The organism is Streptomyces sp. NPDC020958 (assembly GCF_055562175.1).
On sequence record NZ_JBVHFU010000008.1, the window covers coordinates 149710 to 261532 of the forward strand.

Consider the following 111823-nt stretch of genomic DNA (forward strand, 5'->3'; position numbering starts at 1 on the left):
GGTCGTACCGCCACGGTCGGCCGGCGTGGCCTGGCCGGGCTCCGGCTCGCGCGGCGGTGCCCCCCTGGACGTCCCGAGGGGTCGCCCGCCCGGGAGCGGGGCTACCGGTCGTACCGCCACGGTCGGCCGGCGTGGCCTGGCCGGGCTCCGGCTCGCGCGGCGGTGCCCCCCTGGACGTCCCGAGGGGTCGCCCGCCCGGGAACGGGGCTACCGGTCGGGCTGCCACGGTCAGCCCACCGGCCTGGCCCGGCATCCGCTCGCATGGCGGTCCCGTCCCGGACGGGCCGGGCGGCCACCGGCCCGGGAACGGGACCATCGGTTGAGCGGGGGCGGCCGGCCCGGCGGGCCGGCTCGGCACGCGATCGCGCGGCGGCACCCCCCTCGGGCGGCCCGTGTCGTCCGTGTTCGCGTGTCGGCCGCCTTCGTGGTATGGCGGAGGGCTTTCGTAAAACCCCAGCTCATGGGCGTCGCAACCGGTCCCGCTTCTTTTGTTTTGACCGGAGTCATTGCGCTAGGTACGCTCAGACCTTGTGCCTGGGGTGTGCCCTGATCCTCGTGCGTGCCTTCACACCGCACCTGAGTGACGAAGTGGCCACCGTGATACGCGCCCCCTTCTGCTTTCCGGCAGGAGTTCGCGGAATCCGACACACCCGACCGCGTGGGTCGGCGACGTTCCAGGTTAGCTTCACCATTCGGCACACAGAAACCGGAGAAGTAGTGCCTACGATCCAGCAGCTGGTCCGCAAGGGCCGGCAGGACAAGGTCGAGAAGAACAAGACGCCCGCACTCGAGGGTTCCCCTCAGCGCCGGGGCGTCTGCACGCGTGTGTTCACGACCACCCCGAAGAAGCCGAACTCGGCCCTGCGTAAGGTCGCGCGTGTGCGTCTGACCAGCGGGATCGAGGTCACCGCTTACATTCCGGGTGAGGGACACAACCTGCAGGAGCACTCCATCGTGCTCGTGCGCGGCGGCCGTGTGAAGGACCTGCCGGGTGTTCGCTACAAGATCATCCGTGGCTCGCTCGACACCCAGGGTGTCAAGAACCGCAAGCAGGCCCGCAGCCGCTACGGCGCCAAGAAGGAGAAGTAAGAATGCCTCGTAAGGGCCCCGCCCCGAAGCGCCCGGTCATCATCGACCCGGTTTACGGCTCCCCTCTGGTGACCTCCCTGATCAACAAGGTGCTGCTGAACGGCAAGCGTTCCACCGCCGAGCGCATCGTCTACGGCGCCATGGAGGGTCTGCGTGAGAAGACGGGCAACGACCCGATCATCACGCTGAAGCGCGCGCTGGAGAACATCAAGCCGACCCTCGAGGTCAAGTCCCGCCGTGTCGGTGGTGCGACGTACCAGGTGCCGATCGAGGTCAAGCCCGGTCGCGCCAACACCCTCGCGCTGCGCTGGCTCGTCGGCTACTCCCGTGCCCGTCGCGAGAAGACCATGACCGAGCGCCTGCTCAACGAGCTTCTCGACGCCTCGAACGGCCTCGGTGCGGCCGTCAAGAAGCGCGAGGACACGCACAAGATGGCCGAGTCCAACAAGGCCTTCGCGCACTACCGCTGGTAGTCGCTACCCACATCGAGACCGAGAGAAGACCGAAGCCTTATGGCTACCACTTCACTTGACCTGGCCAAGGTCCGCAACATCGGGATCATGGCCCACATCGACGCGGGCAAGACGACCACCACCGAGCGGATCCTGTTCTACACCGGTGTGTCGTACAAGATCGGTGAGGTCCACGACGGCGCCGCCACCATGGACTGGATGGAGCAGGAGCAGGAGCGTGGCATCACGATCACCTCTGCTGCCACCACCTGTCACTGGCCGCTGGAAGACGTCGACCACACCATCAACATCATCGACACCCCGGGCCACGTCGACTTCACCGTCGAGGTGGAGCGTTCGCTGCGCGTGCTCGACGGTGCCGTGACGGTGTTCGACGGCGTCGCCGGCGTGGAGCCCCAGTCCGAGACGGTGTGGCGTCAGGCGGACCGCTACGGCGTCCCGCGTATCTGCTTCGTCAACAAGCTCGACCGGACCGGTGCCGAGTTCCACCGCTGCGTCGACATGATCAGCGACCGCCTGGGCGCGCAGCCGATCATCATGCAGCTCCCGATCGGTGCCGAGGCCGACTTCCAGGGCGTCGTGGACCTCGTCCGCATGAAGGCGCTCGTGTGGTCCGCCGAGGCCACCAAGGGCGAGATGTACGACGTCGTCGACATCCCGGCCACCCACACCGAGGCTGCCGAGGAGTACCGCGGCAAGCTCATCGAGACGGTCGCCGAGAACGACGAAGAGATCATGGAGCTGTACCTGGAGGGCGAGGAGCCCACCGAGGAGCAGCTGTACGCCGCGATCCGTCGCATCACCATCGCGTCCGGCAAGTCCAAGGACACCACGGTCACCCCGGTGTTCTGCGGTACCGCGTTCAAGAACAAGGGCGTCCAGCCCCTGCTCGACGCGGTCGTGCGCTACCTCCCCTCCCCCCTGGACGTCGAGGCCATCGAGGGCCACGACGTGAAGGACCCGGAGGTCGTGGTCAAGCGCAAGCCGTCCGACGACGAGCCGCTGTCCGCGCTGGCGTTCAAGATCATGAGCGACCCGCACCTCGGCAAGCTCACCTTCGTCCGGGTCTACTCGGGCCGCCTGGAGTCCGGCACCGCCGTGCTGAACTCCGTCAAGGGCAAGAAGGAGCGCATCGGCAAGATCTACCGCATGCACGCGAACAAGCGTGAGGAGATCGAGTCGGTGGGCGCCGGCGACATCATCGCCGTCATGGGTCTGAAGCAGACCACGACCGGTGAGACGCTGTGCGACGACAAGCAGCCGGTGATCCTGGAGTCCATGGACTTCCCGGCGCCGGTCATCCAGGTCGCCATCGAGCCCAAGTCCAAGGGTGACCAGGAGAAGCTGGGTGTCGCCATCCAGCGTCTCGCGGAGGAGGACCCCTCCTTCCAGGTCCACTCGGACGAGGAGACCGGCCAGACCATCATCGGTGGTATGGGCGAGCTGCACCTCGAGGTGCTGGTCGACCGTATGCGCCGTGAGTTCAAGGTCGAGGCCAACGTCGGCAAGCCGCAGGTCGCGTACCGCGAGACGATCCGTCAGGCCGTCGAGCGCGTCGACTACACCCACAAGAAGCAGACCGGTGGTACCGGTCAGTTCGCGAAGGTGCAGATCGGCATCGAGCCGCTCGAGGGTGGCGACACGTCGTACGAGTTCGTGAACAAGGTGACCGGTGGTCGTATCCCGAAGGAGTACATCCCTTCGGTCGACGCCGGTGCGCAGGAGGCCATGCAGTTCGGCATCCTCGCCGGTTACGAGATGACCGGTGTCCGCGTGATCCTGCACGACGGTGCCTACCACGAGGTGGACTCCTCCGAGCTCGCCTTCAAGATCGCCGGTTCGCAGGCCTTCAAGGAGGCCGCGCGCAAGGCCAAGCCCGTTCTCCTTGAGCCGATGATGGCCGTCGAGGTCACCACGCCCGAGGACTACATGGGTGAGGTCATCGGCGACATCAACTCCCGCCGTGGCCAGATCCAGGCCATGGAGGAGCGGGCCGGTGCCCGCGTCGTGAAGGGCCTCGTGCCCCTCTCGGAGATGTTCGGTTACGTCGGCGACCTGCGCAGCAAGACGTCCGGCCGGGCCAGCTACTCCATGCAGTTCGACTCCTACGCCGAGGTTCCGCGGAACGTCGCCGAGGAGATCATCGCGAAGGCCAAGGGCGAGTAAGCACCGCGTTCACCGCAGTGCGCACCACGCTTTAGGCTTGACCCCGGAGCCTCACGGGTCGTTCCTCCGCATTCGTGGCGGATCGGCCCGGGGCCCGGGACCCAACAGCAAAGATCACCTGGCGCCGATTGAACCAAGGCGTACAGAACCACTCCACAGGAGGACCCCAGTGGCGAAGGCGAAGTTCGAGCGGACTAAGCCGCACGTCAACATCGGCACCATCGGTCACATCGACCACGGTAAGACGACCCTCACGGCCGCCATTACCAAGGTGCTGCACGACGCGTACCCGGACCTGAACGAGGCCACCCCGTTCGACAACATCGACAAGGCGCCCGAGGAGCGTCAGCGCGGTATCACCATCTCCATCGCGCACGTCGAGTACCAGACCGAGGCGCGCCACTACGCCCACGTCGACTGCCCGGGTCACGCGGACTACATCAAGAACATGATCACCGGTGCCGCCCAGATGGACGGCGCGATCCTGGTCGTGGCCGCCACCGACGGCCCGATGCCGCAGACCAAGGAGCACGTGCTCCTGGCCCGCCAGGTCGGCGTGCCGTACATCGTCGTCGCCCTGAACAAGGCCGACATGGTGGACGACGAGGAGATCCTGGAGCTCGTCGAGCTCGAGGTCCGTGAGCTCCTCTCCGAGTACGAGTTCCCGGGCGACGACGTCCCGGTCGTCAAGGTCTCGGCGCTCAAGGCGCTCGAGGGCGACGCCCAGTGGACCCAGTCCGTCCTGGACCTCATGAACGCTGTCGACACCTCCATCCCGGAGCCCGAGCGTGACGTCGACAAGCCGTTCCTGATGCCGATCGAGGACGTCTTCACGATCACCGGTCGTGGCACCGTCGTCACCGGTCGTATCGAGCGCGGTATCCTCAAGGTCAACGAGACCGTCGACATCATCGGCATCAAGACCGAGAAGACCACCACCACGGTCACCGGTATCGAGATGTTCCGCAAGCTGCTCGACGAGGGCCAGGCCGGTGAGAACGTCGGTCTGCTGCTCCGCGGCATCAAGCGCGAGGACGTCGAGCGCGGCCAGGTCATCATCAAGCCGGGCTCGGTCACCCCGCACACCGAGTTCGAGGCGCAGGCCTACATCCTCTCCAAGGACGAGGGTGGCCGCCACACGCCGTTCTTCAACAACTACCGTCCGCAGTTCTACTTCCGTACCACGGACGTGACCGGCGTCGTGACCCTCCCCGAGGGCACCGAGATGGTCATGCCGGGCGACAACACTGAGATGAAGGTCGAGCTCATCCAGCCCATCGCCATGGAAGAGGGCCTGAAGTTCGCCATCCGTGAGGGTGGCCGCACGGTCGGCGCCGGCCAGGTCACCAAGATCAACAAGTGATCTCGGCCCGTAAGGGCTGACCTGGTAGGTCTCTGAATGGCCCGTACGACTTCGGTCGTACGGGCCATTCGGCGTGTCCGAGGCGGGACGGCGGGCTCGAAAGCGCGGCGGCTCGAAAGCGTGGCGGGCTCGAAAGTATTCGGCGGGTACGACCCCTGGCTCCCGGGAGCCACTCCCTCCACCATTTGTCATGCCGCTGACCAAATTCGGGTGGAGGGGTGAGGCATGTCCGTGCGTCGTAGGACCGTCCTGGGGGCGGGGCTGGGGGCGGGGCTGGGGGCGGGGCTGGCCACCGTGCCCGCGCCGTCGTCGGGCGTCGCGTGGGCCGGAGGTGAGCGTGCGCCGCGGGTGACCGACCCCGGCGCGTACATCTCCTTCACCGGTGGGGCGTTCTCCCTGGTGGGCGCCCCGGTCGTGGTGAGCCCGGACGATCACCCAGGGGTCGTACGGGTCGCGGGCGACCTCCGTGCCGACCTCGAACGGGTGACGGGGACCCGGCCGGGTGCCACGATCGCCCGCCGTGCCGTCCTCGTCGGCACGATCGGCCGCAGCCCGCTGATCGACGGCCTGGTGGCCGCCGGGAAGCTGGACGTGACGGGGGTCGGCGGCCGTTGGGAGACCTCGCTCCAGACGGTGGTCGAGCATCCGATGCCCGGGGTGGAGCAGGCCTTCGTCATCGCGGGCAGCGACCCGCGCGGCACGATCTTCGGGGCGTACGACGTCTCGTACGGGCTCGGGGTCTCCCCCTGGTACTGGTGGGACGACGTGCCGCCGGTACGGCGGGCCGGGGCGTGGGTCCTGCCCGGCAGGTTCACCCAGGGCACCCCCGCCGTGAAGTACCGCGGCTTCTTCATCAACGACGAGAACCCGGCCCTCGGCACCTGGGCGCCCGCCCACTTCGGTCCCGGCAAGGCCCCCGGCTACCCCGGTGGCTTCACCGCGGACTTCTACGCCCGGGTCTTCGAGGTGCTGCTCCGGCTGAAGGGCAACTACCTCTGGCCGGCGGTGTGGGGGCGGGCCTTCGCCGAGGACGACCCGGAGAACCACCGGCGGGCCGCCGACTACGGCGTTGTCATGGGCACGTCTCACGAGGCGCCCATGATGCGTGGCATCGAGGAGTGGAACCGGCACGCGACGGCCGGCACCGACCCCTACGGGGGCACGGGCGAGTGGTCGTACCTCCGCAACCCCGAGGCGATCCGGGCCTACTGGCGGGCCGGCATCCAGCGCATGGTCGACGAGGGGTTCGAGGGGGTCGTCACGCTCGGCATGCGCGGCAACGGCGACACCGGCCTGCCCGACGGCGACGGCATCGAGCTGATGCAGGAGATCATCACCGCGCAGCGCCGGATCATCGAGGAGGTGACGGGCCGGCCGGCCGCCGAGACCCCCCAGGTGTGGACCCTGTACAAGGAGGTCCAGCGCTACTGGGACCGCGGCCTGCGCGCCCCGGACGACGTCACGGTCGTCCTGACGGACGACAACTGGGGCAACATCCGCAAGCACCCCTCGCCCCAGGAGCCGCGCGGCGGCGGATACGGCCTCTACTACCACTTCGACTACGTGGGCGCGGGCCGCAACTACAAGTGGGTGGACACGGCGAACCTCCGCAACGTCTGGGACCAGCTCCACCAGGCGCACGCCTACGGCAACCACGGCCTGTGGGTGGCCAACGTGGGCGACCTGAAGGGCAACGAGCTCCCGACGGAGTTCTTCCTGACCTACGCCTGGGATCCGTCGCGCTGGGACGTCGACCGGCTGGGGGAGTGGGAGCGGAGGTACGCGCGGCAGAACTTCGGCGCCGCGGTGGCGGACGACGCGGCCGAAGTCCTTGCCCGGTACGGCCAGTTGCAGGCGCGCCGCAAACCCGAGCTGCTGAACCGCCGGATCACCCTCTCCGACACCGGCGAGGTGGTGTACGACGACCAGCAGACGCCCTTCTCCTTCGGCCACCGCGAGCTGGAGCGGGTCACCGAGGAGTGGCGCGAGCTGGAGGGACGGGCGGCGAGGATCGCCCGCCGACTGCCGGAGGCCGGCCGGGACGCGTGGTTCGAACTGGTCGGGTACGAGGTGGCGGCGACCGCGAACCTGTACGCGCTGCGGGAGGCCGAGTTCACCAACCTGCGCTACGCCCGGCAGGGCCGGGCGGCGACGAACGACCGGGCGGCGGACGCGGAGCAGGCCCTGCTCCGGGACTTCGCCCTGGCCGACCGCTTCAACTCCGAGGTGGCGGGCGGCAAATGGCGGGGATTCCAGACCCAGCCGCACATCGACTACGGCGACGTGGCCCGGTACGGCCCCAACGCGCCCTGGCAGCAGCCGGAGAAGGACAACGTGGCCCTGCCGGACGTGCTCTTCCCCGCGGTACGGCGGATCGAGGTACCGGAGGCCGCCGGACTGGGCGTCTGCGTGGACGGCGCACAGGACGCGGGGGCCGGGGAGCTGCCGCCGTTCAGCCCCTACCAGACCCGGCCGCAGCAGTACGTCGAGGTGTTCAACCGGGGCCGTACGCCCTTCGACTACCGGGTGGAGAGTTCGGTCCCGTGGCTGGTGGTGGACCGGCCGCGGGGGCGGGTGGAGCAGCAGGTACGGGTGGAGGTACGGGTGGACTGGTCCCGGGCGCCGGACGGGCGGTCCGCCGGGACGCTGACGGTGAGCGGGGCGGGGGAGTCGGTGACGGTGCGGTGCGTGGCGGAGCAGCCACCGGCGCGGGGATCGCACGGGTCACGGGGGCTGCGGGGCTTCGTCGAGGCGGGCGGCTATGTGGCGATCGACGCGGAGCACCACGACCGTGCGGTGGGGTGGTGGCGCCGGCTGCCGGGCATCGGGCGGACCGGGGCCGGGATGACGGCGTGGCCGGTGACGGGCGGCTGGGGCGGCTCCGCGGCCTCCTGGCCCCGGCTGGAGTACCAGGTGAGCCTGCTGTCGGCGGGGGAGGTGACGGTGTGGGCGTACCTGTCCCCGCGCAACCCGTCGCTCGGCTCCCCCGGTCTGCGCTACGCGCTGTCCTTCGACGACGACGAACCCCAGTCGGTCGACATCACCGCGGGCGCGGACGACGGCCTGCTGAACACGGTCTGGGCACGGAACACGTCCGACAACGTGAACCGGACGGCGACCCGGCACACCCTGACCGCCGGGATCCACCGCCTGAAGTTCTGGTCGGTGGACCCCACGGTGGTGGTGCAGCGACTGCTGATCGACACGGGTGGCCTGACCCCGACGTACCTGGGGCCGCTGGAGAGCCGGCGGCTCTGAGGCCCCGGGGCGCCGGGGAGGTCAGCGGGCGGGCCGCAACACCGCCACCGCCCGGTCGAACGCCGAGTCCCGGTTCTTCGCGAACTCCTCCTTGGTGAACACCGGTTCGGTGATGTCCGGCGGGATGCCGGCGCCGTCGAAGGTGCGGCCGGTGCGGGTCAGGAACTCCTCGTTCGGGAGCCAGGCCGCCATGCCGTCGGGGAGGTAGCGGACCAGGATGTCCGAGAAGACGCCCTGGGTCGGCTGTCCGATGCGGACCGTGCGGCCCGGACGGTCGATCAGGGCCTGGGTGAAGGTCTCACCGGCGCTGATCGTCGAGCCGCCGGTGAGGAGGGCGATCGGGCCGGTGTAGCGGGGGCCGCGGGCAGGGATGACGCGCACCGGCTCGGGCGGGGTGTGACGGGACGGGTCGGCGGGGTCGTCGCGGACGCGCTTGGAGTAGGCGACGTACGGGGTGTCCGTCAGCCGTTCGGCGATGTGGATGCCGAGGGCGTCGGAGCCGCCGCCGTTGACCCGCAGGTCGATGATCAGACCGCGCAGGGAACGGGTGCGGGCGGGGGTGAGGACGCTGTTCAGGGCCCGGTCGAGTTCGGTGAGGTCGGCGGCGTACGAGTCGTCGTCCGGGTCGTACCCGTCGAAGTCGGCGATCCGGAGGTAGCCCAGGCCGCCGTCGAGGTCCGCGTAGGTGATGAGGCCGTCCGCGAAGTCCTGCCGGCCGGTCGCCCCCTTCAGGTCGCGGGCGATGACGAACTTCTTCACCCTGGAGTCGAGTTCCCGGCCCGGCGCGGTGGTGCCCGGCCGCACCACACCGTAGGTGCGGTCGCCGTCCTGGACGAGGACGTGCGCGTCGTGGAGGGGTTCGATCATGCGGCTGAAGATGCCGAAGAGCTCGGCGCGGGGGGTGTCCTCGTGCACGAGCGGCCGGTAGTGGTCCCGTATCGCGTGCCAGTCGATGCCCTTGGCCGCGAAGAAGGGGTAGTTCTCCTCGAAGGACTGCCAGAAGACGTCGAAGGAGGCGCGGGGGTCGGTCGAGGGCGGCCGGGTGCAGGCGGCCGGCAGCGCGCTGATCCGTGTGAGCCGCCGGTGCCCGACCGCGCTGTCGGAGCCGAGCAGGGCGTGCCCGGGGGCGGAGGCGAGCCGCAGGGTGAGGACGTCACCGTCGGAGTCGTACGTCCCCTGTTGCGCCCTCGCCTTCGAGAAGTCCCCCTTGAGGCAGCTGACGGCGGTCGTCTGGTACTCCTGCATGCCCCGTGCGCCGACGGTGACGAGGGTCCCGTAGCCGTCGGTGCGCCACACGCCGTCCAGGCCCGTGCCGGTTCCGGGCGCTCCCGGCGCCGTGGTGGCCAGGGCGAGGGCCAGGAGGAGAGCTGCGGTCCCGACGACGTTTCGCACGATGGCGTCCTTCCACCCACACGCGACTGACGCTTGTGCCCTCACGTTGCCGGACGTCGGGACTCCCGGCCATCCGGCAGACGGGGGACTCCGAGTCCGTCGCAGAGCGAGCCGCTCCGGGGCCGGTCGCGTAGATTCTCCGGATGACCGTGCTGCGTGGCGCCTCCGTCGCCCTCCGCCCCACCGTGCGCGAGGACATCCCCGCCTTGGCCGCCATTCGGGCCACACCTGAAGTGCGTGCACGATGGAGGGGCGGGGACGATCTCGAGGCGGACGTCGCAGCCGACCTCGAAGACCCTGGCACCCGGTGCCTGACCGTCGACCACCGACAGCGGATCGTCGGGATGATCCAGTGGTACGCCGAGGAGGAGCCGGACTACCGGCACGCGGGCATCGACCTCTTCCTCGATCCCGCGGTGCACCGCAGGGGCCTGGGCACCGAGGCCGTACGGGCACTGGCCTGCCATCTCGTCGACGTCCACGGCTACCACCGTCTGATCATCGACCCGGCAGCCGACAACATCGCGGCGATCCGCTGTTACACCAAGGTCGGCTTCAGGCCCGTCGGCATCATGCGGCAGTACGAGCGCGGCCCGGACGGCACCTGGCACGACGGCCTCCTGATGGACCTCCTGGCCACCGAGCTGGTGCGCTGAGCGCCGGCTCTCATTCGGGCTGCTCGAAGAGCTCGGCCGTGGTGGTGGCCGTGGCGGCGCGGGTCAGCCAGGTGGTGAGGGTGTCGTGGTCGTCGCAGGAGGTGATGCGGTCACGGGCTTCGTCGCCGACGTCGACGCCACGGCCGCCGAGGACGACGAGGAGGGCTTCGGCGAGGCCTTCAGCGAGGCCCTCGGCGCGCAGGGCCTGAGCCGTCTGGGACTGGAAGATGGAGAGGTCGACGGCCATGAGGTGCCTCCAGAGGTCCGCGGCCGGCGTCTTGCCCAGGCCTTGTTCGGTCAGCTCGATGTAGATGCTCGCGGTGTCTTCGTCGTCGGCCTGCGGGCCCTTCAGGGCGGCTGCCAGTGCCATGAGGGGAGTCGGGGTCTCTCGTCGTAGTCGTGCGGACCTGGGGGTCATGCCGCTTCCTGCAGCGCCTGGTGGGGGCGGCAGTCACGGCAGTGGCCGGGCTCCGCCGCACGGAACGGGCGGTCGCAGCCGTCGCAGTCCTGGAAGGGGAGCGGGCGCGGCGGGGCGGGCGGCGGTGGCGGAGGCAGGTGCTCCGTGAGGCGGTGGGCCAGGAAGCCCGCCGGGTGGAGGAGCGGCTCGGTCGGGAGACCGGACGTGAGGGCGCGGCGTACGGCTTCGGGTGAGGCACCACGTTCCAGCCAGGCGTCGACCGCCGGGGCGAGGCGTCGTACCTCGCGTTCGGGGAGGAGGAGACGGGGGTCGTCGTGGTGGAGTCCGGCGAGGAGGGTGGTGGCTGTGCGCTGCGGGTCGGGGGTGCTGCGCATGGGTTCCGGCAGAGGTGGCTTCGGCGGGCGCGGTGACGGTGCTGCAGGGAGGTGTGCCTGCTCTGGGCGCGCTGCTGGTGCTGGTGCTGGTGCTGGTGCTGGTGTAAGTGGCGGTGGCGGCGTAATCTCTCGTACCTCTTCCGCCCCCGTCGGCCGGTTGTACGACACCGTCCGCGAGACCATCCGGCCGTTCGGCAGCCGCTCACGCGTCCGGGACAGGTAGCCGTGGGCCTCCAGTTCGCGCAGCGCCGCCGCGATCCGCACCTCGCCCTCCGGGAAACGCGCGGTCAGGGACTTGATGTCCACACGGGCGCCGGTCGGCAGCGACTGGATGTGCCCGGCGAGGCCGATCGCGGTGAGGGAGAGTTCGCGGTGCTGGAGAAGGCGGTTGTCGACCACCGTGTACCGCGTGGTGAGGCGGACGTTGACGTGGGTCACCCCGCACGAGGGGTTCGACCCCGGAACGGCTGACCGGGCGCGCGAGGGCGCGCTAGTGTGCTCTGCATCCATCGGGAAGTTGCAGTCTTCCTAGGTGGTCAGGCCCTCGATCGGGATCGCTACTCCCGGCCGGGGGCCGTCGTATGTGCGGGGGGTGCCCGGCTGCGTGCTCGCACGCTCACCCGGTGTTGTCGCGGCGAGCATATGCCGGGCAACCGGCACCGAATCCAGCCCAGTTGGCCATGTTCACTCCGGAGAGTGACAGGCGGCGGCGGGGAGGCGGGTGGGGTTGGGTAGGGGGATTTCCCTGGGTTTTTTAACTACTTTGCGGCGGGCGTCACCGCCTCGCGGCGGACCGCGTGACGGTCGGTTCAGGGGGTGGCGATTTTCTGTTCGCGTCACTCAGCGTGGCCGCCTGCGCCTACCGTGGGCAGTGACGGAGTCGTTGCGTACGGTCACTGTCCGCTGCTTGTCCGGCGTCGGCCTGGCTGTCGGACGCGGCCGCACGGGTAGGGCGCCGTCGAGGCACGGTCGTACGACGGAGGGGTGAGGGATGAGCGTGGACGGCGCGGTGGGGCCGCTCAGGAGCGAGGCGGACGAGCCGGGTTGGGAGGTGGATCCCGATGACGAGTGGGGCGTCGCGGTCATCGCGACCGTCGGGCGGCAGCTGAAACTGCGGCGGGAGGCAGTGGGGATGCGGGCCGCCGAGTTCGGGGTGGCGGTCGGGTCCGGCGAGGACATGGTCTACAAGATCGAAGGTGGGAAGCGGATTCCCCGGCCGGAGTATCTGGACAGGGCGGACGAGGTGTTGGGGGCGAAGGGGCTGCTCTCGGCGATGAAGGAAGACGTACGGCGGGTCCGGTACCCCAAGAAGGTGCGTGATCTGGCGCAGTTGGAGGCGAGGGCGGTGGAGCTCCAGCTCTACGACCCGCTCCACATCCACGGGTTGTTGCAGACACCCGAGTACGCGCGACGGCTGCTCCTGATGCGTCGCCCGGCGTACAGCGGGGACGAGGTGGAGCGGTTCATCGCCGCGCGCGTGGCCCGTAAGGCCGTATTCGAGCGGGACCCGGCACCTGAACTCAGCTTCGTCCTGGAGGAGTGGACGCTCCGGCGGCCGCTCGGCGGGCGTGCGGTTCTCCGTCAGCAGTTGGAACACCTGCTGGAGGTTGCGCGGTTGCGGAACGTCGAGCTTCAGGTGATGCCGATGGACCGTGAGGAGCACGCGGGGGTCGACGGCGGAATCGAGGTGCTGAAGTCCGGGGACGGCTCGGCGGTGGGACGTTCGGTAGCAGTGGCCGGCGGCCGACCGGTGTCCGATGCGAAGCAGCTCCGTATCCTTGAACTGCGGTACGGCATCATCCGGGCGCAGGCGCTCACACCGCGTGAGTCGACGGCCTTCATCGAACAACTGCTGGGGGAGACATGATCCGCAAGTCCACGGCCGAGGACGTCTCCGGTCTGACGTGGTTCAAGAGCAGCTACAGCAGCGGCAGTGAAGGCGACTCCTGCGTCGAAGTCGCCCTCGGTCCCGCCACCGTCCACATCCGCGACTCGAAGAACACCGCGACCCCGTCCCGCGGCCCCCACCTCACCTTCCCGCCCGCCACCTGGACGGCCTTCCTCTCCCACGCGGCCGCCGCCGGGGAGTGAGGTACGCCTGCGCCGTTCCGCGAGGTCGCCGACCCTTCCGGGCGGCCCTCGCGGTCGAGTGCGCTCTTCAGCAGGGCGCGCTGCACGTCAGTGATGAGCGGGGCGGTGTCCAGGGTGGCGTGAGCCTGTGCGCGGAGGACGCGGTCTACTCCGCCTTGTTCGCGCCGCTGCCCTGTTGCTGCTGCTGACCCTCCGGCCGTACCGCGTCCTTTGCCTTCTTCGCGAGGTCGTCGTCCAGCTTCTTGAACTCGCGGACCACGGTGTCGGACATGTCGGCGAGGGAGTCGATCTGCTTGGTGATGTCCTCGCGGCCGTCGTGCCAGTTGGACTCGAAGTCGTCGAGGGCGTTGTAGACCGTGCTGCTGCCGACGTCGTCCTGGTAGGACTCGAACATCTTCTTGGTGTGGTTGAGACGCTCCTTGATGGAGCGCAGCTTGCGGCCGTAGTCCTCCAGCTCGCTCAGCGGTATCGCGAGGTCGCTCTTGCCGTTGCCCACGTGACCGTCCCCCGTTCGCGCATCTCGTAGTCTGGGCCGCACCGTATATCAGATCATCGGACGGGGGCGGCGTACACCATGGCGCGCTATATGGAGACGCTCACCATCGAGCGCGGCGGTTTCCGGATCAAGGTGCCGGAGTCGTGGTGGGAGTTCGACGTGCGGCCGGAGTCGCGGGACGACTCGATCCGGCGGATGGTGAACGAACGCGTCGCCCAGTACCCGGAGCTGGCGCAGTACCGGGACACGTACGTCGGCTTCCTGCGCAAGTCCGCGGCCGACGCGTGGAAGTCGGGCGCGATGTACTGCGGCTGCATGGCGGAGAGCTTCGGCGGCGACACCCCGATCACCGGGTCGGTCACGGTGTCGCTGGTCGGCGGCCGGACCCGCGAGGGCGCGCCGCTCTCCAACGACCCCGCCGCCATCGCCGCCCAGCTCGCCCCCAAGGAGGCCCACCGGGAGGGCGACTCCTGGCGCAAGGTGACGACCGTCGACATCCCCGGAGTCGGTCCGGCCGCCCGGACGTACGGCATCGAGGACATCCCGATCCCCGAGGACAGCCTGGGCCGCACGATTCGCGCGGTCCTGATGCAGACCTTCATCCCGGTCCCCGGCCAGGAGGGCAAGGTCGCCCTGGTCGCGGGCAGCAGCCAGGTCCTCGACCTCGCCGACTCCTTCTTCGACATCTTCGACGCGATCACGTCGACGTTCCGCTTCGCGGACTGAACGGGCCGGTCGTCATGGACTGGGAGAGCGGCGGAGGTCTGCTGGGTCTCGCCGACCCTGCCGAGTGGGACGCCGCGTTCGAGCGCGGCGAGGATCATCTCGGTACGGCGGCGATCGGGCTGGCCCTCAACTGCCCGTTGGAGGCGGCGTCCCCTCGGATCGTGCGGGCGATGAAACTCCCGGACCCGGGGGAGCGGGGGTACGCCTGCACCGCGGCCCGCCTCAACCGCCGGCTCACCCCCGAGCTGTTCGCCGCGCTGCGCGCCGAGGGGCCGGGCGGCCCGGCCGCGGACGCGATCGGCGACACGTTCACCTTTGTGCCGTTCCGGGACCTGCCACCGTGGTTCAAGCGTCGGTGGGTGTACGTGACGGTGCGCGGCACGCTGGAGCACTGGCGGCTCCGCTCCGTGGACGCCATCCAGGACGGCCGGCGGACCTTGCGCGGACGCCGACGCTGAGCCCCAGTCGGGCACGGCCGACTCGACCGTCGGCCTTCACCTCGAACGGTCGTTCCTAGTAAGTTCGCGTGTGCACAGGCTTACTGACGGGGTGTACGCGACGGGGGTTGCGAGATCATGGCGGGGTACCGACCGGCGGACTGGCATCCACTCGACCTCGACAAGGACCCCACCCCGGGCGACCCGCAACGCGTCCGCACCCTCGCCGCGCAGCTGCACACCTTCGCCGACGACGTCTCCGACGCGTTGCGTCTGGTCAAGGGCATGGCCGGTGAGGACGCTCTTCTGCAGTGGGCGGGCAAGTCGGCGGAGGTCTTCAAGGAGCAGTTCAAGGACGTCCCGAAAAACCTGAAGAAGCTGAAGAAGTCCTACGAGCTGTGCGGCGACGCGCTCGCGGACTACTGGCCGAAGCTGGAACGCGCCCAGGCCCTGGCGGACAAGGCCCTCGCCAAGGCCAAGGAGGCCCAGTCCGACCTCTCCTCCGCCAAGTCCCGCCTGTCCTCCGCCGATTCCTGGATCACCCGGGCCACGAAGGAAGCCGACAAGTACAAGGACGACCCCACCGGCAGCAAGTCCGACGCCGACAAGCCGGACGAGGGCAAGGTCCGCGCCGCCACCCGGGACGTGCAGAGCGCCAAGTCCGCCCATACCCAGGCCCAGTCGGACGTCACCGCCGCCCAGAACGCCCTCGACGCCGCGAAGAAGATGGCCGAGGACGCCCGGAAGATGCGTGACGACGCGGCCGGGGAGGCGAAGCGGAAGATCGACGAGGCGTCCGACGCCGGGATCCCGAACCGGCACTGGTGGCAGGACGTCGGGCACTGGTTCGAGGACAACTGGGACACCATCGTCACCGTCTGCAAGGTCGTCGTCGCGGTCGTCGGCATCATCGCGATGATCATCGGCGGGCCGATCCTCGGCGCGATCGTGCTGGTTGCGGCCCTCGTCGTCCTCGCCGACACCCTCTACAAATACTCCAAAGGCCAAGCGTCACTGTGGGATGTGGCCTTCGCCGCGCTCGACTGCATACCCGGCGGCAAAGGCATCACCAGCCTCGGCAAAATCGCCAAGGGGCTGAAGGAGATGAAGAACCTCCGCGGCGGCATGAAGGCCATGAGCGTCGCCCTGCGCGGCTTGCGCAAGGCGGGCGTGGCCTCGCTCAGAAGCGGTGCGGACAACATCGCCAAGCGTGCCAGGGCGCTGGCCGGGCGTTGCCCTGGAGGTGACCCCATCGACATGGTCAGCGGCGAGATGCTCATGTACGACACGGATGTGGAGCTGCCGGGAGTGCTGTCCCTGGCCCTGAAGCGCACCCATATCTCGACGTACCGGGAGGGCCGGTGTTTCGGAAGGTCCTGGGCGTCCACGCTCGACGAGCGTGTGGAACTGGACGAAGAGGGCGTGCTGTTCGCCGCCGAGGACGGAATGGTGCTGCCTTATCCGGCCCCCCGGCAAGGAGAGCCGACGCTGCCTCAGGCAGGACCGAGATGGCCTCTTGAATGGGACGGCCCGAACAGCGATGCCCTGCGCATTTTCGATCCCGCTCTCGGCATCACACGGCATTTCACCACGATCGACCAACCGATGCCCGACCTGCCGTACACGATGGTGCTTTCGGCGATCACCGATCGCAACGGCAACCGAGTCGATTTCGATCGCACACCTGACGGCATGCCGGTCGCCGTCCGACACACGGGCGGATACCACCTGGCCGTCGAGACGACGGACGGTCTGGTGACGGGCCTCCACCTACGCACCGGCGAAGGCACACAGCAGACCCTGCTGCGCTACGCATACTCGCCGGACCGCGACCTCGCGGAGATCTACAACTCCTCCGGCCTTCCCTTCCGGTTCACCTACGACGATCAGGCTCGGGTCACCTCTTGGACCGACCGGAACGGCAGCTGGTACCGGTTCACGTACGACGAGGAGAGCCGCTGTGTCGCCGGGCAGGGCGCTGGCGGCTTCCTGGACTGCGCCATCTCCTACGACCCGATGCAGCGGACGACGACGTACACGAACTCCCTGGGCCATTCGACTCGGTACCACTACGACGAACTTCTGCACTTGGTCAGGGTGACCGACGCAGCCGGACGGGACGAACATCTCGAATGGGACCGGAGCGGCCGTCTGCTCCGGCAGACCGATCCCGCGGGACGTCACACGTCGTACACCTACGACGAGGCGGGCAACGTCACGGCCGTCATCGGGCCGGACGGGCGGCGTGCGTCCGCCGAATACAACTCGCTGCACCTGCCGGTGGTGACGATCGGCGCGGACGGCGCGGTACGTACCTACACCTACGACGAGCGCGGCAACCGGCTGTCGGTGACCGAACCCGGGGGAGTGGTCACGCGCTTCGGATTCGACGCGACCGGGGCTGTGACCGCCATCACGGATGCCATGGGCGGGACCGTCGCCTTCACGACGGACGCGGCGGGGCTGGTCTCGAGGATGACCGGTCCGACCGGTGCGGTCGTGGAGTACGCCAGGGACGCGTTCGGGCGGGTCGAGTCCGTCGTGGACCCGCTGGGCGGCATAACTCGCACCGCATGGACCGTGGAGGGCAAGCCTCGGGAGCGGGTGGCTTCTGACGGGCGAGTCGCGTCCTGGAGCTGGGACCCGGAGGGCAACCTCCTCACCCACACGGATGCGGCCGGTGCGACCACCACCTCCCAGTACTCGCACTTCGATCTTCTCGTGGCCAGGAGCCATCCCGGAGGTGGCACCCTTCGGTTTGGGCACGACACGGAGCTCCGGCTCACTTCCGTCACGAATGAGCGTGGGCTGACCTGGCACTACACCTATGACGAGGTCGGACGTCCGGTCGCGGAGGAGGATTTCAACGGCCGACGGGTCAGGTACGACCACGACGAGGTGGGGCGCCTCGTCCGGCAGATCAACGGGGCCGGGGAAATAGTCTCGTATCTACGGGACGTCAACGGCAACGTGGTGCGCAAGCAGGTGGGGGACTTGACCACGTCGTTCCGGTACGACGATGCGGGCCTGCTCAAGGAGGCGGTGTCGGCCTCCGCCACGCTCGCGTTCGAGCACGACGCGTACGGACGCGTCACGTCGGAGACGGTCAACGGTCTCACCAGCACTTTCACCTACGATCTACTGGGCCGCCGACTCACTCGCGTCACGCCCTCGGGAGCGCGAAGCACGTTTTCGTACGATGTCGACGGTCGGCCCGAACGGCTTCACGCGTTCGGCCACGATCTGCACTTCTCACACGACCTGGTGGGCCGGCAGACGGAGGTCCGGCTCGACGAGGCATTCTCGTTGCAGCAGACGTGGGACGCCGCGCACCGCCTCCGCACGCAGCGGACGGTTGTCGCGCACGACGGTCCGCGGCGGGCAGACACGCCGGCGGTCACGATCGACCGCACCTATGCCTATTCGCCCACCGGTCTGACCGAGATGGCCGAAGTCGGCGCCGGCGCGACCACGTACACGCTCAACGCGACGGGACGGGTGACGGCGGTCCACGCCGCCACCTGGACCGAGAACTACGCGTACGACTCCACGGGAAGCCTCCTTTCCTCGCACAGTTCGGGATCCCGACACGTCGACGAGCCCCCGCAGCGATTCAGCTACGAAGGGAACCGGCTGGTCGGCGTCGGCCGGGCCAGGTACGAGTACGACGCACAGGGCCGCGTGGTCAGACGGACCACGACCACACTCTCCGGCCGTCGCAGGAGCTGGGCTTACACCTGGGACGCGGATGACCGGCTGACGCAATTGGTGACTCCCGACGGTGCGACCTGGCGGTACTCCTACGACGCGCTCGGGCGCCGGATAAGCAAGAAACGGGCCGACGGCACCGGGAAGGTGGCGGAAACCGTCTACTTCGTGTGGGACGGAAGCCGTCTGGCGGAGGAAATACGCGACGACGAGGACGCTCGGCGGACGAGTATTACCTGGGAATACTCGCCCGACAGCCATCGGGCGGTCGCCCAGAACCGGCAGGAGCGGCCCGCTGGAATACCGCAGGAAGAAGTCGACCGTCGTTTCCGGCTGATCGTCGGCGATCTGGCCGGAAGCCCCAGCGAACTGGTGTCGCCCGGTGGCGAGCTGACCTGGAAACGGCGGTCCCTTCTCTGGGGCGGCCAGGAGGAATCCGCTGATCAGACCGAAGAATGTCCGCTGCGATTCCCGGGCCAGTACTTCGACGCCGAGAGCGGGCTGCACTACAACTACTTCCGCTATTACGACCCGCGGTCGGCGCGTTATCTGTCCCCGGACCCGCTGGGCCTGGCTGCAGGAACCGACCACTACGCCTACGTCGTCAACCCGCTCGACTGGTCCGACCCTCTGGGTCTGCAGTCCTGCCCGACCTTCAAGGGGCTCACCTGGCTCACGGACAAGCTCCTCAAGCGTCCCTCCTTCCGGTACCAGCGGGTGGTCTCGGGCACCGACTACGAGCAGATCTGGAAGCTCGCGGACGGCCGGGCCGTCCACGTGGACGGCGGGCCGGCAAACGGCTGGATCATGGAGGCGAAGTTCACCGGAAAGAACGATGCGGCCTGGGCCAAGTCCAACTACAACCCTGAAAGCGAATTCTACGACGAAGGCAAGATAACCAGCCAGGCGGCCAAGCTGCTGGAACTGAATGACGGCCTCGGCGGCAAGGGTGTTCGCTACGCGATATCAAATCCTGCGGGTGCGGCTCATTTCCGGGAGGTTCTCGGCAACCATTTCCCGGAGGCAATTGCGAATGGTACACTCGCGGTCTTCCATGTGCCGGGCAATGGTATGAGTGGAATGAGTAAATGGTTGACGTAAGTGTTGAATTGGATCAGCTGTCCGAGCTCGACGAACTCAGCGGCCAGGCCGTGGAGGGAGTCCTCACCGCCGCCGGGTGGACGGGGGAGCGCAGGAACCCCGCGAAGGCCTGGGCCACCACATGGCGGCGCGAGGGCGCCAGCGCATGGGTGCAGGGGAACGCACCTGTGGAGGTGCAGTTCACTCTCTGGCACCGCGACGTCGAGGACGAACGTGCGGACCCGGACACCTACATAGAAGAGCTCTATGAAGCGGCAGTGGCGGAACTCCCCACGGTCGTCTCGCAGCTGACATCCGGGGTCCTCGGGCCGCGGCTCCAGGAGTCGGACCGGGACCTGACAGATGGCGAGGACTTCATCGATCACCGGGCGTGGCTCGTCGCGGACAAGGTTGTTCTGGCCGGGGTCAAGCACAGTGACACCGACGCGCCTGTCCAACTCGTCGTCGTACTTCGCGAGGACACCCCCGATGCCGACGACGAGGACTACGAGGATGACGAGGACGACGACTGGTCGTGACGCGCCCGAGGCCGACGGCGTCTGCGGGGCGGGCTTCCGGGCATGACTCCATGACCTCTGACCCGACCTCCGTATCGCACGCCTCGGCCGCCTCCGCGGTGTACCGCCTCCTGGCCGGCACGGGGAACCTGCGGACGCTGCGCCTGGGAGATTCGCTGATCGATCTCAAGCGCCGGCAGTTCCAGGGACCGCAGATCGCTCTGCCGGACGTGTTCGAGGCCGAGTGGACCGGTGACCCCAAGGCGCCCAAGGCCGAGTTCGCCTCCGACTATCCGGGTGCGCCGATCCTGAGCCGACGCCTTGCCGACCGGGTCGGGCAGGAGCGGCTGGAGCAGGCCGGGCGGCTGGTCCCCGTCCGTACACCGGCCCCCGAGCCGGACGAGTACGCCCTGTACGTGGTGGAGCCTCTCGTGGACTGCGTGGACACTCGCAGGTCGGACCGGCCGAAGAAAGCCACCGGGGAGATGAGGAAGATGGTCTTCCGTCCAGAGGCGGTGCCTGCCGGCGTTCCGGGTTCCACAGTTTCCCGTCGCGGTGTGCTGGACCGGCTGGATGCGTGATCTGCTGGGCGAGGTCCTCGGAGACGGTCTGGAGGCCCGCCTGCTGTGGTCACCGGACCCCTCGGCCGCTCCGCACCCCGATCCGTGGGGCTTGTGATCCCGGCACGCGCGGCGCTCCCGATCGGCCGGTCCTCCGGCCTGTATGGATGGTGACGCGATGTCTGGCACGTCCCGACGGGGCCCGGCGGTCCACCGGCTCCTGCCGAGCCTGAGCGACTACGAGACGCTGCGTCTGGATGGCGCCGACCGGAGCAGGCTCATGCGGTGGCAGCGGAGCGGGGACGAAGCGGACCGGCCGACCGCGCTGCCTGCTGACGCCCGTACAGCTCGTCGTTGTCCTGCGCGAGGACACTCCGGATGCCGACGACGAGGACGACGACTGGTCGTGACGGGCCCCACCCGACTGCGTCCGGCGCCGGGCGTCAGCGCAGGGTCGGCACCCCGCCTCCTTCCGCCCGCGTCAGCGTGACCCCGGGCAGGCCGCGCAGTCGGCGTTCCGCGAGAGCCGTGAGCTGGCCGGCGCTCGGCGGGGTGGCGCCCAGGCCGATGGCGTAGCGGAGCGGGGTCGTGGTGAAGGGGCGGGGCCAGGCGTGGCAGTCGGGAGCCGACGTCGAGAGGTCGGTGACGAGTGCGCGCATCCTGCCGCGCACCCGGCCCTCGTCCGCGTCCGGGCCCACCGTCAGGACCGCCCAGGCCGCGTGGCGGCGATGGAGCGGGGGAGGGGCGACGAGCTCGGCCCGGGGGTGGGGATCCGTGGTCGCGTCCAGCAGCTCCCAGGCGCGGAACAGCTCTTGGGTCACCAGGTCCCGCATGCCCGCTGTGACCTGGTCGGTGCAGGGGCGTACGGGGGCGGAGGGGGTTGCGATGGTGAGGGGGAGCAGGGGGTGGGCCGGATCGGGTGTCAGGCCCACCGGCTCCCGCCAGTCCCAGGCCGCCCACGTCGCGAAGAAGTGCCGTAGGAGAGCGCCCGGTGCGAGGTCGCCGGCCTCGGCCGTGGTGCGGGCGGCCAGGACGGACCAGGCGAGGCCCGGCAGCCCGCCGAACGGTGCCGAGTCCAGACCCCGGGCCTTCGCCCACGCCTTGACCTGCCGGGCCAGTCGGGTGAAGGCGACCCTGCGTCCGCCCACCGAGGCCAGCACCGCCTCCGCGTCGCTCACCGCGCTGAGCGCGATCGCGGCCTCCTCGCCCAGCTCGGTCCGGCGCGGGACCGCCTCCGCGGGGTCCGTCGCACCTGTGGTGACCACGACCAGGTCCACGTCCAGGCCGTCGATCCGCAGCCGCAGACCGGGGACGCGGGCCCCGACCACCTCCCGCACGTCCGCCGCCTCGGGGACGGCGGCCGCCAACCGCGCCTGTACGGCGGTGAGTTCGACCGTGCCCGGCAGCACCGTGACCAGGTCCAGGTCCGCGCCGGGCAGCGCGCAGCCCATCCGCCGGGAGCCGACGACATGGACCACGCCGTCGGGGAACGCCTCCCCGATGCGGTGGGTGGTCTCCTCGGCCACCCGCGCCACCCCCGCCACCCTGTCCTCCTCCTCCACGCCGACCCCCGCGGTCTCCTGCGCCCACCGCACCTCGCCCGTCCCCAGCGTCACCGTGGCCCGTACCCGCATCGACTCGTCCCCGCGCCGCGACAGCAGGGCCAGCTCGCCGACCCTGACCGGCATCGGGGCGAGCCGGGCCGCGCAGGCGTCGGCCAGGGTGTTCGGGTCGGTGGTGCGGCCCAGGCTGAGGTGCGGGGTGAACCCAGGGTGGCGGCCGCCGCAGCGGGGGAAGTGGCGTACGAGTGTGCGGTGCAGGTCGGCCCAGGGCTTCTCGCTCGCGGCCGCGGGGTCGAGCCAGACGGTCGCGTCGTCCCGGTGGCCGAACCAGTGCACCCCCTCCAGCCGGGCCTCGAAGGGAGCGGTGGCGGCCGTCGCCAGCACCGCCGCCGCCCGCTCGAAGGCGTGTTCCGGTACGAATCCGAAGAGCAGGTTCACATGCGGGGGCCAGCGCCGGATCGCCGGGTCGTGGTCCCGGCGGATCTCCTGCAGCGGGGCCCACAGCTCCTCGGGCGGGAGCCACGCCAGCGCCGTACGGGGCGTCGGTCCTTCGGCGAGGGAGTCCTCGGCGTCCGCCTCCGGAGCACCCACCGCCAGCTCGGCCAGGACACCGTAGTGGTCGGAGATGTACGTCCCCTCTGCCGAGGGCACGTCACCGCGGAGTTCGGCCTGCCGGACCCGCAGCCCCGCCCCGCGCAGCAGCACGCGGTCCAGCCGCGAGGCCCGGCCCGTCAGCGACGAGACCGCGGCCAGCGGATTGCCGCCCGGGTCGAAGGTCGGGGTGGTGTCGTCGGCGCCGTGCGCCTCGCTCCACGCGTCCCGCAGGCCCAGGGTCAGCTGCGGTGCGGAGCCGCCGTCGTTGAAGTCGCCCATCAGCAGCAGATCGGCGTCCACGCCCGCCAGGCCCTCGGCGACGCGGGTGAGTTCCGCCGTGCGCCGGTCGGCGCCGTTCTCCGAGTGGTCGCTGCTCAGATGGGTCGCCGCGATGACCACGGGCCGTCCGGCCGCCGCCACCACGAGGGCGGTCACCGCCTTGTGCGGGCCGAGTTCGTGGTGCGCGGCCTCGGTGACGGGGAGCCGGCTCAGGAGCAGCAGCCCGCACGCGTCGACGTCCCGCCCTCGCGGGTCCGTGCCCAGGGTCCAGCCCGCCCGTACCCACTCCTCGCCCAGCAGGAGGTCGAGGAGTTCCGTCTCGACCTCCTGCAACGCGATCACGTCCACGTCCGCGTCGCGCAGCGCTCGCAGCAGCAGAGGCCTGCGCCGGTCGGTGTCGATGCGGTCGGCGTCGTAGCGGTCCCAGAGAGTGTTCCAGGTCAGTACGCGCAGCCCCCCCGACACCCGTGCATCGCCGGACCGGTCCCCGCCCCGGGAGGGCGCGGGCGCCCAGCCGGCGCCGTCCCACGCGTACGGCGTGCGGGCCGTGAAGAACGGCGCCGGGAGCAGCCGGGCCTCCCGAATCCGCCCCGCCTCCGTCGCGTCGATCCGGTCCACCCCGGTGGCCCGGTCCCACACCACCTCGCCGTCGGCCTCGATGAACAGCACCCGGTGCCAGGGGATCTCGCCCCCCGGCACGAACGCGGGCAGCGGGACACGCTTCGGCGCGGCGCCGCGCCGGCGGACGCCGAGGACGAAGCGGGCCGGGTCGAAACGCGCGTCCCAGCGCACCCGGTGGTAGATCTCCTCGCTCGTACGCACGCGTCAGACCTCTTCCTCGACGGTCCCGGCCGCCCCGATGTACCAGGTGCGGTGGGCGTCGCCGGGATACGGCGGGACGAAGCGCCGCAGCTGGCCGGTGAGCACGTCGGGCGGCACCGGATGCTCGCGGCGGGTGTTGCGCCGTACCAGCTCGTCCTCGTCCACCAGGACCACGGCGTGCGTGATCAGGGCGTCCCGGCGGTGGGCGATCCCGTGCACCAGCGACCGCTGCTGCTTGGTGAGGGACGTGGCGTCCCACACCACGGTCCCGCCGCCGGCCAGGGCCCGGTCCAGCCGGGCGAGCCCGTCATGGAGGACCTCGCCGTTGGCCCGCTGGTCGGCGCGTGAGCCGCGCGCCTCGCGCAGGTCGTCCAGGGAGACGTACGCGTCCACGCCCGGGAGCCCCCGTGCGAAGGTGCTCTTGCCGCTGCCGGCCGGGCCGACCGTCTGGATCAGCTTCGGGAACGCGCCGGACCGCCAGTGCCAGGTCGCGGCCACGGCCTCGTCGGCACTGCCGATCCGCCCCAGCGCGTACGCCTCCCGGGCCTCGGCCCGGCACCGGGCGGCCGGGTCGGCGGGCAGCCCGGCGAACGCCTCCCGCAGCCCGAGGTCCCGCACGTCCTCGGCGTGCAGCGCCGACCACTCCACCTGTTCGCGCGCCTCCCGCGTGGCCGCGGTGGCCCGGGCGACCGCATGCAGCAGGCCCAGGTCGGCGGCGTGGGACAGGCGCACCAGACCGGCCCGCCGGTCCTCGTCCGGATACGGCCGGTGCAGCGCCGGGTGCAGCCCCACGAGGTCGGCGACCCGGCGGGCGAGCGGCAGGCCCGTCACCGGGGCGAGCCGCGCCGCCAGCCGCCCCCGCCGCGCGCCGTGCAACAGCGCGGCCAGGACGCCGGCCAGCAGGCCGTCCCCGGACCGCCCCGCCGGATCGAAGCGGCCCGCGGCCCGTGCCTCCCCCTCGCCGGGCAGTCCCACCGCCTCCGCCAGCGCCCGCACGTCGACGGCCGATCCCGACCGCACCGCCCACAGGGCCGCCCCGGCCCCGAGCCCGTTCTCCACGACGGCCGCGTGCATCCAGTGCGTGTCCGTCCGCACGTGTCCCGCGCGCACCCACTTGGCCACGCGCTCCCCGAACTCCGGCGCGCCGAACCCGTCCGCGACCCGGACCACGTACCCCTCCTGCCGCTCGGGGTCGAGCCGCAGGGCGCGCAGCGCCCGCTCGTCGAACACGCCGCGCCACAGCACCCGGGGCGCGGGGACGCCGAGCTCGCGCAGGAAGACCACCGTCCGGTCCCAGTCCAGGCAGCGGCCCTGCCCGTCCCACACCGAGAAGCCGTAGAAGTAGCTCTCCAGTTCGTCGTACGCGATCGAGTGCCGGGCGAACATGTTCTCCCCGCACACCCGCCACCCGTCCGGGATCGCGTGGCCGATCCGGGCCTGGAGCGCCTTGACCCAGGTGCGGGAGGGGTGAGGGGCCGAGTCCAGCGAACGGGCGTGCAGGCCGTCCGCGTAAAGTGTGGTGTTCTCGCCGTCGAGTTTCTCGGTCACGACGACCTCGCGGCCGCGCAGACCGGACAGGTCGGTGACCCGGAGGTCGTCGGCGGTCGCGCCGGGCGACCAGGGCAGGTGCCGGGTCCGTGGATAGTGCGTACGCATGGTGAACGTCCCCCGTGACAGCCGTCGTGCCTGCTCAGCGTAGGAGTGCGGGGTGGCGCAGGGCGAGCGGATTACGCCGCGGCCGGGACCGGCCGGGGGCTCGGGGGCGCTGCTGCGGCGGGTCCTGGTTTGACCTTCGTCACTCCGGGGGTATGCTCCCCGGCCCGATTGGCCAGCCCCCCACCCCGTATGGCAGACTGTCGGAGTTGCTCGGTCGAGTGTTGATGCTGCGCGCCTCCCGCCGGGAGGACCGGAAGCGAGTCCCACAGTACTCGTCGTCCTAACTGCCACTACGGCAGCGCTGGGGCGGACGTACGGGAATCTTTCGGGAAGTGTGGTGCGGCACCGGCCAGGCACCCGGTGGGTCTTCACCCCCGGCTTGCGGTTCCGGAAGGGCCGTGTGCATTCCCCGCAGGGATGTTCGAACAAGGGGCATCTGTGTCAGCGGGAGCGCGACACGCCCGACCGCGTGGGTCGGAGAAGAAGGCAGAACGGAACCACCGGGTTCCAGAGCGTTTAACAGAGACAGGACTACTGAGTAGCCATGGCGGGACAGAAGATCCGCATCCGGCTCAAGGCCTACGACCACGAGGTCATCGACTCCTCGGCGAAGAAGATCGTCGAGACGGTGACCCGCACTGGTGCGTCGGTCGCGGGCCCGGTGCCGCTGCCCACTGAGAAGAACGTGTACTGCGTCATCAAGTCGCCGCACAAGTACAAGGACTCGCGCGAGCACTTCGAGATGCGCACGCACAAGCGCCTGATCGACATCCTCGACCCGACGCCCAAGACCGTTGACTCTCTGATGCGACTCGACCTCCCGGCCGGTGTCGACATCGAGATCAAGCTCTGAGGGCTGGTGATCTGAGAATGGCTAAGCAGATCAAGGGCATCCTGGGCGAGAAGCTCGGCATGACGCAGGTGTGGGACGAGAACAACCGTGTTGTTCCGGTCACCGTCGTCAAGGCCGGCCCCAACGTCGTCACCCAGGTCCGTACGAACGACGTCGACGGCTACGAGTCGGTCCAGATCGCCTTCGGCGAGATCGACCCGCGCAAGGTGAACAAGCCCCTCAAGGGCCACTTCGCGAAGGCCGACGTCACCCCCCGTCGTCACCTCGTCGAGATCCGGACGGCCGACGCCGCCGAGTACACGCTCGGTCAGGAAGTCACCGCCGAGGTCTTCGAGGCCGGCGTGAAGGTCGACGTCACCGGCAAGAGCAAGGGCAAGGGCTTCGCCGGTGTCATGAAGCGTCACAACTTCAAGGGCCTCGGCGCCGGTCACGGCACCCAGCGCAAGCACCGCTCGCCCGGTTCCATCGGTGGCTGCGCCACCCCGGGCCGCGTGTTCAAGGGCCTCCGCATGGCGGGTCGCATGGGCAACGAGCGTGTCACCACCCAGAACCTGACCGTCCACGCCGTTGACGCGGAGAAGGGTCTGCTGCTCATCAAGGGCGCGGTTCCCGGTCCGAACGGCGGCCTCGTCCTGGTCCGCACCGCGGCCAAGGGGGCCTGAGGTAACCGATGAGCACTGTTGACATCCTTTCGCCTGCCGGCGAGAAGACCGGTAGCGTCGAGCTCCCCGCGGAGATCTTCGGCGTGGAGAAGGTCAGCATCCCGCTGATCCACCAGGTCGTCGTCGCGCAGAACGCTGCCGCCCGTCAGGGCACGCACAAGACCAAGACCCGTGGCGAAGTCCGTGGTGGTGGCAAGAAGCCGTACCGCCAGAAGGGCACCGGCCGCGCCCGTCAGGGCTCGACCCGCGCGCCGCAGTTCGCCGGTGGTGGCGTCGTCCACGGCCCGCAGCCGCGTGACTACTCGCAGCGCACCCCCAAGAAGATGAAGGCTGCCGCTCTGCGTCACGCCCTCACCGACCGGGCGCGTCACAACCGCATTCACGTCGTCACCGGCGTGATCGAGGGCGAGACCCCCAGCACCAAGGCCGCTCGCACGCTGTTCGGCAAGATCTCGGAGCGCAAGAACCTGCTCCTGGTCGTCGACCGCGCCGACGAGGCCGCTTGGCTCTCCGCCCGCAACCTGCCCCAGGTCCACATCCTGGAGCCGGGCCAGCTGAACACGTACGACGTGATCGTCTCGGACGACGTGGTCTTCACCCAGGCCGCTCTCGAGTCCTTCGTCGCCGGCCCGAAGGCCAACGACACCGAAGGGACCGAGGTCTGATGGCCATCCGTCACCCCAGCATCGCCTCGAAGGCCGCCAAGGCCGCCAAGGCCGCGCGCGTCGCGAAGGCCCGCCGCCACGAGGCCGAGGGCAAGAACACCGTCGAGACCCCGCTGAGCAAGTCGTACACGGACCCCCGTGACGTCCTGCTGAAGCCGGTCGTCTCGGAGAAGAGCTACGCGCTCCTCGACGAGAACAAGTACACGTTCATCGTCGCCCCGAACGCCAACAAGACCCAGATCAAGCAGGCCGTCCAGGCGGTCTTCTCGGTCACGGTCACCGGGGTCAACACGCTCAACCGCCAGGGCAAGCGCAAGCGCACGAAGACCGGTTTCGGTCAGCGTGCCGGCAGCAAGCGCGCGATCGTGACCCTTGCCGAGGGCGACCGTATCGACATCTTCGGCGGTCCGACCGCGTAAGCGGGTCGGATCGTCCGATATCGGACGAGGACTGAGAAATGGGAATCCGCAAGTACAAGCCGACTACGCCGGGCCGTCGTGGCGCCAGCGTCGCCGACTTCGTCGAGGTCACGCGGTCCACGCCGGAGAAGTCGCTGGTCCGCCCCCTGCACAGCAAGGGCGGCCGTAACAACGCCGGTCGTGTGACCGTTCGCCACCAGGGTGGCGGACACAAGCGCGCCTACCGAGTGATCGACTTCCGTCGTCACGACAAGGACGGCGTGCCGGCGAAGGTCGCGCACATCGAGTACGACCCCAACCGCACCGCGCGCATCGCGCTGCTGCACTACGCGGACGGCGAGAAGCGCTACATCCTCGCCCCGCGCAACCTGCAGCAGGGCGACACCGTGGAGAACGGCCCCGGGGCCGACATCAAGCCGGGCAACAACCTGGCCCTCCGCAACATCCCGGTCGGTACCACGATCCACGCGATCGAGCTCCGTCCCGGTGGTGGCGCCAAGTTCGCCCGTTCCGCGGGTGCCTCGGTGCAGCTGCTCGCCCGTGAGGGCGCCATGGCGACCCTCCGTATGCCGTCCGGCGAGATCCGCATGGTGGACGCGCGCTGCCGCGCCACCGTCGGTGAGGTCGGCAACGCCGAGCAGTCCAACATCAACTGGGGCAAGGCCGGCCGCAAGCGGTGGCTGGGCGTCCGCCCGACCGTCCGTGGTGTCGTGATGAACCCGGTCGACCACCCGCACGGTGGTGGTGAGGGCCGGACCTCCGGTGGTCGCCACCCTGTGTCCCCGTGGGGCAAGAAGGAAGGCCGTACTCGTTCGCCCAAGAAGGCGTCGAACAAGTACATCGTCCGCCGCCGCAAGACGAACAAGAAGCGCTAAGGACGGGTTGAGATGCCGCGTAGCTTGAAGAAGGGGCCCTTCGTCGACGACCACCTGATCAAGAAGGTGGATGTCCAGAACGAAGCCGGCACCAAGAACGTCATCAAGACCTGGTCCCGTCGCTCGATGATCGTCCCGGCCATGCTCGGCCACACGATCGCGGTGCACAACGGCAAGACCCACATCCCGGTGTTCGTCACCGAGTCGATGGTCGGCCACAAGCTCGGCGAGTTCTCGCCGACCCGCACCTTCCGCGGCCACGTCAAGGACGACCGGAAGTCGAAGCGCCGCTAGTAGCGGATCGCATTCAGACACGTAAGTAACTGAGAGGGACAACCATGGAAGCCAGGGCCCAGGCGCGGTACATCCGCGTTACGCCCATGAAGGCCCGCCGCGTGGTGGACCTTATCCGTGGCATGGATGCCACGGAGGCTCAGGCTGTTCTGCGATTCGCTCCGCAGGCAGCCTCCGTGCCGGTCGGCAAGGTGCTCGACAGCGCCATCGCCAACGCCGCGCACAACTACGACCACACCGACGCCGACAGCCTCTTCATCTCCGAGGCGTACGTCGACGAGGGCCCGACCCTGAAGCGGTTCCGTCCGCGTGCCCAGGGCCGTGCCTACCGGATCCGCAAGCGGACCAGCCACATCACCGTGGTCGTCAGCAGCAAGGAAGGAACCCGGTAATGGGCCAGAAGGTTAACCCGCATGGGTTCCGGCTCGGTGTCACCACGGACTTCAAGTCCCGGTGGTACGCCGACAAGCTGTACAAGGACTACGTCAAGGAAGACGTCGCCATCCGTCGGATGATGACGTCCGGCATGGAGCGCGCCGGTATCTCGAAGGTGGAGATCGAGCGCACCCGTGACCGTGTGCGTGTGGACATCCACACCGCGCGTCCGGGCATCGTCATCGGCCGCCGCGGCGCCGAGGCCGACCGCATCCGCGGTGACCTGGAGAAGCTGACCGGCAAGCAGGTCCAGCTGAACATCCTCGAGGTCAAGAACCCGGAGACCGACGCTCAGCTGGTGGCCCAGGCCGTCGCCGAGCAGCTCTCCTCCCGCGTCTCCTTCCGCCGTGCCATGCGCAAGAGCATGCAGTCGGCGATGAAGGCGGGCGCCAAGGGCATCAAGATCCAGTGCGGTGGCCGCCTCGGCGGCGCCGAGATGTCCCGCTCGGAGTTCTACCGCGAGGGCCGCGTGCCCCTGCACACGCTCCGCGCGAACGTGGACTACGGCTTCTTCGAGGCCAAGACGACCTTCGGCCGCATCGGTGTGAAGGTCTGGATCTACAAGGGCGACGTCAAGAACATCGCCGAGGTCCGCGCCGAGAACGCCGCAGCCCGTGCCGGCAACCGCCCGGCCCGTGGTGGCGGCGCTGCCGACCGCCCGGCCCGTGGTGGCCGCGGTGGCGAGCGGCGCGGTCGCAAGCCGCAGCAGGCTGCCGGCGCCGAGGCCCCCAAGGCCGAGGCCCCCGCCGCCGCTCCGGCTGAGAGCACCGGAACGGAGGCCTGACCGACATGCTGATCCCCCGTAGGGTCAAGCACCGCAAGCAGCACCACCCCGGACGCAGCGGCGCTGCCAAGGGTGGCACGACGGTTGCGTTCGGCGAGTACGGCATCCAGGCGCTCACCCCGGCGTACGTGACGAACCGTCAGATCGAGGCCGCTCGTATCGCCATGACGCGTCACATCAAGCGTGGTGGCAAGGTCTGGATCAACATCTACCCGGACCGTCCGCTCACCAAGAAGCCCGCCGAGACCCGCATGGGTTCCGGTAAGGGTTCCCCGGAGTGGTGGATCGCCAACGTCAAGCCCGGACGCGTGATGTTCGAGCTGTCGTACCCCAACGAGAAGATTGCGCGTGAGGCCCTCACTCGTGCAGCCCACAAGCTGCCGATGAAGTGCCGGATCGTCAAGCGCGAGGCAGGTGAAGCGTGATGTCGGCCGGTACCAAGGCGTCCGAGCTGCGCGAGCTGGGCAACGAGGAGCTTCTCGGCAAGCTCCGCGAGGCCAAGGAAGAGCTGTTCAACCTCCGCTTCCAGGCGGCGACCGGACAGCTTGAGAACCATGGCCGTCTGAAGGCGGTCCGCAAGGACATCGCGCGGATCTACACCCTGATGCGCGAGCGTGAGCTGGGCATCGAAACGGTGGAGAGCGCCTGATGAGCGAGAGCAACGTGAACGAGAACACCGAGGCGCGCGGCAGCTTCCGCAAGACCCGTGAGGGTCTCGTCGTCAGCGACAAGATGGACAAGACCGTCGTCGTCGCCGTCGAGGACCGCGTCAAGCACGCGCTGTACGGCAAGGTCATCCGCCGTACCAACAAGCTCAAGGCGCACGACGAGCAGAACGCCGCGGGCGTCGGCGACCGTGTCCTCCTCATGGAGACCCGGCCGCTGTCCGCGACGAAGCGCTGGCGCGTCGTCGAGATCCTCGAGAAGGCCAAGTAAGTCTCCTGCGGGGCATTCCTCGCAGGACAGTTCCGCCAGGCTCGGGGCGGGTGAGCACTCACCCACCCGCCCCGGGAACCGGCAGACACACAGGAGATAGACGTGATCCAGCAGGAGTCGCGACTGCGCGTCGCCGACAACACTGGTGCGAAGGAGATCCTTTGCATCCGTGTGCTCGGTGGCTCCGGTCGCCGCTACGCGGGCATCGGTGACGTCATCGTCGCCACCGTCAAGGACGCGATCCCCGGCGGCAACGTGAAGAAGGGTGACGTCATCAAGGCGGTCATCGTTCGCACCGTCAAGGAGCGCCGCCGTCCGGACGGCTCGTACATCCGCTTCGACGAGAACGCCGCCGTCATTCTGAAGAACGACGGCGACCCTCGCGGCACCCGCATCTTCGGCCCGGTCGGGCGTGAGCTGCGCGAGAAGAAGTTCATGAAGATCATCTCGCTCGCGCCGGAGGTGCTGTAAGCATGAAGATCAAGAAGGGCGACCTGGTCCAGGTCATCACCGGTAAGGACAAGGGCAAGCAGGGCAAGGTCATCGCGGCCTTCCCCCGCGAGGACCGCGTCCTGGTCGAGGGTGTCAACCGGGTCAAGAAGCACACCAAGGCCGGTCCGACCGCTCGCGGTTCCCAGGCCGGCGGCATCGTCACCACCGAGGCGCCGATCCACGTCTCCAACGTCCAGCTGGTCGTGGAGAAGGACGGCAACAAGGTCGTCACGCGTGTCGGTTACCGCTTCGACGACGAAGGCAACAAGATCCGCGTTGCCAAGCGGACGGGTGAGGACATCTGATGGCTACCACCACCACTCCGCGTCTGAAGCAGAAGTACCGCGAGGAGATCGCGGGCAAGATGCGTGACGAGTTCAAGTACGAGAACGTCATGCAGATCCCCGGCCTCGTCAAGATCGTGGTCAACATGGGTGTGGGCGACGCCGCCCGCGACTCCAAGCTGATCGAGGGCGCCATCCGCGACCTCACCACGATCACCGGTCAGAAGCCGCAGGTCACCAAGGCCCGCAAGTCCATCGCGCAGTTCAAGCTGCGTGAGGGCCAGCCGATCGGTGCCCACGTCACGCTCCGTGGCGACCGCATGTGGGAGTTCCTGGACCGCACCCTGTCGCTCGCGCTCCCGCGCATCCGCGACTTCCGTGGTCTGTCCCCCAAGCAGTTCGACGGCCGTGGCAACTACACCTTCGGTCTCACGGAGCAGGTCATGTTCCATGAGATCGACCAGGACAAGATCGACCGTACCCGGGGCATGGACATCACCGTGGTCACCACGGCGACCAACGACGCTGAGGGCCGTGCGCTCCTTCGTCACCTCGGCTTCCCGTTCAAGGAGGCGTGAGCGAGATGGCGAAGAAGGCTCTGATTGCCAAGGCTGCTCGCAAGCCCAAGTTCGGTGTGCGTGGCTACACGCGCTGCCAGCGCTGCGGCCGTCCGCACTCCGTGTACCGCAAGTTCGGCCTCTGCCGCGTGTGCCTTCGTGAGATGGCTCACCGTGGCGAGCTGCCGGGCGTGACCAAGAGCTCCTGGTAATCCCGCCTTTTAGGGATTTCAGAGGCTCTCGGTAAGCAATGGGCGTGTCAGGTGCCCTCCCCTTCATGGCTTAGGCTTGGAGGGTTGGGCGCCTGACGGTCGCCCGTACGACTTACTACGCCGTAGGTCCACCGCGCCGCACCCGTCCCGTCTCGGATCGGGGAGAGGGATGGCGCACCAGGAAACCCCGGCGAGAGAGGCCGAAGGCCAATTCATGACCATGACTGATCCGATCGCAGACATGCTTACGCGTCTGCGGAACGCGAACTCGGCATACCACGACTCCGTGACGATGCCGGCGTCCAAGATCAAGTCTCACATCGCGGAGATCCTCCAGCAGGAGGGCTTCATCACGGGCTGGAAGGTCGAGGACGCCGAGGTCGGCAAGAACCTCGTCCTGGACCTGAAGTTCGGTCCCAACCGTGAGCGCTCCATCGCGGGGATCAAGCGCATCTCCAAGCCCGGTCTCCGGGTTTACGCGAAGTCCACCAACCTGCCGAAGGTGCTCGGCGGCCTGGGCGTGGCGATCATCTCCACGTCGCACGGGCTCCTCACCGACAAGCAGGCCGGCAAGAAGGGCGTGGGTGGGGAAGTCCTCGCCTACGTCTGGTAGCAGAAGGGAACGGAGGAAACAGCTATGTCGCGCATCGGCAAGCTCCCCATCGCGGTTCCCGCCGGCGTGGACGTCACCATCGACGGCCGCACGGTGAAGGTCAAGGGCCCCAAGGGCGAGCTGACCCACACCGTCGTGGCACCGATCGACATCGCCAAGGGCGAGGACGGCACTCTCGCGGTGACCCGCCCCAACGACGAGCGTCAGAGCAAGGCCCTGCACGGCCTGTCCCGCACGCTGGTGGCGAACATGATCACCGGCGTGACCCAGGGTTACGTGAAGAAGCTCGAGATCAGCGGTGTCGGTTACCGCGTGACCGCCAAGGGCTCGAACCTCGAGTTCGCGCTCGGTTACAGCCACCCGATCCTGGTCGAGGCCCCCGAGGGCATCACCTTCAAGGTCGAGGCTCCGACCCGTTTCTCGGTCGAGGGCATCGACAAGCAGAAGGTCGGCGAGGTCGCGGCCAACATCCGCAAGCTGCGCAAGCCCGACCCGTACAAGGCCAAGGGCGTCAAGTACGAGGGCGAAGTCATCCGCCGCAAGGTCGGAAAGGCGGGTAAGTAAGCCATGGCATACGGACAGAAGATCCTCAAGGGCGACGCCTACAAGCGCGCCGCGATCAAGCGCCGTCACATCCGGATCCGTAAGAACATTTCCGGTACGGCGGAGCGTCCCCGTCTGGTCGTTACCCGCTCCAACCGCCACATCGTGGCCCAGGTGATCGACGACATCAAGGGTCACACCCTGGCGTCGGCGTCCACGCTGGACACCTCGGTCCGTGGTGGCGAGGGTGACAAGTCCGCGCAGGCCAAGCAGGTCGGCGCCTTGGTCGCCGAGCGTGCCAAGGCCGCCGGTGTCGAGGCCGTGGTGTTCGACCGTGGTGGTAACCAGTACGCCGGGCGCATCGCCGCCCTGGCGGACGCCGCCCGCGAGGCCGGGCTCAAGTTCTGAGCCGCTTGTAGCTAGCGGAAAGAGAGAGGTAATCCAATGGCTGGACCCCAGCGCCGCGGTGGCGGTGCCGGTGGCGGCGAGCGGCGGGACCGGAAGGGCCGTGACGGCGGCGCTGCTGCCGCCGAGAAGACCGCGTACGTTGAGCGCGTCGTCGCGATCAACCGCGTCGCCAAGGTTGTGAAGGGTGGTCGTCGCTTCAGCTTCACCGCGCTGGTCGTGGTGGGCGACGGTGACGGCACCGTGGGTGTCGGTTACGGCAAGGCCAAGGAGGTGCCGGCCGCCATCGCCAAGGGCGTTGAGGAGGCCAAGAAGCACTTCTTCAAGGTCCCCCGTATCCAGGGCACCATCCCGCACCCGATCCAGGGCGAGAAGGCTGCCGGTGTCGTCCTGCTCAAGCCCGCGTCCCCCGGTACCGGTGTTATCGCCGGTGGTCCGGTGCGCGCCGTGCTCGAGTGCGCCGGTATCCACGACGTGCTGTCGAAGTCGCTCGGCTCCGACAACGCGATCAACATCGTGCACGCGACCGTGGCGGCCCTGAAGGGTCTGCAGCGTCCCGAGGAGATCGCGGCCCGCCGTGGTCTGCCCCTCGAGGACGTCGCCCCCGCGGCCCTGCTGCGTGCGCGTGCCGGGGCGGGTGTGTGATCATGGCACAGCTCAAGATCACGCAGGTCAAGTCCTACATCGGCAGCAAGCAGAACCACCGTGACACCCTGCGTTCCCTTGGTCTCAAGGGCATCAACACGCAGGTCGTCAAGGAGGACCGCCCCGAGTTCCGCGGCATGGTGCACACCGTCCGCCACCTCGTGACGGTCGAGGAGGTCGACTGATCATGGCGGAGCAGAACCCGCTCAAGATCCACAACCTCCGTCCCGCCCCGGGCGCCAAGACCGCCAAGACCCGTGTGGGTCGTGGTGAGGCGTCGAAGGGTAAGACGGCCGGTCGTGGTACCAAGGGTACGAAGGCCCGTTACCAGGTTCCGGAGCGCTTCGAGGGTGGCCAGATGCCCCTCCACATGCGTCTCCCGAAGCTGAAGGGCTTCAAGAACCCGTTCAAGACCGAGTACCAGGTCGTGAACCTCGACAAGCTGGCCACGCTCTACCCCGAGGGTGGCGAGGTCACCGTCGAGGGTCTGGTGGCCAAGGGTGCCGTTCGCAAGAACGCGCTCGTCAAGGTCCTCGGCCAGGGTGAGGTCTCCGTGGCGCTGCAGGTGACGGTCGACGCCGTCTCCGGCTCCGCCAAGGAGAAGATCACCGCCGCCGGCGGCACCGTCACCGAGCTCGTCTGAGTCCTTCGGACGTCTCGATGACGTAAGCAACTCCCGACCGGGGATACCTCACAATGGGGTATCCCCGGTTGGTCGTTCCTAGGGGGGCAGTACGGCCGGTAAGGTGGCCAGCACTGTTCTTTTTCCCATTCGTCGAACCTCAAGACCGTCACCCTTGACGCAGTTGCGCGGGGGTCGCAGGAGGCACCGTGCTCACCGCGTTCGCCCGGGCGTTCAGGACGCCCGACCTGCGCAAGAAGCTGCTCTTCACGCTGGCCATCATCGTGGTCTACCGGGTCGGCACCCACATCCCGATCCCCGGCGTCAACTACAAAGCCGTCCAGACGTGTGTGAACGAGGCCTCCGGCAACCAGGGCCTGTTCGGTCTCGTCAACATGTTCAGCGGCGGCGCGCTGCTCCAGATCACGATCTTCGCGCTCGGCATCATGCCGTACATCACGGCCAGCATCATCCTTCAGCTGCTGACGGTGGTCATCCCGCGCCTGGAAGCCCTGAAGAAGGAGGGCCAGGCCGGTACGGCGAAGATCACCCAGTACACCCGCTACCTGACGGTGGCCCTCGCCATCCTGCAGGGCACCGGCCTCGTCGCCACCGCCCGCAGCGGCGCCCTCTTCAACGGCTGCACGGTCGCCTCCAGCATCGTCCCGGACCAGGCGATCTTCACCACCATCACGATGGTCATCTGCATGACCGCCGGTACGGCCGTCGTCATGTGGCTCGGTGAGCTGATCACCGACCGCGGCATCGGCAACGGCATGTCGATCCTGATGTTCATCTCGATCGCCGCCACCTTCCCGTCCGCGCTGTGGGCCATCAAGAAGCAGGGCACCCTGGCCGGCGGCTGGATCGAGTTCGGCACCGTGATCGCGGTCGGCCTGGTCATGGTCGCCCTGGTGGTCTTCGTCGAGCAGGCGCAGCGCCGGATCCCCGTCCAGTACGCGAAGCGCATGATCGGCCGTCGCTCCTACGGCGGTACCTCGACGTACATCCCGCTCAAGGTGAACCAGGCCGGTGTGATCCCGGTGATCTTCGCCTCGTCGCTGCTGTACATCCCCGCCCTCGTGGCGCAGTTCGCCGGCGGGAACTCGAGCTGGAAGCAGTGGATCTCCACGAACCTGACCAAGGGTGACCACCCGATCTACATCACCCTGTACTTCTTGCTCATCGTTTTCTTCGCGTTCTTCTACGTCGCTATCTCCTTCAACCCCGAGGAAGTAGCCGACAACATGAAGAAGTATGGTGGCTTCATCCCGGGCATCCGGGCTGGCCGACCGACCGCTGAGTACCTGTCGTACGTGCTCAACCGGATCACCTGGCCGGGTTCGCTGTATCTGGGCCTGATCGCTCTCGTACCGACGATGGCGTTGGTTGGCTTTGGGGCAAGCCAGAACTTCCCGTTCGGTGGCACCAGCATCCTGATCATCGTGGGTGTGGGTCTCGAGACGGTGAAGCAGATCGAGAGCCAGCTCCAGCAGCGCAATTACGAAGGGTTCCTCCGCTGATGCGAATCGTCCTCGTCGGGCCGCCTGGCGCCGGTAAGGGAACGCAAGCCGTTCGCCTTGCCAAGGAGCTGACCATCCCGCACATCTCCACGGGCGACCTGTTCCGCGCCAACATCAGCCAGCAGACGGAGCTCGGGAAACTCGCGAAGTCCTACATGGACGCCGGCAACCTCGTCCCCGACGAGGTCACCATCGCGATGGCCAAGGACCGCATGGAGCAGCCGGACGCCGTGAAGGGCTTCCTGCTGGACGGTTTCCCGCGCAACGTGTCGCAGGCCGAGGCGCTCGACGAGCTCCTGAAGAACGAGGGCATCAAGCTCGACGCGGTACTGGACCTGGAGGTCTCGGAGGACGAGGTCGTCAAGCGGATCGCGGGCCGCCGCATCTGCCGCAACGACTCGTCCCACGTCTTCCACGTCACGTACACCCCGCCCAAGGTCGAGGGCGTGTGCGACGTCTGCGGCGGCGAGCTCTACCAGCGCGACGACGACTCCGAGGACACCGTCCGCACGCGGCTGGAGGTCTACCACACGCAGACCGAGCCCATCATCGACTACTACAAGGCGCAGGGGCTGGTCCGCACCATCTCCTCGCTGGGCCCGGTCGACGAGGTCACGACGCGGGCGCTGCACGCGCTCAAGCGTGACGAGGACGACGAGAAGAAGTAGTTCCCCGGCGGTTCCGGCCGCGGTGCCCCCTCGGGTGCCGCGGCCGTACTGTTGTGTACATATCCGGTTGACGTTGACGTGAGTGACGGAGAGCGCAGGCCACCCATGGTGCAGATCAAGAGCCCCGAGCAGATCGCCAAGATGCGGGCGGCGGGCCTGGTCGTCGCCGCCATCCACGCGGCCACCCGCGAGGCGGCCCTCCCCGGCGCCAGCACGCGGGACCTGGACGAGGTGGCCCGCAAGGTCCTCGCCGAGCACGGCGCCAAGTCGAACTTCCTCGGGTACGGCGGCTTCCCCGCCACCATCTGCACGTCCGTCAACGACGTGGTCGTCCACGGCATCCCCTCGGAGGACGTCGTCCTCAAGGACGGCGACATCATCTCCATCGACTGCGGTGCGATCGTCGACGGCTGGCACGGCGACGCCGCGTACACCGCGTTCGTGGGCTCCGGGCACGCTCCGGAGCTGATCGAGCTCTCCCGGGTGACCGAGGAGTCGATGTGGGCCGGCATCGCGGCGATGAAGCAGGGCAACCGCCTGGTGGACGTGTCGCGGGCGATCGAGACGTACATCCGCCGGCAGCCGAAGCCGGGCGGCGGCAAGTACGGGATCATCGAGGACTACGGCGGTCACGGCATCGGCACCGAGATGCACATGGACCCGCACCTGCTGAACTACGTGGACCGGCGGCGGGGCAAGGGGCCGAAGCTGGTGCCCGGGTTCTGCCTGGCCATCGAGCCGATGGTGTCGCTGGGGACGCCGCGGACGGAGGTCCTGTCGGACGACTGGACCGTGATCACCACGGACGGTACGTGGTCGTCGCACTGGGAGCACAGTGTTGCGCTGACCGAAGAGGGTCCCTTGGTGCTGACGGCTCCCGACGGCGGTAAGGCCAAGCTGGCCGAGCTGGGGATCGCGGCTGCGCCGGATCCGCTGGGCTGAGCACGGTGCGAAGCCGCGGCCCCGGTGGGGGCTGGTCGCGCAGTTCCTCCCCCAGCCTTCGGCCGGGGGGACCCCCAGCGCCCCTATGGGGCGCTTCACTTGCGCGTGCTTAATGATCTGCCGGGTGGGGCAGGCTTTCTCGATTCGTCTTTCCGGGTGCGCTGACGTAGACTGACTCGTCGGCTCTCGTGCACCCGCATGTCCGCATGCGCCCGTAAGGGACAGTGCGGGAGTCGATCAAGGTAGTCGATTCGAAGGGCGAAGCGTGGCCAAGAAGCAAGGTGCCATCGAGATCGAGGGCACTGTCGTCGAGTCTCTTCCGAACGCCATGTTCAAGGTCGAGCTCCAGAACGGCCACCAGGTCCTGGCACACATCAGCGGCAAGATGCGCATGCACTACATCCGCATCCTCCCTGACGACCGGGTCGTGGTGGAGCTGTCTCCGTACGACCTGACGCGTGGCCGGATCGTCTACCGCTACAAGTAGATCTTGCCCGCACCCCGGATCCTTGCGGGGTGGTGGCACTGACCCGGAGAACCTCACCATGAAGGTCAAGCCGAGCGTCAAGAAGATCTGCGACAAGTGCAGGGTGATCCGCCGTCACGGTCGGGTCATGGTCATCTGCGAGAACCCGCGCCACAAGCAGCGCCAGGGCTGACGCACGACCGATCCCTCTGCACCCGCAGAGATTCGCGCGACGCAAGCTGAATTTGTTCATACGCAGGACCCAGGCGCCGAAGGTGCCTGACACCCCCGGTTCGGAGGCCGGGGACCCAGTTCGTACCTGGTACGGCGGCTGGGAGCCGGTTCTGCGGAAGACCTCCGAAGATCACCAGGAGCCATTGAATGGCACGCGTTTCCGGTGTTGACATCCCGCGCGAAAAGCGCGTGGAGGTCGCCCTCACCTACGTGTTCGGCATCGGCCGGACACTCTCCCAGCAGACGCTGGCCGAGACCGGCATCGACCCGAACACCCGTGTCCGGGACCTCACCGAAGAGCAGCTCGTCGCGATTCGTGAGTACGTCGACAACAACATCAAGACCGAGGGTGACCTCCGTCGCGAGATCCAGGCCGACATCCGCCGCAAGGTCGAGATCGGCTGCTACCAGGGTCTGCGTCACCGTCGCGGCCTGCCCGTCCGCGGTCAGCGCACCAGCACCAACGCCCGCACCCGCAAGGGTCCGCGTCGCGCCATCGCCGGCAAGAAGAAGCCGGGCAAGAAGTAGTCCTCAGCGGACAACGCTTCATCAGCGGTCTTCGCTGTAGGACCGACCACCTCCCCGTAGGAGTTTGTAGATGCCCCCCAAGGGTCGTCAGGGCGCTGCCAAGAAGGTGCGCCGCAAGGAAAAGAAGAACGTCGCTCACGGCCACGCGCACATCAAGAGCACGTTCAACAACACGATCGTCTCCATCACGGACCCGTCGGGCAACGTGATCTCCTGGGCCTCCGCCGGCCACGTCGGCTTCAAGGGCTCCCGGAAGTCCACGCCGTTCGCCGCGCAGATGGCCGCCGAGTCGGCTGCCCGCCGCGCTCAGGAGCACGGCATGCGCAAGGTCGACGTGTTCGTGAAGGGCCCGGGTTCCGGTCGTGAGACCGCGATCCGCTCCCTGCAGGCCACGGGCCTCGAGGTCGGCTCCATCCAGGACGTCACCCCGACCCCGCACAACGGCTGCCGTCCGCCGAAGCGCCGCCGCGTCTGACGTCGCTTCGCAGGGCTGCTCGGGCGGTACGGCACCGTAAGGGTCGTGCCGCCCGTACCCTTGCAGTACCCGCGTCCTTCACCGGCGCGGTTCCGTCGGGCGTCAAATAGCGGGCGTCCACGAAAGAAGGATCTGATCCACACATGCTGATCGCTCAGCGTCCCTCGTTGACCGAAGAGGTCGTCGACGAGTTCCGCTCCCGGTTCGTGATCGAGCCGCTGGAGCCGGGCTTCGGCTACACCCTCGGCAACTCCCTGCGCCGTACCCTCCTGTCGTCGATCCCCGGTGCCGCTGTCACCAGCATCCGCATCGACGGCGTCCTGCACGAGTTCACCACCGTGCCGGGCGTCAAGGAGGACGTCACCGACCTGATCCTCAACATCAAGCAGCTGGTCGTCTCCTCGGAGCACGACGAGCCGGTCGTGATGTACCTGCGCAAGCAGGGTCCGGGTCTGGTCACCGCCGCCGACATCGCGCCGCCGGCCGGTGTCGAGGTGCACAACCCCGACCTGGTCCTCGCCACGCTCAACGGCAAGGGCAAGCTGGAGATGGAGCTGACGGTCGAGCGTGGCCGCGGGTACGTCTCCGCCGTGCAGAACAAGCAGGTGGGCCAGGAGATCGGCCGTATCCCGGTCGACTCGATCTACTCGCCGGTGCTGAAGGTCACGTACAAGGTCGAGGCGACCCGTGTCGAGCAGCGCACCGACTTCGACAAGCTGATCGTCGACGTCGAGACCAAGCAGGCGATGCGTCCGCGTGACGCCATGGCCTCCGCCGGCAAGACCCTGGTCGAGCTGTTCGGTCTGGCGCGCGAGCTTAATATCGACGCCGAGGGCATCGACATGGGCCCGTCCCCCACGGACGCCGCCCTCGCCGCCGACCTGGCGCTGCCGATCGAGGAGCTGGAGCTCACGGTCCGCTCGTACAACTGCCTCAAGCGTGAGGGCATCCACTCCGTGGGTGAGCTCGTCGCGCGCTCCGAGGCCGACCTCCTGGACATCCGCAACTTCGGTGCGAAGTCCATCGACGAGGTCAAGGCGAAGCTGGCCGGCATGGGCCTGGCCCTGAAGGACAGCCCGCCCGGATTCGACCCCACGGCCGCTGCCGACGCCTTCGGCGCCGACGACGACGCGGACGCGGGTTTCGTGGAGACCGAGCAGTACTGATCAGTACCTGACCGGTCGTTGCCGGTGGGCATCCGCTCACCGGGTTCCTGACCCCGGTACCTGACACGGCCGGGGCAGACACACAGGAGAAGAACCATGCCGAAGCCCACCAAGGGTGCCCGTCTGGGCGGCAGCGCCGCGCACGAGAAGCTGCTCCTCGCGAACCTCGCGAAGTCGCTCTTCGAGCACGGCCGCATCACCACCACCGAGGCGAAGGCCCGCCGCCTGCGCCCGTACGCCGAGCGTCTGGTCACCAAGGCGAAGAAGGGCGACCTTCACAACCGCCGTCAGGTGCTCCAGGTCATCACGGACAAGAGCATCGTGCACACGCTCTTCACCGAGATCGGCCCCCGCTACGAGAACCGTCCGGGTGGTTACACCCGCATCACCAAGATCGGTAACCGCCGTGGCGACAACGCGCCCATGGCTGTCATCGAGCTGGTCGAGGCGCTGACGGTCGCGCAGCAGGCGACCGGCGAGGCCGAGGCCGCCACCAAGCGTGCGGTCAAGGAGGCCGAGGAGGCCAAGGTCGAGGAGACCAAGGCCGACGAGGTCGCCGAGGACGCGGCGCCGGCCGAGGGCGAGGAGTCGAAGGAGGCGTAAGGCCGTCCTTTGGCTGCCGGCCCGTCGTGGCTGGTCGCGCAGTTCCCCGCCCCCCTGAGGGGGCGCGTCAGTGGGCCCGTTCCTTTCGAGGGGCGGGCCCACTTTCCTGTGCTTGAGAGGATTCTTCCGTGAGTGACGAAGTTCAGCCCGGCCACGTGCGTATCCGTCTTGACCTGTCCTACGACGGGACCGGCTTTCACGGCTGGGCCAAGCAGGCCGGTGGTCGGCGGACCGTGCAGGGGGAGATCGAGGAGGCGCTGCGCGTCGTCACGCGGTCGCACGAGACGACGTACGAGCTGACCGTCGCCGGGCGGACCGATGCCGGGGTGCACGCGCGCGGACAGGTGGCGCACGTCGACCTGCCGGCCGGGCTGTGGGAGGAGCAGGGCGAGAAGCTGCTGAAGCGGCTGGCCGGGCGGCTCCCGAAGGATGTCCGGGTGTGGTCGCTCGCGGCGGCCCCGGAGGGCTTCAACGCCCGTTTCTCGGCCGTCTGGCGCCGCTACGCGTACCGGGTGACCGACAATCCCGGCGGTGTCGATCCGCTGCTGCGCAACCACGTGCTGTGGCACGACTGGCCGCTCGACGTGGCGGCCATGAACGAGGCGGCCGCGCGGCTGCTGGGGGAGCACGACTTCGCGGCGTACTGCAAGCGGCGGGAGGGGGCGACGACCATCAGGACCCTCCAGGAGCTGAGCCTGGAGCGGGGGTCCGACGGGATCGTCACGGCGACCGTGCGGGCGGACGCCTTCTGCCACAACATGGTGCGGTCCCTGATCGGCGCGCTGCTGTTCGTGGGGGACGGGCACCGGGGCCCGGAGTGGCCGGGCAAGGTGCTGGCCGCCGGAGTCAGGGACTCGGCCGTGCACGTCGTACGCCCGCACGGCCTGACCCTCGAGGAGGTCGGCTACCCGGCGGACGAGCTCCTCGCGGCGCGCAACAAGGAGGCGCGCAACAAGCGCTCGCTGCCGTCCGCCGGGTGCTGCTAGGGGCGCGTGGTCACCGGTTCGCCGCTGCTGAGGCCTGGGCCTCGCCGCGGCGGCGGATCTGGCGGAAGGTGAACTCCGCCAGGTCGTCACCGGTCCGGAAGACCTTGGTGTCCTTGGTGGTGACGTCCTTGCCGCTGGTGAAGCCGGTGGTGGTGAAGTAGGCGTAGCGGCCGTAGGAGTTCACCGTCGTACGGCAGACCCCGGAGTTGCAGAAGGCCGGCACGCCGGCGCCCGCGAGGGAGCTGACGAAGCCCTTCTTGTCGGCCTCGCTCTTGGCCTTGCCGGCTTGCGCCTCGGTGTTGAAGACGGCCACGCCGACCGTGACCGCAACGCCGTCCTTGCTGTAGGTGACGCGCAGCAGCCGGGTGCAGTTGTTCTTGGTGAGAACGTTGACCAGGGTGCCCTTGGCGACCGAGGCGCAGTTCTTGGTGTCGGCCGTCGCGCCCTTCTTGTAGACCGTCTCGCCCATGGTCAGCTGGGTGCCCGGGAAGAGGGTCTCGGCGCTGAGCGGTGCGGTGTCCTTCTGCACGCTGGATATGAAGTCCTGCGGGTCCAGCGGCGGGGGCGCGCTGGTCGGCGCGAAGGACGGCACCGAGTCCGCGGACTCGCTGGGCAGCGAGGCGCTCGCGGGCAGGTTGGTGGGCGTGCCGGAGGCCTTGTCGTCGCCGTTCGCGGACACCACGGCCATCGCGACGGCGGTGCCGATCGCCAGCGTGGCGACCACGCCACCGCCGATGAACAGCACTCTGCGCCGCTTGTTCCGCGTTTCCGAGGCCTCGGCCAGCGCCGCCCAGTCCGGGGTCTGGTCGTTGCCGCTGCTCCACGGTTGCTGAGACTGCGGTTTCCAGGGATCCCACTGGGACTGGGGTCCCCCCTGCCCATAACTCATGGGGCGCATCTTAGACGGGGGAAGCGGGGTGCCGGTGCGACAGTACGAACGGTGATAGTGGACCTTTGGGGCACGGGGGAGCATCCCGGTACCGCCGGGGGCCTCCGATGTCCGGGGAGTGTCGCCGAGGGCTCGTTTTGACCCGTCCGGGGGCGTCCCGGTAGGCTGACTCCTCGTTGTGTATTGGCTCGCTCATTCTCACGGGAGCGGCCTCTACCTAGGTTCCCTGGAGCAGTTACCAGTGGGCGGCATACGGGCAGCGTCCCCGGCATTGTCGTCCCCAGCTGCACGATCGCTTCAGTGATGCCATGTGTCAGCACCCATCCACTGAAGAAGAAGGCTGCGAAGTGCGTACGTACAGCCCCAAGCCCGGCGATGTGACTCGCCAGTGGCACGTCATTGACGCTCGGGACGTCGTCCTGGGCCGTCTCGCCACCACCGCCGCGTCCCTTCTCCGCGGCAAGCACAAGCCGATCTACGCGCCCCACGTCGACACCGGTGACTTCGTCATCATCATCAACGCCGACAAGGTGCACCTGTCCGGCAACAAGCGGACCCAGAAGATGGCGTACCGCCACTCCGGCTACCCGGGTGGTCTGCGCTCCGTCCGCTACGACGAGCTGCTCGACAAGAACCCCGAGAAGGCCATCGAGAAGGCCGTCAAGGGCATGCTCCCCAAGAACACGCTGGGCCGTCAGATGCTCTCGAAGCTGAAGGTCTACAAGGGTGACGTGCACCCGCACGCTGCGCAGCAGCCGGTGCCGTTCGAGATCACCCAGGTCGCGCAGTAAGTCCGGCCACCCCCTAAGACTGAAGAGAATCTGAGGAGAATCGTGGCCGAGACCACTGCCGAGCAGCCGCTCGAAGAGCTTGACATCGACAGCTACACCACGGAGTCGGACGTCCCCGTCGAGGGCGAGTACACCTCCGAGTCCCTCGCGTCCCGCTTCGGCGACCCGCAGCCGGCCGCCGGCCTGGGCCGTCGCAAGAACGCCATCGCCCGCGTCCGGATCATCCCGGGCACCGGCAAGTGGAAGATCAACGGTCGCACCCTCGAGGACTACTTCCCGAACAAGGTGCACCAGCAGGAAGTCAACGAGCCCTTCAAGGTGCTGGAGCTCGAAGGCCGTTACGACGTCGTCGCCCGCATCGCCGGTGGCGGTGTCTCCGGTCAGGCCGGTGCGCTCCGTCTCGGTGTCGCCCGCGCGCTGAACGAGGCGGACGTCGACAACAACCGCGGCCCGCTCAAGAAGGCCGGCTTCCTCAGGCGCGACGACCGTGCGGTCGAGCGCAAGAAGGCCGGTCTCAAGAAGGCCCGCAAGGCCCCGCAGTACAGCAAGCGCTAATCACCAGCTGCCTGCACGTACTCCGAACGCCCCGGCGGCACGCCACATGTGCCGCCGGGGCGTTCGTTTATCCCAGGCAAGGGCGTATAACGACACAAGACGCTCAACGGCTGGTGTGATCGCATGACTAAGCGCCTGTCATCATTTTCTGGCAGCACGGACGCTTCCTCAGGAGGACAAGTGGGACGACTCTTCGGCACGGACGGCGTGCGCGGTGTCGCCAACGCGGACCTGACCGCCGAGATGGCGCTCGGCCTGTCGGTCGCGGCGGCGCACGTGCTGGCCGAGGCGGGGACGTTCGAGGGCCACCGGCCGAAGGCGGTCGTCGGACGGGACCCGCGCGCGTCCGGGGAGTTCCTTGAGGCGGCCGTGGTCGCCGGCCTCGCGAGCGCCGGCGTCGACGTCCTGAGCGTGGGCGTCCTGCCGACCCCGGCCGTGGCCTTCCTGACCGGCGCGCTCGGCGCCGACCTCGGTGTCATGCTCTCCGCCAGCCACAACGCCATGCCGGACAACGGCATCAAGTTCCTCGCCCGCGGCGGCCACAAGCTCGACGACGAGCTGGAGGACCGCATCGAGGCGGTGTACGAGTCCCACCGGCACGGCGAGCCCTGGGAGCGGCCGACCGGTGCGGGCGTCGGCCGGGTGCGGTCGTACGACGCGGGTTCCGAGCAGTACGTCGGCCACCTGCTCGCCGTCCTCCCCAACCGGTTGGACGGTCTGAAGATCGTTCTCGACGAAGCGCACGGCGCGGCCGCGGGGGTCTCGCCGGAGGCGTTCCGCCGGGCCGGTGCCGAGGTCGTCACCATCGGAGCCGAGCCGGACGGTCTCAACATCAACGACGGCTGCGGCTCGACCCACCTCGGACCGCTGAAGGCCGCGGTCGTCGAGCACGGCGCCGACTTCGGCATCGCCCACGACGGCGACGCGGACCGGTGCCTGGCCGTGGACCACACCGGCGAGGAGGTCGACGGCGACCAGATCATGGCCGTGCTCGCGCTCGCGATGCGGGAGCGGGACGCGCTGCGCGCCGACACCGTCGTCGCCACCGTCATGTCCAACCTCGGGTTCAAGCTGGCGCTGGAGCGGGCGGGGCTGCACCTCGTGCAGACCGCGGTCGGCGACCGGTACGTCCTGGAGGAGATGAAGGAGCACGGGTACGCCCTCGGCGGCGAGCAGTCCGGGCACGTCATCATCCTCGACCACGCGACGACCGGTGACGGCACGCTGACCGGGCTGCTGCTGGCGGCGCGGGTCGCCGAGACCGGGAAGTCCCTGCGGGAGCTGGCCGGGGTGATGGAGCGGCTGCCCCAGGTACTGATCAACGTGCCGGACGTCGACCGGTCGCGCGTGGGGACCTCGGGGGACCTGGCGGCGGCCGTGGCCGAGGCGGAGCGGGAGCTGGGGGAGACGGGGCGCGTGCTGCTCCGCCCCTCCGGGACCGAGCCGCTGGTGCGGGTGATGGTCGAGGCGGCCGACATCGAGCAGGCGCGGTCGGTGGCGGGACGGCTGGCCGACGCCGTGAAGTCGGCGCTGGGGTAGTTCGTCTTTCTGGGGTCGGGGTGCCGGGGAGCGTGGGCTGCGGGCTGCGGGTTCGTCGTGGCTTGTCGCGCAGTTCCTCCCCCAGCCTTCGGCCGGGGGACCCCCAGCGCCCCTAGGTTTCCTGGCGGTGGAGTTTCCAGAAGTACTTCTGGGCGACGAGGGTCGCCGTGCCCGCGAGGACGATGCCCAGCAGGTTCAGGAGCAGCTGCTCGGTCGAACCCCATGCCTGCCGGTACTCGCTGTACGAGAAGGCCACCGCCGCGTTCGCCGCCGCCGGGACGGTCGTCACCGAGATGGCCACGCCCACCAGGGCGCCCGACTTCGCCGAGGTCAGGGAGAGTATGCCGGCGATGCCGGCCAGGACCGCGACGACGAACGAGAACGCGTCCGGACGGTAGATGAAGTTGGTGTTCGGGCGTTCGGCCTCCAACTGCACCTTGGTGAACAGGCCTGCGCCGTCCATGAAGTAGGTGAAGCCGACCGTCACCAGCATCGCCACCGCGAAGCCGACGAGCAGCGCGATCACGGAACGCAGGGCCAGGCGGGGGCGGCGTCGCACGGCCGCCGTGCAGATGCCGGCCAGCGGGCCGAACTCCGGGCCCACCGCCATCGCCCCCACGATCAGGATCGCGTTGTCCAGAACGACACCGCAGGCCGCGATCATCGTGGCCAGCGTGATGAACGCGACGTAGGTGACCGACAGCGTCGACTCCTCGTGGGTCGCCTCCGTCAGCCCTTCCCACAGCACCGCGTCCGCGCCCTCGCCCGGCGCCTCGGCCTCGGCTTCGTCGGCCCGGCGGGACAGCGTCAGATCGATGTCCTCCACGGCGATCGAGCCGGTCTCGTCCAGTCCCGACGCCCTGAGCGCGCCGATGAGTTCGTCGCCCGCCTCCCGGGCCACGTCGCACATCACGACGTCCCCCGCGGGGTTGCGGGCGGCTCCCGGCAGGACCACGAGGTGGGTCGTGCCGACGGTGGTCTCGATCAGCCGGACCACGTCGTCGGTGCGGTCGGCCGGGGTGATCAGGCGCAGATGCAGCATGGCGCCTTTCTAACAGGCCCGGAGGTCACAGCTTGCGCAGCCTCAGGCGCTGCACCTTGTGGTCCGGGCCCTTGCGCACGACCAGGGTGGCGCGGCCGCGGGTGGGGGCGATGTTCTCCACCAGGTTCGGCCTGTTGATGGTGCGCCACAGGCCGCGGGCGTAGTCCAGGGCCTCCTCCTCGGAGACCTGGGTGTACTTGCGGAAGTACGAGTCGGGGTTCTGGAAGGCGGTCTGCCGGAGCTTCTGGAACCGGTTGAGGTACCAGCGCTCGATGTCCTCCTCGCCGGCATCGACGTACACGCTGAAGTCGAAGTAGTCCGCGAGGCCGACCCGGGTGCGGCCGTCGCTGCCGGGCAGCGCGGGCTGCAGGACGTTCAGGCCCTCGACGATCAGGATGTCCGGGCGCCGGACGGTGAGCCTGCGGTCCGGGACGATGTCGTAGATGAGGTGGGAGTAGACGGGGGCGGTGACCTCGTCCTTGCCGGCCTTGATGTCGGCGACGAAGCGGGTCAGGGCCCGGCGGTCGTACGACTCGGGGAAGCCCTTGCGCGACATCAGGCCGCGCGCCTCCAGCTCCCTGGTCGGGAGCAGGAAGCCGTCCGTCGTCACCAGCTCGACGCGCGGGTGCTCGGGCCAGCGGGAGAGCAGGGCCTGCAGGAGCCGGGCGACGGTGGACTTCCCGACGGCGACCGAACCGGCCACGCCTATCACGAAGGGGGTGCCGGACTGCGAACCCTGTTCGCCGAGGAAGGTGTTCAGGGCGCCCCGCAGGCCGTCCGTGGCGCCGACGTACAGATTGAGCAGCCGGGACAGCGGCAGGTAGACGTCCCGCACCTCGTCGAGGTCGATGACGTCACCGAGTCCGCGCAGCTTCTCGACCTCGTCGGCGGTCAGCGGCAAGGGCGTCTTGTCACGCAGCGCGCTCCACTCGGCGCGGGTGAGGTCGACGTAGGGAGTCGCCTCCGGCCTGTGCCGGTGGGCGCTCCGGGGCATCGGGGAGACCGGAGAGATCACATTCCATTGTTAACGGAGTCTGAACGGGACGGCGGGTGGGGTCCGTCACGTGGGGCTGCGGCCGGGACCGAGGGAGGCGAGGCTCTCGGCTGCCAGGCGTGCGAGGGACTTGGCGCGCGTGACGAAGACGTCCGGGTTGTCCATCCTGGCCGTGACCCGCGGTGGATAGATCTCGGAATCGACGTGGTGGGCGAACGTGTCGCGCAACGCGGTGAGGACGTTCGTCCGGTCGGGCTCGGGAAGCGACCCGACGAACACGTAGCCCGAGGCGACACCCGCCACGACCACACGCTTCGCCTGGTCGTCCGTCACGTGCCGGAGGATGAAGGCGGCCGCGTCCTCGAAGAGGGCCGACGTGGCGAACCAGTCGAGACCCTCCTCCGACGCGCCGCGGGGCAAGGACACGAGCTTCGTCATCGCTTCGAGAGTGCCATGACCGGATCCGACCCGCGACGTCATTTCCGATTTCGGGCACGCTGAGCCGTGTTCGGGGCGGGGGCGGCACTTAGGCTGCCGCTCATGTGCGGAATCGTGGGATACGTGGGGGCGCAGTCGGCGCTCGATGTCGTGGTGGCCGGGCTGAAGCGGCTGGAGTACCGCGGGTACGACTCGGCCGGTGTCGCCGTGCTGGCGGACGGCGGGCTGGCCTCGGCGAAGAAGGCCGGGAAGCTGGTGAACCTGGAGAAGGAGCTGACGGAGCGGCCGTTGCCGACCGGGTCCACCGGCGTCGGGCACACCCGCTGGGCCACGCACGGCGGCCCGACGGACGCCAACGCGCATCCGCACCTCGACAACGCCGGCCGGGTCGCCGTCGTCCACAACGGGATCATCGAGAACTTCGCCGCGCTGCGCGCCGAGTTGGCGGAGCGCGGGCACGACCTGGCGTCCGAGACGGACACCGAGGTCGTGGCGCACCTGCTCGCCGAGGAGTTCTCCGCCACCGCCGATCTCGCGGAGGCGATGCGGCTGGTGTGCCGCCGTCTGGAGGGCGCGTTCACCCTGGTCGCGGTGCACGCCGACGAGCCGGACGTGGTCGTGGGCGCCCGCCGGAACTCCCCCCTGGTGGTGGGCGTGGGGGAGGGCGAGGCGTTCCTCGCCTCGGACGTCGCCGCGTTCATCGCCCACACGCGGTCGGCGATCGAGCTGGGCCAGGACCAGGTGGTGGAGCTGCGCCGGGACGGCGTGACGGTGACGGGCTTCGACGGCGCCCCGGCGGACGTCCGTGCGTACCACGTCGACTGGGACGCGTCGGCGGCGGAGAAGGGGGGCTACGACTACTTCATGCTCAAGGAGATCGCCGAGCAGCCCAAGGCGGTCGCCGACACCCTCCTGGGCCGCATCGACACGAACGGCTCGCTGACCCTCGACGAGGTCCGGATCGGCGCGGCGGAGCTGCGCGAGGTCGACAAGGTGGTCATCGTCGCCTGCGGTACGGCCTTCCACGCCGGGCTGATCGCCAAGTACGCCATCGAGCACTGGACCCGCATCCCGTGCGAGGTTGAGCTGGCCAGCGAGTTCCGCTACCGGGACCCGATCCTGGACTCGCGTTCGCTGGTCATCGCCATCTCGCAGTCCGGCGAGACCATGGACACCCTGATGGCGCTGCGGCACGCGCGGGAACAGGGCTCGAAGGTGCTCGCCATCTGCAACACCAACGGCTCGACGATCCCCCGTGAGTCGGACGCGGTGCTGTACACCCACGCCGGCCCGGAGGTCGCGGTCGCCTCGACCAAGGCGTTCCTCACCCAGTTGGTCGCCTGCTACCTGGTCGCCCTCTACCTCGGCCAGGTGCGGGGCACCAAGTGGGGCGACGAGATCGGCGCCGTGATCCGGGACCTCTCGCAGATCTCCGGCGAGGTCGAACGGGTCCTGGAGACCATGGAGCCGGTACGGGCGCTGGCGCGGTCGCTGGCGGACAAGAAGACGGTGCTGTTCCTCGGCCGGCACGTCGGCTACCCGGTCGCCCTGGAAGGCGCCCTGAAGCTCAAGGAACTGGCGTACATGCACGCCGAGGGCTTCGCGGCGGGCGAGTTGAAGCACGGGCCGATCGCGCTGATCGAGGAGGATCTGCCGGTGGTCGTGGTCGTGCCCTCGCCGCGCGGCCGTTCGGTGCTGCACGACAAGATCGTGTCCAACATCCAGGAGATCAGGGCGCGCGGTGCGCGGACCATCGTGATCGCGGAGGAGGGCGACGAGGCGGTCGTGCCGTACGCCGACCACCTGGTCAGCATCCCGGCCACCCCGACCCTCCTCCAGCCGCTGGTGGCCACGGTCCCGCTCCAGGTCTTCGCCTGCGAGCTGGCCACCGCCCGCGGCAACGAGGTGGACCAGCCGCGCAACCTGGCGAAGTCCGTGACCGTGGAGTGACCGTAGGCTGCCCGACATGAGCATCATCGGGGTCGGGATCGACGTCGCCGAGATCGACCGGTTCCGGGAGTCGCTGGAGCGTACTCCCGGGCTGGCCGGGCGGTTGTTCGTGGAGCGGGAGTTGTATCTGGCGAGCGGGGAGCGGCGCGGCGCCGCCTCGCTCGCGGCGCGGTTCGCGGCGAAGGAGGCCCTGGCCAAGGCGCTGGGTGCGCCGCCGGGGCTGCTCTGGACGGACGTGGAGGTGGTCGTCGAGGACAGCGGGCGGCCACGGCTGCGGGTACGGGGCAGCGTGGCCGCCTGCGCGGCGGAACTCGGCGTCCGGTCGTGGCATGTGTCGCTCAGTCACGATGCCGGGGTGGCCTCGGCGGTGGTGATCGCCGAGGGGTGACCCGGCCCCTGGGGGGTGCCCCGGGTGGTGCCCCCGCAGTGAGCCCCGGCAGCGGCGGCGGATGCGTGGTCCGCGGGTTACGGGAGAGACTCGGGGCATGCGGACTGCTTACAGCGTGGAGACGGTACGGGCGGCCGAGCGGGAGTTGATGGCGCGGCTGCCGGAAGGGGCGCTGATGCAGCGGGCCGCCGCCGGGCTGGCCGCCGCCTGCGCCGAGTTGCTCGGACGGGTGTACGGCAGCCGGGTGGTGCTGCTGGTCGGCAGCGGGGACAACGGCGGGGACGCGCTGTACGCGGGGGCGCGGCTGGCCCGCAGGGGCGCGGGCGTCACGGCCGTGCCGCTCACGCCGGAGCGGGCGCACGCGGACGGGCTGGCGGCGCTGCGCCGGGCCGGCGGCAGGGTGGTGGACCCCGGGAGTGCCGACGCGGCGATCCTGCGGGCCGATCTCGTCGTCGACGGGATCGTGGGCATCGGCGGGAAGGGCGGGCTGCGCCCGGACGCGGCCGCGCTGGTGGCCGTGGTGGAGCGCTCGCGGGCCGCCGTGGTCGCCGTGGACCTGCCGAGCGGGGTCGAGGCGGACAGCGGTGAGGTGCGCGGGGCGGCCGTACGGGCCGACCTCACGGTCACCTTCGGGACGCACAAGCCGGGGCTGCTGGTCGATCCCGCGCGGGCGTACGCCGGTTCGGTACGACTGGTCGACATCGGGCTCGAACTGCCCGAGGAGGCCGAGCTGGAGGCGTTGCAGGACGTCGACGTGGCGCGGCTGCTGCCGGCGCCGTCGGCGGAGAGCGACAAGTACCGGCGGGGAGTGGTCGGCATCGCCGCCGGGTCGGCGCGCTATCCGGGCGCGGCCGTGCTCGCCGTCGCGGGTGCGCTGCGGGGCGGCGCCGGGGCCGTACGGTACGCCGGGCCAGCCAAGGACGAGGTGCTGGCGCGCTTTCCCGAGACGCTGGTGTCGGACGGGGGGCCGCGCAAGGCCGGGCGGGTGCAGGCGTGGGTGGTCGGGCCGGGCGCCGGTGACGACGCCCGGATGGTCGCCGAGGTGCTGGAGGAGGAGGTGCCGGTGCTGCTCGACGCGGACGGGCTGCGGCTCGCCGACCGCGACACGGTGCGCGGTCGTACGGCACCCACGCTGATGACGCCGCACGCCGGGGAGGCGGCCGCTCTGCTGGGGGTACGGCGGGAGGAGGTCGAGGCCGGCCGGCTCGCGGCGGTGCGGGAGCTGGCGGCGGCGTACCGGGCGACGGTGCTGCTGAAGGGGTCGACGACGTTGGTCGCGGCGGCCGGGGGAGGAGCGGTCCGGGTCAACGCGACGGGGACGCCGTGGCTGGCCACCGCCGGGAGCGGGGATGTGCTGTCGGGGCTCGGGGGGTCGTTGCTCGCGGCGGGGTTGGACGGGCGGGACGCGGGGAGTGTGGCGGCGTATCTGCACGGGCTCGCGGGGAGGTTCGCCGCGCGGGGGGCGCCGGTGGTCGCGCACGAGGTCGCCGCGGAGCTGCCGTCGGCGTGGCGGGGTGTTTTCCCGAGGGGGTGAGGGGGGCGGACGGTTCGGGGCGACCCGATCGCGCGCCCTTCCCGGCCGCGTCTGCATCCCCCGGGTGACCTCGCCGCGCGGCTTCCCGGAATCGCCAGGGGGGCGGGGTTGTCTGATCGCATGATTAGTGGACGAATCATGCGTAAACGGCGGGGGAGTGCCGGAGTCCTCGTCGTCGCCCTGGCCGTGCTCTGTCTCGGGGCCGGGAGCGCCGCCGCCGGCACCGGTGCCCCCAAGCCGCCGGCCGTCGTTCCCGAGTCGGACCTGGTGCCGGGGGTCGCGCCCGGCCCCGGCCGGCCCTGGACAGTCGACACCCCCGACCAGGTGCTGCCGCCGAAGGTGTACACGCCCGGTGCCCAGGAGGACGCCGTCGAGCCGAAGGCGGCGGCGCCGGGGACGTACGACCTCGTCGAGTACGTGCCGCTCAGCGACGCCGTCGCCAAGGTGAGCTGCTCCAAGCTCACCGGCCCGTACCAGAGGCAGATCGAGCAGTGGCTGGGGCTCAAGGCGGACGGCAGGCAGTCCGCGGCCGACTGCAAGGCCATCCGGACGTTCCAGAAGCGGTACGGGATCAAGCCGGCGATCGGGTTCGCGGGACCGGTGACCTGGTACCAGATGATGCTGCTGTCGGCGAGGAAGAACCCGAACGCCGCGAAGAACTGCCCCGTGCGGTCGTACCGGGTCGCCTGCGTCGATCTCAACCGGCAGGTCACCTGGGTGCAGAAGGGCGGCAAGGTGATCTACGGGCCGGTGCAGATGCGCAGCGGACGCAAGGGCTACGCGACCAGGGCCGGGTGGCACACCGTGTACTGGCGGCACAAGAACCACTGGTCGACGCTGTACAACTCGCCCATGCCGTATGCCCAGTTCTTCGACGGCGGGCAGGCCTTCCATGCCGTGTACGGCTCCATCTACACCACCGTCGGCTCCTGGGGGTGCGTGAACCTGAAGCTCGGCGACGCCAAGAAGCTGTGGGGCGTGCTGAAAAAGGGGGACAAGGTGTACGTGTGGGGGCACCGGACGGGTACCTGAGCTGTCCGGACCTCGTACCAGGGCCTGCGCCGGGGGGCCGGCCGGGGCCTCTGAGACACTGGGGGCGCGATGAGTGACACACCGACTGCACCGACTGCGCCGACCGCGCCCCTGCGCGCCCGCGCCCAGATCGACCTGGCCGCCCTGCGGGCCAACGTGCGGACCCTGCGCGCCCTCGCGCCGGGCGCCGCCCTGATGGCCGTGGTGAAGTCCGACGCGTACGGCCACGGCGCCGTCCAGTGTGCCCGCGCCGCCGTCGAGGCGGGCGCGGCCTGGCTGGGTACGGCCACTCCGGAGGAGGCCCTGGCACTGCGCGCCGACGCGGATCTGCCGGCGGACGTGCGGATCATGTGCTGGCTGTGGACCCCGGGCGGGCCCTGGCGCGAGGCCGTCGAGGCGGACCTGGACGTGTCGGTGAGCGGCCTGTGGGCGCTGCGCGAGGTCGTCGAGGCGGCGCGGCTGGCCGGCCGCCCCGCGCGCGTGCAGCTCAAGGCGGACACCGGGCTCGGGCGCAACGGCTGCCAGCCCGCCGACTGGCCCGAGCTGGTCGGCGAGGCGCTGCGGGCCGAGGCGGCGGGCCGGGTCCGGATCACGGGACTGTGGTCGCACTTCGCCTGCGCCGACGAGCCCGGCCATCCCTCCATCGCCGCCCAGCTCACCCTCTTCCGTGAACTGCTCGCGTACGCCGAGGAGCAGGGCGTGCGCCCCGAGGTGCGGCACATCGCCAACTCGCCGGCCACCCTCACCCTCCCCGAGTCCCACTTCGACCTCGTCCGCACCGGCATCGCGCTCTACGGCCTGTCGCCCAGCCCCGAGCTGGGCAGCGCGGCCGACTTCGGCCTGCGCCCGGTGATGACCCTGGCCGCCTCCCTCGCCCTGGTGAAGCACGTCCCGGGCGGACACGGCGTCAGCTACGGACACCATTACGTCACGCCCGGCGAGACCACCCTCGGGCTGGTCCCCGTCGGGTACGCGGACGGCGTCCCGCGGCACGCCTCCGGCAGCGGACCCGTGCTGATCGGCGGCAAGTGGCGGACGGTCGCCGGACGCGTCGCCATGGACCAGTTCGTCGTCGACCTCGGCGGCGACGAGCCCGAAACCGGTTCCGAGGCCGTGCTGTTCGGGCCGGGCGACCGCGGCGAGCCCACCGCCGAGGACTGGGCCCAGGCCGCCGGCACCATCGCCTACGAGATCGTCACCCGCATCGGAACCCGGGTTCCTCGCGTCTACGTGAACGAGGAACCGAATGGGCAGGAACCAAGGGACGGCGACTGACCTTCTCCATGGTTCGGCGGCGCCGCAACCCGGTTACACCTGTAGCAGCATGAGTCATGTCGTCGGAATCACCCGAACCGCCGAACCGGCGAACTGCAGTACGGCGAAGAGGAGCGGTACGTGAGCGAGAGCAGTGCGGAGGCCGTAGCGGACGCCGCGGCGGCCGTCGTCTCCGCCACGGGGGTGGACGCCAGCTGGCGCAAGGTGACCGGTATCGCCGGGGCCGCCATAGGCGTACTCGCCGCCGGGGCGGCGGCCGGGGTCGCCCTGGAACGGATGACGGTGGGCCGCGCGATGCGCCGCAAGGCCCGGCTGGCCCTGGACTCCGCAGGACCCTACGGCACCCTGCGCGGCACACCGGGCAAGGCCTCCGCCGACGACGGCACCGAGCTGTACTACGAGGTCGACGAGACCGAACCCGACACCGGCACCGCCGTCTCCCCGCGCCGCCGCCGGCTCTTCGGCCGCAAGGCGCCCGCACCCGTCACCGTCGTCTTCAGCCACGGCTACTGCCTCAACCAGGACTCCTGGCACTTCCAGCGCGCGGCCCTGCGCGGCGTCGTCCGCACCGTGCACTGGGACCAGCGCAGCCACGGCCGCTCCGGCCGGGGTGTCGCCCAGCACGAGGACGGCGCGGCGGTCACCATCGACCAGCTGGGCCGGGACCTCAAGGCCGTCCTCGACGCGGCCGTCCCCGAGGGGCCGATCGTGCTGGTCGGTCACTCCATGGGCGGCATGACCGTGATGGCGCTGGCCGCGCAGTACCCGGAGCTGATCCGGGAGCGGGTCGTCGCCACCGCCTTCGTCGGCACCTCGTCCGGGCGGCTCGGCGAGGTCAACTTCGGGCTGCCGGTCGCCGGCGTCAACGCGGTGCGCCGGGTGCTGCCCGGAGTGCTGAAGGCGCTGGGCACCCAGGCCGCGCTGGTGGAGAAGGGACGGCAGATCACCGCCGACCTGTTCGCCGGGATCATCAAGCGGTACTCGTTCGCGGGCCGGGACATCGACCCGGCCGTCGAGCGGTTCGCCGAACGGATGATCGAGTCCACTCCGATCGACGTGGTCGCCGAGTTCTACCCGGCCTTCACCGACCACGACAAGACCGCCGCGCTCGCCCACTTCCAGAAACTGCCGGTGCTGGTGCTGGCCGGGGTGCAGGACCTGGTCACGCCCAGCGAGCACAGCGAGGTCATCGCCGACCTGCTGCCCGACGCCGAACTGGTGCTCGTCCCGGACGCCGGTCACCTGGTCATGCTGGAACACCCGGAAGTGGTCACCGACCGGCTCGCCGACCTCCTCACGCGCGCGGGCGCCGTGCCGGCAGGGGCTACGGTAAGTGGCTATGGAAGCACCAGCAGCACGGCACGACCTGGCTGAGACCGAGCTGATCATCACCTCCCCCGAGCAGATGCGGGAGCTGGGCCGCCGACTGGCCAAGCTGCTGCGCGCCGGTGACCTCGTGATGCTCAGCGGGGAGCTCGGCGCCGGCAAGACGACGCTGACGCGCGGCCTGGGCGAGGGGCTCGGGGTGCGCGGGGCCGTCACCTCGCCGACGTTCGTCATCGCCCGCGTCCACCCCTCCCTCGGGGACGGGCCGCCGCTCGTCCACGTCGACGCGTACCGCCTCGGCGGCGGGCTCGACGAGATGGAGGACCTCGACCTCGACGTCTCGCTGCCCGAGTCCGTGATCGTCGTGGAGTGGGGCGAGGGCAAGGTCGAGGAGCTGACCGAGGACCGGCTCGTCGTGGGCATCCACCGGGCCGTCGGTGACACCACGGACGAGGTGCGGCACGTCACCCTGACGGGTCTCGGGGAGCGGTGGGCCGCGGTGGAGCTGGGTGCGCTGTCCGCCTGAGGACCGTGTGAACGTTCCGACAAGGCGTCGGGAAAATGTTGCGCCGGGCACATCGGGCGTGGTCACATGGTATCCAGTCCGTAGTTAGGTCTACCTAACCACGTCCGCCCCCGTACGTCAGGAGGCGCCAGTGTCCGTGTCCCAGTCCGAGGAGCGGCGACCGGTCACGGCCGCCGACGTCTGCATGCGCGAGCTGCTGGCGTCCTGCGCGGCCGCCGACGCGGTGTCCAGGCCGCCCGGACGTCCGGAGCCGGCACCCGGGCCGGTCCCGCAGCCGGCGGCGCGGCCGACGTCGCAGCCGGGCGCGCGGGCGCGCCGGGCGGCCTAGGTGTGCTGCGAAAGTCCCGTCTGCCGCGCGACGCCATGCACGCTCCCCCAGCCTCCGGCCGGGGGGACCCCCAGAGCACGCACCGGACGCCGCGCGGCCCGCCCTCCGGGCGGAGGACGGGACTTTCGCAGCACGCCCCAGGGCCCCGGCGGTCAGCGGATCACCATCACCTTCACGCCGATCGTCGCGAACCGCCACATCGCCTCGCCGTCCGCGCGGGTCTCGCGGATGCCGCCCGTCTTCACCGTCGGGTCGGGGGTCTCCGTGGAGCCGCCGCCGGTGGCGGCGCTGAAGCCGATCGCCGAGCCGTCCTTCGTCGTCGCGAAGCGGACCACGTGTTCGATGGGCAGCCCGTCCGTGCCCGTGACGGCCTTCGAGCGGGACGTCACCCAGTAGACACCGGGGACGGGGTCGATCGTCCCCGGGTTCACCTTGAAGGTGCGCTCCAGGCGGCCCTGCTCGTCGACGAGCCAGACCCGGTCGTCGTCCACCGAGTACACCACCCGTTCACCCGTGCCGGAGTTGTTCGGAAGGGCCTCCGGATGGCGCCGGTCCCGGGGCGCCCTGGACGCCGTCGCCCCGGGCGCGGCGCTCGCCGCCGCCCGGCCGCCGAGGCCGGGCGGAACGGTGGCGGAGGCCTGGTAGGCGAGGAGGCCGACCGCACCGACGGCCGCCGCGGTGAGGCCCGCCACGATTCCCGAGCTGGTCCCTGACACGTGCGCCACCTCTGTCTAGCCGGATGCCTTGTCGTGCGGCTGGCGCACGACGCGTGGACGACTCGTGTACGACTGGCCGTATATGTCGTACTTCGTACGAACCGTAGCAGTCAGTGACGGTCCGCTCCGGACGGCCGTGCTCGCGCCGCCGGAGCCGTAGGCTGTTCGCGTGCTCTTGCTCGCTCTGGATACCGCCACCCCCGCCGTCACCGTCGCGCTGCACGACGGTACGGCCGTCATCGCCTCGTCGAGCCAGGTGGACGCGCGCCGGCACGGCGAGCTGCTGCTGCCGGCCGTCGACCGCGTCCTCGCCGAGGCCGGGGTCACGCTGGACGCCGTGACCGGGATCGCCGTAGGCGTCGGACCCGGCCCCTACACCGGCCTGCGGGTCGGTCTGATGACCGCCGACACCTTCGGGCTCGCCCTCGGGGTGCCCGTGCACGGCCTGTGCACGCTCGACGCCCTCGCCTACGCGGCCGACATCGAGAAGGGCCCGTTCGTCGTGGCCACCGATGCCCGCCGCAAGGAGGTCTACTGGGCGACGTACGCCGACTCGCGCACCCGGCTCACGGAGCCGGCCGTCGACCGGCCCGCCGACATCGCCGAGCGGGTCGCCGGGATGCCGGCGGTCGGCGCGGGCGCGCTGCTCTACCCGGACACCTTCCCGGCCGCCCACGAACCCGAGCACGTCTCGGCCGCGGCCCTGGCCTGCCTCGCCGCCGCCAGGCTGGCCGCGGGCGAGGAACTGCCCGCGCCCCGGCCGCTGTACCTGCGCCGGCCGGACGCCCAGGTGCCCAAGAACTACAAGGTGGTCACACCCAAGTGACCGCACAGCTGCGCGAGATGCGCTGGTGGGACATCGACCCGGTCCTGGAGCTGGAGAGGGACCTGTTCCCCGAGGACGCCTGGTCCCGGGGCATGTTCTGGTCCGAGCTGGCGCACGCGAGGGGACCGCAGGCGTCCCGGCGGTACGTGGTCGCCCTGGAGGACGACCGGATCGTCGGGTACGCGGGGCTGGCCGCGCAGGGCGCCGGGGCCGAGGGCGGCGCCGCCCCCATGGGCGACATCCAGACCATCGCCGTACGACGTGACCAGTGGGGCACCGGCCTCGGCGGGGAGCTGCTCACCGAGCTGCTGCGGGCCGCGACCGCCTTCGAGTGCGCCGAGGTCATGCTCGAGTGCCGGATCGACAACCTCCGCGCCCAGAAGCTCTACGAACGGTTCGGCTTCGAGCCCATCGGGTTCCGCCGCGGCTACTACCAGCCGGGGAACGTGGACGCCCTGGTGATGCGGCTGACGACGAAACCCGACAGTGGCTCCGCCGACGGATCCACCTCCGAACAAGGAACCGAGATCAATGGCTGACGAACCCCTGGTCCTGGGGATCGAGACCTCCTGCGACGAGACCGGCGTCGGCATCGTCCGGGGCACCACCCTGCTGGCCGACGCCGTCGCCTCGTCCGTGGACGAGCACGCCCGCTTCGGCGGGGTCGTCCCCGAGGTCGCCTCCCGCGCGCACCTGGAGGCGATGGTCCCGACGATCCAGCGGGCCCTGAAGGAAGCGGGCGTGAGCGCCCGGGACCTGGACGGCATCGCGGTCACGGCCGGCCCCGGCCTGGCCGGTGCGCTGCTGGTCGGCGTCTCGGCGGCGAAGGCGTACGCCTACGCGCTGGGCAAACCGCTGTACGGGGTGAACCACCTCGCCTCCCACATCTGCGTCGACCAGCTCGAACACGGCCCGCTGCCCGAGCCCACGATGGCCCTGCTGGTCTCCGGCGGCCACTCCTCCCTGCTGCTGTCCTCGGACATCACCTCCGACGTACGGCCGCTCGGCGCGACCATCGACGACGCGGCCGGCGAGGCCTTCGACAAGATCGCCCGGGTGCTGGACCTGGGCTTCCCCGGCGGCCCGGTCATCGACCGCTACGCGAAGGAGGGCGACCCGGAGGCGATCGCCTTCCCGCGCGGCCTGACCGGCCCCCGCGACCCGGCGTACGACTTCTCCTTCTCCGGTCTCAAGACGGCGGTGGCCCGCTGGATCGAGGCGAAGCGGGCGGCGGGCGAGGAGGTCCCGGTCCGTGACGTGTCCGCGTCCTTCCAGGAGGCCGTCGTCGACGTCCTGACCCGCAAGGCCGTCCGCGCCTGCCGGGACGAGGGCGTCGACCACCTGATGATCGGCGGCGGGGTGGCCGCCAACTCCCGGCTGCGCGCCCTCGCCCAGGAGCGCTGCGAGGCGGCCGGCATCCGGCTGCGCGTCCCCCGCCCGAAGCTGTGCACGGACAACGGCGCGATGGTGGCCGCCCTGGGCGCGGAGATGGTCGCTCGCAACCGGACGGCGTCGAGCTGGGACCTCTCCGCGGACAGCTCCCTGCCGGTGACGGACCCGCACGTGCCCGGCAACCACGACCACGTGCACGAGGTCAGCAAGGAGAACCTCTACTCGTGACGGTCGCGTCGATGTGGGAGGCGCGGGCCGCGCAGGGCAGGGGCGACGACCTGCTCGCGTGGGCGCGGACACAGCGGCTCGCCCCGGCCCCCCTGCGCCGCGAGACGTTCCGGGCGCCGCAGGACCGGGTGCTGGTCATCACCTGGTGGGACGGGGAGTACGACGCCGATCTGCCCGAACTCCCCGACCCGCCCGGCGACCTGGTCGCCCGCCCGGTCCACCGCTGGCGTTTCGAGTCGGTCGACGACGGCGGCCGTTGACCGGCGGCCCCGCGGTCACACCACCTCCGTCGCGCAGCGCAGCATCCGGTCCGGCCCCGGCCGCCGCACCGGGCCGGTCAGCCGGAGCCGCACCGCGGCCCGCACCTCCGCGCTCGACGCCGCCACCCGCAGCTCCAGCTCCCCCGGCTCCACCACCCGCGCCCCCTCCCGGGCGGTGAACGCCGACAGGTCCGCGTGGAACCGGAAGGTGACCCGCCGGGACGCCCCGGGGGCCAGCTCGACCCGCTGGTAGCCGATCAGCCGCACGTCCGGGCGGGTCACCGAGGCCACCGGGTCGTGCAGGTACAGCTGGACGACCTCCGTGCCCGCCCGCTCGCCCGTGTTGCGGACCGTCAGGATGACGTCGTGGGTGCCGTCCGTGGTGATCTCGGCCGTGTCCGGCGAGATGAGGTCCCAGGCGAACGCCGTGTACGAGCGGCCGTGTCCGAAGGGGTACAGCGGGGTCGGGTCCAGGTTGCTGACCTCGCCCGCCAGGCCCAGCGGCGGCTGGAGATAGGTCCAGGGCTGACCGCCGGGCACCCTCGGAACGCTCACCGGCAGCCTCCCCGAGGGGTTGACGCGGCCCGACAGCACGCCCGCCACCGCCGGGCCGCCCTCCTCCCCGGGGAAGAACGCCTGCACCGTCGCGCCCAGCCGGCCGTGCCAGCGGCCCAGCGCGTACGGGCGCCCGGTGAGCAGGACCAGGACCACCGGCACCCCGGTGGCGACCAGCGCGTCCAGCAGACCGCCCTGGACGCCCGGCAGCGCGAGGTCCGTGACGTCGCAGCCCTCGCCGGAGGTGCCCCGTCCGAACAGGCCCGCCCGGTCGCCCAGGACCGCCACGCACACGTCCGCCTCCGAGGCGCGGGCCACCGCCTCCTCGAAACCCGAGGTGTCCGGGTCCGAGACGTCGCAGCCCTCGGCGAACGTCACCTTCGCGTCCGGGAGTTCGGTGCGCAGGGAGTCGAGGACCGTGGGGATGGAGAGGCCCGAATCCACCTCGGGACGGTGGGTGAGGACGTGGGACGGGAAGGAGTAGCAGCCGAGCATGGCGAGCGCGTCCGCGGCCCGCGGGCCCACCACCGCGACGCGGGTGCCGGGGGCGAGGGGGAGCGCCCCGTCGGGGTTGTCCAGCAGGACCACCGACTCCTCGGCGAGCCGGCGGGCCAGGGCGCGGTTGGCCGTCGAGTCGAGGTCGACCGGACCCTCCTGCGCGGGCTCCCAGCCCTCGTCCAGCAGGCCCAGCTCGCACTTCTGGAGCAGCACCCGACGGGCCGCCCGGTCGACCAGGGACTCCGGGACGGTGCCTTCCCGAACCGCGGCCACCAGAGGGCGGCCGTAGCACTTCAGCGTCGGCAGTTCGACGTCGATGCCCGCCGCGAGCGCCAGGTGCGCCGCCTCCGCCTCGGAGCCCGCCACCCGGTGCAGCGTCTGCAGGAAGCCGATGCCGAAGTAGTCGGCGACCACCGTGCCCTCGAAACCCCATTCGGTGCGCAGGACGTCGGTCAGCAGACGGGGGTCCGCGGAGGCCGGGACACCGTCCGTGTCGTTGTACGCGGCCATCACCGAGCGGGCCCCGCCCTCGCGCAGCGCCATCTCGAACGGAGGGAGGGTGATGTCCGCGAACTCCCGGACCCCGGCGCGGACCGGCGCCAGGTTGCGGGCGCCCGCGGAGGAGGCGTAACCGGCGAAGTGCTTGAGGGTGGCGACGATCCCGGCCGACTCCAGGCCCCGCACGTAGGCCGCGCCGATCGTGCCCACCAGGTAGGGGTCCTCGCCGATCGTCTCCTCGACCCGGCCCCAGCGCGGATCACGCACCACGTCCAGGACGGGGGCCAGACCCTGGTGGACCCCGACCGAGCGGAGGTCGTGGCCGATGTGCCGGCCCAGTTCCTCGGTGAGCGCCGGGTCGAAGGAGGCGCCCCAGGCGAGCGGGACCGGGTACGCCGTCGCCTGCCAGGCCGTGAACCCCGCCAGGCACTCCTCGTGGGCGATCGCCGGAATGCCGAACCGGCCGGCCGCGGTGATCCGGCGCTGGGCGCGGGCCAGTGCTCGCGCGCCCAGCGCCGGGGCCACCGGGGCGGTGCCGAAGGAACGGGTCAGCTGGCCGAGGCCGAGCGTGATCAGCTCCTCCCAGTCGTAGTCGGCGGTCATCTCGCGTTGCAGCGGGGCGACTCCGTCGCCGTCCGTGGCGGCGCCCACCCACACGCCGTAGAGCTGGGCGGTCTTCTCCTCCAGGGTCATCCGGGAGAGCAGGTCGTCGACGCGGGTGGCGGCGGGCAGTTCGGGGTCTCGCCATGGAGCGGTGGTCATGAAACTCCCGTCTTCGCTTTCTGCGGGCTCCTGCTGGAACGCTGCTGCGAATGTTTCGTACCACACACCGAATGTTCCGGGAACCTATGGCGTGCTCAGGTCTTCGTCAAGGGGGAGCGTGGGGATACGATCGCGGGCATGACGCCTTCGAAGCCCGCAGAAACGCAGACGGCGACGCTCGCCGAAATCGCCCGCGAGGCCGGCGTGTCCGCTCCGACTGTTTCGAAGGTCCTCAACGGGCGCGCCGACGTCGCCCCGGCGACCCGTACCCGGGTCGAGGAACTGCTGCGCGCCTACGGCTACCGGCGGCGCCGCGCCGAGGCCTCCCGTTCCCCGCTGATCGACCTGGTCTTCCACGAGCTGGAGAGCGCCTGGGCGATGGAGGTCATCCGCGGGGTGGAGAACGTGGCCCGGGACGCGGGCCTGAGCGTCGTCCTGTCCGAGTCCGCCGGCCGGCTCACCCCCGGGCGGACCTGGGCGGACCAGGTGGCGGCGCGCCGGCCGCACGGGGTGGTGCTGGTGCTGTCGGGGCTGGACGAGTCGCAGCGGGCGCTGCTGCTGAGCCGGTCCATCCCGTTCGTGGTGATGGACCCGGCCGGGGACCCCGGGCCGGACGTGCCGTCCATCGGGGCCACCAACTGGCAGGGCGGCCTGGCCGCCACCCGGCACCTCGTCGAGCTGGGGCACCGGCGCATCGGCGCGATCAGCGGACCGTCCCGGATGATGTGCAGCATTGCCCGGGTGGACGGGTACCGGGCCGCGCTGGAGACCGCCGGGCTCCCCGTGGACCAGGGGCTGGTCAAGGCCGGCGACTTCCACCACGACGCCGGTTACCGGCTCGGCCTGGAGCTGCTGCGGATGCCCGACCGGCCCACCGCGGTCTTCACCGGCAACGACCTCCAGGCGCTCGGGCTGTACGAGGCCGCGCGCGAGCTGGGGCTGCGCATCCCGGAGGACGTGAGCATCGTCGGGTTCGACGATCTGCCGGTGGCCCGCTGGGTGGGGCCGCCGCTGACGACCGTACGGCAGCCGCTGACCGAGATGGCCGAGGCGGCGGCGCGGCTGGTGCTGGAGATGGGACGCGCGCAGGACGCCACGACCGCGACCCGGGTGGAGCTGGCGACCAGCCTGGTGGTGCGGTCCAGTACGGCGCCGCCGGCGTCCGGCTGAGGCGCCCCTGGCCGGAAGGTGACGTATTGACGGGTGGTGCGAGCGCCCCCACACTCCTCCGAAGCCAATCGGTTGCACGACCGAAACTTTCGGAGGCTTCTGGATGAGATCTCTGAGAACAGGCTTCTCCCTGGCGGCACTCGTCACCGGCGCCGCCCTGCTGTTCACGGCGCCCGCGGCGCACGCCGCCGACACCCCGCTGCGCGACCTCGCGGCCGCCAAGGGCAGGCTGATCGGCACCGCGGTCACCGGCTCCAAGCTCACCGGTACCTACGGGGACCTCGCCGGCAGCCAGTTCAGCTCGCTGACCCCGGGCAACGCCATGAAGTGGGAGACGGTCGAGCCCGCCCAGGGCACCTTCAACTGGACCGAGGCGGACCAGATCGTCGCCTTCGCCCAGGCCCACCACCAGCAGGTGCGCGGCCACACCCTGGTCTGGCACAGCCAGAACCCCGGCTGGCTGACGAACGGCACCTGGACCTCCGCCCAGCTCGGCAGCCTGCTGCAGAACCACATCAGCACCGAGGTCGGCCGCTACAAGGGGAAGATCGCCGCCTGGGACGTCGTCAACGAGCCCTTCAACGAGGACGGCAGCTACCGGTCCTCGATCTGGTACAACGGCCTCGGCTCCGGCTACATCGCCAACGCCCTGACCTGGGCGCACGCGGCCGACCCGGCCGCCAAGCTGTACATCAACGACTACAACGTCGAGGGCGTCAACGCGAAGAGCACCGCCCTGTACAACCTGGTCAGGTCACTGAAGGCGGCGGGCGTCCCGATCGACGGGGTGGGCCTGCAGGCGCACCTGATCCTCGGCCAGGTGCCGGCCACGCTCCAGCAGAACATCCAGCGCTTCGCCGACCTGGGCGTCGACGTGGCGATCACCGAACTCGACGTCCGGATGACACTGCCCGCGGACAGCACAAAACTCGCCCAGCAGAAGGCCGACTTCACGTCGGTGGTGGCCGCGTGCGTGGCCGTGAGCCGCTGCGTCAACGTCACCGTGTGGGGCTTCGCCGACTCCGACTCCTGGGTGGACAGCACCTTCCCCGGGTACGGGGCGGCGACTCCGTACGACGCCAACTATGCGCCGAAACCTGCGTACTACGGCATCGCGGAGGCGCTCGGCGGGACCACGACCACACCGCCGCCGACGGGTGCCTGCACCGCCGCCTACAGCGTCGGCAGCCAGTGGAACAACGGGTTTACGGGCCAGGTGACCGTCTCCTGCTCGGGTGCCTCGCTGTCGTCCTGGAAGGTGAACTGGACCTTCGGCGCCGGACAGCAGATCACGCAGGCCTGGAACGCCACCTGCACCCAGTCGGGGGCGGCCGTGTCCTGTGCGAACGCCCCCTACAACGGGACCGTCGCGGACGGGAGTTCGGTGACCTTCGGGTTCAACGCGTCCTGGAGCGGCAGCAATCCCGTGCCCACGGTGACCCTTGGGTGAGCAGGGACTGAGAAGCGTGAGATTTTGCGAAGAAAACCTCTTCACCGCGCTTCCACTAACACTCCCCTAATAATTCGGACCTACGTTCCTGCCTTGTGACGGGACACGAGGAGCAGGGCGACGCGGTCAGACGGGTGGACCGGCGGTCGAGAACACTGAAGATCGTCGGTCTTACCCTGGCGGGCGTCATGACGCTCGGCATCGCGGCCGCGGGGTGGGTCTACGTGCACCTCAACGACAACATCAAGAGCGTCGACATCAACAGCGCGCTGGGGGACGACCGGCCGGCGAAGGCGGTCACCACACCGACGGCCGCCGCGTCCGGCGCCGCGTCACCGCTGCCCACCGGATCGGTGAACATCCTGGTGCTGGGCTCGGACTCGCGCAGCGGCAAGGAGAACGAGAAGCTCGGCGGGGGCAGCAGCTCGGGCGCCCGCTCCGACACCGCGATGGTGGTGCACATCGACGCCGGCCGGACCTCGGCCACCGTCGTCAGCATCCCGCGCGACACCCTGGTCACCCGTCCCTCCTGCCCGCTGTCCTCCGGCGGCTCGACGGCCGTCGCCCACGACTCGATGTTCAACAGCGCCTACTCGGTGGGCGGGGCGGTGTGCGCGGTCAAGACGGTCGAGTCGATCACCGGTGTCCGGATGGACCACTACCTGGAGATCGACTTCTCGGGCTTCGCGAAGCTGGTGGACGCGATCGGCGGGGTCACCGTCACCACCGACCAGGACATCGACGACGACGACAGTCACCTGCACCTGAAGAAGGGCACCCACCACCTCGACGGCACGACGGCCCTGGCGCTCGCCCGCACCCGGCACGGCATAGGCGACGGCAGCGACCTCGGCCGGATAGGCCTCCAGCAGAAACTGGTCAAGGCCCTCCTCGACCAGATGGCCTCCATCAGCCTCCTCGGCGACCCGGCCAGGCTCTACGAGGTCGCCGACGCCGTCACCGCGTCCCTCACCACCGACACCGGCCTGGACTCGCTGACCGAGCTGATGCGCCTCGGGCAGAGCCTGAAGGGGCTGACCTCCGCGCACGTCAGGACCGTGATGATGCCCGTGGTGACCGCGCCCTCCGACCCCAACCGGGTGATCGCGAAGGAGCCCGCGGCGAGCGAGCTGTGGGAGTCGTTGCGGTAAGGCCCGGGCGTGGCGGGCGTGGCGGGCGTGGCGGGCGGGGCCGGCGGGGCCGGCAGGGCCGGAAAAAAAATCCACGGGGAAATTTCCGTGGGCGTGTCGATCCGGGCGCCGGCCGTTCGACGCAAGGGTGAGAGGCAGGGAAACGCCCTGTCGCCCGACCCCGAGGAGTCACCATGCCCCGTTACCTGTCGCTCGTGCGGATCGACGAGAACTCCGCCCCCGCCGAGGGCCCCAGCCAGGAGCTGATGCAGCGGATGGGCGAGCTGATCGAGGAGATCACCAAGGCCGGCGTGATGCTGGACACCGCCGGGCTGACGCCCACCGCCGACGGCACCCGCGTCCGCTGGGAGGGCGGGAAGATCTCCGTCACCGATGGGCCGTTCACCGAGTCCAAGGAGGTCGTCGGCGGCTACGCGATCATGCAGTGCAAGGACAAGGCCGAGGCCCTGGAGTGGACCAAGCGGTTCCTGAAGGTCCACGAGGAGTTCTGGACGGTGACCTGCGAGGTGCGGGAGATCGCCGAGGGCTGACCGTCCTGGCGTCCGTCCGGCGGAGGGTGTTGCATGGGGGGCTGTGAGCACACAGCCCCCCGCCGAGGCCGACGCCCGCCACGCCATCGAGACCGTCTTCCGGCTGGAGTCGCCCCGCGTGATCGCGGGCGTGGCCCGGATCGTCCGGGACGTCGGCATCGCGGAGGAGCTGGCCCAGGACGCGCTCGTCGCCGCGCTGGAGCAGTGGCCCCGGGACGGCGTGCCCGACAACCCGGGCGCCTGGCTCATGGCCACCGCCCGCCACCGTGCCGTCGACCTGGTCCGGCGCCGCGAGAACTACGCCCGCAAGCTCGCGGAGATCGGCCGCGGGACGGAGACGGCCGTCCCGCCCGAGGAGCCCGCCGACCCGGACGACATCGACGACGACCTGCTCCGCCTGGTCTTCACCGCCTGCCACCCGGTGCTGTCGCCCGAGGCCCGCACCGCCCTCACCCTGCGCCTGCTGGGCGGCCTGAGCACGGCCGAGATCGCCCGCGCCTTCCTCGTCCCCGAGCCGACGGTCGCCCAGCGCGTCGTCCGCGCCAAGCGCACCCTGGCGACGAGGAACATCGCCTTCGAGGTGCCGTACGGACCCGACCGCGAGGCCCGGCTCGGCTCGGTCCTGGACGTCATCTACCTGATCTACAACGAGGGGTACGCGGCCACGGCGGGCGACGACTGGCTGCGCCCGTCGCTGTGCGAGGACGCGCTGCGGCTGGCCCGCGTGCTGTCCGGCCTGATGCCGAAGGAGCCGGAGGTGCACGCCCTGACCGCGCTCCTGGAGTTCCAGTCCTCCCGGGCCGCCGCGCGCACCGGACCCGACGGCGCGCCGGTCCTGCTCAGGGACCAGAACCGCCGCCGCTGGAACCGCATGCTCATCGCGCGCGGCATCCGGGCCCTGGCCCGCGCGGACGCCACGGCGACGGGCGCCCCCGGACCGTACGCCCTGCAGGCGGCCGTCGCGGCCTGCCACGCGCACGCGTACCGCTACGAGGAGACCGACTGGCCGGCCATCGCCACCCTGTACCGGCTGCTCGCCGCCCGGTCCCCGTCCCCGGTCGTCGAACTGAACCGGGCGGTGGCCGTGTCGATGGCGCAGGGACCGGAGCAGGCCCTCGCGATCGTGGACGCGCTGACGGCCGAGCCCGCCCTCCGCGACTACCACCTGCTGCCGAGCGTGCGCGGCGACCTGCTCGCCCGCCTCGGCCGCACGAGCGAGGCCCGCACGGAGTTCGAGCACGCGGCGGCCCTCGCCCACAACGAACGCGAACGCGAGCTGCTGCTGACCCGGGCCAGGGAGTGCGCTCCCTGACCCGACGTCGCTCAGGACGGCCCGGCTCCGGCGGCAGGGCGGGCGGGGGCGCCGACGAGCATGGTCGGGGCTCCCGCCACCCGGGTCAGGAACACGGTCGCGGCGTTGGGGCCCTGCGGCTTGACCTTCCTGCGCAGTTCCTCCGGCTCCACGGCCGACCCGCGCTTCTTCACGGTCAGGTTCCCGACCTCGCGCTCGCGCAGCAGGGCCCGCAGCTTCTTCACGTTGAAGGGCAGCACATCGGTGATCTCGTACGGCGTCGCGTAGGCGGTGGCGTGGAGGCCGTCGGCCGTGATGTACGCGATCGTCGGGTCGACCAGGCCGCCGTCCAGCTCCTCGGCGACCTCGGCGACCAGGTGGGCACGGATGACGGCGCCGTCGGGCTCGTACAGGTAGCGGCCGACGGGACGGACCTCGGGGTCGGGCAGCATGGTGTCGGGGGAGGCCCAGACGGCCGCTCCCGTCGGCAGCAGCGTCGCCCTGCGCGCTCCGGGGGTCACGCCCGCGCCGAACCACAGCACGGCCTCCTTGACGTCGCCCCCGTCGGAGACCCACTCGGCCTCCGCGTCCGCGGGGATCGCCTCGTGCGGAATGCCGGGTGCGATCTTCAGCGCGGCTCGCGGTGCCCCGCGGGCCGCCTCGACCGCCCAGGACAGCGGCGGTGAGTAGGCCTCCGGGTCGAAGACGCGGCCGCGGCCGCCGCGGCGGCCCGGGTCGACGAAGACGGCGTCGTGGCCGGCCGTGTCCACCTCCGTGACGTCGGCCTCCCGCACCTCGATCAGGTCCGCGAGCCCGAGCGCCTCGGCGTTGGCGCGGGCGGTGGCCGCCGTCACCGGGTCCCGGTCCACGGCGAGCACCCGGATCCCGGCGCGCGCCAGGGCGATCGCGTCGCCCCCGATCCCGCAGCACAGGTCGGCGACGGAACGGATGCCCGAGGCGCGGAAACACTCCGCCCGGTACGACGCGACACTCGCCCGCGTCGACTGCTCGACCCCGTTCGGGGTGAAGAACATGCGCTCCGCGTCCGCCTCCCCGAACTTGGCCGCCGCCCGCTGCCGCAGCCGGGCCTGCGCGAGCGCCGCCGACACCAGCTCGGCCGGGTGCCCGCGGCGCAACCGGGTGGCCACCGCGAGTTCGTCGGCGGGCGCGGTGCCGCGGACCTCGTCGAGGAGGGCGCGGCCCTCGGGGGTGAGGAGGGGGGAGAGGAGGTCGTTCACCGGGTCATTGTCGGCCAGTCGGTGGATGGTTCGCCTCCGACGGCGGTGTCTGCCCCGGTTCCGGGCGGGGGCCTGGAAGGATCCGACGCCATGCGAGCAGTCGTACAAAATGACAAAAATAGGTCGAAGAGGGGTGGGGGGCGGAGGAGCGCGGTGCTGCTCTCCGTACTCGCCCTCTGCGCCGGTGCCGTCGTGTGCGGCTGCGCCGGGACCGGGGAGAGCCCCGACGTCCGCCCCGCCGCCGGGCGGCAGGGCCACCGGGCGGCCCCCGCCCCCGCCCCCGACTCCCACGCAGCCCTGGTCGCCGCCGCCCGGCGCTGGGGCCTTGACGCGGTCCCGCTGCGGCCCCCGGCCCCGCCGACGCGCAAGCCGAGGATCACCGCTCGCGACGGATTCGAGGTGGACGGCCAGGTGGAGGACGACCTGCCGCCGGTCTTCACCACGATCCCGACCCGGCAGAAGGTCGTCTTCCTCACCATCGACGACGGCGCGAACAAGGACCCGGACTTCCTGCGGATGATGAGCGAGCTGAAGATCCCGTACTCGGCGTTCCTCAGCAACTACCTGGTCAAGGACGACTACGGGTTCTTCCGCACCATGCAGGCCGAGGGGCACACCCTCAACAACCACACCCTGACCCACCCCTACCTGCCCGGCCTGTCCTACGACGAGCAGAAGCACGAGATCTGCGGCATGCAGACGATCATGAAGAAGCAGTTCGGCAGGGCGCCGACGGTCTTCCGCCCGCCCTACGGCAACTACAACGGCGACACCCTGCGCGCCGCCAAGGCCTGCGGCATCAAGTACGCGCCGATCTGGGACGAGGAGGTGTTCGTCGACCACTGGGAGTACCGCGAGTGGGACCGCAGCCTGCACCCCGGCGACATCGTGCTGACCCACTTCCGGGGCCGGGACGACTGGGACGGCACGATGGTCGACGACATGCGCCGCTTTCTGAACAAGGTCACCCGTGACGGCTACGCGGTGGCGCGCCTGGAGGACTACCTGTGAGCCGACCGGGGGCGACGGCCGCGTTGCTGACCGCCGCCCTCCTCCTGGCGGCCTGTGCGCCGTCCGTCGACCCCATCGAACGGCTGGGCATGAAAGCGGCCGACCGGGTACGGCCGCACGGCCCGGCCGGCGCCCAGCCGTACCGCCGCTGGGGCCTGAGCGCACCGCTCTCCCCGGCCCCGCGCCCCCCGTCCCACCCGCTCTCCTTCCGGGCGGCCCTGCCCCCGGTCGTCGACCACGTCGCCACCGCCGACCGGGTCGTCTTCCTCACCTACGACGACGGCGCCGAGAAGGACCCCCGTTTCGTGGACATGGTCCGCGAACTGCGCCTCCCGGTCAGCCTGTTCCTCACGGACAGCGTGGTCGGCCCCGGCTACGGCCACTTCGCCCGCCTCCAGTCCGTCGGCGCCAGCGTCCAGAACCACACCCTCGACCACCCCGCCATGCCCGGCCTGCCCTACGCCGGCCAGCGCGCCGAGATCTGCGGCCAGCAGGAGAAGCTGAAGTCCCGCTTCGGCATCCGCCCCCGCCTCTTCCGCCCGCCCTACGGCACCTACGACCGCACCACCCTGCGCGCGGCGGCCGACTGCGGGGTGACGGCGGTGGTGCTGTGGCGGGCGGCGATGACCCCGGACGGCATCACCTACCGGAGCAAGGACAAGCAGCTGCGTCCCGGCGACATCGTCCTGGTGGGCCCGGACGAGGCCATGGGGCCGACCCTGAGGGAGCGCACGGCCCGGCTGCTGCGCCGGGTCCAGGCGAGCGGCCTGACCGTGGGGCGGCTGGAGGACTACCTCTGAAGGGTGCGAGACGTCGAATTTTCGACGCCGCGCCGGACGTAATTGGCACTCCGCTTGACCGAGTGCTAATCGCGGTCATAGTCTCGGCTCTGGCACTCGGCAGATGAGAGTGCCAACAACGCGACGGGCAGGTCCGGCACCCGCGACGACGGATCCACCTGGTCGCCACCTCAGACAGTTAACCCCGTGAGATCTCCGAAGGGGGAGGTCGGATCGTGACGACCGCCAGCTCCAAGGTTGCCATCAAGCCGCTTGAGGACCGCATCGTGGTCCAGCCGCTCGACGCCGAGCAGACCACGGCCTCCGGCCTGGTCATCCCGGACACCGCGAAGGAGAAGCCCCAGGAGGGCGCCGTCCTCGCCGTGGGCCCGGGCCGGTTCGAGAACGGCGAGCGCCTGCCGCTCGACGTCAAGGTCGGCGACGTCGTGCTCTACAGCAAGTACGGCGGCACCGAGGTGAAGTACAACGGCGACGAGTACCTCGTCCTCTCGGCTCGCGACGTGCTCGCGATCATCGAGAAGTAAGCCTGCGACTTACCACCTCAAGCACTCCGCTTGAATCCGTTTGAAGCTGCGCCCCTGGTTCCCGCGATCCTTTAAGAAGCCGGGCGCCCGGGGCGCAGTCTTGTTCACCCGAGAATTCCGAGAGGGCTCCCGCTGCCATGGCGAAGATCCTGAAGTTCGACGAGGACGCCCGTCGCGCCCTTGAGCGCGGCGTCAACAAGCTTGCCGACACGGTGAAGGTGACGATCGGCCCCAAGGGCCGCAACGTCGTCATCGACAAGAAGTTCGGCGCCCCCACCATCACCAACGACGGTGTCACGATCGCCCGCGAGGTCGAGATCGACGACCCGTACGAGAACCTCGGCGCGCAGCTGGTGAAGGAGGTGGCGACCAAGACCAACGACATCGCGGGTGACGGTACGACCACCGCCACCGTGCTGGCCCAGGCGCTGGTCCGCGAGGGCCTGAAGAACGTCGCCGCCGGTGCCTCCCCGGCCGCCCTGAAGAAGGGCATCGACGCCGCCGTCGCCGCCGTCTCCGAGGACCTGCTCGCGTCGGCCCGCCCGATCGACGAGAAGTCCGACATCGCCGCCGTCGCCGCGCTGTCCGCCCAGGACCAGCAGGTCGGCGAGCTCATCGCCGAGGCGATGGACAAGGTCGGCAAGGACGGTGTCATCACCGTCGAGGAGTCCAACACCTTCGGTCTGGAGCTGGACTTCACCGAGGGCATGGCCTTCGACAAGGGCTACCTGTCGCCGTACTTCGTGACGGACCAGGAGCGCATGGAGGCGGTCCTGGAGGACCCCTACATCCTCATCAACCAGGGCAAGATCTCCTCCATCGCGGACCTGCTGCCGCTGCTTGAGAAGGTCATCCAGGCCAACGCCTCGAAGCCGCTGCTGATCATCGCCGAGGACGTCGACGGCGAGGCCCTGTCCACCCTCGTGGTGAACAAGATCCGCGGCACCTTCAACGCGGTCGCGGTCAAGGCCCCCGGCTTCGGTGACCGCCGCAAGGCGATGCTGCAGGACCTGGCGATCCTCACCGGCGCCACGGTCATCTCCGAGGAGGTCGGCCTCAAGCTCGACCAGGTCGGCCTGGACGTGCTCGGCTCCGCCCGCCGCGTCACCGTCACCAAGGACGACACCACGGTCGTCGACGGCGCCGGCGACTCCGCCGCCGTCCAGGGCCGCGTGGCCCAGATCAAGGCCGAGATCGAGAACACCGACTCCGACTGGGACCGTGAGAAGCTCCAGGAGCGTCTCGCGAAGCTGGCCGGCGGCGTCTGCGTGATCAAGGTCGGCGCCGCCACCGAGGTGGAGCTGAAGGAGAAGAAGCACCGTCTGGAGGACGCCATCTCCGCGACCCGCGCCGCGGTCGAGGAGGGCATCGTCTCCGGTGGTGGCTCCGCGCTCGTCCACGCCGCGAAGGTGCTGGAGGACGGCCTCGGCAAGACGGGTGACGAGGCGACCGGTGTGGCCGTCGTCCGCCGCGCCGTTGTCGAGCCGCTGCGCTGGATCGCCGAGAACGCCGGCCTCGAGGGTTACGTCATCACCTCCAAGGTCGCCGAGCTCGAGAAGGGCCACGGCTTCAACGCCGCCACCGGCGAGTACGGCGACCTGGTCAAGGCCGGCGTCATCGACCCGGTCAAGGTCACCCGCTCCGCCCTGGAGAACGCCGCCTCTATCGCCTCCCTGCTCCTCACGACCGAGACCCTGGTCGTCGAGAAGAAGGAAGAGGAGGAGCCCGCGGCGGCCGGCCACTCCCACGGCCACGCCCACTGAGCACCGCCTCAGCGTCGCACGAAGCCCCCGTTCCCGGTCGTCCGCCGGGAGCGGGGGCTTCGCCCCTCGCGGGCTTTCACTGTGGGCTCAGTTCTCCAGCGCGTCCAGTGCTCCGAGCCGGCTCATCAGACCGAGCCGGTCGTACTGCCACCACCCCTCGGCGATCTTCCCGCCGGCGTCGAAGCGGTGGACCGTGGTGCCGGTCATGGCGATCCGCCGTCCGGTGTTCGGCAGTCCCAGGAACTCGCCCTTCTGCACCCCCGCCAGAATCCACCGGCTGCACACCCGGTCCCCCTGGGCGATCTGGTCCTCGATCAGGAATCTGAAGTCGAAGGCGTCCCGCCACACCCCGAGCTCGCGCCGCAGCGCGTCCATGCCGATGGTGTCCTGGTCGTCGGCCGGATCGTGACCGTGGTAGTTCTCCGCGACCAGGCCGTCCAGCGGAGCCAGCGGACCGGCCGCGGCGATCGTCTCGAAGAACCGCCGCGCGGTGTCGGCGTACATCCGCTCGTCACGCACCACGTCGAGATCGGTGAACCTCGGCATCTGGTCGCACAGCGCCAGCAGCTCGTGGAAGACCTTGTCGGTCTCCGGAAGCCGGGAGTTCCGCATCGCCTCCTCGTACGACGGGAACTCCACGATCTCGACGACGTGCGACGCGTCCGAGCGGTCCGTGCCGACCACCGCGTGCGTCGCCGTCCGCTTCCCTCTGGTCTGCTCGACCCATCGGTCCAACAGCCGGTCCAGCTCCTCGAACCGGCTGGTCCTGCACTCGATGACCTGCATGAACGTCATACCGCCGCCTCCGGCCCCCCTGGGTCCGGTACCGTCACGGCCATTTTCCCACCGCCCGGCCGTCCGCTCCTACTGCGGCCCGTACTTGCGACCCGTCTTCGAGCTGATGCCGCCCACCAGGCCGCGCGGGGCGATCTTCGCGAGGCCCGTCAGCACCTTGTAGCGGGGGTCCGGGATCGACAGCGTCCTGCCGCGGGCGAGGTCGGCGAGGGCCGCCGCGACCAGCTTGTCGGCGTCCAGCCACATCCAGCCGGGGATGTTGTCCGTGCCCATCCCGGCCCGCTCATGGAACTCCGTACGCACGAACCCGGGCGCCAGCGCCATCAGGCGCACCCCGGTCCCCGCCAGGTCGCGCGCCGCGCCCTGGGTGAACTGCACGACCCATGCCTTGGAGGCGCCGTACGTACCGCGCGGCACGAACGCGGCCACCGACGCCACGTTGACGACACCGCCGCGCCCGCGCTCGCGCATCGCCTCGGCCGCCGCCGACGTCAGCCGCAGCACCGCCTCGCAGTGCACCTTGAGCATGCGCAGTTCGTCGGCCATCGAGACGTCCAGGTACCGCCCCTTGTTGCCGAACCCGGCGTTGTTGACCAGCAGGTCGACCGGGTTCCTGCGGTCGCCGAGCCGGACGGCGACCGACTCGATGCCGGCGTCCTCGGCGAGGTCGGCGGTGAGCACCTCCGCCTCGATGCCGTGCCGGTCGTGCAGCTCGGTCGCCTGTTCGCGCAGTCGTTTGGTGTCCCGCGCCACCAGGACGAGGTTGTGCCCGTCCGCCGCCAGCCGCCGCGCGAACGCGGCACCGATCCCCGCGGTCGATCCCGTAATCAGAGCCGTTGTCATGGCCCAAGGGTAGTTACCCGGACCGCCGGGGTCCGCTGTGCGCACCAGCTCTCCCGAACGGTGAAGCGCCGGTGAACGCGCCGGGCGTGACGTCCTCTCAGCCGGCCTGCGCCGCGACGTACTTCCGGGCCCGTGCCAGCGCCTCCGGGTGCAGCGCCGCACCGGCCGCGAGCAGCCGCGGCAGCAGCTCCCGCTCGGTGGTGGTGGCCCGGAACTCCATCGCCGCCGTCACCCCGTGGTCCGGCAGATGCACGATCTCGATCGGGTCGCCGGCCCTGATCTCGCCCGGTTCGATCACCCGGAGGTAGGCACCGGTCGCACCCTTCCGCGTGAACCTCTTCACCCATCCCCGTTCGCCCAGGTGGCCCTGGAACGTGCGGCACGGGACGCGCCCGGAGGTGACCTCCAGGACGACCTCGGAGCCGATCCGCCAGCGTTCGCCGATCAGCGCGCCGGACACGTTCAGTCCGGCCGTCGTGAGGTTCTCACCGAAACAGCCGTTGCCCAGGGTGCGGCCGAGCTCCCGTGCCCAGTCGTCGAGGTCCTCGCGTGCGAACGCGTACACCGCCTGGTCGTCACCGCCGTGATGGCGCAGCTCGCACACCGCGTCCCCGGCCAGGCCGCTGCCCGCGACGCCCTTCGGTCCGGGCGCCGCCACCCGCACCGGCCCGTCCACGGGCCGCTTGTCGATGCCGGTCACGCCGTCCACCTGGTCCGTGTGCGGAGACGGCGTCGGACGGCCGAGGTTCACCGAGAGAAGCTGCATGCTCCGACGTTAAGGGACGCCCCTCAAAGTGTCGACGCGTTATCGGGGGCGATGCCCAAGACCGCCTTATGCTCGAAGGGTGATCGAAGCACGTCATCTCCGCGTCCTGCGCGCCGTCGCCACCACCGGTTCGTTCTCGGCGGCCGGCCGTGAGCTGGGCTGCACCCAGCCCGCCGTCAGCCAGCAGATGAAGGCCCTGGAGACCTCTGTCGGCACCCCGCTGCTGGTGCGCAACGGCCGCGAGATGCGCCTCACCCAGGCCGGCGAGGCCCTGGTGAGGCACGCCTCCGGGATCCTCGCCGGGCTCACCGCCGCCGAGGAGGAGGTCGCCGCGATCGCCGGTCTGCGGGCCGGCCGGGTGCGGCTGGTCTCCTTCCCGAGCGGCAGCTCCACCCTGGTCCCCACCGCCCTCGCCGCCCTGCGCGCCGCCCACCCCGGCACCCGGGTCTCGCTGGAGGAGGCCGAGCCCCCGAAGTCGGTGGACCTGCTGCGCGAGGGCGACTGCGACATCGCGCTGGCCTTCCGCTACGAGGGCGGGGCGGACGCGGGGGGTGCCGAGGAGTGGGCCGACCTGGTGGTGCGGCCGCTGCTCGTGGACCGTCTCGTCGGCCTGGTCCCCGAGGGGCACCGGCTCGCCCGCGCGGAGTCCGTCGCCCTCGGGGAGCTCGCCGACGAGTCATGGATCGCGGGCTGCCCGCGCTGCCGGGGTCAGCTCGTCCAGGCGTGCGAGAGCGCGGGCTTCACCCCGCGGATCGATTTCGCCACCGACGACTACCCGGCCGTGGTCGGCCTGGTGGGCGCGGGTCTCGGCGTGGCGGTGCTGCCCCGGCTGGCGATCGAGTCGGTACGGCCGAGGGGAGCGCGCACGGTGGCGCTGGAGCCGGCGGTGCGGCGGGAGATCGTCGCTCTCACCCTGCCCGACCTGGCACAGGTACCGGCGGTGGCGGCGACGCTGGAGCAACTGGGCCGGGCGGCCCGGCGGGCGTGAGGGTCTGCGCCGGGCGCGCGTCTGTGCCCGGTCCGGAGAAGATCGTCAAGCTGCGTCAGTACAACGGATCTCAAGCTGTTGAAGAAACGTTCTTTCAATGGTCCGAGGCGGGGTCGCCGCTGGTCGTCGAGGCCGACACCAGCCTGGTGCGCGCCCGCCCCATGAGCTCTTCGCGCTCGTCCTCGGTCAGGCCGCCCCACACGCCGTACGGTTCGCGGACCGCCAGTGCGTGCGCCGCGCACTCGGCGCGGACCGGGCACCTCATGCAGACCTCCTTGGCCGAGTTCTCACGGGCACTCCGAGCCGCCCCGCGCTCGCCCTCGGGATGGAAGAAGAGCGAGCTGTCGACCCCGCGGCAGGCGGCCAGGAGCTGCCAGTCCCACAGGTCCGCGTTCGGTCCGGGAAGGCGGGAGAAATCTGCCATTACGTGACCCCTTGTAGCCGTTCTGGGCGGATACGGTGCCAACCGACCGTACATCTCCGGTCTAGAGAGATGAAAATATGACTCATTGGCAATCTAGCTCCAGACACTGTGAAACAGGAAGAAAAAGGTCTAAATGGGGCATTAGTTGTGATGAAAAGTTGAGGGTCTGACGTCCATGTCTCCACCGTGTCCGCGCCCTCACGTAGAGTGCCGAAGACAGCACGCGGCCCCGTAACTCTTTCGAGTGACCGTCGTTGAGAGGGCGGTGGCGGTTGAAGCAACCAGTGCTCGGGCAGGCGTCCGAGACGTTCGACCGCACAGGTGACGATTCCGTACCAGCCTGGAGGCTCAAGGTGACGCGCATCAGCTGCGGAGGGCGGTCATGACATCCGTCCTCGTCTGCGACGACTCCCCGCTTGCCCGAGAGGCGCTGCGCCGCGCGGTCGCGACCGTGCCCGGCGTCGAGCGCGTGACGACGGCTGCCAACGGCGAGGAAGTCCTCCGCCGCTGGGGCGCCGACCGCTCCGACCTGATCCTGATGGACGTGCGCATGCCCGGACTGGGCGGCGTCGAGACCGTGCGCCGGCTGCTGTCCGCCGACCCCGGCGCCCGCATCATCATGCTCACGGTCGCCGAGGACCTGGACGGGGTGGCCCTGGCCGTCGCCGCCGGTGCCCGCGGCTACCTGCACAAGGACGCCTCGCGCGCGGAACTGCGCGCGACCGTCACGCAGGCGCTCGCCGACCCCACCTGGCGGCTGGCGCCCCGGCGCCTGCGCTCGGCCGAGATGGGCGCCGCGCCCACCCTCACCGCACGGGAGATCCAGGTCCTGGAGGGCATGAGCCACGGCCGCTCCAACGCCGAGATCGGCCGTGAGCTGTTCCTCTCCGAGGACACGGTCAAGACGCACGCCCGGCGCCTGTTCAAGAAGCTCGGCGCCTCCGACCGTGCCCACGCGGTGGCCCTCGGCTTCCGTTGGGGCCTGGTCCGTTGATACCGCGCTGAGCTGCGCCGCAGCGGGACCGCGCACCGACCGGACGCTCCCGCCTACCGCATGGTGGGCGGGGTCCGCAAGACGGATCGGCGCAGTGCCGCTGCTCGTTTCGGCGCGGATGCCGCATCCTTGAGGTGTGGAGTCTCTCGGGGACGAGTCGTTCGAGCGGAAGGGGAGGGCGCAGGAGATGAGTTCCGGCGCACCTGCTCATAACGCTTCGGTGCACAACGACGGACGCGGTGCCACCCAGCCGGAGGCAGCAGGGCACCATGGTCCGATGCGCGAGGACGAGGCAGTCACTGCCATGGGGACGATCGGTGCTCTCGTCCACCGCGCCGTAGACGGGGACGAGCAGGCCACGCACGACCTGCTCGCCCATGTCCACCCACTCGCGCTGCGCTACTGCCGCACCCGCCTGTCCCGCCTGCCCGGCGACGCCCGGCACTTCGTCGAGGACCTCGCGCAGGAAGTGTGCGTGGCGGTCCTCCTGGCCCTGCCCCGCTACCGCGACACCGGCCGCCCCTTCGAGGCCTTCGTCTTCGCCATCGCCTCCCACAAGGTCGCCGACCTGCAGCGGGCCGCTATGCGCCATCCGGGCTCCACCGCCGTCCCCTCCGACGAGATGCCCGAACGCCCCGACGACTCCCTCGGCCCCGAGGAGCGCGCGCTGCTCAGCAGCGACGCCGAATGGGCCAAGAAACTCCTGGCCAACCTCCCCGAGAACCAGCGCGAACTGTTGCTGCTGCGCATCGCGGTCGGCCTGACCGCGGAGGAGACGGGTCAGATGTTGGGAATGTCACCGGGCGCGGTCCGCGTCGCCCAGCACCGCGCGCTCAGCCGGCTGCGGGCACTGGCGGAGCAGTAGCCGAACGGGTTCAGCCACCCCCGATGAACAGGCGCACGCCCGTTTCCGTACGAACATACGAAGCCCTGGGCTGAGTCGTACCGTGGAATTTGGGGCCCCCGCTTCCCGTTAGCATGGGCATCCGCACCGTTCAAGGCCATTTGGGGAAGGTGTCATGACTGCAAACGTCGACGGAGTGCCCGGAAAATTCGCGACACTCGGGCTGACCTACGACGACGTGCTGCTGCTGCCGGGCGCATCAGAGGTGCTCCCCAACGCGGTCGACACCTCGTCCCGCATCTCACGCAACGTCCGGGTCAACATCCCGCTGCTGTCGGCGGCCATGGACAAGGTGACCGAGTCCCGCATGGCGATCGCCATGGCCCGGCTCGGCGGCGTGGGCGTGCTGCACCGCAACCTCTCCGTCGAGGACCAGGTCAACCAGGTCGACCTGGTCAAGCGGTCCGAGTCCGGGATGGTCACCGACCCCATCACGGTGCGTCCGGAGGCCACCCTCGCCGAGGCCGACGCCCTGTGCGCCAAGTTCCGCATCAGCGGTGTGCCGGTCACCGACCCGGCGGGCAAGCTGCTCGGCATCGTCACCAACCGCGACATGGCCTTCGAGTCCGACCGCAGCCGTCAGGTGCACGAGGTCATGACCCCCATGCCGCTGGTCACCGGCAAGGTCGGCATCTCCGGCACCGAGGCCATGCAGCTGCTGCGCAAGCACAAGATCGAGAAGCTGCCGCTGGTCGACGACTCCGGTGTCCTCAAGGGCCTGATCACGGTCAAGGACTTCGTCAAGGCCGAGAAGTACCCGAACGCCGCCAAGGACGCCGAGGGCCGCCTCCTCGTCGGCGCCGCCGTCGGCGCCAGCCCCGAGGCCCTGGAGCGGGCCCAGGCGCTCGCCGAGGCCGGCGTGGACTTCCTGGTCGTCGACACCTCGCACGGCCACAACAGCAACGCCCTCAGCTGGATGGCGAAGATCAAGTCGAGCGTGGGCGTCGACGTGATCGGCGGCAACGTCGCCACCCGCGACGGCGCGCAGGCGCTGATCGACGCCGGTGTCGACGGCATCAAGGTCGGCGTGGGCCCCGGCTCGATCTGCACCACCCGCGTGGTCGCCGGCATCGGCGTCCCGCAGGTCACCGCCATCTACGAGGCCTCGCTCGCCGCCCGCCCGGCCGGCATCCCGCTCATCGGTGACGGCGGCCTGCAGTACTCGGGCGACATCGGCAAGGCCCTCGCGGCCGGCGCCGACACCGTGATGCTCGGCAGCCTGCTCGCCGGCTGCGAGGAGTCGCCCGGCGAGCTGCTCTTCATCAACGGCAAGCAGTTCAAGTCGTACCGCGGCATGGGCTCGCTGGGCGCCATGCAGTCGCGCGGCCAGGGCCGGTCGTACTCGAAGGACCGCTACTTCCAGGCCGAGGTCTCCTCCGACGACAAGCTCGTCCCCGAGGGCGTCGAGGGCCAGGTGCCCTACCGCGGCCCGCTGGCCAACGTGCTGCACCAGCTCGTCGGCGGTCTGCGCCAGACCATGGGCTACGTGGGCGCGGCCACCGTCGACGAGATGGAGTCCAAGGGCCGCTTCGTCCGCATCACCTCCGCGGGCCTCAAGGAGAGCCACCCGCACGACATCCAGATGACGGTCGAGGCGCCGAACTACAGCAGCAAGTAGACGTCAGGCGTACCAGGGGCGGTCCCGGAGGCATCCGGGGCCGCCCTCGCCGTGCCCGTCGGCGATACTGGAAGACGCTGAAACGCAGAGGGAAAGGCCACAGACGTGACTGAGATCGAGATCGGGCGCGGCAAGCGCGGCCGCCGGGCGTACGCCTTCGACGACATCGCCGTCGTCCCCAGCCGCCGTACGCGGGACCCGAAGGAGGTCTCGATCGCCTGGCAGATCGACGCCTACCGCTTCGAGCTGCCGTTCCTGGCCGCCCCCATGGACTCGGTCGTCTCCCCGGCCACCGCGATCCGCATCGGTGAGCTCGGCGGACTGGGCGTCCTCAACCTCGAAGGCCTGTGGACCCGGCACGAGGACCCGCAGCCGCTGCTCGACGAGATCATCGGGCTGGACGCCGACACCGCCACCCGCCGTCTCCAGGAGATCTACTCCGCCCCCATCAAGGAGGAGCTGATCGGCGCGCGCATCAAGGAGGTGCGCGACTCCGGTGTGGTCACGGCGGCCGCGCTCTCCCCGCAGCGCACCGCGCAGTTCTCCAAGGCGGTCGTGGACGCGGGCGTGGACATCTTCGTCATCCGCGGTACGACGGTCTCCGCGGAGCACGTCTCGTCCTCGCACGAGCCGCTGAACCTGAAGCAGTTCATCTACGAGCTCGACGTCCCGGTGATCGTCGGCGGCTGCGCCACGTACACGGCGGCCCTGCACCTGATGCGCACGGGCGCGGCCGGTGTCCTGGTCGGCTTCGGCGGCGGCGCGGCCCACACCACCCGCAACGTGCTCGGCATCCAGGTCCCCATGGCCACCGCGGTCGCCGACGTGGCCGCGGCCCGCCGCGACTACATGGACGAGTCCGGCGGCCGCTACGTCCACGTCATCGCCGACGGCGGGGTCGGCTGGTCCGGCGACCTCCCCAAGGCGATCGCCTGCGGCGCCGACTCGGTCATGATGGGCTCCCCGCTGGCCCGCGCGACCGACGGCCCCGGCAAGGGGCACCACTGGGGCATGGAGGCCGTGAACGAGGAGCTGCCGCGCGGCAAGAAGGTCGACCTCGGCACGGTCGGCACCCTCGAGGAGATCCTCACCGGCCCGTCCCACACCCCCGACGGCTCGATGAACCTCTTCGGCGCCCTGCGCCGCGCGATGGCCACCACCGGCTACAGCGAGCTGAAGGAGTTCCAGCGCGTCGAGGTGACGGTGGCGGACTCCCAGCACAAGCGGTAGCCCCCCGACAAGCAAAGGCCGGTCCCCCCAAACGGGCGGCCGGCCTTTCGCATACCCGGGCGAGCTGGTGGGGGCGCGTTCGGCGGGGGAGGGGCGTGCGGTTGCGTTCGGGGCGAATGTGCGCTGAACGGGCTTTGCAGGGCGGTTATGTCCGTGATCGGCGACCCGTTCTCTGGGGCGCCCCCTTCCAAGGAAATGGTTCCGGACCCCGGCCCTCGGGGCCCGGCCCGAGTTCCAGGCGGACCGCCGACCGGGTCTATGGGCGGCATCGTGGAAGGGGGCGCGCCCATGGGCCGTCACCGCAAGTCCACCCGCTGGGATCGACTCCGGCTTCGGCTGGTCACGTTCCGGAGGAGGTGTGTCTTGTGGTGCTTCGGGAAGTGAGCGGCCCGCCCCCAAGAGGACCAGGGGCGGACACCCGCTTACTTTCCAGGAGCCCGTCGCAGTACCCGCTGCGGTGGGCTCCACCTCTTTTGTACGGTACCGGATCTGACGTTCAGAGGCCCAGCACCTGTGAGCGGTCGCCGGGCCGCAGCCATCCGTGCGCCCCCCTTCGCACCTCGCGCGCCGGTCAGAGGCGGTGGGCTGCGCCTGTCGGGGTGGCGCCTCGGGTGTCCAGGAGCAGCTGGGCCTTCACGGACAGGCCCTGGAGGTCGTAGGTGCGGTGCTGCTGCACCAGGATGGTCAGGTCGGCGTCGGCGGCGGCCTCGTAGAGGGAGTCCGCGCGGGGGACCGGGCGGTTCAGGACGTTCCAGGACGCGATGTGCGGGTCGTGGTAGCTGACGGACGCGCCGAGTTCCATGAGGCGGATCGCGATCTCCTGGGCGGGGGTGTCCTGCTGGTCGGCGAGGTCCGCCTTGTAGGTGACGCCGAGCAGCAGCACGCGCGCGCCGCGGGCCGACTTGCCGTGCTCGTTGAGGAGGGCGGCGGCCCGCTGGACGACGTAACCGGGCATCCGGTTGTTGACCTGCTGGGCCAGCTCCACCATGCGCAGGCCGCGGCTCGCGAGGCCGGACATGTCCAGCGCGACGCCGTGGCCGCCGACGCCGGGGCCGGGGCGGAAGGCCTGGAAGCCGAACGGCTTGGTCTCCGCGCAGCGGATGACGTCCCACAGGTCGACGCCCAGGTCGTGGCAGAGGACCGCCATCTCGTTGACGAGGGCGATGTTGACGTGCCGGAAGTTGGTCTCCAGGAGGTGCACGGTCTCTGCCTCGCGCGGGCCGCGCGCGCGTACCACCTTGTCGGTGAGCCGCCCGTAGAACGTGGCCGCCGACTCCATGCACGCGGGCGTGAGGCCGCCGATGACCTTCGGGGTGTTGGCCGGGGTGAACTCGCGGTTGCCGGGGTCCACCCGGCTGGGGGAGTAGGCGAGATGGAAGTCGCGCCCCGCGCGCAGACCCGAGCCCTTCTCCAGCAGGGGCCGCAGGAAGTCCTCCGTCGTCCCCGGGTGGACCGGCGACTCCAGGATCACCGTCGTGTGCGGCCGCAGCCGGGCGGCCAGCGTGCGGGCGGCGGTCTCCACCTGGCCCAGGTCGAGCCCGCCGTCGGCGCCGCGCGGCGTCGGCGCGCAGATCACGGCCGTGCGCACCCGCCCCAGCTCGGCCGGGTCCTCGGCTGTCCGGAAGCCCCCCGAGAGCATCCGGCGCAGCTCGGCCGGGCTGAGCGAGCCGGCCTCGGGGCCGGTGGCGTAGCCGATCGTGGAGACGCCGGCGGCCACGGCGGCCTGGGCGAGGGGCAGGCCGTAGGGACCGAGTCCGATGACGGCGAGGTCTGCGGGCATGGCGTGTGGGCCGTCCTTCCCAATAACCGAAGCGGGACAGGTGCGCAAGCCCTGTGGGCAGGATGAGCGGAGCGCAATGTCAGACTAGGAGTAAATATGACCGTTATGTGGGATTGTGTTCATGTGTCTTCCGTGGGTTCGGTGACGGTTGTCCACAGGCTGGGGGTGAGTGGTGGCTGAAGTCGGGCAACCCGGTCAGAATCTGGGCATGGGCTTCGCCGGCCGGGTGCGGCCCGCGCGACCGATGACCGGTGACGAGCGATGACCGATGGCGGCAGAGCGGGAGGCAGCGGTGAGGACAGCGACACTGGGGCCCGAGCAGCGCGCGGAGTCCTTGGCGGCCATGGCCGAACGCGGGCTGGACGTGCTGGTGGTGGGCGGCGGAGTGGTCGGCGCGGGCACCGCGCTGGACGCGGTGACTCGGGGCCTGAACACCGGCATCGTCGAGGCCCGTGACTGGGCCTCCGGCACCTCCAGCAGGTCGAGCAAGCTGATCCACGGCGGCCTGCGCTATCTGGAGATGCTCGACTTCGCCCTGGTCCGCGAGGCCCTCAAGGAGCGCGGCCTGCTGCTGGAGCGCCTCGCCCCGCACCTGGTCAAACCGGTGCCGTTCCTCTATCCCCTCCAGCACCAGGGCTGGGAGCGTCTGTACGCGGGTTCGGGCGTCGCGCTCTACGACGCGATGTCCATGGCCCGCGGGCACGGCCGGGGCCTGCCCGCCCACCGTCACCTGACCCGCGGTCAGGCCCTGCGCGTCGCCCCCGCGCTGCGCAAGGACGCCCTGGTCGGCGCGATCCAGTACTACGACGCGCAGGTGGACGACGCCCGCTACGTGGCCGCCCTGGTGCGCACCGCGGTGTCCTACGGCGCGAAGGCCGCCAACCGTGCCCGCGTGACCGGGTTCCTGCGCGAGGGCGAGCGCGTCGTCGGGGCGCGCGTGCAGGACGTGGAGGGCGGCGGGGAGTACGAGATCCGTGCCCAGCAGGTCGTCAACGCGACCGGGGTGTGGACCGACGACACGCAGGGGCTGATCGGCGAGCGCGGCCAGTTCCACGTCCGCGCCTCCAAGGGCATCCACCTGGTCGTCCCGCGCGACCGCATCCACTCCACGACCGGCCTGATCCTGCGCACCGAGAAGTCGGTGCTGTTCGTCATCCCCTGGGGCCGGCACTGGATCGTCGGCACCACCGACACCGACTGGAACCTCGACAAGGCCCACCCGGCCGCCTCCAGCGCCGACATCGACTACCTGCTCGACCACGTCAACTCGGTCCTGGCGGTGCCGCTGACCCGCGACGACGTCCAGGGTGTCTACGCGGGTCTGCGCCCGCTGCTGGCCGGCGAGTCCGACGCCACCAGCAAGCTGTCGCGCGAGCACACGGTCGCGCACCCGGTGCCGGGCCTCGTGGTCGTGGCCGGCGGCAAGTACACGACGTACCGAGTGATGGCCAAGGACGCCGTCGACGAGGCCGTGCACGGGCTCGACATGCGGGTCGCCCCGTGCGTCACCGAGGACGTCCCGCTGATCGGCGCCGAGGGGTACCGGGCGATGTGGAACGCGCGGGCCCGGACGGCCGCCCGCACCGGCCTGCACGTGGTGCGCGTCGAGCACCTGCTCAACCGGTACGGCTCGTTCGCGGAGGAGATCCTCGACCTCGTCGCCGCGGACCCGCGCCTCGGTGAGCCGATGCCGGCCGCCGACGACTACCTGCGCGCCGAGATCGTCTACGCGGCCTCCCACGAGGGCGCCCGCCACCTCGACGACGTACTGACCCGCCGCACCCGCATCTCCATCGAGACCTTCGACCGCGGCACCCGCAGCGCCCGCGAGGCGGCCGAGCTGATGGCACCGGTCCTCGGCTGGGACAGGGGCCAGATAGAGCGGGAGGTCGAGCACTACGAGAAGCGGGTGGAGGCGGAACGCGAGTCCCAGCTCCAGCCCGACGACCAGACGGCGGACGCGGCGCGGCTGGGAGCGCCGGACATCGTGCCGTTGTAGGGCAGGGGCGGTTTGGGCGGCGGTGTCCCCAGCGGCGGCCCCCGGTCCCGCCCGATGCACGGTCAGGGGGCCCCTGGGCGTTGGGCACTTGTCGGGTGAGGGACAATGGAGGCTCTGTCAGGGCGGGTTGCATGAGGGGACGCATGTCGGAGGCGGAGCGGGCGGGTACTTCTCGTCAGGGGACTCGTCAGGACAACAGCGAGCGTCTTCTCGCCGGGCGGTACCGGTTGGGGGGAGTGCTCGGCCGCGGCGGCATGGGCACGGTGTGGCGCGCCGAGGACGAGACCCTCGGCCGGACGGTGGCCGTCAAGGAACTGCGGTTCCCGTCGAACATCGACGAGGACGAGAAACGACGCCTGATCACACGCACCCTGCGTGAGGCCAAGGCGATCGCCCGGATCCGCAACAACAGCGCGGTGACGGTCTTCGACGTGGTCGAGGAGGACGACCGGCCCTGGATCGTGATGGAGCTGGTCGAGGGCAAGTCGCTGGCCGAGGTCATCCGGGAGGACGGCCTGCTGGACCCGAAGCGCGCGGCCGAGGTCGGTCTCGCGATCCTCGACGTGCTGCGGTCCGCGCACCGCGAGGGCATCCTGCACCGGGACGTGAAGCCGTCCAACGTGCTGATCTCCGAACACGACGGCCGGGTGGTGCTCACCGACTTCGGTATCGCCCAGGTCGAGGGCGACCCGTCCATCACCTCCACCGGCATGCTCGTCGGCGCCCCCTCCTACATCTCCCCGGAGCGGGCCCGAGGTCACAAGCCCGGCCCGGCGGCCGACCTGTGGTCGCTCGGCGGTCTGCTGTACGCGGCGGTCGAGGGCACGCCGCCCTATGACAAGGGGTCGGCGATCGCCACGCTGACCGCGGTGATGACCGAGCCGCTGGAGGAGCCCAAGAACGCGGGGCCGCTCAAGGACGTCATCTACGGGCTGCTCACCAAGGATCCGGCCCAGCGGCTGGACGACGCGGGTGCGCGGGCGATGCTCAACGCGGTCGTCAACATGCCCGCGGAGGCACCGGCGGACGCCACTCGGGTGGTGCCGTTGCCGCCGCAGCCCGACGCGCCGGAGGTGGAGAAGAGCGGCGGGGCCAAGCGCGGTGAGGAGGCGGGGGAGAAGCTGCGCGGCGCGCTGCGTTCCGTGCGCAAGGTCGCGGGGGCGGCGAGCGCCTCGGCCGCGACCAGGGTGAAGAGCGGCGGCACGGGCGGGGCGGGTGGCAGCTCGGGCGGCGCGGCGGCCTCGGGTGGCGCGGACAGCGGGATCGCCGCCGGCTCCGGTTCAGGCTCCGGTTCCGGTGCGGGAGCCGGCACCCGGTCCGGTGCGGGGGCCGTTCCGGGACCGGGCGGGAGCAAGCGTTCGGACTCCGTCGGCTCGGCCTCGGTGGGCTCGGCCTCCGTGGGCATCGGTGGCGGGCCCGGTTCCACTGGCGGTGCGGCGCGGACCAAGCCGGGTACCGGCAAGGTGAGTTCGGGGTGGCCCGTGGTGCCACCGCCGGACCTGGACCTGCCGCCGCGGCCGGTGCCCCGGGCGCCGCTCACCGACGTGGTGCCCAAGCGCACCCTGGTGATCATCGCCCTGGTGGTGGTGCTCGCGGTGCTCGGTACCGTGCTCGCCCTCACGCTGGGCGGCGACGACGGGGACGCCAAGGGGAGCGGCAGGAGCGGCGGAGCCAAGGCGGTGGCGAGCTCGGGGGCGAGTGCGCGCACCGGCTCAGGTGCGAAGTCCGGCAGCGGGCCCGCCACCAAGGAGGACACCAGCGGCGGCACCCGGACGGATGGCACGTCGGCGTCCGCGACCACCGGGAGCACCCCGGGCGCGGACGGGGCGGGCGACGACAGTTCCTCCACGTCGAACTCCAGTGGCAGCGGCGACGACGGCGCGCCCGTGGTGAAGAAGTACACCGGCGGCCAGGGGTACTCGATCGGCTTGCCCAAGGGCTGGAGGTTCCAGACCAGCAGCTCCGCCGGGGACCGGTTCACCGGGCCCGACGGGCAGAAGCTGCTGATCGCCTGGACGAGCAGCCCCAAGGACGACCCGGTGGCGGACTGGCGGAACCAGGAGCGGTACATGGTGCGCTCCGAATACCAGAAGATCCGCATAGCGGCGGTGAGCTACCGGGGCTGGAACGCCGCCGACTGGGAGTTCACCTACGCCGAGGGCGGGACCAAGTACCACACGATCGACCGGGGGTTCGTCGTCAGCTCCCAGCAGGGGTACGCGCTGATGTACACCGCGAAGGACGACGCCTGGAGCAGCGAGCTGCGCGAGGACACCTGGAAGACGCTCGCCGCGTCCTTCGAGCCGAAGTGACAAATTCGCATCCCCACAATGCGAATTGCCTCCGGCACGTATCGTGAGTGGTTGCGGACCGTACGCATGCAGGTATGCATGCGGAACGGGCCGCCCAACGAACGGATTTGACCGACCGGGCGGCCGGGGGAGGCAACGTGGACGACTATGCGGGTCGGGTGCTCGCCGACCGCTACCGCCTGCCCCTGCCCCCCTCCGACGAGTACGAACTCACCGAGAGCCGGGCCTTCGACACCTACAGCGGGCAGGAAGTGCTCGTCCGCCAGGTGCCGTTGCCGGAGGTGGTCGAGGCCGAGGTGCTCGACGCGGAGGGGCTGCCCGACGGGTTCACAGCCCGTGACCGTGGCGGCCGCCGGCCGCCGTCCGCCAGGACCGCGACACGCCGGCCCAGCGATCCTGCGGTGCGGCGCGCCGTGGAGGCCGCGCAGGCCGCCGCCCGTATCCCCGACCACCCCCGCCTCGACCAGGTCTTCGACGTGTTCGCCGAGGGCGGTTCGCTCTGGATCGTCAGCGAGTTCGTCGCCGCACGGCCGCTGGCGGCGCTGCTGGCCGAACAACCGCTGACGCCGTACCGGGCGGCCGAGGTCGCCTCCGACCTGCTGATGGCGCTGCGGGTCCTGCACGCGCACGGCTGGGTGCACCGCAACATCACCGCCCGCACGGTCCTCGTCTGCGACGACGGCCGCGTGCTGCTGACCGGCCTCGCGGTCGGGGCCGCGGAGGAGGCGCTGAGCGGGTACGACCCGGTGCCGCTGCCCGAGGAGGAGGGCGGCGAGGGGGCCGCGGGGCCGCGGGGTCTCGGGCAGGTGGAAGGTTCCGGCGCGGCCGGCACGCTCGGCGGCTCGCCCCTGTCCGTCGTGCCGCCCGTTCTGCCCGGTTCGGGCGGTTCCGGCGGTTCGGGAGCCGTTGCCGTCGGAGGCACGGGAAGCAGTGGTGGTGCGTTCGGTGGTACGGGCGGCGCGCGGACGGCGCCCGGCGCGTCGCAGACGGATCCCGAAGCCGCGCGGCGCGCCGCGATACAGGCGCGGGCGGCCGGCGGGTTGCCGGGGGCCGGACCGGACGAGGGTTCGGGCGGCACCGGTACGGGCGCGGTGGAGCGGCGTGCCTTGGAGACCGGCGCGGACATCCGGGCCGCCCGGGCCGGGGCGATCGCCGCGTACCAGGCGGGGGCCAGGGCCGCCGCCCGGGTCCAGGAGGCCCAGCAGGGCGGCCGGGCCGCCCTGCCCGGCGCCCGGCCACCCTCCGAGGGCGACACCCGGCCCCCCGCGCCCCACATCCCGGGACAGTCCGGCGGCGCGACACCTCCGCCGTACGGCCAGGGACACGCCAACGGGGCGGCGCAGCCGGGGCACGGCCCCGGGCAGGCCGACGGCGCGTCGCAACCGCCGTACGGGCAGGGGCGCGCCGATGGCGTGTCCCCGTCGCCGTACGGCCCCGGGCAGGCCGACGGGGCGGCGCAGCCGGGGTACGGCGCCGGGGTGGCCGAGGGTGGGAGCCGGGCGCCGTACGGGCCGGAGCAGGGCGATGCCGAGGGCGGTTCGCCGTATCTGCCGGGGCAGGCCGGTGGTGTGGCGCCGTCGCCGTACGGCAACGGGCGGGCGCAGGTGCCCGGGACCGGTGCCGAGCAGCGGGCCGCCGGTGGGGTGCCGCGTGGCCAGATCGCCGATCCGTACGGGGTGCGCGGCGCGCCCGCGCCCTGGCACGGCGCCGCACCGCGCCCGCAACCCGGAGCGGCTCCGGTGGCCCCCGGGCGGGAACGGTCCGCGCTACCGCCCGCCGCTCCCGGCGCCGACGGGCCCGGAACCGAACTGCCCGGCGCTCAGGGCGGCCCGCCCGCCGTCGTACCCGCGCAGGGGGCCGGTTCCGCCCCCCGCTGGGACGAGGCCGGTGCCGCCGTGCCGGGCCGGCGGGGTCCCGCGACCGCGCTGGCCGCCGAGCGGGCCCGGCAGGTGCGGATGACCGTGGTGGGGCCGGTGACCGAGCGCTGGGCGCCGGAGCAGGCCGTTCCCGTGCACGAGAACTGGCAGCTGGCGGCGCCCATCGGACCGGCCACCGACCTGTGGGCGCTGGGCGCGCTGCTGTTCCGGGCGGTGCAGGGACACGCACCGTACCCGGAGGAGTCGACCGCCGAACTGGTGCAGCTGGTGTGCTCGGAGCCGCCCGCCTTCGCGGAGGAGTGCGGTTCGCTCAGGCCGGTCGTGGAGTCGCTGCTGCGTCAGGACCCCACCGAGCGGCCGGACTTCGAGGAGCTGCGCGGCTGGCTGCGCTCGCTGGTGCGCTCCGCGCCCGAGCCGGACGCCGGTACGCATGTCGTCGCCGCCCCGCCCGACCCCCGGCGGCTGCCGATCGTCCGGCGCCGCGGCGAGCTGGTGCGCAGGCGCAGGGCCGGGCTCCCGGCGACCCACGGCCGGCACAAGCGGGCCCGGGAGGAGGCCAGGTCCCCGCGGCGACTGGGCCGTACGCTGCTGTTGCTCGTCCTGCTCCTGCTGGCCGCGGCGGTCGCGTACGCCATGCTGTTCCTGCCGAAGAAGGGCGCCACGGACGACAACGGCGGCGACCGGACGGGATCGGCGGGGACGGTCAGCACCGCGCCCGGCTCCAGCGCGACCCCCACCCCCAGCCCGACGGCGACTCCGTCCACGCAGACCCAGACCACCGCCGGCTCGACGGACGGCGCTTCCGTGGGCGACGGCTTCACCCTGCGCAACGACCCGAACGGCTTCCGGATCGCCGTCGCCAAGGGCTGGACCCGCACCCCGAAGAACAGCGCCGGCCAGGTGATCTACTCACAGGGCAGGTTCGAGCTGATCGTGGTGGCGGGCCGGGACAGCGCGGCGACCTACGGCAGCGACCCGATGGCGTACCAGCGGGACAAGGAGCCGGAGCTGCAGCCGTACCGGGACTCCAGCTGGGCCACGGCCGGCGGTCTGCGCACCATCACGGTCGGTCAGCAGGTGTCCGCCGAGGGCCAGTTCACCTGGACGGACAGCCGGCAGGGCGACCTGTTCGTACGCAACATGGTCTTCCTGATCGACGGGCGCTACCACATCGTGCAGGTGCGCGGCCCGGAGTCCGACCGGGACGAGGTCACCAAGCTGTACGAGCAGGCCTCGTCGACGTACAGGTACACGGGCTGAGCCGTGTAAACGCCGTCCCGGGCCGATCGGTTCCCGCCATGGTGAGGGGATTTCGTTCACATCCCGTAAGGAAGGCGAAAACCGTCACAGTGCTGTCTCCGTGGGACCCCGCTGGTTCCATGACCGCAGGCCGGTCCTTAGTCTGGCCCTGACAAGAGCATTGCGGGGCAACGTGAATCAGATGCAGGGCCTGCTCATAGCGGGCCGCTACCGGCTCGCCGACACCATCGGCAGCGGCGGCATGGGCCGGGTGTGGCGCGCCCATGACGAAGTGCTGCACCGGGCGGTCGCCATCAAGGAGTTGACGGCTGCGCTCTACGTCTCCGAGGCCGACCAGGCCGTCCTGCTGGCCCGTACCCGGGCGGAGGCGCGCGCCGCGGCGCGCATCAACCACTCCGCCGTCGTCACCGTCCACGACGTACTCGAACACGACGGCCGGCCGTGGATCGTCATGGAGTTGGTCGAGGGCCACTCGCTGGCCGACGCGGTCAAGGAGCAGGGGCGCATCGAGCCGCGGGAGGCCGCCCGGATCGGGCTGTGGGTGCTGCGCGCCCTGCGCGCCGCGCACAGCGCCGGGGTACTGCACCGGGACGTCAAGCCGGGCAACGTGCTGCTCGGCCGGGACGGCCGGGTCCTCCTCACCGACTTCGGCATCGCGCAGATCGAGGGCGACACGACCATCACCCGGACCGGGGAGGTCGTCGGCTCCGTCGACTACCTCGCGCCGGAGCGGGTGCGCGGGCACGACCCCGGGCCGTCCTCCGACCTGTGGGCGCTGGGCGCGACGCTGTACACGGCGGTCGAGGGCCGCTCGCCGTTCCGCCGTACCTCGCCGCTGACCACCATGCAGGCGGTCGTCGAGGACGAGGCCGCCGAGCCGCGGGCGGCGGGTCCGCTGGAGCCGGTCATCACCGCGCTGCTGCGCAAGGAACCGGCCCAGCGACCGACCCCCGAACAGGCCGAGCAGATGCTCGCCGAGGCGGCGGAGGGCCGGCGGCCCAGCGCGGCCCAGGCCTACGTGCCGACGCGGTCGCAGCTCAGCGCCGGTACCCGGCCGGACCCGGGGAAGTCCGGGGCGTCGCCGTACGACAGCGCGTGGGAGACGGCCCAGGGAAGTCCCCGGGAGACCGGGTACGGCAGTGGCTCCCACCGCGGAGCGTCCGGCGGCGCGCACGGCGGTTCCCTCGGGGATTCGTACGGCGGCGGTCATTACGGCGGTTCCTACGAGGTCCGGCCGCCCGTCGGCGGCAGTTCCATGAACGGGCCGACGGCCGTCGGCGGGGCACCCGTGCCGGCCGCCGCGCAGCCCCGGCGGCGTCGGCTGCGCACCCTCGCGCTCGTCGTGGCCCTGGCCGCGCTGATCGGCGGCGGCGCGGCCGTGGCGTTGCAGAAGTGGGACTCCGGACAGCGGCAGCACGCCTCCGGCAACGTCGCGCCGGCCACGTCCGGTGCGTCCTCGCCGAGTGCCACCTCGGCTCCGGACGGCGCGGTTCCCACCGACTGGGTGACCAAGCACGACCCGCTCGGCTTCAGCCTCTCCCTGCCCAAGGGCTGGAAGCGGAGCGTCTACGGCATCGACGGCGACCTCAAGCAGATCGACTACACGCCCGACGACGGCAAGCACTTCGTGCGCATCGCCGTCGACGGCTCACCCGACTTCTCCGACGCGCTCGCCCACCAGGAGGACCTGGAGCAGCAGCTGCACAAGCTGGTCGACTACCGCCGCGTGACCATGGAGAAGAACCTGTACCGGGACCGGCCCGGGGCGGTGTGGGAGTACACCTGGACCGCGCTGAAGAAGGACCCGCCCTACGTGCCAGGTCCGCGTCGCGCGATCGAGGAGACGTACTACTCGCGGGACGGCGTCGAGTACGCGATCTACATGTCGTCGCCGGCGAAGGACTGGGCGACGGCGAGCAAGCAGTTCAAGTGGGTGCTGCAGACCTGGGATCCGGGGACGTCGGGCTGAGCCGCCGCCGGGCGTCCGGGCCGTGCGCCCCGCCCGGGCGTCCGGGCCGTGCGCCCCGCCCGGGCGTCCGGGCCGTGCGCCCCGCCCGGGCGTCCGGGCCGTGCGCCCCGCCCGGGCGTACGGGCCGTGCGTCCCGGCCGTGCGTCTTGGCCGGTCGCGGTCCGGAAGCCGGGCGTCCGGTGCGGCATCATGGGCCTCATGGTGAATCCGGGGGACGACGCCGTACGGCTGGTCGCGGGGCGGTATCGCCTGGGAGCGCGGCTCGGGCGCGGGGGCATGGGCGTCGTGTGGCGGGCCACCGACCAGCTCCTGGGGCGGGAGGTCGCCGTCAAGGAGCTCACCGTCGACGACACCCTCTCCGACGACGAGGCCCGGCTGCGCCGCGACCGCACCCTGCGTGAGGCGCAGGCGGTCGCCCAGCTGCACCACCCGCACATCATCGTCGTCCACGACGTGGTGGAGGACGGCGGACGGCCCTACATCGTCATGGAGTTGATCGACGGCGGTTCGCTCGCCGACCGGATCTCCCGGGGCGGCCCGGTGGACGTCGCCGAGGCCGCGCGGATCGGCGTCGCCCTGCTCGGCGCGCTGCGCACGGCGCACGAGGCCGGAGTGCTGCACCGGGACATCAAACCCGCGAACGTGCTCGTCGAGACCGGCACCGGGCGGGTCGTGCTCACCGACTTCGGCATCGCCCAGGTGTCGGGCGCCACCACGCTCACCGAGACCGGTTCCTTCGTCGGCTCGCCCGAGTACACCGCGCCGGAGCGGATGTCCGGCTCCCGCTCCGGCCCGGCGTCCGACCTGTGGTCGCTGGGGGCGCTGCTGTGCGCGGCGCTCAGCGGCGAGTCGCCGTTCCGGCGCGACTCGCTCGGCGGGATCCTGCACGCCGTGGTCTCCGACGAGATCCGGCCACCGGCCCAGGCGGAGCCGCTGCTGCCGGTCGTACGAGGGCTGCTGGAGCGGGATCCCGAGCGGCGGCTGGGCGCGGCGGAGGCCGAGCGGATGCTGCGCGAGTACCTGGACACGGGAGCCGTGGCGGCGCCGGCCGCGACGGGGAGCGCCGGCGCGGCGTCGTACACGCCGACCCAGCGGGACGTGCCGCGGCCGCCGGTGCCGGGCGCCGCGCCGCAGTCCTCCGCCACGCGCGGGCTGCTGGTGGCCGCGTTACTGGTCGCCGCGATGGCCGGGGCGGGCGTGTCGGCGGCGACGCTGCTGTTCCACGGCGGCGAGGACGGCGGTACGCCGGGACCCGGCGCGACGACGGCCGTCTCCGCCTCCCACCCGTCGACCGCCGCCCCCACCTCGTCGGCCGCTTCCCCCATCCCCTCGGCCTCCGGCAACCGCACCGCGCCCTCCGGTTACCGCTTCGCGCAGGACCCGGCCGGCTTCTCGCTGGCCGTGCCGGCGGGCTTCACCCGCGAGACGCAGGGCGAGCGCGTCTTCTACCTGTCGCCGGGGCAGACCTTCCGGCTCGGCATCAAGGTGTCCGAAACGGTGGCCGGCGGGCCGGGGACGGTGATGCGGCGGGCGGCGGCCGAGGGGCCGAGCACCAACCCCGGCTACCACGACGGCCGGGTCACCGACACCACCCACTCCGGAAACCCGGCCGCCTTCTGGGAGTTCACCTGGAAGGGCTTCAGCGCCACCGAGGGCCCCCGGCACACCTACGACCTCTGCTGGGAGGAGAACGGACGGCTGTACGACGTGTGGGTGTCGGCGCCGGTCGGCAAGGTGCGGGAGGCGCGGGAGTACTTCGACGTCGCGGTGGACACGTTCGCGGCGGGGTGAGCGCGGGGGCCGGAACAGGGGACCGGGCCGCTCAGGGCGTGCGCCGCACGCGCCGCAGCCCGTCCGCCGCCGCGTCCATGAGGCGGCGCGTCGGGCGGGGCCGGTACGCCGGACCCTCCAGGCGCCGCACCGCACCGCCCCTGACCACCGCGTACGCGATCGGCGCCGACGCCTTCGGGAACGTGACCGGATGCCGGCCGGTGGGCAGTTGCAGGCGCGCCGGCAGCCGCAGCCGGGCCGTGCCCGCCTCGGGGACCAGCTCGGCCTGCACCGTCACCGTGCCCACGCCGACCTTGACCCGGGCCGGGGTGCCGGTGGCCGCCGCGACGTAGGGCAGCGCGAGCGAGGCCCCCTCCCCGCGCGCCGGGTTCGCGGCCGCCGCCTGAGCCGTGTCCGCCCCCACCTTCCGCTGCCGCTGGTCGATGTCCAGGGCCAGCTGGCCGCTGCCCGTCCAGTACGGCAGCGCCAGCCGTCCGCCGGTCACCGCCGCACCGGCGGCCGGGGTCCCCGGCGTGCCGCCGCCCGTCACCCGGACCATCCGGTCGATGCCCAGCAGCTGCGCGTACACCCACACGTCGTGCACCCCGCGCTCCAACGGCCGCCCACCGGCGAGCCGTTCGGGATCGAGGCGCAGCCGCCCGGCCGCGACGAGCTGACCGCGCCCGTCGCCGAGCGGCAGGAGCCCCACCTCCAGCTCGCCCTCGGGGTACCACCAGTCCTCCCGGTCCCGGTCCTTGACCACCAGTTCCGCGTAGGCCAGCCGGAAGGGATCGCGGACCTCCCAGCCGTCCTCGGTCCCCGGCACCCCGGCCAGCAGCTCCGGGTCGAGCCACCGCTTCCCGTCCCGTTCGACGAGGACGAGGGGCTCGCCGTCGCCGCGCACGAGGCCGAGGGTGACGTCGGCGACGAGACGGCCGTCCTCCCAGGCCGGCGCCCCGACCTCGCAACGCGCCGTGACCTGGCGCACGCGCTCGGCGAGGGCGACGGCGCCGTCGAAGTCGCCGCGTTCGAGGAGGTCGGCGCGGAGCCGGGAGACCGCGGGCAGCCCCTCGCGGACGGCCGCCGGGAACTCCGTCACCGCCAGCTCGCGGGCCGCCTCGAAACGCGGGCGCTGCTCGGCGGGGTCCTCGCGGAGGATCTCCGGTTCGCGGGTACGGGAGAGGACCTCGACGTGGTACAGGCGGTGCAGGAGACGGTTCTGGAGGGCGTCGAGGTCGTCGGAGGGCGGGGTGCCGTCCTTGATCTGGCGGACGATGGTGCGGGCGTTGGCCCAGAAGCCGTGCCGCGGGTTGAAACGGTGCTGGGTGTTGTTGCCGCCGTCGTCCCGCTTCATCCAGTAGTAGCAGGGGTAGTCGGCGAGCACGGAGATCCGCTCGGCCTTGAGGTAGGCGGCGCTGACGAAGAGCAGGTCCTCCAGGATCCAGGGCCCTTCGGGGAAGCGCAGGCCGTGCTCCTCGACGAAGGCCCGCCGGAACATCTTGTGCGGCGACATGCTCTGCATGAGCTCGTCGTTCTCGATGGTGCAGGCGTCGATCGTGTGCCGGAACAGGCGGCGGGGCCGGACCATGGTGCTGGACATCTTGCCGAGCACGACGTCGGCGTCGTTGCGTTTCGCGTGCTCGTACAGCCGCTCCAGGGCCTCGGGTCCGAGCGTGTCGTCGTGGTCGACGAACTGGATGTACTCGCCCTTGGCGTGCCGCATCCCGAGGTTGCGGGGGGCGCCGGGCCAGCCGGAGTTGGGCCGGGTGTGCACCTGGACGTTGGGATGCTCGCCGGCGATCCGCTCCAGCCGGGCCGGTGTGTCGTCGGTCGAGCCGTCGTCGACGTAGATGACCTCGTACTCGTCGGCGGGCAGGCTCTGCCCCAGCAGCGACGGCGCGCACTCGTCGACGTACTTCCCGGTGTTGTAGGTGGGAACGATGACGCTGACCTTGACTCTCGGCATTCACGGGACTTTACCGGCCGGTCGCGGCACGGGTCGGGGCGCGTCCTGCGGTGGTGGCCGCGCCCGCGCCGGCCCACGGCCCGCTGACCGTGCCGCTTCGACAAGGGCATGGTGCGCACGGTACTCATGTGACATGAGCGAAGACGGCGAACAGCCGGTCGAGGGACGTCTGATCGGGGGGCGTTACCGGCTCGCCGGGCCCATCGGCTCCGGGCCGGCCGGCACCGTGTGGCGCGCCCGTGACGAGCAGGACGGGCGGGACGTCGCCGTCAAGGAGCCGCGGCTGCCCGGCGGCGTGGACGACGAGGAACGGCAGCGCGCCGCCCACCGCCTGCTGCACGAGGCCCGCGCCGCCGCCCGCGTCGACCATCCGGCCGTCGTCGCCATTCACGACGTACTCCTCGACGGCGAAGTTCCCTGGACCGTCATGGAGTGGGTGGCAGGGCGGTCCCTCGACCAGGTTCTGGCCGCCGACGGGCCGCTGCCGGCCGCCGAGGCCGCCCGCGTCGGGCTCGCCGTGCTCGGCGCGCTGCACGCCGCCCACTGCGTCGGGATCGTGCACCGGGACCTCAAGCCGTCCAACGTGCTCCTCACGGCGGACGGCGAGCGCGTCGTCGTCACCGACTTCGGCACCGGGTCGGGGCAGGGACTCGGCGGCTTCGTCGCCCCGGAGTACGGCGAGGAGCGCGGGGCCGCCGGACCGGCCTCCGACCTGTGGTCCCTGGGCGCGTTGCTCCGTGCCGCCGTGGGCGGCGCGGTCGGCGCGGACGGCGCCCTCGGGGCGCTGCTCGACCGACTCCTCGCACCTGACCCCGAGGCCCGCCCGGCGGCCGCGGACGCCGCCGAGGTGCTGGCCCGGGCCGCCGGAGCGGACCTCCCGCAGTGGGTCACCGAGCCCCCGGCGGCGCCCGCACCGGCCCCGGATCCCGCCCCGGCGCGTGCGGAGGCCGCGCCGGACCCCGAGGCCGCGGAACCCCGCCGCCTCACCCCCCTCGCCGCCCTCGGCCTGCTCCTCGCCAAAAAACCGGAGCGCGCTGATCGTCCCCGTCCCACCTCCTGATCGGCGCATTCGCTGCCAGTGATCGCTGGCAGTGTGGGCGGTCGCCGGGAAACCGGGTTACCCACGGGTACCCAAAGGCCCCCGTCGCCGCATACCCTGCGGCACATGACGGACTCGCAGGCCCCGGCGCACGCACCGGCCCCCACCGGCACGAACCCCCTCGCCCCCGCCCCCGCAGGGGCCAGAACGGCCGCCGACGTGGTCACGCCCGAGTTGGTCGCCCAGCTCACCAAGGGCGTCGTCGGCTCCGGACGCACGGCCAACCACACGCCGTTCACCGGCGAGAAGCTGGCCGACCTGCCCGAGTCCACCCCCGAGGACGTGGCGAAGGCCTATGAAGCGGCCCGCGCCGCCCAGGCCGTGTGGGCGAAGGTGCCGGTACGGCAGCGCGCCGCCGTCCTGCTCCGCTTCCACGACCTGGTCCTCCAGCGGCAGGCCGAGGTCCTCGACCTCATCCAGCTGGAGACCGGCAAGGCCCGGCTGCACGCCCACGAGGAGGTGCAGGCCGTCGCCGTCGCCGCCCGCCACTACGGCCGCAAGGCCCCCTCCTACCTCCGGCCCAAGCGGCACGCGGGCGCCATGCCGACCCTCACCAAGGTCACCGAACTGCGCCACCCGCGCGGTGTCGTCGGCCAGATCGCCCCCTGGAACTACCCCCTCGAACTCTCCGTGGGCGACGCCCTCCCCGCCTTCGTCGCGGGCAACGCGGTCGTCATGAAGCCGGACACCGAGACCTGCCTGACCGCCCTGTGGGCGCGTGACCTGCTCATCGAGGCCGGCCTGCCCGCGGACGTCTTCCAGGTCGTGCTCGGCGAGGGCCCGGTCGTCGGACCCGAGGTCGTCCGGCACGCCGACTACGTCTCCTTCACCGGCTCCACCCGCACCGGCCGCGAGATCGCCCAGGGTGCCGCCGCCCGCCTGGTCGGCGTCTCCCTCGAACTCGGCGGCAAGAACGCGATGCTGGTCCTGGACGACGCCGACATCGAGAAGGCGGCCGCCGGCGCGGTCCGGGCCTGCTTCTCCTCGGCCGGCCAGCTCTGCATCTCCATCGAGCGGCTGTACGTCCACGAGTCGATCGCCGACGCGTTCGTCGAGCGCTTCGCCGCCCGCACCAGGGCCATGCGTCTCGGCCGCTCCCTCGCCTACGGCGCCGACATGGGCTCCCTGGTCGGCGAACGGCAGCTGGAGACGGTCACCCGGCACGTGGCGGAGGCCGTCGAGAAGGGCGCGACCGTCGTGGCCGGCGGCACCGCCCGCCCCGACATCGGCCCCTACTTCTACGAGCCCACCATCCTCGACGGCGTCGAGGACGCGATGGCCGTCTGCACGGAGGAGACCTTCGGCCCGGTCGTCTCGATCTACCGCTTCAGGACGGACGACGAGGCGATCGAGCACGCCAACGGCACGCCGTACGGCCTCAACTCCTCCGTCTGGACGAAGAACGGCAGCCGCGGCCGCGCCGTCGCCGCCCGCCTGCGCACCGGCACGGTGAACGTCAACGAGGGCTACGCCCCCGCGTACGGCAGCGTCCAGTCCCCGATGGGCGGCATGAAGGACTCGGGCCTGGGCCGCCGCCACGGCTCGGAGGGCATCCTCAAGTACACGGAGGCGCAGACGGTCGCCCAGCAGCGCCTGCTCCCGATGGCGCCCTCGCTGGGGATGGACGACGAGAAGTACGCCCAGTTCATGAGCACGAGTCTGAAGGTGATGAAGGCACTGAGGCTGCGCTGAGACGCGCCCCGAAGGGGCGCTGGGGGTACCCCCGGCCGAAGGCTGGGGGAGGAACTGCGCGAGCAACCACGTACTACCCGCACGTACGCTCGAAGAGGAGAAATCGTGCCCCAGGATGCCTACGACTACGACGTCATAGTCGTCGGTTCGGGATTTGGCGGCTCCGTGACCGCCCTGCGCCTCACAGAGAAGGGGTACCGAGTCGGCGTTCTTGAGGCGGGCCGCCGCTTCACCCGCGACACCCTCCCCAAGAACTCCTGGGACATCAGGAACTACCTCTGGGCCCCCCGGCTCGGCTGCTACGGCATCCAGCGCATCCACCTCCTCGGCAACGTCATGGTCCTGGCCGGCGCAGGTGTCGGCGGCGGCTCCCTCAACTACGCCAACACCCTGTACGTCCCGCCGAAGCCCTTCTTCGACGACCCCCAGTGGCGTGACATCACGGACTGGCAGGAGGAGCTGGCGCCGTACTACGACCAGGCCCAGCGCATGCTCGGCGTCCGGCTCAACCCGACGATGACCCCCTCCGACGTCCACCTGAAGGCGGCCGCGGAGAAACTCGGCGTCGGCGACACCTTCCACCTCGCCCCGGTCGGCGTCTTCTTCGGCGACGGCAAGGACGCCGACGGCGAGGCCGAGGCGGCACCCGGCGACCAGGTCGCCGACCCCTACTTCGGCGGCGCCGGTCCCGCCCGCACCGCCTGCACCGAGTGCGGCGAGTGCATGACCGGCTGTCGGCACGGCGCGAAGAACACCCTCAACGAGAACTACCTGCACCTCGCCGAACAGGCCGGCGCGGTCGTCCACCCGATGACCACCGTCGTCTCCGTCACCGACGACTCGCGGGGCGGCTACGCGGTCGCGACCCTCCCCACGGACGACCGGAGGAAGGCGAAGGGCCGGGTCTTCACGGCGCGCCGGGTGGTCGTCGCCGCCGGCACGTACGGCACCCAGACCCTCCTGCACCGGATGAAGGCGAGCGGCCGGCTCCCGTACCTCTCGGACCGGCTGGGCGACCTCACCCGCACCAACTCCGAGGCCCTGGTGGGCGCCCAGACCGACGACCGCCGCTACCGCAGGGCGCACGGTGTCCCGAGGGCAGACTTCACCAGGGGCGTCGCGATCACGTCCTCCATCCACCCGGACGAGAACACGCACATCGAGCCGGTCCGGTACGGCAAGGGGTCGAACGCGATGGGCGGCCTGTCGATCCTCCAGGTGCCCTACGCGGAGGGCACCTCCCGGGTCCTCGGCTGGCTGGCGAACGCGGCCCGCCACCCGCTCCTCGTGCTGCGCTCGCTCTCCAACCGGCGCTGGTCGGAGCGGACCATCATCGGCCTGGTCATGCAGTCGCTGGACAACTCCCTGACGACGTACCTGAAACCGGACGGCGTCGGCAAGGGCCTGCTCACCGCCCGGCAGGGCCACGGCGCGCCCAACCCCAAGCAGATCAGGGCGGCTTCGGAGGCGGCCGCCGTGCTGGCCGCCGAGATCAACGGCTTCCCTGGCAGCAACGTCGGCGAGCTGATGGGCACTCCGCTCACCGCCCACTTCCTCGGCGGCTGCCCGATCGGCGACTCCCGCGAGACCGGCGTCATCGACCCGTACCACCGGCTGTACGGCCACCCGGGCATCTCGGTCGTGGACGGCGCCGCCGTCTCCGCGAACCTGGGGGTGAACCCGTCCCTCACCATCACGGCGCAGGCCGAGCGCGCGATGTCGTACTGGCCCAACAAGGGCGAGCCGGACCCGCGTCCGCGGCAGGGCGAGGCGTACCGGCGCCTGCGTCCGGTGGAGCCGCGCGAACCGGCGGTCCCGGCCGGGGCGTTCGGTGCCCTGCGACTGCCGTTCCTCGGCATCCCGACCGTCCCCCCGAAGAAGTAGCCGTCGGGCAGCGGGGCGGCCGTGCAGCGGTGCAGCGAAAAGGGACCTGAGCCCCCCTCCGAGCCCAGGTCCCTCTTCATCGGTGCGCGACCGCCGCGCCGCGGCGGTCCCCGCGACCTTGCCTATGCGTCGGCGCCCGCCTTGCGGCGCCGCACCACGAACACCGCGGCCGTGCCGGCCACCACGGCGGCCCCGCCGACCAGGCCGATGACCGGGAGCGCCGAGCTGGAACCGGTCTCCGCGAGGTTGCCGGTCGGCAGGTCGGCGACGTTGCCCTGCGGCTTCTTCACGGAGTCCTTGCCGCCGTCGTCGCCCGGCTTGGCGGTACCCGGGTCGGGGTTGGACGAGCCGGCCTTGAGGACCGTGAAGTCGTACTGCGCCCAGCCCTCGGCGATGCAGTCCTGGCCGTCGACCTTGTCGAGGTAGGCACCGGAGCCGAAGGAGTAGGCGTCACCGGCGGGCGCCTTGGCGTCGACGGCGACGCGCAGGTCGACCGACTTGCTCGCGCCCGACTTCAGCTTCTCCACGTAGAAGAAGTAGTCGCCGGCCCAGTCGTCGCTGCCGATCCGGTCCCAGGCGCCGCTGTCGGGGTTCTTGAACTCCAGCTCGACGTACGGGCTGAGGTACTTCGACTCGTCCAGCTCGTAGTTCTCGATCTCGGCGTAGAAGGCGACGCCGTCGACGTCGGCCTTCGACTCGTTCGTCACGGTCAGCTTGAAGGCGTGGAAGCCGTCGCCCGCGACGATCTTGCCGGGCAGGCCCTTGATGTCGGCGGACACCTTGGCGTTGCCGAAGTTCTCGTCGAGGTCCTCGCAGTACGGCACGTCCGGGTCGGACGGGTCCTCGCTGGGCTCGGCCGACTCGGAGGGCTGCGTCGAGGCGGACGCGGAGGCCGAGGCGGACGCGCTGGGGCTCGCGCTGTCGCTGGGCGGGGCGGAGGGCGACGCGGACTCGGACGGCGACGCGCTGTCGCTCGGGGCGACGGAGTCGGACGGGGTGGGCGACGCGGGGTCGCTGGGTATCTCGCTGGGCGCGCTCTCCGACGCCGTCGGCGATGCGGCGTCCTCCGCGAACGCGGCCGGTGCGGACAGCAGGGCGAGCGGTGCGAGGGCAGCCGTGGCGGCTGCCGCGGCCATGGCGCGACGAAGCTTCATGAAGGACCCCGTTGACTCAGGTGCGGCGGGCGGATGTGACCGCTGGTTCCGGTGATGTGACCGGTGAATCCTGTGAATGGTTGCCTCCACATTCACAGAATTCTTATGTGACGGTCGTCACGAGGCCGGTGCGCCGCGGACAAGGCGAAGGGCCCCGCGGGACGGAGCCGCGGGGCCCTTCTTCGGTCAGCACCGACGTCAGGGCAGCGCCGGTGCCTGGAAGCGGCGCCGGGGGGTTGCGCCGCTGGTCTCTGTGCCCTGTACCACCGTCCGTGCTCGGGTCGGCGCCCCGGCGCACTCGGGACGTACGGCAGGTCCCGACCTTCGGCGGACGGCCGGCACACGGCAATACCGTTGCCTGGACTGGGACTTGGGAACCACGAAGGCCTCGGTGGCCTTCTCTGCATCGTGCTGGATGTCCGCGGCCTCCGCAACCGTTTGACCCAGCCCTTGTGCATTTTTGCAATTTTCCGCCGGTCGGCCCCGGGCGTCCCCGGAGCCGGCCGTCTTTGGGTGACCGGGCTGCTGTCCCCTGCCGTCCGGTCACTTGACTGGAGCGAGGTCCCACGACACACGGCACGTTCCGTACGTCTCATCGCCCCAGCGAGCCACGCGTGGTTCTTTCGGGCCCGCCCCTGGCTGGCACGGACACCCCACCAACGAGGCGGCCGGGGCGCCGGTCACGCGCCGTACGGGTGAGAGCCGTACCGAACTCAGTTCCGGCCGGTTCAGACGCGGCCGCGGCACAGCTCCAGCAGCGTCATCGCGAGGGCCGTGCCGGGCTTGCCGAGAGCGTCGCTCCAGTGACTGAGGATCTCCATCTCCCGGGAGAGGTTCACGCGCCGGCCGCCGGAGGCGATCCGGGCCTCCTGGACGACGGCGGAGACGGCCATCCGTTCCTGGATCAGGCCGATGATCCGGTCGTCGAGCGCGTCGATGCGCTCGCGCGCGCCGCTGATCACACCGGCGGCCTCCGGGGTCCGGGCACCCGTCACATCGAGAGCGGTCGGGGCGGTGGCGGTCGTGGTGGTGGGGGTCGTGGCGGTGGCGGTCATGTCGGGGCTCCTCGTCTGCGGGGCGGCCCCGGACCGGCACGATCCGGAGAAACACCAGGCGCCCCGGACCTTGTCGGCCCGGGGCGCCTGGGGAAGTCGCTTGTCAGTTGCTCAAGCAGCACGACCATGGCAGCCGGTGGGCCGGTCGCCATAGGTAAACAGGAAGGTCGTCTGGGTGAGCATGGGGGCGAGTATGCCACAGAACCCCGATCCGGGAGCCGTCCCACCGTGCCCCGTTAGAATCGATGGCACAGACCCCCGCCCAGACCGCCGGAAGGCACCCCGTGTCATCAGCGACTCCCGCTGCCGCCGCTCCCGACACCGTCCTGGTCGTCGACTTCGGCGCGCAGTACGCCCAGCTCATCGCCCGTCGCGTCCGCGAGGCCCGGGTCTACAGCGAGATCGTGCCGAGCACCATGCCGGTCGCCGAGATGCTCGCCAAGAACCCGGCGGCGATCATCCTCTCCGGCGGCCCCTCGTCCGTGTACGAGGAGGGCGCCCCCCGCCTGGACCGCGAGCTCTTCGAGGCCGGCGTCCCCGTCTTCGGCATGTGCTACGGCTTCCAGCTGATGGCCCAGGTCCTCGGCGGCACCGTCGACAACACCGGCGCCCGCGAGTACGGCCGTACCGACCTGCACGTCTCCAAGTCGGCCTCCACCCTGTTCGAGGGCACCCCCGCCGAGCAGCACGTGTGGATGTCGCACGGCGACGCCTGCTCCGCCGCCCCCGAGGGCTTCGCCGTCACCGCGTCCACGGACGTGGTCCCGGTCGCCGCCTTCGAGAACGACGAGAAGAAGCTCTACGGCGTCCAGTACCACCCCGAGGTCATGCACTCCACGCACGGCCAGCAGGTCCTGGAGCACTTCCTGTACCGCGGCGCGGGGCTCACCCCCTCGTGGACCACGGGGAACGTCATCGAGGAGCAGGTCGCGGCGATCCGCGAGCAGGTCGGCGACAAGCGCGCGATCTGCGGGCTGTCCGGCGGCGTCGACTCCGCCGTGGCCGCCGCCCTCGTCGCCCGCGCCATCGGCGACCAGCTGACCTGCGTGTACGTCGACCACGGTCTGATGCGCAAGGGCGAGACCGAGCAGGTCGAGAAGGACTTCGTGGCCGCGACCGGCGTCAAGCTCGTCGTGGTCGACGCCGAGGCGCGCTTCCTGGAGGCGCTGGCCGGGGTCTCCGACCCGGAGCAGAAGCGGAAGATCATCGGCCGGGAGTTCATCCGGGTCTTCGAGCAGGCCCAGGCCGAGATCATCGCGGACGCGGGCCCGGCCGTGGAGTTCCTGGTCCAGGGCACCCTCTACCCGGACGTCGTGGAGTCCGGCGGCGGCACCGGCACCGCGAACATCAAGTCGCACCACAACGTCGGCGGCCTGCCGGAGGACCTCGAGTTCAAGCTGATCGAGCCGCTGCGCAAGCTCTTCAAGGACGAGGTCCGGATGGTCGGCCAGGAGCTGGGCCTGCCGGAGGAGATCGTCCAGCGTCAGCCGTTCCCCGGTCCCGGCCTCGGCATCCGGATCGTCGGCGAGGTCACGAAGGAGCGCCTGGACCTGCTGCGCGACGCCGACGCGATCGCCCGCGAGGAGCTCACCGCCGCCGGCCTCGACCGCTCCATCTGGCAGTGCCCGGTGGTCCTGCTCGCGGACGTCCGCAGCGTCGGCGTCCAGGGCGACGGCCGCACCTACGGCCACCCGATCGTGCTGCGCCCGGTCTCCTCCGAGGACGCCATGACGGCCGACTGGTCGCGCCTGCCCTACGACGTCCTCGCGAAGATCTCCACCCGGATCACCAACGAGGTCCGTGACGTCAACCGCGTCGTCCTCGACGTCACCTCGAAGCCGCCGGGCACCATCGAGTGGGAGTAGGCCCCGTCCCCGCGGGGCTCCGCAGGGCTCAGGTGCGCCTGACCGTGCGCACCGGCCCGCCCGGCCGCCAGGTCTCGACGACCAGGTACGGCTCCTCGACGTAGGTCCGGACGACCTCCGTCAGCTCGGTACGGAAGAGGTGGAACGGCCCCTCGGGCGGTTTCACCTCTTCCGCGTACGGCCCCTTCACCGCCGGGTCCGTCACCTCGTACGCCCGGCCGCTGATCCGCACGTCCCCGGTGCCGCCCATCGCGGTGCCCTCCCCGGGGTTGGCCTGGAGCGCGAACCGCGGGTCCCGCACCAGGTCCCGGGCCTTCACCGAGTCCGGCATCATGCCGAACCGGAGCTCTCCGCCCAGGAACTGCACCTCCAGACCCGAGGTGCGGGGGGAGCCGTCCTTGCGGAGCGTGGCGAGGACGTGGTGGCGGTAGGGGGCGAAGCGCTCCTGTGCGATGTGCGCCAGCTCGGGCGCGGCGGCGGCGAAGGCAGCCCAGTTCGTACGCGTCATGAGTGCCAGTCTCGTGGCGATACCCGACATCTTCTGTCGTGAATTGCTCGCGGGCGTCATCTTTACGGAACAGCTCTGTTTTCCTGCACTGACCGGCGGTAACTTCCGCCCGTAACACACACCCAGTGCTGGAGGACCTATGCACGGGCCGACCCCGCCCCTGCCGCTGCCCACCGATCAGCTCCGGTTCGCGATGCCGCCGATGCACGACTCGCTCGACGACGAGCGCCGGCACCGCAAGGAGCGGCTCGCGGGCGCGCTGCGGATCTTCGGCCGGGCCGGGTTCGAGGACGGGGTGTCCGGGCACATCACCGCCCGCGATCCCGAGTACTCGAACTGCTTCTGGGTCAACCCCTTCGGCATGCCGTTCCGGCACGTCACCGTCAGCGACCTGGTCCTGGCCAACCAGGACGGCCAGGTCATCGAGGGCCGCTACCACGTCAACCAGGCCGCCTTCACCGTCCACGCCCAGGTGCACGCGGCCCGCCCGGACGTCGTCGCCGTCGCCCACTGCCACTCCGTGCACGGCCGCGCCCTGTCCGCCCTCGGCGACCTGCTCGACCCCATCAGCCAGGAGAGCTGCGCCTTCTACCAGGACCACGCCCTCTACGACGCCTACACCGGTGTCGCCGTCGACGCCGAGGAGGGGCGCCGGATCGCCGCCGCCCTCGGCTCCCACAAGGCGCTGGTGCTGCGCAACCACGGCCTGCTGACCGTCGGCGACTCGGTGGACGCGGCCGCCTGGTGGTTCCTGTCCATGGAGCGCTCGGCGCAGGTCCAGCTGACCGCGAAGGCGGCCGGCCGCCCGCTGCTCATCGACCACAAGCTCGCCGTCGCCACCCGCGAACAGCTCGGCGGGGACCTGGTGGCCTGGATCAACTACCAGCCCCTGTGGCAGGACATCAGCCGCAGTGAACCGGACCTGCTCAGCTGACCACACCCCGCTCAGAAACCCCTCAGCACCGCCGCCTTCGTCAGCACGAACTCCTCGTCCGTGAGCACCCCGTCCCGGTGCAGCTCGCCCAGCTCCCGCAGTCGGCGCAGCAGCAGGTCGTGGTGGTCGGCCGGCCTGCGCGGCGCGGTCACCTGCGGCCGGTCCCGGTCGGCGCACGCCGCGCCGGGCCGGGTCGACGGATGCGGCAGCCGGGCCGTGACCGCCGCCGCGACCAGCGCCGTCAGCAGATCGCGGCGGACACTGCCCCACAGGTCGAGCGCGTACGGGTCGCGCTCCGCCGGCAGCTTCGAGAACACCGTCTCCGGGGTCACGAACCGCAGGCGACCGTCTTCGTAACCGGTGTTGGGCAGCCACTCCACCCGGACCAGGTCGCCGACGCCGATGATCCGCGGCCCGGTCGCCCGCTTCACCCGGTCCGAGGTGTCCGCCCAGTCGATGCGGACCTGCGTACCGTCGAAGGACACCGTCCCGTCCGAGGACCGCACCGACACCGGCACCGGCGGCCCCGGCAGCAGATACCCCTTCGTCGGCTCGGTGGGGACCTGGTCGAGCAGCAGCGACTGCCGGATCTCCGCCACGACGTACTCGGCCACCCCGGACCGGTCCCCGTCCACCGCCAGCCGGTACGGATCCGCGGCCTCCGGCAGTCGCCCGCCGGTCGCCTGCAGCAACGGGTCCGCGCCCTCGCGCAGCCGCATCCTCAGCCGCCCCCGCCTGCGCTCGGGCTCGTACGCCACGGCGGCCACCGCCTCCAGGGGTACGGCGATCTCCCCGTAGGTCTGCCGGAACAGCGGTACGGAGCGGTGGCGTCCCGGCGTGATCCGGATCGTGCTGCCGTCGAAGGCCCAGGTCCCGTCCCGCTGGATGATCTCGGCCATGGGGGAATTCTGGCAGTCGGGTCAACCTGTCTCCCGTACCTTCACCTGTCGTGACCAGCCCACTGACCGAAAACGCCGTGGCGTAGGGCACAATTCGCTCTCGACACAAGGGAGTTGCACGGCGTCGCCCGGCCCCGGGGAGGGCCCTGCGCGCCGTGCCCCGGGCGTGGGGAAGGCGGGCGTCGGGCGTGGCGGTGCAGGAGGCGAGGCAGGGCACCGGTCCGGGTGCCCACGCGGGCGGTTGCACGTGCGGGGACTGCCCGCACGGGGCCCGCGAGGGGCACCGGCGGGCGGTCGCCGCATTCCTCCTCAAACGTGACGAGTTCGCGGCCGGCCAGGGGCTGCCCGCGGCGGTGGCCCACTCGGTCTCCGCCTCCCGCCAATGGGTCTCGGAGGAACTGACCCAGTCCGCCGAGGCCGTCGCCGACCGCGGCCGGGCCGAGGGCGAGGCCTGGCTCGCCCGCCTCTGGCTGCGCACCGTGGCCACCGTGTGGGGCGCCGTCCTGGTACTGCTCCTCGTCCAGGCCCTCACCGCGATCGGCGCGGGCTGGACCAGTGCCCGGACCGCAGGACTGCTCGCCGCCGTGACCGTGGCCCTCGCCGTCAGCGCCGCCTCCTGGCTCCACCGGGCGAGCGGCGGAGTGCTCGCACCCGTCATCGGCGAGGACAACCGCATGTCCACCTCCCGCACCGTCGCCGCCTCCTGGATCCTCCTGGTCGCCTACGCCGTCCTCGTCCTGGCCGGCCGCCTGGCCGCCGCCTCCTCTCCCGCCGAACGCGACGCCCTTGTCTCCGGCCTCGACCTGGCCCGTGGCGCCGGCGTGGTGACCGTCCTCGCCGCGGTCAGCGGCATCGCCGTCCTGGTGCGCCGGGTGGTCGGGCTGCGGATCCTCGGCCAGCGCCTGCAGAAGGTCCGCGCCCACCGCCCCCGCGCCGCCGACCTGCTCACCGACGACGCGGGCCGGGGCGCCTTCGCCGACATCCAGTACGTCGTGATCAGCGCCGTCGCCCTGGTCTTCGCCGCCGTACGTCTCGCCCGCCGCCCCGACCAGCTCCCCGACCTGCCCTGGGGCCTCGCGGCGGTGGTACTGATCTCCACCGCGACCTATCTGGCCGGCAAGTACGCCGAGGGCGGGCGCCCGGTGATCCTCTCCGTCGTCCGCTCCCGCGAGGCCGGTGACCTGGACGCCCCGATCCGCACCGGAGACGACATCGAGATCCGCGGCACCGGCTTCGTGCCGCCCGGCGCCCAGAAGGCCGACCGCCTCTCCCGCCTGGTCGTCCGCATCGGCGCCGTCAACGTCCACGTCCCCCTGGTCCCCGTCACCGGCGGCTTCAGCAATCCCACGGACGACGTCCTCACCGTCCCCGTACCCGCCGAGGTGGAGCCGGGATCGGTGGAGGTCCAGGTGGTCACGGCGGCCGGAGTGGCCACGAACCGGTGCGTGGTCGAGGTGGCAGACTGAAAACGAGCGGATCGGCGGGCACCCTCACCTCTGACCCGTCTTGCCCATCTTTCCCCCTGCCCTGGGGGACGGAGACCAGCCGAAAATCGGAAAAACGTCCGGGAAAGGATTGAGCCGGGCGCCGATGTCATACGTATGGTCTGTCGAGGGCCTGGGCACAGCGGCGAGAGGCGGCTACTGGCGATGACTCACAGCATTCGTACGGACACGCACTCCTCCTATCTCGACGGTGACCGAGGCCTGCGGGACATCGCCACCCGATATGCCCTCCTTCCCCTGCGGATCTTCCTCGGCGTCACCTTCATCTACGCCGGGCTGGACAAACTGACCGACAGCGCCTTCCTGAAGTCCGGTGGTTCCGGCTCCATCGGCGACACCATGCGCGCCGTCCGTGACTCCGCGGCCATCCCGGCCCTGGTCGACCTGGCCCTGAAGAACCCGGTCGGCTTCGGCACCGCGATCGCCATCGGCGAGGTGGCCGTCGGCCTCGGCACCCTCTTCGGCCTGCTGGCCCGCCTCGCCGCCCTCGGCGGCGCGCTGATCTCGCTCAGCCTCTGGCTGACCGTCAGCTGGGCCAACTCCCCGTACTACTACGGCAACGACCTCGCCTACCTGATGGCCTGGATTCCCCTGGTCCTCGCCGGCGCCCCCTACCTCTCCCTGGACGCGATGCTCCGAGCCCGGCGACGGCAGCGATCCGGGGGACTGGGCCACTGAGCCGCCCGGGCTAGGACGTCCCGTCCGGTCGAGCGGCCGGGCGGCGGCGTCTGCGTATCGCCCGGGTCAGGGACGCCGTCACCGCCGCCAGGAAGAGACCGGTCACCATCACGGGGATGACCGCGAACCACTCGGTCTCCCACAGGCCTCCCGCGTCACCGGCGTAGGCGATCCCCGCGG

Annotated in this window: 109 protein-coding genes (1 of these 109 cut by a window edge); 85 read left to right on the forward strand and 24 right to left on the reverse strand. The window is 70.9% G+C overall.

What is annotated here, in order from left to right:
- The first annotated feature begins 717 nt into the window (after positions 1 to 717).
- The 5 genes from rpsL (at position 718) to ACZ3KP_RS23775 (ending at position 8349) form a co-directional block, all read left to right on the forward strand.
- Positions 718 to 1089 (forward strand): 30S ribosomal protein S12, encoded by a 372-nt coding sequence (gene rpsL, locus ACZ3KP_RS23755; RefSeq protein ID WP_003948652.1) that lies wholly within the window; start codon positions 718 to 720, stop codon positions 1087 to 1089.
- Between the two features lie 2 nt (positions 1090 to 1091).
- Positions 1092 to 1562, forward strand: coding sequence for a 30S ribosomal protein S7 (gene rpsG / locus ACZ3KP_RS23760; protein ID WP_003992340.1), 471 nt, complete (start codon positions 1092 to 1094; stop codon positions 1560 to 1562).
- Positions 1563 to 1601: 39 nt separating this feature from the next.
- Positions 1602 to 3728: an elongation factor G gene (gene fusA / locus ACZ3KP_RS23765; protein WP_132890216.1), complete on the forward strand. Its 2127-nt coding sequence runs from the start codon at positions 1602 to 1604 to the stop codon at positions 3726 to 3728.
- A 169-nt stretch (positions 3729 to 3897) separates the two neighbouring features.
- Positions 3898 to 5091 (forward strand): elongation factor Tu, encoded by a 1194-nt coding sequence (tuf, locus tag ACZ3KP_RS23770; protein ID WP_132890215.1) that lies wholly within the window; start codon positions 3898 to 3900, stop codon positions 5089 to 5091.
- A 225-nt stretch (positions 5092 to 5316) separates the two neighbouring features.
- Positions 5317 to 8349: a glycosyl hydrolase 115 family protein gene (locus ACZ3KP_RS23775; RefSeq protein ID WP_467501635.1), complete on the forward strand. Its 3033-nt coding sequence runs from the start codon at positions 5317 to 5319 to the stop codon at positions 8347 to 8349.
- A 21-nt stretch (positions 8350 to 8370) separates the two neighbouring features.
- Here ACZ3KP_RS23775 and ACZ3KP_RS23780 read toward each other — a convergent pair whose 3' ends face one another.
- A complete protein-coding gene (locus ACZ3KP_RS23780) occupies positions 8371 to 9741 on the reverse strand; it encodes a S41 family peptidase (RefSeq protein ID WP_467501636.1) in 1371 nt (456 codons plus the stop codon).
- Between the two features lie 143 nt (positions 9742 to 9884).
- On the opposite strand from ACZ3KP_RS23780, the gene ACZ3KP_RS23785 reads away from it, so the two are divergent.
- The gene (locus ACZ3KP_RS23785) at positions 9885 to 10397 is read left to right on the forward strand and encodes a GNAT family N-acetyltransferase (protein ID WP_467501637.1); all 513 of its coding nucleotides are present in this window, start codon (positions 9885 to 9887) and stop codon (positions 10395 to 10397) included.
- A 10-nt stretch (positions 10398 to 10407) separates the two neighbouring features.
- On the opposite strand, the gene ACZ3KP_RS23790 is transcribed toward ACZ3KP_RS23785, so the two are convergent.
- Complete coding sequence (locus ACZ3KP_RS23790) at positions 10408 to 10767, reverse strand: hypothetical protein (protein WP_467501638.1); 360 nt, start codon at positions 10765 to 10767, stop codon at positions 10408 to 10410.
- Positions 10768 to 10811: 44 nt separating this feature from the next.
- Positions 10812 to 11699, reverse strand: a complete 888-nt coding sequence (locus tag ACZ3KP_RS23795) for a helix-turn-helix domain-containing protein (RefSeq protein WP_467501639.1) — start codon at positions 11697 to 11699, stop codon at positions 10812 to 10814.
- Between the two features lie 481 nt (positions 11700 to 12180).
- Between ACZ3KP_RS23795 and ACZ3KP_RS23800 the strand changes: the two genes are divergently transcribed.
- Positions 12181 to 13056 (forward strand): helix-turn-helix domain-containing protein, encoded by an 876-nt coding sequence (locus ACZ3KP_RS23800; RefSeq protein ID WP_467501640.1) that lies wholly within the window; start codon positions 12181 to 12183, stop codon positions 13054 to 13056.
- Positions 13053 to 13280, forward strand: a complete 228-nt coding sequence (locus ACZ3KP_RS23805; protein ID WP_467501641.1) for a DUF397 domain-containing protein — start codon at positions 13053 to 13055, stop codon at positions 13278 to 13280. Before ACZ3KP_RS23800 ends, ACZ3KP_RS23805 begins: the two co-directional genes overlap by 4 nt.
- 145 nt (positions 13281 to 13425) lie before the next feature.
- Here ACZ3KP_RS23805 and ACZ3KP_RS23810 read toward each other — a convergent pair whose 3' ends face one another.
- Positions 13426 to 13776, reverse strand: a complete 351-nt coding sequence (locus ACZ3KP_RS23810; protein ID WP_358983570.1) for a hypothetical protein — start codon at positions 13774 to 13776, stop codon at positions 13426 to 13428.
- A gap of 78 nt (positions 13777 to 13854) precedes the next feature.
- Here ACZ3KP_RS23810 and ACZ3KP_RS23815 point away from each other — a divergent pair, with 78 nt between their 5' ends.
- From ACZ3KP_RS23815 to ACZ3KP_RS23835, 5 genes are all read left to right on the forward strand, one after another.
- Positions 13855 to 14502 carry a hypothetical protein gene (locus tag ACZ3KP_RS23815; protein ID WP_467501642.1) on the forward strand — a complete coding sequence of 216 codons (648 nt, stop codon included), beginning with the start codon at positions 13855 to 13857 and terminating at the stop codon, positions 14500 to 14502.
- Between the two features lie 14 nt (positions 14503 to 14516).
- Positions 14517 to 14960: a hypothetical protein gene (locus ACZ3KP_RS23820; protein WP_467501643.1), complete on the forward strand. Its 444-nt coding sequence runs from the start codon at positions 14517 to 14519 to the stop codon at positions 14958 to 14960.
- A 117-nt stretch (positions 14961 to 15077) separates the two neighbouring features.
- Complete coding sequence (locus ACZ3KP_RS23825; protein ID WP_467501644.1) at positions 15078 to 19748, forward strand: RHS repeat-associated core domain-containing protein; 4671 nt, start codon at positions 15078 to 15080, stop codon at positions 19746 to 19748.
- Positions 19736 to 20266 carry a hypothetical protein gene (locus ACZ3KP_RS23830; RefSeq protein ID WP_467501645.1) on the forward strand — a complete coding sequence of 177 codons (531 nt, stop codon included), beginning with the start codon at positions 19736 to 19738 and terminating at the stop codon, positions 20264 to 20266. The genes ACZ3KP_RS23825 and ACZ3KP_RS23830 overlap by 13 nt, the downstream gene beginning before the upstream one ends.
- Before the next feature lie 50 nt (positions 20267 to 20316).
- Positions 20317 to 20826, forward strand: a complete 510-nt coding sequence (locus tag ACZ3KP_RS23835; protein ID WP_467501646.1) for a hypothetical protein — start codon at positions 20317 to 20319, stop codon at positions 20824 to 20826.
- A 422-nt stretch (positions 20827 to 21248) separates the two neighbouring features.
- On the opposite strand, the gene ACZ3KP_RS23840 is transcribed toward ACZ3KP_RS23835, so the two are convergent.
- Together ACZ3KP_RS23840 and ACZ3KP_RS23845 are read right to left on the reverse strand one after the other, a co-directional pair.
- The gene (locus tag ACZ3KP_RS23840) at positions 21249 to 24062 is read right to left on the reverse strand and encodes a poly(A) polymerase (RefSeq protein ID WP_467501647.1); all 2814 of its coding nucleotides are present in this window, start codon (positions 24060 to 24062) and stop codon (positions 21249 to 21251) included.
- Between the two features lie 3 nt (positions 24063 to 24065).
- A complete protein-coding gene (locus ACZ3KP_RS23845) occupies positions 24066 to 25718 on the reverse strand; it encodes an RNA ligase family protein (protein WP_467501648.1) in 1653 nt (550 codons plus the stop codon).
- Between the two features lie 544 nt (positions 25719 to 26262).
- Between ACZ3KP_RS23845 and rpsJ the strand changes: the two genes are divergently transcribed.
- The 31 genes from rpsJ to truA all read left to right on the forward strand — a co-directional run bounded on the left by rpsJ (position 26263) and on the right by truA (position 43605).
- Positions 26263 to 26571, forward strand: a complete 309-nt coding sequence (gene rpsJ / locus ACZ3KP_RS23850; RefSeq protein ID WP_003948644.1) for a 30S ribosomal protein S10 — start codon at positions 26263 to 26265, stop codon at positions 26569 to 26571.
- A 17-nt stretch (positions 26572 to 26588) separates the two neighbouring features.
- The gene (gene rplC, locus ACZ3KP_RS23855) at positions 26589 to 27233 is read left to right on the forward strand and encodes a 50S ribosomal protein L3 (RefSeq protein ID WP_046732368.1); all 645 of its coding nucleotides are present in this window, start codon (positions 26589 to 26591) and stop codon (positions 27231 to 27233) included.
- 8 nt (positions 27234 to 27241) lie between these two features.
- Complete coding sequence (gene rplD, locus ACZ3KP_RS23860) at positions 27242 to 27898, forward strand: 50S ribosomal protein L4 (protein WP_123974799.1); 657 nt, start codon at positions 27242 to 27244, stop codon at positions 27896 to 27898.
- Positions 27898 to 28317, forward strand: coding sequence for a 50S ribosomal protein L23 (gene rplW, locus ACZ3KP_RS23865; protein ID WP_132890198.1), 420 nt, complete (start codon positions 27898 to 27900; stop codon positions 28315 to 28317). Before rplD ends, rplW begins: the two co-directional genes overlap by 1 nt.
- 38 nt (positions 28318 to 28355) lie before the next feature.
- Positions 28356 to 29192 (forward strand): 50S ribosomal protein L2, encoded by an 837-nt coding sequence (gene rplB, locus ACZ3KP_RS23870; protein WP_041665436.1) that lies wholly within the window; start codon positions 28356 to 28358, stop codon positions 29190 to 29192.
- Positions 29193 to 29204: 12 nt separating this feature from the next.
- Complete coding sequence (gene rpsS, locus ACZ3KP_RS23875; protein WP_003948639.1) at positions 29205 to 29486, forward strand: 30S ribosomal protein S19; 282 nt, start codon at positions 29205 to 29207, stop codon at positions 29484 to 29486.
- Positions 29487 to 29530: 44 nt separating this feature from the next.
- Positions 29531 to 29878 (forward strand): 50S ribosomal protein L22, encoded by a 348-nt coding sequence (gene rplV / locus ACZ3KP_RS23880; RefSeq protein WP_003974262.1) that lies wholly within the window; start codon positions 29531 to 29533, stop codon positions 29876 to 29878.
- Entirely contained in the window at positions 29878 to 30705 is an 828-nt protein-coding gene (rpsC, locus tag ACZ3KP_RS23885; RefSeq protein WP_046732371.1) for a 30S ribosomal protein S3, read from the forward strand. Before rplV ends, rpsC begins: the two co-directional genes overlap by 1 nt.
- 5 nt (positions 30706 to 30710) lie before the next feature.
- A complete protein-coding gene (gene rplP, locus ACZ3KP_RS23890; protein ID WP_007494765.1) occupies positions 30711 to 31130 on the forward strand; it encodes a 50S ribosomal protein L16 in 420 nt (139 codons plus the stop codon).
- Positions 31130 to 31354 (forward strand): 50S ribosomal protein L29, encoded by a 225-nt coding sequence (rpmC, locus tag ACZ3KP_RS23895; RefSeq protein ID WP_030174543.1) that lies wholly within the window; start codon positions 31130 to 31132, stop codon positions 31352 to 31354. Before rplP ends, rpmC begins: the two co-directional genes overlap by 1 nt.
- On the forward strand, positions 31354 to 31641 hold the full coding sequence (rpsQ, locus tag ACZ3KP_RS23900) for a 30S ribosomal protein S17 (RefSeq protein WP_360519453.1): 288 nt from the start codon (positions 31354 to 31356) through the stop codon (positions 31639 to 31641). The genes rpmC and rpsQ overlap by 1 nt, the downstream gene beginning before the upstream one ends.
- A gap of 102 nt (positions 31642 to 31743) precedes the next feature.
- Positions 31744 to 32112 carry a 50S ribosomal protein L14 gene (gene rplN, locus ACZ3KP_RS23905; protein ID WP_003992364.1) on the forward strand — a complete coding sequence of 123 codons (369 nt, stop codon included), beginning with the start codon at positions 31744 to 31746 and terminating at the stop codon, positions 32110 to 32112.
- A 2-nt stretch (positions 32113 to 32114) separates the two neighbouring features.
- Positions 32115 to 32438, forward strand: a complete 324-nt coding sequence (gene rplX / locus ACZ3KP_RS23910) for a 50S ribosomal protein L24 (RefSeq protein ID WP_003992365.1) — start codon at positions 32115 to 32117, stop codon at positions 32436 to 32438.
- Entirely contained in the window at positions 32438 to 32995 is a 558-nt protein-coding gene (gene rplE / locus ACZ3KP_RS23915; protein ID WP_116148543.1) for a 50S ribosomal protein L5, read from the forward strand. The genes rplX and rplE overlap by 1 nt, the downstream gene beginning before the upstream one ends.
- A 5-nt stretch (positions 32996 to 33000) precedes the next feature.
- On the forward strand, positions 33001 to 33186 hold the full coding sequence (locus tag ACZ3KP_RS23920) for a type Z 30S ribosomal protein S14 (protein WP_003948630.1): 186 nt from the start codon (positions 33001 to 33003) through the stop codon (positions 33184 to 33186).
- Between the two features lie 214 nt (positions 33187 to 33400).
- Complete coding sequence (rpsH, locus tag ACZ3KP_RS23925; protein ID WP_030420829.1) at positions 33401 to 33799, forward strand: 30S ribosomal protein S8; 399 nt, start codon at positions 33401 to 33403, stop codon at positions 33797 to 33799.
- A 24-nt stretch (positions 33800 to 33823) separates the two neighbouring features.
- Positions 33824 to 34363, forward strand: a complete 540-nt coding sequence (rplF, locus tag ACZ3KP_RS23930; protein ID WP_046732374.1) for a 50S ribosomal protein L6 — start codon at positions 33824 to 33826, stop codon at positions 34361 to 34363.
- A 3-nt stretch (positions 34364 to 34366) separates the two neighbouring features.
- Entirely contained in the window at positions 34367 to 34750 is a 384-nt protein-coding gene (gene rplR / locus ACZ3KP_RS23935) for a 50S ribosomal protein L18 (protein WP_089099426.1), read from the forward strand.
- 36 nt (positions 34751 to 34786) lie between these two features.
- Positions 34787 to 35392 (forward strand): 30S ribosomal protein S5, encoded by a 606-nt coding sequence (rpsE, locus tag ACZ3KP_RS23940; RefSeq protein WP_030860989.1) that lies wholly within the window; start codon positions 34787 to 34789, stop codon positions 35390 to 35392.
- A 2-nt stretch (positions 35393 to 35394) separates the two neighbouring features.
- A complete protein-coding gene (gene rpmD / locus ACZ3KP_RS23945) occupies positions 35395 to 35577 on the forward strand; it encodes a 50S ribosomal protein L30 (RefSeq protein WP_003974250.1) in 183 nt (60 codons plus the stop codon).
- Between the two features lie 2 nt (positions 35578 to 35579).
- The gene (rplO, locus tag ACZ3KP_RS23950) at positions 35580 to 36035 is read left to right on the forward strand and encodes a 50S ribosomal protein L15 (protein WP_132890195.1); all 456 of its coding nucleotides are present in this window, start codon (positions 35580 to 35582) and stop codon (positions 36033 to 36035) included.
- Between the two features lie 188 nt (positions 36036 to 36223).
- Positions 36224 to 37537 (forward strand): preprotein translocase subunit SecY, encoded by a 1314-nt coding sequence (gene secY / locus ACZ3KP_RS23955; protein ID WP_358983589.1) that lies wholly within the window; start codon positions 36224 to 36226, stop codon positions 37535 to 37537.
- On the forward strand, positions 37537 to 38205 hold the full coding sequence (locus tag ACZ3KP_RS23960) for an adenylate kinase (RefSeq protein ID WP_467501649.1): 669 nt from the start codon (positions 37537 to 37539) through the stop codon (positions 38203 to 38205). Before secY ends, ACZ3KP_RS23960 begins: the two co-directional genes overlap by 1 nt.
- 105 nt (positions 38206 to 38310) lie before the next feature.
- Positions 38311 to 39147 carry a type I methionyl aminopeptidase gene (gene map, locus ACZ3KP_RS23965; RefSeq protein ID WP_467501650.1) on the forward strand — a complete coding sequence of 279 codons (837 nt, stop codon included), beginning with the start codon at positions 38311 to 38313 and terminating at the stop codon, positions 39145 to 39147.
- 265 nt (positions 39148 to 39412) lie between these two features.
- Positions 39413 to 39634, forward strand: coding sequence for a translation initiation factor IF-1 (gene infA, locus ACZ3KP_RS23970; RefSeq protein WP_003948620.1), 222 nt, complete (start codon positions 39413 to 39415; stop codon positions 39632 to 39634).
- 58 nt (positions 39635 to 39692) lie between these two features.
- Positions 39693 to 39806 carry a 50S ribosomal protein L36 gene (gene rpmJ, locus ACZ3KP_RS23975; RefSeq protein ID WP_003998809.1) on the forward strand — a complete coding sequence of 38 codons (114 nt, stop codon included), beginning with the start codon at positions 39693 to 39695 and terminating at the stop codon, positions 39804 to 39806.
- A gap of 188 nt (positions 39807 to 39994) precedes the next feature.
- Positions 39995 to 40375 (forward strand): 30S ribosomal protein S13, encoded by a 381-nt coding sequence (gene rpsM, locus ACZ3KP_RS23980; RefSeq protein ID WP_031167100.1) that lies wholly within the window; start codon positions 39995 to 39997, stop codon positions 40373 to 40375.
- Between the two features lie 70 nt (positions 40376 to 40445).
- A complete protein-coding gene (gene rpsK, locus ACZ3KP_RS23985; protein ID WP_003956432.1) occupies positions 40446 to 40850 on the forward strand; it encodes a 30S ribosomal protein S11 in 405 nt (134 codons plus the stop codon).
- Positions 40851 to 40993: 143 nt separating this feature from the next.
- Positions 40994 to 42016: a DNA-directed RNA polymerase subunit alpha gene (locus tag ACZ3KP_RS23990; RefSeq protein WP_003966937.1), complete on the forward strand. Its 1023-nt coding sequence runs from the start codon at positions 40994 to 40996 to the stop codon at positions 42014 to 42016.
- 96 nt (positions 42017 to 42112) lie between these two features.
- Positions 42113 to 42619 carry a 50S ribosomal protein L17 gene (gene rplQ, locus ACZ3KP_RS23995; protein ID WP_467501651.1) on the forward strand — a complete coding sequence of 169 codons (507 nt, stop codon included), beginning with the start codon at positions 42113 to 42115 and terminating at the stop codon, positions 42617 to 42619.
- Between the two features lie 128 nt (positions 42620 to 42747).
- Entirely contained in the window at positions 42748 to 43605 is an 858-nt protein-coding gene (truA, locus tag ACZ3KP_RS24000; protein WP_467501652.1) for a tRNA pseudouridine(38-40) synthase TruA, read from the forward strand.
- A gap of 10 nt (positions 43606 to 43615) precedes the next feature.
- Here the strand turns inward: truA and ACZ3KP_RS24005 are convergent, their stop codons facing one another.
- Positions 43616 to 44494: a hypothetical protein gene (locus ACZ3KP_RS24005; protein ID WP_132893074.1), complete on the reverse strand. Its 879-nt coding sequence runs from the start codon at positions 44492 to 44494 to the stop codon at positions 43616 to 43618.
- A 347-nt stretch (positions 44495 to 44841) separates the two neighbouring features.
- On the opposite strand from ACZ3KP_RS24005, the gene rplM reads away from it, so the two are divergent.
- From rplM to glmM, 3 genes are all read left to right on the forward strand, one after another.
- A complete protein-coding gene (rplM, locus tag ACZ3KP_RS24010) occupies positions 44842 to 45285 on the forward strand; it encodes a 50S ribosomal protein L13 (protein ID WP_132893072.1) in 444 nt (147 codons plus the stop codon).
- Positions 45286 to 45327: 42 nt separating this feature from the next.
- A complete protein-coding gene (rpsI, locus tag ACZ3KP_RS24015) occupies positions 45328 to 45840 on the forward strand; it encodes a 30S ribosomal protein S9 (RefSeq protein ID WP_132893070.1) in 513 nt (170 codons plus the stop codon).
- Between the two features lie 180 nt (positions 45841 to 46020).
- On the forward strand, positions 46021 to 47379 hold the full coding sequence (glmM, locus tag ACZ3KP_RS24020; protein WP_467501653.1) for a phosphoglucosamine mutase: 1359 nt from the start codon (positions 46021 to 46023) through the stop codon (positions 47377 to 47379).
- Between the two features lie 112 nt (positions 47380 to 47491).
- Here the strand turns inward: glmM and ACZ3KP_RS24025 are convergent, their stop codons facing one another.
- From ACZ3KP_RS24025 to ACZ3KP_RS24035, 3 genes are all read right to left on the reverse strand, one after another.
- A complete protein-coding gene (locus ACZ3KP_RS24025; protein WP_467501654.1) occupies positions 47492 to 48421 on the reverse strand; it encodes a DUF389 domain-containing protein in 930 nt (309 codons plus the stop codon).
- 25 nt (positions 48422 to 48446) lie between these two features.
- Positions 48447 to 49415 (reverse strand): type I pantothenate kinase, encoded by a 969-nt coding sequence (gene coaA / locus ACZ3KP_RS24030; RefSeq protein WP_358981758.1) that lies wholly within the window; start codon positions 49413 to 49415, stop codon positions 48447 to 48449.
- Positions 49416 to 49481: 66 nt separating this feature from the next.
- The gene (locus ACZ3KP_RS24035; RefSeq protein ID WP_467501655.1) at positions 49482 to 49853 is read right to left on the reverse strand and encodes a hypothetical protein; all 372 of its coding nucleotides are present in this window, start codon (positions 49851 to 49853) and stop codon (positions 49482 to 49484) included.
- A 102-nt stretch (positions 49854 to 49955) separates the two neighbouring features.
- Between ACZ3KP_RS24035 and glmS the strand changes: the two genes are divergently transcribed.
- From glmS to ACZ3KP_RS24075, 8 genes are all read left to right on the forward strand, one after another.
- Complete coding sequence (gene glmS, locus ACZ3KP_RS24040; protein ID WP_467501656.1) at positions 49956 to 51803, forward strand: glutamine--fructose-6-phosphate transaminase (isomerizing); 1848 nt, start codon at positions 49956 to 49958, stop codon at positions 51801 to 51803.
- 16 nt (positions 51804 to 51819) lie between these two features.
- Positions 51820 to 52191 carry a holo-ACP synthase gene (locus tag ACZ3KP_RS24045; protein ID WP_132893058.1) on the forward strand — a complete coding sequence of 124 codons (372 nt, stop codon included), beginning with the start codon at positions 51820 to 51822 and terminating at the stop codon, positions 52189 to 52191.
- 97 nt (positions 52192 to 52288) lie between these two features.
- Entirely contained in the window at positions 52289 to 53725 is a 1437-nt protein-coding gene (locus tag ACZ3KP_RS24050) for an NAD(P)H-hydrate dehydratase (RefSeq protein ID WP_467501657.1), read from the forward strand.
- A gap of 138 nt (positions 53726 to 53863) precedes the next feature.
- On the forward strand, positions 53864 to 54757 hold the full coding sequence (locus ACZ3KP_RS24055; RefSeq protein WP_467501658.1) for a L,D-transpeptidase family protein: 894 nt from the start codon (positions 53864 to 53866) through the stop codon (positions 54755 to 54757).
- 69 nt (positions 54758 to 54826) lie between these two features.
- Positions 54827 to 56032, forward strand: coding sequence for an alanine racemase (gene alr, locus ACZ3KP_RS24060; protein WP_467501659.1), 1206 nt, complete (start codon positions 54827 to 54829; stop codon positions 56030 to 56032).
- 120 nt (positions 56033 to 56152) lie between these two features.
- The gene (locus ACZ3KP_RS24065) at positions 56153 to 57406 is read left to right on the forward strand and encodes an alpha/beta fold hydrolase (RefSeq protein ID WP_467501660.1); all 1254 of its coding nucleotides are present in this window, start codon (positions 56153 to 56155) and stop codon (positions 57404 to 57406) included.
- The gene (tsaE, locus tag ACZ3KP_RS24070; protein WP_467501661.1) at positions 57372 to 57884 is read left to right on the forward strand and encodes a tRNA (adenosine(37)-N6)-threonylcarbamoyltransferase complex ATPase subunit type 1 TsaE; all 513 of its coding nucleotides are present in this window, start codon (positions 57372 to 57374) and stop codon (positions 57882 to 57884) included. The genes ACZ3KP_RS24065 and tsaE overlap by 35 nt, the downstream gene beginning before the upstream one ends.
- Before the next feature lie 130 nt (positions 57885 to 58014).
- Positions 58015 to 58212, forward strand: coding sequence for a hypothetical protein (locus ACZ3KP_RS24075; RefSeq protein WP_467501662.1), 198 nt, complete (start codon positions 58015 to 58017; stop codon positions 58210 to 58212).
- A 152-nt stretch (positions 58213 to 58364) separates the two neighbouring features.
- Here the strand turns inward: ACZ3KP_RS24075 and ACZ3KP_RS24080 are convergent, their stop codons facing one another.
- Entirely contained in the window at positions 58365 to 58928 is a 564-nt protein-coding gene (locus ACZ3KP_RS24080; RefSeq protein ID WP_467501663.1) for a hypothetical protein, read from the reverse strand.
- 169 nt (positions 58929 to 59097) lie between these two features.
- On the opposite strand from ACZ3KP_RS24080, the gene tsaB reads away from it, so the two are divergent.
- From tsaB to ACZ3KP_RS24100, 4 genes are read left to right on the forward strand one after another with little or no spacing between them, the layout of a single operon-like run.
- On the forward strand, positions 59098 to 59754 hold the full coding sequence (gene tsaB / locus ACZ3KP_RS24085) for a tRNA (adenosine(37)-N6)-threonylcarbamoyltransferase complex dimerization subunit type 1 TsaB (RefSeq protein ID WP_467501664.1): 657 nt from the start codon (positions 59098 to 59100) through the stop codon (positions 59752 to 59754).
- 17 nt (positions 59755 to 59771) lie between these two features.
- Positions 59772 to 60293 carry a ribosomal protein S18-alanine N-acetyltransferase gene (gene rimI / locus ACZ3KP_RS24090; protein WP_467501746.1) on the forward strand — a complete coding sequence of 174 codons (522 nt, stop codon included), beginning with the start codon at positions 59772 to 59774 and terminating at the stop codon, positions 60291 to 60293.
- Positions 60286 to 61374 carry a tRNA (adenosine(37)-N6)-threonylcarbamoyltransferase complex transferase subunit TsaD gene (tsaD, locus tag ACZ3KP_RS24095; RefSeq protein ID WP_467501665.1) on the forward strand — a complete coding sequence of 363 codons (1089 nt, stop codon included), beginning with the start codon at positions 60286 to 60288 and terminating at the stop codon, positions 61372 to 61374. The genes rimI and tsaD overlap by 8 nt, the downstream gene beginning before the upstream one ends.
- Positions 61371 to 61634: a hypothetical protein gene (locus tag ACZ3KP_RS24100; RefSeq protein ID WP_467501666.1), complete on the forward strand. Its 264-nt coding sequence runs from the start codon at positions 61371 to 61373 to the stop codon at positions 61632 to 61634. The genes tsaD and ACZ3KP_RS24100 overlap by 4 nt, the downstream gene beginning before the upstream one ends.
- A 15-nt stretch (positions 61635 to 61649) precedes the next feature.
- Here the strand turns inward: ACZ3KP_RS24100 and ACZ3KP_RS24105 are convergent, their stop codons facing one another.
- A complete protein-coding gene (locus ACZ3KP_RS24105; protein WP_467501667.1) occupies positions 61650 to 63947 on the reverse strand; it encodes a beta-xylosidase/alpha-l-arabinosidase in 2298 nt (765 codons plus the stop codon).
- 138 nt (positions 63948 to 64085) lie between these two features.
- Between ACZ3KP_RS24105 and ACZ3KP_RS24110 the strand changes: the two genes are divergently transcribed.
- The 5 genes from ACZ3KP_RS24110 to ACZ3KP_RS24130 all read left to right on the forward strand — a co-directional run bounded on the left by ACZ3KP_RS24110 (position 64086) and on the right by ACZ3KP_RS24130 (position 69560).
- Positions 64086 to 65117, forward strand: coding sequence for a LacI family DNA-binding transcriptional regulator (locus ACZ3KP_RS24110; RefSeq protein ID WP_358981745.1), 1032 nt, complete (start codon positions 64086 to 64088; stop codon positions 65115 to 65117).
- A 103-nt stretch (positions 65118 to 65220) separates the two neighbouring features.
- On the forward strand, positions 65221 to 66567 hold the full coding sequence (locus ACZ3KP_RS24115) for an endo-1,4-beta-xylanase (RefSeq protein WP_467501668.1): 1347 nt from the start codon (positions 65221 to 65223) through the stop codon (positions 66565 to 66567).
- Positions 66568 to 66662: 95 nt separating this feature from the next.
- Positions 66663 to 67718, forward strand: a complete 1056-nt coding sequence (locus ACZ3KP_RS24120; protein ID WP_467501669.1) for an LCP family protein — start codon at positions 66663 to 66665, stop codon at positions 67716 to 67718.
- Between the two features lie 173 nt (positions 67719 to 67891).
- Positions 67892 to 68248 carry a YciI family protein gene (locus ACZ3KP_RS24125; protein WP_358981742.1) on the forward strand — a complete coding sequence of 119 codons (357 nt, stop codon included), beginning with the start codon at positions 67892 to 67894 and terminating at the stop codon, positions 68246 to 68248.
- A gap of 43 nt (positions 68249 to 68291) precedes the next feature.
- A complete protein-coding gene (locus tag ACZ3KP_RS24130; RefSeq protein WP_467501670.1) occupies positions 68292 to 69560 on the forward strand; it encodes an RNA polymerase sigma factor in 1269 nt (422 codons plus the stop codon).
- Positions 69561 to 69571: 11 nt separating this feature from the next.
- Here ACZ3KP_RS24130 and ACZ3KP_RS24135 read toward each other — a convergent pair whose 3' ends face one another.
- On the reverse strand, positions 69572 to 70777 hold the full coding sequence (locus ACZ3KP_RS24135; protein WP_467501671.1) for a THUMP-like domain-containing protein: 1206 nt from the start codon (positions 70775 to 70777) through the stop codon (positions 69572 to 69574).
- A 90-nt stretch (positions 70778 to 70867) separates the two neighbouring features.
- Between ACZ3KP_RS24135 and ACZ3KP_RS24140 the strand changes: the two genes are divergently transcribed.
- The 4 genes from ACZ3KP_RS24140 to groL all read left to right on the forward strand — a co-directional run bounded on the left by ACZ3KP_RS24140 (position 70868) and on the right by groL (position 74875).
- Complete coding sequence (locus ACZ3KP_RS24140) at positions 70868 to 71788, forward strand: polysaccharide deacetylase family protein (protein WP_358981739.1); 921 nt, start codon at positions 70868 to 70870, stop codon at positions 71786 to 71788.
- On the forward strand, positions 71785 to 72588 hold the full coding sequence (locus ACZ3KP_RS24145; RefSeq protein WP_467501672.1) for a polysaccharide deacetylase family protein: 804 nt from the start codon (positions 71785 to 71787) through the stop codon (positions 72586 to 72588). Before ACZ3KP_RS24140 ends, ACZ3KP_RS24145 begins: the two co-directional genes overlap by 4 nt.
- 215 nt (positions 72589 to 72803) lie before the next feature.
- A complete protein-coding gene (gene groES, locus ACZ3KP_RS24150) occupies positions 72804 to 73112 on the forward strand; it encodes a co-chaperone GroES (protein WP_004955293.1) in 309 nt (102 codons plus the stop codon).
- Positions 73113 to 73249: 137 nt separating this feature from the next.
- Positions 73250 to 74875, forward strand: a complete 1626-nt coding sequence (gene groL / locus ACZ3KP_RS24155) for a chaperonin GroEL (RefSeq protein WP_467501673.1) — start codon at positions 73250 to 73252, stop codon at positions 74873 to 74875.
- 87 nt (positions 74876 to 74962) lie between these two features.
- Here groL and ACZ3KP_RS24160 read toward each other — a convergent pair whose 3' ends face one another.
- From ACZ3KP_RS24160 to ACZ3KP_RS24170, 3 genes are all read right to left on the reverse strand, one after another.
- The gene (locus tag ACZ3KP_RS24160) at positions 74963 to 75670 is read right to left on the reverse strand and encodes an ester cyclase (protein WP_467501674.1); all 708 of its coding nucleotides are present in this window, start codon (positions 75668 to 75670) and stop codon (positions 74963 to 74965) included.
- Positions 75671 to 75739: 69 nt separating this feature from the next.
- A complete protein-coding gene (locus tag ACZ3KP_RS24165) occupies positions 75740 to 76513 on the reverse strand; it encodes an SDR family NAD(P)-dependent oxidoreductase (RefSeq protein WP_467501675.1) in 774 nt (257 codons plus the stop codon).
- Positions 76514 to 76610: 97 nt separating this feature from the next.
- Complete coding sequence (locus ACZ3KP_RS24170; protein ID WP_467501676.1) at positions 76611 to 77279, reverse strand: MOSC domain-containing protein; 669 nt, start codon at positions 77277 to 77279, stop codon at positions 76611 to 76613.
- A gap of 79 nt (positions 77280 to 77358) precedes the next feature.
- Between ACZ3KP_RS24170 and ACZ3KP_RS24175 the strand changes: the two genes are divergently transcribed.
- A complete protein-coding gene (locus tag ACZ3KP_RS24175) occupies positions 77359 to 78267 on the forward strand; it encodes a LysR family transcriptional regulator (protein ID WP_467501677.1) in 909 nt (302 codons plus the stop codon).
- 94 nt (positions 78268 to 78361) lie between these two features.
- Here the strand turns inward: ACZ3KP_RS24175 and ACZ3KP_RS24180 are convergent, their stop codons facing one another.
- Positions 78362 to 78691, reverse strand: coding sequence for a WhiB family transcriptional regulator (locus ACZ3KP_RS24180; protein ID WP_467501678.1), 330 nt, complete (start codon positions 78689 to 78691; stop codon positions 78362 to 78364).
- Positions 78692 to 79073: 382 nt separating this feature from the next.
- Between ACZ3KP_RS24180 and ACZ3KP_RS24185 the strand changes: the two genes are divergently transcribed.
- The 4 genes from ACZ3KP_RS24185 (at position 79074) to ACZ3KP_RS24200 (ending at position 83437) form a co-directional block, all read left to right on the forward strand.
- On the forward strand, positions 79074 to 79685 hold the full coding sequence (locus tag ACZ3KP_RS24185; RefSeq protein WP_003948568.1) for a response regulator transcription factor: 612 nt from the start codon (positions 79074 to 79076) through the stop codon (positions 79683 to 79685).
- A 277-nt stretch (positions 79686 to 79962) separates the two neighbouring features.
- The gene (locus ACZ3KP_RS24190) at positions 79963 to 80550 is read left to right on the forward strand and encodes a sigma-70 family RNA polymerase sigma factor (protein WP_046733110.1); all 588 of its coding nucleotides are present in this window, start codon (positions 79963 to 79965) and stop codon (positions 80548 to 80550) included.
- 154 nt (positions 80551 to 80704) lie between these two features.
- Positions 80705 to 82207 (forward strand): IMP dehydrogenase, encoded by a 1503-nt coding sequence (gene guaB / locus ACZ3KP_RS24195; RefSeq protein WP_132893017.1) that lies wholly within the window; start codon positions 80705 to 80707, stop codon positions 82205 to 82207.
- Between the two features lie 105 nt (positions 82208 to 82312).
- Positions 82313 to 83437: a GuaB3 family IMP dehydrogenase-related protein gene (locus ACZ3KP_RS24200; protein WP_132893015.1), complete on the forward strand. Its 1125-nt coding sequence runs from the start codon at positions 82313 to 82315 to the stop codon at positions 83435 to 83437.
- Positions 83438 to 84008: 571 nt separating this feature from the next.
- Here the strand turns inward: ACZ3KP_RS24200 and ACZ3KP_RS24205 are convergent.
- Positions 84009 to 85217: a nucleotide sugar dehydrogenase gene (locus ACZ3KP_RS24205; protein ID WP_132893013.1), complete on the reverse strand. Its 1209-nt coding sequence runs from the start codon at positions 85215 to 85217 to the stop codon at positions 84009 to 84011.
- A gap of 292 nt (positions 85218 to 85509) precedes the next feature.
- Between ACZ3KP_RS24205 and ACZ3KP_RS24210 the strand changes: the two genes are divergently transcribed.
- From ACZ3KP_RS24210 to ACZ3KP_RS24230, 5 genes are all read left to right on the forward strand, one after another.
- Entirely contained in the window at positions 85510 to 87216 is a 1707-nt protein-coding gene (locus ACZ3KP_RS24210) for a glycerol-3-phosphate dehydrogenase/oxidase (protein WP_467501679.1), read from the forward strand.
- A gap of 143 nt (positions 87217 to 87359) precedes the next feature.
- Positions 87360 to 89528: a serine/threonine-protein kinase gene (locus ACZ3KP_RS24215; protein WP_467501747.1), complete on the forward strand. Its 2169-nt coding sequence runs from the start codon at positions 87360 to 87362 to the stop codon at positions 89526 to 89528.
- Between the two features lie 137 nt (positions 89529 to 89665).
- The gene (locus tag ACZ3KP_RS24220; RefSeq protein WP_467501680.1) at positions 89666 to 92665 is read left to right on the forward strand and encodes a protein kinase; all 3000 of its coding nucleotides are present in this window, start codon (positions 89666 to 89668) and stop codon (positions 92663 to 92665) included.
- Between the two features lie 181 nt (positions 92666 to 92846).
- On the forward strand, positions 92847 to 94634 hold the full coding sequence (locus ACZ3KP_RS24225) for a serine/threonine-protein kinase (protein WP_467501681.1): 1788 nt from the start codon (positions 92847 to 92849) through the stop codon (positions 94632 to 94634).
- Between the two features lie 198 nt (positions 94635 to 94832).
- Positions 94833 to 96425, forward strand: a complete 1593-nt coding sequence (locus ACZ3KP_RS24230; RefSeq protein ID WP_467501682.1) for a serine/threonine-protein kinase — start codon at positions 94833 to 94835, stop codon at positions 96423 to 96425.
- Positions 96426 to 96456: 31 nt separating this feature from the next.
- Here ACZ3KP_RS24230 and ACZ3KP_RS24235 read toward each other — a convergent pair whose 3' ends face one another.
- The gene (locus tag ACZ3KP_RS24235) at positions 96457 to 98370 is read right to left on the reverse strand and encodes a glycosyltransferase family 2 protein (protein WP_467501683.1); all 1914 of its coding nucleotides are present in this window, start codon (positions 98368 to 98370) and stop codon (positions 96457 to 96459) included.
- A gap of 133 nt (positions 98371 to 98503) precedes the next feature.
- On the opposite strand from ACZ3KP_RS24235, the gene ACZ3KP_RS24240 reads away from it, so the two are divergent.
- From ACZ3KP_RS24240 to ACZ3KP_RS24250, 3 genes are all read left to right on the forward strand, one after another.
- Positions 98504 to 99430: a serine/threonine-protein kinase gene (locus ACZ3KP_RS24240; RefSeq protein ID WP_467501684.1), complete on the forward strand. Its 927-nt coding sequence runs from the start codon at positions 98504 to 98506 to the stop codon at positions 99428 to 99430.
- A gap of 105 nt (positions 99431 to 99535) precedes the next feature.
- Complete coding sequence (locus ACZ3KP_RS24245; RefSeq protein ID WP_467501685.1) at positions 99536 to 101161, forward strand: succinic semialdehyde dehydrogenase; 1626 nt, start codon at positions 99536 to 99538, stop codon at positions 101159 to 101161.
- A gap of 105 nt (positions 101162 to 101266) precedes the next feature.
- The gene (locus ACZ3KP_RS24250) at positions 101267 to 103045 is read left to right on the forward strand and encodes a GMC family oxidoreductase N-terminal domain-containing protein (RefSeq protein WP_467501686.1); all 1779 of its coding nucleotides are present in this window, start codon (positions 101267 to 101269) and stop codon (positions 103043 to 103045) included.
- A 122-nt stretch (positions 103046 to 103167) separates the two neighbouring features.
- On the opposite strand, the gene ACZ3KP_RS24255 is transcribed toward ACZ3KP_RS24250, so the two are convergent.
- Both ACZ3KP_RS24255 and ACZ3KP_RS24260 read right to left on the reverse strand, forming a co-directional pair.
- Positions 103168 to 104199, reverse strand: coding sequence for an LAETG motif-containing sortase-dependent surface protein (locus tag ACZ3KP_RS24255; protein ID WP_467501687.1), 1032 nt, complete (start codon positions 104197 to 104199; stop codon positions 103168 to 103170).
- Between the two features lie 728 nt (positions 104200 to 104927).
- A complete protein-coding gene (locus ACZ3KP_RS24260) occupies positions 104928 to 105254 on the reverse strand; it encodes a chorismate mutase (RefSeq protein ID WP_467501688.1) in 327 nt (108 codons plus the stop codon).
- Between the two features lie 284 nt (positions 105255 to 105538).
- Here ACZ3KP_RS24260 and guaA point away from each other — a divergent pair, with 284 nt between their 5' ends.
- Positions 105539 to 107119, forward strand: coding sequence for a glutamine-hydrolyzing GMP synthase (guaA, locus tag ACZ3KP_RS24265; RefSeq protein WP_132892992.1), 1581 nt, complete (start codon positions 105539 to 105541; stop codon positions 107117 to 107119).
- Between the two features lie 28 nt (positions 107120 to 107147).
- On the opposite strand, the gene ACZ3KP_RS24270 is transcribed toward guaA, so the two are convergent.
- On the reverse strand, positions 107148 to 107627 hold the full coding sequence (locus ACZ3KP_RS24270) for a pyridoxamine 5'-phosphate oxidase family protein (protein ID WP_467501689.1): 480 nt from the start codon (positions 107625 to 107627) through the stop codon (positions 107148 to 107150).
- A 139-nt stretch (positions 107628 to 107766) separates the two neighbouring features.
- Between ACZ3KP_RS24270 and ACZ3KP_RS24275 the strand changes: the two genes are divergently transcribed.
- A complete protein-coding gene (locus ACZ3KP_RS24275; RefSeq protein WP_467501690.1) occupies positions 107767 to 108561 on the forward strand; it encodes a class II aldolase/adducin family protein in 795 nt (264 codons plus the stop codon).
- An 11-nt stretch (positions 108562 to 108572) separates the two neighbouring features.
- Here ACZ3KP_RS24275 and ACZ3KP_RS24280 read toward each other — a convergent pair whose 3' ends face one another.
- Positions 108573 to 109460 (reverse strand): DUF4429 domain-containing protein, encoded by an 888-nt coding sequence (locus tag ACZ3KP_RS24280; protein WP_467501691.1) that lies wholly within the window; start codon positions 109458 to 109460, stop codon positions 108573 to 108575.
- 188 nt (positions 109461 to 109648) lie between these two features.
- Between ACZ3KP_RS24280 and ACZ3KP_RS24285 the strand changes: the two genes are divergently transcribed.
- Positions 109649 to 110926 carry a hypothetical protein gene (locus ACZ3KP_RS24285; protein ID WP_467501692.1) on the forward strand — a complete coding sequence of 426 codons (1278 nt, stop codon included), beginning with the start codon at positions 109649 to 109651 and terminating at the stop codon, positions 110924 to 110926.
- A gap of 183 nt (positions 110927 to 111109) precedes the next feature.
- The gene (locus ACZ3KP_RS24290) at positions 111110 to 111643 is read left to right on the forward strand and encodes a DoxX family protein (protein WP_467501693.1); all 534 of its coding nucleotides are present in this window, start codon (positions 111110 to 111112) and stop codon (positions 111641 to 111643) included.
- A 10-nt stretch (positions 111644 to 111653) separates the two neighbouring features.
- On the opposite strand, the gene ACZ3KP_RS24295 is transcribed toward ACZ3KP_RS24290, so the two are convergent.
- Positions 111654 to 111823, reverse strand: the 3' portion of a protein-coding gene (locus ACZ3KP_RS24295) for a hypothetical protein (protein ID WP_358981714.1). Its footprint extends 55 nt past the window's final position; only the last 170 of its 225 coding nucleotides appear in the window; its start codon lies off the right edge, out of view; its stop codon occupies positions 111654 to 111656.

Bases quoted from the DNA above. Each gene is read 5' to 3' on its own strand.
- rpsG (WP_003992340.1), top strand. From the start codon at position 1,092: ATGCCTCGTAAGGGCCCCGCCCCGAAGCGCCCGGTCATCATCGACCCG.
- fusA (WP_132890216.1), top strand. From the start codon at position 1,602: ATGGCTACCACTTCACTTGACCTGGCCAAGGTCCGCAACATCGGGATC.
- ACZ3KP_RS23775 (WP_467501635.1), top strand. From the start codon at position 5,317: ATGTCCGTGCGTCGTAGGACCGTCCTGGGGGCGGGGCTGGGGGCGGGG.
- ACZ3KP_RS23785 (WP_467501637.1), top strand. From the start codon at position 9,885: ATGACCGTGCTGCGTGGCGCCTCCGTCGCCCTCCGCCCCACCGTGCGC.
- ACZ3KP_RS23790 (WP_467501638.1), bottom strand. From the start codon at position 10,767: ATGGCACTGGCAGCCGCCCTGAAGGGCCCGCAGGCCGACGACGAAGAC.
- ACZ3KP_RS23795 (WP_467501639.1), bottom strand. From the start codon at position 11,699: ATGGATGCAGAGCACACTAGCGCGCCCTCGCGCGCCCGGTCAGCCGTT.
- ACZ3KP_RS23800 (WP_467501640.1), top strand. From the start codon at position 12,181: ATGAGCGTGGACGGCGCGGTGGGGCCGCTCAGGAGCGAGGCGGACGAG.
- ACZ3KP_RS23805 (WP_467501641.1), top strand. From the start codon at position 13,053: ATGATCCGCAAGTCCACGGCCGAGGACGTCTCCGGTCTGACGTGGTTC.
- ACZ3KP_RS23815 (WP_467501642.1), top strand. From the start codon at position 13,855: ATGGCGCGCTATATGGAGACGCTCACCATCGAGCGCGGCGGTTTCCGG.
- ACZ3KP_RS23820 (WP_467501643.1), top strand. From the start codon at position 14,517: ATGGACTGGGAGAGCGGCGGAGGTCTGCTGGGTCTCGCCGACCCTGCC.
- ACZ3KP_RS23825 (WP_467501644.1), top strand. From the start codon at position 15,078: ATGGCGGGGTACCGACCGGCGGACTGGCATCCACTCGACCTCGACAAG.
- ACZ3KP_RS23830 (WP_467501645.1), top strand. From the start codon at position 19,736: ATGGTTGACGTAAGTGTTGAATTGGATCAGCTGTCCGAGCTCGACGAA.
- ACZ3KP_RS23835 (WP_467501646.1), top strand. From the start codon at position 20,317: ATGACCTCTGACCCGACCTCCGTATCGCACGCCTCGGCCGCCTCCGCG.
- ACZ3KP_RS23845 (WP_467501648.1), bottom strand. From the start codon at position 25,718: ATGCGTACGCACTATCCACGGACCCGGCACCTGCCCTGGTCGCCCGGC.
- rpsJ (WP_003948644.1), top strand. From the start codon at position 26,263: ATGGCGGGACAGAAGATCCGCATCCGGCTCAAGGCCTACGACCACGAG.
- rplC (WP_046732368.1), top strand. From the start codon at position 26,589: ATGGCTAAGCAGATCAAGGGCATCCTGGGCGAGAAGCTCGGCATGACG.
- rplD (WP_123974799.1), top strand. From the start codon at position 27,242: ATGAGCACTGTTGACATCCTTTCGCCTGCCGGCGAGAAGACCGGTAGC.
- rplW (WP_132890198.1), top strand. From the start codon at position 27,898: ATGGCCATCCGTCACCCCAGCATCGCCTCGAAGGCCGCCAAGGCCGCC.
- rplB (WP_041665436.1), top strand. From the start codon at position 28,356: ATGGGAATCCGCAAGTACAAGCCGACTACGCCGGGCCGTCGTGGCGCC.
- rpsS (WP_003948639.1), top strand. From the start codon at position 29,205: ATGCCGCGTAGCTTGAAGAAGGGGCCCTTCGTCGACGACCACCTGATC.
- rplV (WP_003974262.1), top strand. From the start codon at position 29,531: ATGGAAGCCAGGGCCCAGGCGCGGTACATCCGCGTTACGCCCATGAAG.
- rpsC (WP_046732371.1), top strand. From the start codon at position 29,878: ATGGGCCAGAAGGTTAACCCGCATGGGTTCCGGCTCGGTGTCACCACG.
- rplP (WP_007494765.1), top strand. From the start codon at position 30,711: ATGCTGATCCCCCGTAGGGTCAAGCACCGCAAGCAGCACCACCCCGGA.
- rpmC (WP_030174543.1), top strand. From the start codon at position 31,130: ATGTCGGCCGGTACCAAGGCGTCCGAGCTGCGCGAGCTGGGCAACGAG.
- rpsQ (WP_360519453.1), top strand. From the start codon at position 31,354: ATGAGCGAGAGCAACGTGAACGAGAACACCGAGGCGCGCGGCAGCTTC.
- rplX (WP_003992365.1), top strand. From the start codon at position 32,115: ATGAAGATCAAGAAGGGCGACCTGGTCCAGGTCATCACCGGTAAGGAC.
- rplE (WP_116148543.1), top strand. From the start codon at position 32,438: ATGGCTACCACCACCACTCCGCGTCTGAAGCAGAAGTACCGCGAGGAG.
- ACZ3KP_RS23920 (WP_003948630.1), top strand. From the start codon at position 33,001: ATGGCGAAGAAGGCTCTGATTGCCAAGGCTGCTCGCAAGCCCAAGTTC.
- rpsH (WP_030420829.1), top strand. From the start codon at position 33,401: ATGACCATGACTGATCCGATCGCAGACATGCTTACGCGTCTGCGGAAC.
- rplF (WP_046732374.1), top strand. From the start codon at position 33,824: ATGTCGCGCATCGGCAAGCTCCCCATCGCGGTTCCCGCCGGCGTGGAC.
- rplR (WP_089099426.1), top strand. From the start codon at position 34,367: ATGGCATACGGACAGAAGATCCTCAAGGGCGACGCCTACAAGCGCGCC.
- rpsE (WP_030860989.1), top strand. From the start codon at position 34,787: ATGGCTGGACCCCAGCGCCGCGGTGGCGGTGCCGGTGGCGGCGAGCGG.
- rpmD (WP_003974250.1), top strand. From the start codon at position 35,395: ATGGCACAGCTCAAGATCACGCAGGTCAAGTCCTACATCGGCAGCAAG.
- rplO (WP_132890195.1), top strand. From the start codon at position 35,580: ATGGCGGAGCAGAACCCGCTCAAGATCCACAACCTCCGTCCCGCCCCG.
- ACZ3KP_RS23960 (WP_467501649.1), top strand. From the start codon at position 37,537: ATGCGAATCGTCCTCGTCGGGCCGCCTGGCGCCGGTAAGGGAACGCAA.
- map (WP_467501650.1), top strand. From the start codon at position 38,311: ATGGTGCAGATCAAGAGCCCCGAGCAGATCGCCAAGATGCGGGCGGCG.
- rpmJ (WP_003998809.1), top strand. From the start codon at position 39,693: ATGAAGGTCAAGCCGAGCGTCAAGAAGATCTGCGACAAGTGCAGGGTG.
- rpsM (WP_031167100.1), top strand. From the start codon at position 39,995: ATGGCACGCGTTTCCGGTGTTGACATCCCGCGCGAAAAGCGCGTGGAG.
- rpsK (WP_003956432.1), top strand. From the start codon at position 40,446: ATGCCCCCCAAGGGTCGTCAGGGCGCTGCCAAGAAGGTGCGCCGCAAG.
- ACZ3KP_RS23990 (WP_003966937.1), top strand. From the start codon at position 40,994: ATGCTGATCGCTCAGCGTCCCTCGTTGACCGAAGAGGTCGTCGACGAG.
- rplQ (WP_467501651.1), top strand. From the start codon at position 42,113: ATGCCGAAGCCCACCAAGGGTGCCCGTCTGGGCGGCAGCGCCGCGCAC.
- ACZ3KP_RS24005 (WP_132893074.1), bottom strand. From the start codon at position 44,494: ATGAGTTATGGGCAGGGGGGACCCCAGTCCCAGTGGGATCCCTGGAAA.
- ACZ3KP_RS24025 (WP_467501654.1), bottom strand. From the start codon at position 48,421: ATGCTGCATCTGCGCCTGATCACCCCGGCCGACCGCACCGACGACGTG.
- coaA (WP_358981758.1), bottom strand. From the start codon at position 49,415: ATGCCCCGGAGCGCCCACCGGCACAGGCCGGAGGCGACTCCCTACGTC.
- ACZ3KP_RS24035 (WP_467501655.1), bottom strand. From the start codon at position 49,853: ATGACGAAGCTCGTGTCCTTGCCCCGCGGCGCGTCGGAGGAGGGTCTC.
- glmS (WP_467501656.1), top strand. From the start codon at position 49,956: ATGTGCGGAATCGTGGGATACGTGGGGGCGCAGTCGGCGCTCGATGTC.
- ACZ3KP_RS24045 (WP_132893058.1), top strand. From the start codon at position 51,820: ATGAGCATCATCGGGGTCGGGATCGACGTCGCCGAGATCGACCGGTTC.
- ACZ3KP_RS24050 (WP_467501657.1), top strand. From the start codon at position 52,289: ATGCGGACTGCTTACAGCGTGGAGACGGTACGGGCGGCCGAGCGGGAG.
- ACZ3KP_RS24055 (WP_467501658.1), top strand. From the start codon at position 53,864: ATGCGTAAACGGCGGGGGAGTGCCGGAGTCCTCGTCGTCGCCCTGGCC.
- alr (WP_467501659.1), top strand. From the start codon at position 54,827: ATGAGTGACACACCGACTGCACCGACTGCGCCGACCGCGCCCCTGCGC.
- tsaE (WP_467501661.1), top strand. From the start codon at position 57,372: ATGGAAGCACCAGCAGCACGGCACGACCTGGCTGAGACCGAGCTGATC.
- rimI (WP_467501746.1), top strand. From the start codon at position 59,772: ATGCGCTGGTGGGACATCGACCCGGTCCTGGAGCTGGAGAGGGACCTG.
- tsaD (WP_467501665.1), top strand. From the start codon at position 60,286: ATGGCTGACGAACCCCTGGTCCTGGGGATCGAGACCTCCTGCGACGAG.
- ACZ3KP_RS24105 (WP_467501667.1), bottom strand. From the start codon at position 63,947: ATGACCACCGCTCCATGGCGAGACCCCGAACTGCCCGCCGCCACCCGC.
- ACZ3KP_RS24110 (WP_358981745.1), top strand. From the start codon at position 64,086: ATGACGCCTTCGAAGCCCGCAGAAACGCAGACGGCGACGCTCGCCGAA.
- ACZ3KP_RS24115 (WP_467501668.1), top strand. From the start codon at position 65,221: ATGAGATCTCTGAGAACAGGCTTCTCCCTGGCGGCACTCGTCACCGGC.
- ACZ3KP_RS24125 (WP_358981742.1), top strand. From the start codon at position 67,892: ATGCCCCGTTACCTGTCGCTCGTGCGGATCGACGAGAACTCCGCCCCC.
- ACZ3KP_RS24140 (WP_358981739.1), top strand. From the start codon at position 70,868: ATGCGAGCAGTCGTACAAAATGACAAAAATAGGTCGAAGAGGGGTGGG.
- groL (WP_467501673.1), top strand. From the start codon at position 73,250: ATGGCGAAGATCCTGAAGTTCGACGAGGACGCCCGTCGCGCCCTTGAG.
- ACZ3KP_RS24160 (WP_467501674.1), bottom strand. From the start codon at position 75,670: ATGACGTTCATGCAGGTCATCGAGTGCAGGACCAGCCGGTTCGAGGAG.
- ACZ3KP_RS24165 (WP_467501675.1), bottom strand. From the start codon at position 76,513: ATGACAACGGCTCTGATTACGGGATCGACCGCGGGGATCGGTGCCGCG.
- ACZ3KP_RS24170 (WP_467501676.1), bottom strand. From the start codon at position 77,279: ATGCAGCTTCTCTCGGTGAACCTCGGCCGTCCGACGCCGTCTCCGCAC.
- ACZ3KP_RS24180 (WP_467501678.1), bottom strand. From the start codon at position 78,691: ATGGCAGATTTCTCCCGCCTTCCCGGACCGAACGCGGACCTGTGGGAC.
- ACZ3KP_RS24185 (WP_003948568.1), top strand. From the start codon at position 79,074: ATGACATCCGTCCTCGTCTGCGACGACTCCCCGCTTGCCCGAGAGGCG.
- ACZ3KP_RS24190 (WP_046733110.1), top strand. From the start codon at position 79,963: ATGCGCGAGGACGAGGCAGTCACTGCCATGGGGACGATCGGTGCTCTC.
- guaB (WP_132893017.1), top strand. From the start codon at position 80,705: ATGACTGCAAACGTCGACGGAGTGCCCGGAAAATTCGCGACACTCGGG.
- ACZ3KP_RS24205 (WP_132893013.1), bottom strand. From the start codon at position 85,217: ATGCCCGCAGACCTCGCCGTCATCGGACTCGGTCCCTACGGCCTGCCC.
- ACZ3KP_RS24215 (WP_467501747.1), top strand. From the start codon at position 87,360: ATGTCGGAGGCGGAGCGGGCGGGTACTTCTCGTCAGGGGACTCGTCAG.
- ACZ3KP_RS24225 (WP_467501681.1), top strand. From the start codon at position 92,847: ATGCAGGGCCTGCTCATAGCGGGCCGCTACCGGCTCGCCGACACCATC.
- ACZ3KP_RS24230 (WP_467501682.1), top strand. From the start codon at position 94,833: ATGGTGAATCCGGGGGACGACGCCGTACGGCTGGTCGCGGGGCGGTAT.
- ACZ3KP_RS24235 (WP_467501683.1), bottom strand. From the start codon at position 98,370: ATGCCGAGAGTCAAGGTCAGCGTCATCGTTCCCACCTACAACACCGGG.
- ACZ3KP_RS24240 (WP_467501684.1), top strand. From the start codon at position 98,504: ATGAGCGAAGACGGCGAACAGCCGGTCGAGGGACGTCTGATCGGGGGG.
- ACZ3KP_RS24245 (WP_467501685.1), top strand. From the start codon at position 99,536: ATGACGGACTCGCAGGCCCCGGCGCACGCACCGGCCCCCACCGGCACG.
- ACZ3KP_RS24255 (WP_467501687.1), bottom strand. From the start codon at position 104,199: ATGAAGCTTCGTCGCGCCATGGCCGCGGCAGCCGCCACGGCTGCCCTC.
- ACZ3KP_RS24260 (WP_467501688.1), bottom strand. From the start codon at position 105,254: ATGACCGCCACCGCCACGACCCCCACCACCACGACCGCCACCGCCCCG.
- ACZ3KP_RS24270 (WP_467501689.1), bottom strand. From the start codon at position 107,627: ATGACGCGTACGAACTGGGCTGCCTTCGCCGCCGCCGCGCCCGAGCTG.
- ACZ3KP_RS24275 (WP_467501690.1), top strand. From the start codon at position 107,767: ATGCACGGGCCGACCCCGCCCCTGCCGCTGCCCACCGATCAGCTCCGG.
- ACZ3KP_RS24280 (WP_467501691.1), bottom strand. From the start codon at position 109,460: ATGGCCGAGATCATCCAGCGGGACGGGACCTGGGCCTTCGACGGCAGC.
- ACZ3KP_RS24290 (WP_467501693.1), top strand. From the start codon at position 111,110: ATGACTCACAGCATTCGTACGGACACGCACTCCTCCTATCTCGACGGT.